This is a genomic window from Pseudonocardia benzenivorans CB1190 (genome assembly GCF_000196675.2).
GTDB classification, from domain to species: domain Bacteria; phylum Actinomycetota; class Actinomycetes; order Mycobacteriales; family Pseudonocardiaceae; genus Pseudonocardia; species Pseudonocardia benzenivorans.
The window spans coordinates 6071117-6180012 of the sequence record NC_015312.1 but is presented as its reverse complement, the minus strand read 5'-3'; the positions used below and the strand labels follow the sequence as shown (position 1 = coordinate 6180012).

Here is a 108896-nt window from a genome sequence, read left to right as displayed (position 1 = left end):
GCGTCGAGTGCTCCCGGCTGGCCGCCGAGTCGAAGGTGCTGGACCTGAACTCGCGGTACGCCTACCTGCTGTGGTGCCGCGACTTCGGCGCGACCTCGGTCGTCGCGCGGCTCGGCCACGAGGACAACCCGCCGATCGGGTTCGTCACCGGCTACCGCAGGCCGGACGCCCCCTCCACCCTCGTGGTCTGGCAGGTCGCCGTCGACGCCGAGGCGAGGGGCCTGGGCGTCGCAGGCCGCATGCTCGACGCCCTCGCCGAGCGGGTGCCCGACATCGACCACCTCGAGACCACCATCACGCCCGACAACGAGGCGTCCGAGCGGCTGTTCACGGCGTTCGCCGAGCGCCGGGGCGCGCCCGTCGCCAGGACCGAGCTGTTCTCCGCCGACCAGCTCGGCGCCGATCACGAGCCGGAGATCCTCCACCGGATCGGGCCGTTCGCGGCCTGAGCGCACCACCCGGGGCGGCCGCACACCGCCGCCCGGAACGGTACCCCATCCCCACGGCCGTTCCCCGACATCGCCCGACCGTGACTCCCCTCGGAGACGCGGCATCGTGATCGCGACGATCCCCATCGCGATCCCACCGCGACGGCACCGCAGCCGCGCGGCGTTTCCGATCCGACGGCAGAGATTCGACAGCAGATGACCACGACCGATCCGACGAAGACGACCGCCCTGACGACACCGACGACCGACGACCACGTGATCGACACGACCGTAGGGACTGCAATGCTCGAGACGCCCACCGCCGGAACCACTCGCCGCGCTCCCGGAGCCCGATCCGAGACCGTCTTCGGTGAGCTGGAGTCCGAGGTCCGCAGCTACTGCCGGAACTGGCCCGTCGTCTTCGACACCGCGCGCGGGAGCCGCCTCACCGACGTCGACGGCCGCTCCTACCTCGACTTCTTCGCGGGCGCCGGTGCCCTCAACTACGGGCACAACCCGCCCGCGCTGAAGAAACCGCTGATCGACTACCTGACGCGCGACGGCGTCACCCACGGCCTGGACATGTACACCACGGCCAAGGGCGAGTTCCTCGAGACGTTCCGCGACCTGGTGCTCGAACCGCGCAACCTCGACTACCGGATCCAGTTCCCGGGTCCGACCGGCGCCAACGCGGTCGAGTCGGCGCTCAAGCTGGCGCGCAAGGTCACCGGCCGGGAAGCGATGATCAACTTCACCAACGCCTTCCACGGGATGACGCTGGGCGCGCTCTCGGTGACCGGCAACTCCATGAAACGCGGCGGTGCGGGCGTGCCGCTGGTGCACGCGACGCCGATGCCGTTCGACAACTACTTCGACGGGACCGTCCCGGACTTCCTCTGGTTCGAGCGGCTGCTGCAGGACCAGGGCTCGTCGCTCAACGAGCCGGCGGGCGTGATCGTCGAGACCGTGCAGGGCGAGGGCGGGATCAACCCGGCCCGCATCGAGTGGCTGCAGGGCCTCGCCGAGTTGTGCAAGAAACACGGGATGCTGCTGATCGTCGACGACGTGCAGATGGGCGTCGGACGGACCGGCCCGTTCTTCTCCTTCGAGATCGCGGGGATCGAGCCCGACATCGTCACCGTCTCGAAGTCGATCTCCGGTTACGGGCTGCCGATGGCGCTCGTGCTGATCAAGCCGGAGATCGACCAGTGGAGCCCCGGCGAGCACAACGGCACGTTCCGCGGCCACAACCCCGCGTTCGTGACGGCCACCGCGGCGTTGCGCGAGTTCTGGTCCGACGACGCGCTGGAGCGCTCGACGCTGGCCAAGGGCGAGCACGTCGACGAGGCGTTCACCAGGATCGCCACCGACAACGCCGAGGCCGGCATCACCGTCAAGGGCCGTGGGCTGGCCCGCGGCCTGCAGTTCGAGCAGCCCGAGCAGGCGGCCAAGGTCTGTGCCGCGGCCTTCGAACGTGGTCTGCTGATGGAGACATCCGGCCCGCTCAGCGAGGTCATGAAGGTGCTGCCCCCGCTGACCGTCAGCGACGACGAGCTCGACGAGGGACTCACCGTCATCGCCGAGTCGGTCCGCACCGTGGTGAAGGGAGCCTGACCGTGATCGTCCGGACGCTGGATGAGATCACCGACACCGACCGCGACGTCAAGACGCCCAACTGGCGCAGCAAGCGCATCGTGCTGGCGGGCGACGGCGTCGGGTTCTCCGTCCACGAGACCGTGCTCGACGCGGGCACGATCAACGACTTCTGGTACGCCAACCACATCGAGGCCGTGTTCGTCACCGAGGGCGAGGGCGAGCTCTACGACAAGGACAACGACGTCACCTACCAGCTCGGACCGGGCTCGATCTACGTGCTCAGCGGCAACGAGCGTCACCAGCTGCGGCCGCGCACCGAGATGCGGACCGTCTGCGTGTTCAACCCGCCGGTCACCGGGCGGGAGGTGCACGACGAGAACGGCGTGTACCCGCTGATCAGGATCGAGCCCGACGAGACGGCCGCCGCCGCGCAGGCCGAGGTGCAGAAGACGAGAGTCGAGGAGGCGAGCTGAATGACTGCCGTCACCGGCAGTGACCGACGGACCGACGACCGCTACTACACCCGGATCGCGAGTACCCCCGCGCTGATCGAGCGCGCCGAGCCCACGGTGTGGGGCGGCCCCGAGGGCGGGATGTTCGGCGCTCAGGAGCTGGAGGCGCACGAGCGCGACGGGTTCGTCCAGGTGCCCCAGCTGCTCACGGCCGAGGAGGTCGCGGGTTACGCGGCCGAGCTCGACCGGCTGGCGACGGATCCGGCCGTGCGCGGGGACGAGCGCTGCATCGTCGAGAAGTCGTCGAACGAGGTGCGGTCGATCTTCGAGGTCCACCGCATCAGCGACGCGATCGCGCGGTTGGTCGCCGACGAGCGCGTGGCGGGCCGGGCCCGGCAGATCCTGGGCTCGGACGTCTACGTCCACCAGAGCCGGATCAACTACAAGCCCGGCTTCGGCGGCGGCGGCTTCTACTGGCACTCCGACTTCGAGACCTGGCACGCCGAGGACGGGATGCCGCTGCCGCGCGCGGTCAGCTGCTCGATCTCGCTCACGGAGAACTTCGCCTACAACGGCTGTCTCATGATCATGCCGGGGTCGCACCGGACGTTCGTGTCCTGCGTCGGCGAGACGCCGGAGGACCACTACCGGGCGTCGCTGAAGGAGCAGGAGATCGGCACCCCGGATCCGGACAGCCTCACCGCGCTGGCCGACCGGCACGGCATCGCGATGCTCACCGGCGCGGCCGGGTCGGCGACGTTCTTCGACTCGAACTGCATGCACGGCTCGTCGGACAACATCTCGCCGTACCCGCGGTCGAACATCTTCGTGGTGTTCAACAGCGTCGAGAACACCAGCGTCGAGCCGTTCTACGCACCGGCCCGCCGTCCGGACTTCATCGGGGCCCGGGACTTCACGCCGGTCCCGCGCTGACCCGGCCCGCCACCTCGCCGGTCCCGCCCTGCCCCGGGCGGGCCCGGCACGCCCCCTACACCGGATGTTCGGCGTCGACGGGGGTGACCATCGGCACGACCGGCGTGAGCTCCGGACGCTTGGGCAGGTAGCCGTCGCCGATCGCGATACCGCGCAGCCGCTTGCGGACGTAGGGCATGACGTGGTCGCGGAACCACACGAGATCCGACTGCTGGCGCGCCCGCCAGCGCGGCGCCTCGGCCGCAGGCCACGGCGTGCGCCAGTCGGCCGGCACCGGCTCGCCGAGGACCTCCAGCACGCGCAGCGCGACGCGCTCGTGGGCCTCGGGCGTCAGGTGCAGCCGGTCCAGGCTCCACGCCCGCGGGTCGGCCAGCACGTCCATGGCCCACAGGTCGACGACGCGGCAGCCGTGCCGTTCGGCGCTCGCCCGCATCAGCTCGTTGTAGCAGGCGACCCGGCCGCGCAGCCGGCGCAGCAGCAGGTGCATCTTGCGCAGGTCGAACCCCGTGAAGATCAGCACCTCGGCGCCGGTGGCCACCAGCCGGGCCAGTGCCGCGTCGAAGCGCGCGGCGAGGTCGTCGGTGTCGCAGTGGAAGCCGATGATGTCGTTGCCGCCCGCACAGAACGTGATCAGGTCGGGCCGCAGCCGTTCCGCCACCGGGATCTGGTCCTCGACGATCTGGTCGAGCAGCTTCCCGCGCACGGCAAGGTTCGCGTAGGAGAAGTCCGGACGGCCCGCGGCCAGGCGCTCGGCGACCCGGTCGGCCCAGCCTCGCGGCGAGCCGTCGTCCCACAGGTCGTCGAGACCTTCGGTGAAGCTGTCGCCGATGGCGACGAACGTGTTCCTGGCGCGCATGGCAACCCCCTCGATCAAAACTGCGCTGCGCCACCGTCCACGCCCGGGCGTCGTTCACCCGCGCGTCATCCCACGGTCGGGTGGTGCAAGCCTAAGGATCACCCGACGGCCCGGCTCACGCCAGAGGGGTGATGGGATCGCCGCAATAGGGCACCCTTACCTATGTGACCGCTCCTCGTACGCCCGTCGAGCCGACCCTGCGCGAGATCCTCGGTGGCCGGCACGGCGCCGTCGACGCGACGCTGCCCGCGGGCGCGTTCGTCGTCGGCTGGCTCGTCGCGCAGGCCCTGGGCAGCACGTCCGCCGTCGCCGTGGGTGGCGCGGCGGCGGTCGTCGTCGCCGGTGTCGTCGCCACCTACCGGCTGGCGCGCGGACACCGGCCCCGGTCGGTGCTGCTCGGGCTGCTGCCCGTCGCCGTCGCGGTGGCCGTGGCGGTCGCGACCGGACGGGCCGTCGACTTCTTCCTGGTCCAGATCGTGAGCAACGCCGGCAGCGCGCTGGCGTTCGCGGTCTCGATCGTGATCCGCTGGCCGCTGCTGGGGGTCGTCGTCGGACTCGTCCTCGGCCGGAAGACGCGCTGGCGCCGGGATCCGGACCTGCTGCGCGCCTACGGCCGGGCCAGCTGGGTGTGGGTGGGCCAGTACCTCGTGCGGCTCGTGGTGTTCCTGCCGCTGTACGCCGCGGACCAGGTCGTCGCGCTCGGGATCGCCCGCGTCGCGCTGACCTGGCCGCTGGTGGCGGCGTGCGTGGCGCTGTCGTGGGTCGTCGTGAAGCGGTCGTTGCCCGCCGATCATCCGGGGCTGTTGCACCCCGTCGCCCCGGGAACGCCGGTTCGCCCGAATGATCACGGAGAGTCGTGACGCGGACACCCGCGTGCGCAAGATCGGTTACGGCTCGGTATTCCGCGGCAGAGCCGGGCAGCGTAATCCCGTTCCCGCAGCTCGGAGCGCCGGATCCTTGCGGGGCCACACAAGATGACCTTGGTGGCGACGCGACGGCGACCGTGGGAGCGAACGGCGCAGCGGACGTGATCCGGATGGATCGCGTCTGGCCGAGTGAAACTAGGCGAACGGCGTGAAATCACGCAACGTGCGCAGGCGTGTCGCCGACGTAATCCCCATGGAACGTGTTAGTGAAGCCGATCTTCGATTCGTCCGCTTGCATTGCGACTACCTGCGGCGCACTGGCGCCCGCCCGGCAACGATCCGGCACCGCCGCGGATGCCTGATGAGGCTGATGACACACCTCGACGGCCCGCTGCTCGATGTAACACCCGACGCCCTCGACCGGTGGCAGTCCTCGCTCCGCGTCTCGATGAGCTCCATCGCGACGTACACCAACCACGTCGTGGCCTTCTATCGCTGGATGGTCGAGGCCGGGCATCTCGACATCGACCCCGCGAGTCGTCTACCCAGGCCGCGGATCGAGAGCCGCAGCGCGCGGCCGATCCCGCAGGCCGACCTCAAGCTCGCCCTGGAGTGCGCACCCGAGCCGATGTTCACGTGGCTCGTCCTGTCCGCCTACATGGGCCTGCGGGCGATGGAGGTCGCGCAGATCCGGAACGAGGACGTCGCCGACATCGACGGACGCCTGGTGCTCTCCGGGATCGGGAAGGGTGGCAAGGCCTACCGGCTGCCCGTACCGAAGGGTGTCGACCCGATCCTGCGCAAGCACCTCGGCGTCCGGAGCGGCCCGCTGTGGCGCACTGCGCGCGGCACGCCTATCAGGGCGGACTACCTGTCGCACCTCGTCGCGCAGTACTTCGAGTCGATCGGGATGACGTACACCCTGCACTGGTGCCGGCACTTCTTCGGCACGACCGCCTACCGGCAAACCCGGGACCTGCTCCTCACCCAGGAGCTGATGCGCCACTCCAGCCCCTCGTCGACGCGGCTCTACATTGCCTCGTCGACGGCGCAGCACGCAGCTGCGCTCGATCGGCTCTCGAGGAGTCTCGCGCCGAGAGGCCCACGCGGGCCAGGCGGCCCCGACGGTCTCGGGCAGGTGTCATGAGCGGGCTACTCGTCGGCCTCGGCTGCGTCGCGCATCGCGCGAAGGTTGGCACGCAGCTCGGCGCGGACGCGCTCGACGTCCCACCGCATGTGGCCGCCGACGGTTCGAAAGTCCGGCTCGATGAGCCCGTCCTTCGCCCACTGCTGGAGGCTGCGCATCGAGACGCCGAGCGCGCGGGCGGCTTCGCCGGTGGAGACGTAGGGCACGACGTCGCACGGTGGTGTGCGTCGTGCGCATTCCGGTGCGATTCTGCGCGTTTTTCCGCGATCTTCTGCACTCTGTTCGCGCCTGCGAACCGAGGCACGTAGGAGCAGGCGGGCCCGGCACGACGGTGCAACGCCGGCCGGGCCCTCGACCCCCCTGGGAGGGGCCGTGAGCAAACCGTACGACCAGCGCACAGCCGACTACGAAGTCCACCTGACGACCGGCGGGCTCACGCTCGCCGGGGCCGTCGCGCTCGCCGAGAACCTCGCGTGCGAGCACGGCGGCACGGCCGAGGTCTGGCGGCGGCGAGCAGCACGTTGGCGGGACCGCCGGCGTATCGAGACGTTCCGGGGTCCGTCGCGATGAGCTGCGCCAGTCGGGGGTGCCGCCGCCAGGTCGAGGTTGCCGTCGTCGGAGGGACCGTCGCGTTCCTGGTCTGCGGCCAATGTGCCGCGGGAGCGATGCGGCTCGGCGGCGTCAGGCTGGTCGTTCTGCATCGGCTGCCGCAGGCCTCGGCGCCGCGGCCGCGGGTCCTGGACGGGTGAGCCGCGGCCGCGGGGCGTAACGGATTGATCGCACGGAGCGACTGATCGTTCGTGCGTCGTGTCCTGCTCGTCCTCGTCGCCGCGCTGGCGCCGCTCGTGCTTGCCGGTTGCAGCAACACCCCTGCCGAGGACGCCTTCCTGGCGCAGGTGCAGCGTGACGGCAGCGAGATTGAGCTCAGCGACCCAGGCAAGCACCTCGAGCAGGGGCACGCCCTGTGTGATGGTGCGGCGAAGCTCAAGACCGCCGACCGAGACACGATCATGTATATGACAGCTCGGCAGATGGGCTGGCTCACCGACTACTACGCGGCAAAGGCGCACCTCTGCCCCGAGCTGTTCCCGTCGCAGTAGGAACACATACAGCGCCCCCGCCATCCCCTTGAGGAGGGATGGCGGGGGCGCTGGTGTTGGGGAGCGGACGAAGCGGGGTCAGACCCTGTTCGACGGCTGCGCGTAGCCGGCTGCGAACGTCGCGAGCGGCGGGATCGCGGTGATGAGCACGAACTGCAGCCACGGCGGGAGCCCACCGAGGATCGACGAGTCGGTCTGCAGAGCGTTGAGCAGGGACAGGGCGACGCCCGCGACGAGCGTCACGAGCGCGGACACGACGACCTTCACCTCGACGGTCTTGTCGACGGCGACCGTCGGCGCGAGCTCGTCGTCGGTCAGTGCGTGGTCGGGCATGGTTATTCCTTCCGGGACAGGCGGGCCTGGAGCTCGTCCGCGACGGCCGCGGCGAGAGCGGTGAGGTCGACCGGGGCCGCCGCGACTGGGACGGCGGCGCCAGGATCGGCGGGAGCGCGGCCGCTGGCGAGCGCGGCGACGGCGGCCTTGAGGGCGTCGAGCTCGCCCTGCAACGGGGCGATGTTCTGCCGGATGACGCGGTCCTGCTCGGCGCCCAGGACGGTGCGCGCCCACTCCTCTCGGCCGAGCCAGTTGTTGTAGATCATGTGGTCCCAGACGTGCTTGGCCACGAGCTCGGCGTCGGCGTCGGTGAGCGGCATGTCGTCCTCCAGGGGAGTTCGGTCGTAGGCGGGCAGGCCGTAGCCGACGACGGCCGACGTGGTTCTGCGCCGGCGCCACACGCCGCCGCCGTTGGACTGGTCGCCGGCCTGGCCGCTGGTGGTGTTGCCCTCGATCGTGGTGATGGAGCCGTCGGGGTTGACGGCCTCGACGATCCCCACGTGCTGGATGCGGGGGACGGAGTCGGGCCAGTCGTAGAAGACGAGGGCGCCCTTCACGGGGGTCCGGGAGGACTGCCGGCGGTCGACGAACCACTGGTAGAAGGTTGGCGTGTATGCGGTCTTCGGGATGAGCGCGGCGCCGCCGGGGACCTGGCTGAAACACCAGTACTGGAACATTGCGCACCACGCCGGCCCGTTGAGTCCGTAGAAGGCGCCGTAGGGCTGCTCGCCGCGGGCGTTCTCGACCGTGCCGATCTGGGATCGGGCGACGTCGAGGACCTGGTCAGCGGTCGGCATCTGGCCTCCAGTGCGGGTCCTGGGGCGGCTGCTGGAGCAGCTCGTCGTCGGGCCGGAGTCCGTTGTCGGTGCGCCGCGCGAGGTGGTCGTCGTGGGTCAGGTCTTCCGCGCCGGCGTTCTCGCCGGCCCACGACGGCCGCGGCTCGAGCACGGGTAGCTCCTCGGTTCGGGGCTCGCGGCCGTGGTTGGGGACGTCGTCGGCCAGGCGCTCGCCGCGGAGGCGGTCGTAGATCGGGAAGTCGGCGCCGGTCATGGCTTTGCTGAGGTCGGGTCGACGCAGGTGATCGCGCGGGCGTACGTGGTGCCGTCGACGCCCGTCGCTCCCTCGGTCTCGATCGGGGCGAAGCCCTCGGGGCAGGTTGGGCCGGGCGCGCCGGTCTGGCCGTCGTCGCCCTTCGGTCCGACCGGTAGTGGACCTGCGTCGAGGACGGAGCCGTCGTCGAGGGTGAGCCGCAGCCGGCCCCCGTCGGTCGAGGCGGCGGCGATTCCGCGTCCGGCCGGCCCGGTGATCAGTCCGAGGTCGCTGCGGGTGCCGTCGGAGAGCACAAGGATCAGCCGCCCGTTCTCGAGCAGTGTCGAGGCGATCGAGCGGCCGTCTGCGCCGACGACCTGGCCGACGTCGCGGCTGGTGCCGTCGTCGTAGGTGACGACGAGGTGCCCGTCGCGGATCGTGGTGCCGGTGATCCCGCGGCCGTCGCGGCCGTTCACGGGCTGGGCGGCGACCTGGGCGGCCTTCTCGCAGTCGGCGCCGGCCGCGGCTGCGGTGGCGGGCTGGTCGTCGCAGATGCGGGCGAGCGGGCGGGCGACGTCGACGGCGGTCGACTGGGCGCGCTGCTCAGCGGCGGACGAGGCCACGCTCGTCCAGGCGATCGAGCCGCCGAGCAGCGCCACTGCGATGATCAGCAACGCCCGCGAGTTCGCGGCCCGGTGGATCAGTCGAGCCGGTGCCGACCGGTGTCCTGCGCGGCCCGCCGCCGTTCCATCTCGTCGTCGAGCCGTTCCTGCAGCCGGTCGCAGCGGGTGCGTAGCGCCGCGATCTCCTCGTCTCGCTCGGCGATCTCCTCGTCGTGGATCCGGGCCTGCCGTTCCATCTCGATCCCATGCAGCTCGCTGGTCTGCACTTCCCTGCGGACGAGGAGCACGACCACGGCCAGGAGGAGGCCCGTCACGCCGAGCTGCGGGGCGGCCCCGACGATCGAGGTCAGCAGCCCGTCCAACGTCGCCTCCTGGTGTGGGCATCGCCGTGACCTCCTCGATCACCGTGCGCGTGGGGGTGGGCGTCACCGGCCGTCCTCCGGCGGGGTCGGGACGGCGGCCGTCGGTGCCGTGTAGGGGCGGTCCGGCCCGACGAGCGGTGAACCGTGGGCGACCGCGACGACGATGACGACGACCAGGACGAACAGCGCCCAGACGGCTCCGGTCGCGATGGCGCGGCCGGGGCTCACCGCTGGCCTGTCTCGATGAATCGGGCGATGAGGAGCGCGATCAGACCCGACAGGGCCAGCGCGGCGGCGCCGCAGAGGAGCCAGGCGCCGACGCTCATGCCTCGAGCGCTTCCGGGCGGCGCAGCTGGCCCTTGAACCGGCGAGGCCGGACCAGCCCGACGGGGGCTCCGCGACCGCGTAGCTTCGCGACCGCGTCGGCGTAGTCGTTGCCGGGGTCGTCGATCAGCAGCCAGACCTTCGGGCACCGCTGGCAACGCACGTGCGGCAGGGTGTCCGGGTCAGGGCCGGAGACGACGGAGGTGTGCCCGTCGGTGCTCTGGAACATCCGGTCGAAGACGAACATGTGGCCCTTGGCCTCGCAGTCGGCTTCGTAGACCGCCTGCCGCATCTCGTCGGTCACCTCGATCGCCACGGGCGCTCCTCTGTTCAGGTGTGGATCAGCCAGTTGATGGGAGTGCCGCCACTGGTGAGGCGGCCGCGGAAGTCCGGCAGCACGAAGGTCGTGGTGCCGTCGCCGGCCCCGAACAGCCCGGGACGGACGAGGTCGTTGTCTACGGCCCAGCGCCACAGCTCGGGGTGCATCGCCCGCAGCACGGCGCGGCCGTCGAGGACTTCCATTCCGGGCGCGCGGTGGCTCCGATTGGGCTCGATGGTGCCGGTCGGGGGGCCGTCGAGGACCCGCTCGCGCAGCGCCGCGAGCTGGCGTATCACGTCGCCGCGGCTCACGTGTAGATCAGCCAGTTGACAGCGAACGCCGACTGCCGCAGGTCGATCGGCGAGCCGGAGCCGACGGCGGTCTCGGCGACGATGTAGGGCTTGTTCTGGCCCTCGACGGATTCGCCGTGGTCGTGCGCGCCGAGGGACTGCACAGGGCCTGTCACGACGCCGTAGAACGACCCCTCGGGCACCAGCACGACGCCGCCGTTGCCGTGGCCGCCGTGGTTGGCGCTGCCGAAGATCGCGTGCGCGTGGCCGCTCGTCATGGTGACGCCGACGTTGTGCTTGTGCGACGGTAGATGAGCCGCGGACAGCGTCAGCGAGTCCGCGCCGGTGAGCTGCCCGACGGTCTCGCCCGAGGCCACGCCGCGCGCGATCTTCCCGGCGTAGTTCGGCAGCACGAACGTCGTCGAGCCGTCCCCGGTTCCGAACGGCTTGCCGCTGCCGACGAGGCTCTGGTCCTGCACCCACTGCCACAGCGCCGGGTAGTCCGCGCGGTTCACGGTCTGGCCGTTGAGCAGTAGCGTCCCGGGCTTCGCGGACGGTCGGAGGGTCTCCTCGATGTCACCGGTCGGGCGGAGCGCGAGTCGGGCGAGGATGGTCTGCTTGAAGTCCTCCAGGTCGGCCGCGTTCTTCTGTGCCATCGCGACGGCGTCCTCGAACGCGCGCCCGTCATCGCCCACAGGGCACCCCCATCACACGAACTCGAGAGACGCCGTCTCCTCGCCGGATTCGGCGACGTCGACCGTCCGCTTCCGGATTCGCCATGCGCCGGAGATGCCGAGGACGAAGTCGTCGAAGGCGACGGTGTCGCCGACGTCGTAGGCGCTGATGTCCGCGTCCGCGGTCACCCGGGTTCGGGGGCCGGGGGCGACGAGGGCGCCGGCCCGGGCGGCGAGCATGGCGTTGACGTGGCCGTCGAGCGTGCCCTGCTCGGAGATGTCTTGCCACGACGACATGACCCCGGCCGCCCCGTACGCGGCGGCGAGCTGCTGGTTGATGGCGATCGACCAGAGCGCGGTGTCGGCGCCGGCCGCGCTCGAGGTGCCGATCGCGACGCTGGCCAGGTCGCCTGGTGCAGCCGACATGGCGAGGCCTGGGTCGGCGATGTTGCGGCGGTCGAGGACGATCGCGTCGGAGCCCGTCGAGCGGTCGACGCCCTTCTGCGGGGTCCACAGCTCGAGGCGCCGCGTCGTCGGGTCGATCTCGGAGTCGAAGCCGCCCTCGACGGCGCCGAGCTCCTGCACGCGGCGGCTGACCTGGTGGCCCTCCATCGCGACGTACGTGCGGTCGCGCAGCACCCCGGATGGCGTGACCGCGGAGGTGTCGATGCCGAAGTGCCCGTGGCGGATCGTCGGGTGCTCCTGCCAGTGGTCGACGAGCGCCTTCGCGATGAAGTGCTGGTCGACCTGGGCGAACGGCATGTCGAAGGTCAGGAACATGTACTGGAGGTAGGCGTAGATGCCGAGCGCGTCGATCGCGACGTACTCGCCGCCGACCGGGCGCAGCGTCATGAACGGGCCCGCGAAGACGCGCCGGCCGTCGCGGTTGAGCCAGAACTCGGTCGCGAGCTCGTCGGGCTTGCGGAGTCGCTGCAGGACGGGCTCGGGCAGGCTGGAGATCGAACAGGTCGCTGAGAGCGTCTGGGCGGACGAGAGCGCCGAGGACCACGACAGCGTCCGGAGCGGGACACGCTCGACCTCCTCGAAGGTCGGCGGTCCGGCCGAGGCGGGGAGGCGGGCGACGCACACGAGCTCGTAGCGGGGGCCGGTGCGCTCGGTGAGGATCCCGCGCATGACCGTCGGGTCGATCGTGACGGTCAGCGCGGGGATGCCCCACGCCTCCGCCGACGGGATCCCGGACGGGAAGATCGTCACGCTGCCGACGAGGACCGTCGGGGCACCCCATGCCTCGGCCGACGGGATGCCGCCGGGCACGACGTGCAGCCGCAGCGTCGGCGTGCCCCAGGCCTCCGCGGAGGGGACGCCTGTGGCTGCTGCGCTGATCGGCCCGGGGACGACGATCGGAGCGCCCCATGCTTCCGCGGACGGGATCCCGCTCGGGTAGACGGCTACGGCGCCGGGCAGCAGCGCCGGAGCGCCCCAGGCCTCCGCAGACGGAATGCCCTCGGGCTTGATCAGCGGGAGCACGGTGGGAGTGCCCCAGGCCTCCGCGGACTCGACGCCGGCGGCGCCGACGCTCACGACGCCGGGAATGACGGCGGGGGAGCCCCAGGCCTCTGCCGACGGAATGCCCGTCGGCGCGACCGTGGGGCCGACGTTGACGGTCGGTGTGCCCCAGGCCTCCGCCGAACCGATGCCCGCCAGGGTGATCGTCTGCTGCAGCGCCGGCGTGCCCCACGCCTCGCTGGTCGGGATGCCGGAGGCCCCGACAGGCACCGCTCCCGGCGCGACCGTCGGTGTCCCGAAAGCCTCCGCGGAGGCGATCGAGGTCGTCGCGACGCTGGCCGCGCCGGGCGTGATCGTCGGGGTGCCCCACGCCTCCGCCGACGGGATCGACGACGGGTCGAGCTCCTGCGGCGGGGCGGCCGTCGACGGGATGACGACGGAGCATGCGATCCACGGCTTGCCCGGGGAGGACATCGTCGCGGTGCGGGTGCCGGTGGCCGGCGTGCCCGACAGCCCCAGGCTCGCGGCGAACGCGCTCGTGTACTGGAACGGCGGCGTGATCGTCCCGCGCCCGGTCATCCCGGACGGCGCGGTCCAGGTCCTCGCCCCTGTGTTGATCAGGCCGTAGAACCCGCAGAGGAGCAGCGGGTCGACACCCGTGTAGTTCGCACTCGGGATGGACGGTGCGACGACGCTGGTCGCCGCGGCGCCGTTGTTAAAGGCAGCGACGACGACCGCGGTGGGGTCGACGTCCTGGAGCGCGAAGAGGTGGACCGTGCCGGTGCTGTTGCCCGACGAGTCGGTGTAGGTGTAGCTGGCCGGCTCGGACGAGCCGGCCGTGCGCTGCCACACCTGGATGCGCCCGACGCCCGAGATGGTCGAGGCGTTGACCAGGGTGAAGAGGTTGGAGCCCCACGCCCCGGTCCCGGCGCCCTCGTCGCGGGTGCAGATCGCGACGAGCCGGTCCCCAGCGACGGTGCCGCTCGGCTTCGTGACGGTGACCGTGCCGGTGTCGTGGGACGCCGTCGATACCGAGCGGACGGAGGGCGGCACGGGTCACCGCCTTCCGCGCGCTCGCAGTGACACAGCGTTCCCGCTGGTCAGAGCTTGAAGATCTTGTTGGCGCCGTTGTCGAACACGACGGCGATGTCGCCGGTGTTCGGGAGTACGGGCAGGCCGGTCGCGGTGTCGATCAGCCCGATGAGGGGGCTCGTCGCGGCGGACCCGGTGTCCTTGTAGAGGACGATGTACTCGGACTGGTCGCCGCTCGCGCCGGCGAACGTCGGGTCCGCGGCGTCGGCGACGCCGTCCGTTGTGGTCTTGCTCGTCAGTGCCGCGGTGGTTGCGACTCGGCCGCCCGTCGGGATGTCGGAGAGGAACTCGTGGGTCGTGAGGCTGACCGTGTAGTCGGCGGCGTCGACGAGGACGGCCTTGATCGTGTCGGTGTTCCACGAGATCTCGCCGCGCAGGAACTTCTCGCGGCCCTTGTTGTAGAGCGCGTTGGCCATGGTCACTCGCCCCCAGCGGTGTCGGCGGCCCAGTCGTGGCCCTCGGTCGGCAGGTCGGAGGTGTCGCGCTCGCGCGGCTCGTAGGCGCCCTGGATGCCGAGCGCGCGGTGGCCGGCCTCCCGACGTGCCTCGCGCTCCGCCAGGGCCGTCTCCGGGTCCGTGGGCCCGTGCCCGGGCCCGTCGTGGCGGCGGCGGAAGCTGGCGATCTGCGGGACCACCGCGGAGACGGGGTCGAGCTGGCGGTGGGCGAGTCCGCACAGGCACCAGAGCTCGACGCGGACGAACGGGTCGCCGTCCTCGACGGTGTGGATCTCCGGGTCGTACAGCGGTGGGGAGGTATCGCTCAAGGCAGGGCCTTCCTCTCGGCGGGTGGGTGGATCAGCCGGACCAGGTGTCGCGGTACTCGAGGGCGACGAGGACGTCGGCGCCTTCGGGGGTCGTGCGGCACCAGACGGCGTTGACGCCGTTGGGCGCGTAGGGGTCCGGGGCGATCGAGAGCGGCTCGCGCGGCGGGACCCAGGCGCCGTACTTCGGCTGCTCGTCGAGAGACACGACGTTGCCGCTGGACTGCGTGACGTACGCGAGCATGTCGCCGGTGAGCTGACTGCCTGGCGGGATGACCGTCGCGACCTCGAACGCCGATCCGGACGAGGGGTTGACGACCTGGACGCGCGTGACCGGGACGACGTCGTTGTTGGTGATCCGGATCAGCGGCCATGCGGGCGCGTTGCCGATGTTGGGCACAGAGGCGACGTCGACGACGGTCTGCCCGGCCGGGGTGACCGGCACCGGTATCGAACGCTCGCGGGCGCTGTAAATGCGGGGGTCGGCCGCGCGCAGCGCCGCGGTAAGGTCGCGGCGCAGCAGCTGCTCGGCGGTGATGTCGTTGCCGACCTTGATGGGCCGGCAGCGCAGGATCCGCAGGGGCATCCCGGGCAACCGGAACAGCAGATCCCAGTCCTCGGTCTTCTGGGGTCTGAGCGCGCGGAGGAGCTGCTGGGTGACGTCCTCGAGCGCGGCGTGGTCGACGTCGTCGAAGTTCATCTCGATGACGACCTGCCGAGGCGACTGGAGGTCGATCCCACGAGAGGAGCCGTCTCCTCGCGACAGGTCTCCGTCGGAGACCCGCATCTCCCAGCCGCTGAGGCCCTCGACCCGGTTGACGCGGACGTCGGCTCCCTCGCCGATCGTGAAGCCGTCCCAGCCGCCGAGGCGGAGCTGGAGCTCGAAGGGCCCCATGCGGCCGGTGCCGCCGGTCGCGGCGAACACGTCGGGCTGGCCGGTCGAGACGAGCGGACCGAAGACGGTCAGGTCGCCGCTGCCGCCGGATGTCGTCAGGACCGGCGCCTGGTCGACCGACGTCATGCGCGCGGGGCCGATCGTGCCGCCCTTGAACGTCAGGACCGCGGCGATCCAGTCGCGCTTCGTGGGCAGCTGCGCGCCGATCGACCAGGACCCGACCTGGTTGGTGACCTGGGCGTGGACGGTCAGGCGGCAGCGCTTGTAGTCGTCCTCGGAGGACCGGTCCGGGGTGACGGTGTCCGAGAGTCGGACGAGGCCACCCGTGAATCCCGACTGGCCCGAGGAGTAGCGGTTGGCGACGATGCCGAGGACGAACTCGTCGGCCTGGCTGGTGTTGCCGGTCGAGCCGGATCGCGGGGTGGAGGAGCCTGCCTTGTAGTCGTCGTTGTCGCCGCCGACGGCGACCTTGTCCAGCACCGCGGACTGGGCGAGGCCGGTGAGCTCGAGGACCTGGACCTGGAAGGCGCGCCCGGTCAGCGTCGAGACGCTGACCTGGGACATGGCGGGGGCGTTCGCCTGGTACCAGACGACCACCGCCAGCTCGTCCTCGACTCGATCGACGGCCGAGGAGAACCCGGACGCGTTGAGGACCATCGGCCACGGGAGCCAGCCGTCGCGGGTCCCGGCAGCTATGACGACGACGGTGTTGCCGGGCTGGGTGGGCGCGTCGAGGACGACCTTGACCGTGCCGCTCTGCCCGGTGGCGACGGCGTTGCCGGCGCGCTGGCGGACGTCGGGCACGGGTCAGCTCCCGCCGAACGGCAGCTCGAGGGCGTTGATGTCGAACTCGACCGGCGTGTTGCCGGACTTCGGCGAGATCGGCTGGTTGAGCGGGTTAGTGATACGCGGCAGGCCGCCGGTGAGCGCGAGGAAGAGGCCCCACTCGACCAGCAGTCCCCAGGAGCCGGTCGGGTTCGCGAAGGTGAACTTCGCGCCGTTGCGCTTGAGGACACGGTTGGCGATCAGCACGGCCGCGGGCCAGTTCGTCGTGTTGTTCGAGATCGCCACGCGGCCGTAGTTCACTCCGGAGCCGGGCTCGGTGAAGCCCGAGCCGTCTGCGTTCGAGACGGTGAGCGACATGCCGAGATACCAGGTCGCAGGCGTGCCGGACCCGAGGCGGGTATCGGCCTGCGCCATGAGCTCGGCGTGCTTGTACCCCAACGGGACCTCCAGGACAGAGCAGGAACGGGGAGCGGTACCGGCTGGTCAGCCGCGAGAGGAGAACCGGGCGGCGAGCTCGATCGCTCGGGCGTTTTCGGCCGGGTCTCGGGAGTCACCGAGGTGAATCGCCGGCCGGGCCGACCGGACGGCCTCGACCAGCTCGCGGACGTCGGCGCGCGTGATGCCGGCCGACGCAAGGGCGCGGAGCTCGGCCCGCAGGGATCCGATGGCGCCGGCGAGGGCAGTGGCGCTGTTGCCGCCGAGCGGGCCGACGACGGACCCGATCGCGCTCGGGACCGCCGCGGCGAGCTCGTCGCGTGTGACCCCGGCGCGGCCGGCGAAGCGCATCGAGCCGCCGATGAACGATCGCGGCCCCATGCGCCCGATCGAGCCGTCCATCAGCGCCGCGATGTTGCCGACGATCGCCGGCTTGCGGCCGCTGGAGGCCTCCGCGTTGGCCGCGAGGATGCGCCGGGCGCCGAGCATCCTGACCAGCTCGGGTACCAGGACGGCTTCACCGGCCGACAGGATCGCCGGGATCGTGTCCCGCCCGGGCGCGTAGCCCGGCAGCACATAGCCGCGGGACGCGCGGAGCGGCTTGACCACGCCGCCGCCGGCGTAGCCCATGACGCCGCCGCCTGCCGGGGTGGCGCCCTGCCCGGTCGCCATCCGAGTGACGACGTTGATGACGGCCGGGATGCTGCTGATGCTCGAGCGGATGATCGCGGCGGTGGCCGTTGCGCCGGCGTCGCGGGCCTTGATCTGGATCGTGCCGACCGAGCCGTCGGCGAACTTGACGGTGGCGGTGACTTCGCCGTTGGCGGGGACGTTGTTGCCGTCGAAGGTGATCGTGCCGGTCGAGCCGTCGGCGAACTTGACCGTCTGCTCGATCTTGCCGTTGGCGAGAGACGGGTCGCCGTCGAACTTCACCGTGCCGGTCGAGGTGTCCGCGCGACCGATCAGCGCGGTGAGGACCTGGTCCGCGGGTACCGACTGGCCGTTGATCGTCACGGTGCCGGAGCCGCTGTTGACGGCGGCGAGGTAGGCCGTGAGGACGTCCTGGGCGGGCACGGACTGCCCGTTGATCGTGACGGTGCCGGTAGCGGTGCCGAGAGCCGTCAGGACCTGCTGGAGGGCCGTGTAGACCGGAACCGTCTGGCCGTCGATCGACACCGAGCCCTTGCCCGCCTGGATGGCCGCGAGGACGCCGGTGAGGGCCTGTTCGGCCGGGACCGAGTTGCCGTTGATGACGACGGTCTTGTCGTGCATGTTGTCGAGCAGCTGCTGGGTCGTGATGATCTTGCCGGTCTCCGGGTCGACCGCGATCTTCACGGTGCGGCCGTCGGGCAGCGTGAGCAGCTGCGTGGCGAACCCGGACGCCTCGGCGCCGGCCGAAAGCGCGGCGAGCTGCGCGTCGGAGAGCTTCCCGATGTATCCGAGCAGCGCGGTGCGCGCGGGCCCCTCCGCGTTCGCGGCGAGCTGGAGCAGCGTTGCCCCGTAGGCGTTGGTGCCCTGGGCGGCAGCGTCGCTCGCGCCGGCCGCATTCGCCCGTGCCTCCGCGTCGCGCTGTGCGGCCTGTGCGGCCTGGTCGGCGCTGGCGACGAAGTCCCGGTTGGCCTGTGCGGCTTCGGCCGACCCTGCCCCGTGCTGTCGTGCGGCCTCGTTGGCCGCCTTCTCAGCGTCGGCCGCCTTCTGGATCGCCGCCTCGAGGTCGAGCATCGCCGAGAGGCTCGACTGCGCGCTGGCGACGAGCTCCTGCTGCCGCTGAGCGAGGGACTTCGTGGAGTCGGCCGCCGCCTTGGTGGCGGCGTCGAGTCGGCCCTGCGCCGCGGCCAGTTCGGCCGCGGCCGCCGTCGCCTTCGGGGTCCCGGCGCCGTACTGGACGACGGCGTCGTTGAGCTTGTTCTGGGCGATCGCGACGTCGGCCTGCAGCTTCTGCATGGGGGACAAGGCGGCGTACTGCTCGTTGTAGGCGTCGCCGACCTTGCGGACGGCCTGCTCCTCCTTGAAGGCCGCCCACTCGGCGTCGGACATCAGGCCGGGCTTGGTCGTCAGCCAGTCCTCGGTCGACGCGCGCTCTTCCTGGACCGCCTGCGCCATGGACTTCGACCCGGCGATGACGGCCTGGGCCAGCTGGTCGGTCTTCCCGGCGTTGGCGTCGATCAGCGCACCGAGGGCGACGACCGCTACCCCGATCACCGGAAGGGCCCGGCCGAAGGCGGTCACGGCGGTCGTCACGCGTCCTGCGGCGGCCGCGCTCGCGCCCATGGAGGTCGCCAAGGCACCCAGCCGGGTCCCGAGCGTGGCCATGGCCGCTGCGGCCGGGCCGAGCGCCTTGAAGGCCACCACGGCGGCGAGGATCGCCGGTGCGAGGGGGCCGAGCCCGTCGGTGACGGCGCCGACGACCGAGATCAGCGGCTGCAGCCCTGCCCCGGCGATCTGGGCCGCGGAGGCCAGGTTGGAAAGGGCTCCGCCGGCCAGCGAGCCGACCCGCTCGATCAGCGGGGCGATGCGGTCGGCCAGTGAGGAGATCGCCTCACCGGCGGCCTGCAGCCCACCGGTCTCGGAGAAGGCCTTGAGCGCGGCCGCGGCGGAGGTGCCGAGCGTCCCGAGCCCGGGCAGCAGCGCATCGATCGCGGCGCGGGCCTCGGTGAAGAACGCGATGAGGGTCGACTGGCCCTCGGTCGAGCGAAAGAACGCGGCGACCTTCTCGGTGACCCGGTCGAGGGTCGAGAGGAAGTCCGATCCGCTGGCCTTGGCGGCGGTGAAGATGGACCCGAGGACCGAGCCGACGTTGCCCGCGATGGAGCCGAGCTGCTTGAGGGTGTCGACGCCGCCTTGGATCCAGCCCTTGAGTTCGCCCGACTGGCGGGCTTGCGCGATGAACTCGCGGAAGCGGCCGGTCGCGCTGGTCAGCCCGCCCGAGAGCTGGGGCAGCATGGTCGTGCCGACGACGCCGATGTCGGTCAGCGCCGCGGCCATGTTCACGGCGGCGGGGCGGGCCTCGACGAGGGACTGCTTGGTGCTCTTGAAGATCGAATCGACGTCGGCGACGGTCGAGGGCAGCTTGGCGAACGACAGGACTTCCTTGCCGACGGCGTTCAGCTCCGTCGCGACCCCACCCATGCCGCTCTTCAGGAGCGGCATGTAGGTCTGCCCGAGGGACTTGACCTCGGCACCCCACCCGGCGAACAGCTTCTGCTGGACGTCGAGGCGCACGCCGTCGAAGGCGGTCTTGATGTCGCGCACCGAGGTCGCGAACTCGCGCCCGGCGGGGGCCATGTCCTTCAGGGCCGCCGCGAACGTCGCGGGGTCGTCGAGGGCGGAGAAGGCCTCGTCCATCCCGATGAGGCCGGCCTTGACGGTCGCGACGGTGGCGCCGAGGGCGGCGAGGCCACCGACAGCCAACGGAGCCAGCCCGACGAGTTGGGCCAGCGACCCCACCAGGGTGGCGACGGCCGGCACCGCGGTCCCGAGCCCGGCCGCAGCGACGCCACCGGCGGCGCCGATGGCGATGAGGCCCTTGGTGATCCCTGCGATGCGGTCGGCGAGCGTCTTGTCGACGTCGACCTTGACGTTCGCGGTGTACTGCTTGCCCGCGATCCGGGACAGCATCAGCTCGAGCTCGACGATGCGCGCCTTGGCCTGCGCCGTCTCGGCCTCGACCTCCGGCGAGACGTCCATCGTCCCGAGCTCGACGAGGCGGGCCCGCAGCAGCGCGAGCTCCTCCATCGCGCGGCGGGTGTCGGCGGTGATCGAGAGCTTCCCGCCCGCGAGGGTGTTGAGCTCGGTCTGAACCCGGGCCAGCTGGCCGAGCAGCCCGCCGGTGTCGAGGTCGACGCGTGCGGTGGCAGACAGGCCCCGCAGGCGCGCAGCGAGGGCGGTGACCTGGGCCATAGCCGCCGCGATGTCCGCGGTGACCTGGATGTTGGGGCGCGTGCGGCCGAGCTCGATGGCCGCGGCCTTGAGCTCGCCGAGCCGGGTGAGGGCTTTCCCGTCGTCGTCGACGCGGACCTCGAGGCGGATCGGCGAGAGCTGCCGCAGCGTCATGATCTTCGTCGTCAGGCGGTTCGCGGCCTGCTCGCCGGTCGAGTCGATCCGCAGGCGGACGTCGACGTCGCGGATTGTCTTGAGCCGGTCTCGGATCGTCGTGACCTGCTGCTTGGTGTCGCCGGCGTCGAGGCGGATCTTGATCGTGCGGTTGTCGAGCTTCCGCATCTCGACGACGAGCCCGGTGACCTCGCGGCGAGCCTCCGCGGCGCCGTCAACGTCGACTCGGGCGCGCACGTTCCGCAGGGCGTCGAGGCGGCCCTTGAGCTGCGTGATCTTGGTGGTGGCCGCGGTGATGTTGAGGTCGGCCTTGGGCTCGACCTTGGTGCGGTCGAGCGCGTCGAGACGCTTCTTGAGCGTCTCCGCGGCCGCGGCGTCGGCGAGGAAGGTCCGCTCCGCATCGCTGCGCGCGGAGATGTCGAACGTCATCGAAGCCACGGGTGCGCTCCCTCGCGGAGTCGTGCCGAGGGAGATCGGGCGGGCCCAGGCCTCGACAACCGAGGCCCGCCCTACCCCCGGTGATCAGCCGGGGGTGCCTACGAGGTGGTGCGTGAGGGTCAGACCGCGGCCGAGGCCTCTGGGCCCTCCGAAACCTCCGCGGCCTCGTCGACCGCGCGCGGCTCTGCGTCGTCGGTATCGGCCTTGTCGGTGTCCTTGGCGGCTACCTCCGCCGCGCGCGCCTGAAGGACCGACGTCGTCGTGTCGAGAATGTCGCCGAGCTCGAACCGCTCGTCGTCGATGGCGATCGCTTCGTCGAGCGGGAGCCCGGCGCGCCGGCGGGCGATGGCCAGCGCGGCGACCCACGCGTCGGGATCCATCTCCTCGCGCGCGGTATCGGCAGCCGTCGGCGTGAGGCCTGCGGTGATCCTCTTCTGCAGCCGGGCCTCGGACGCGGTGATGCGGTAGTCGTCGAACTCCCAGGTGCGGTCGCCGTACGGGATCTGCCACTTCATGCTGTTCAGCCCTCGATTCGTCGTGCTGTCTTGGCCATGCCGCGCTCGACGCCGGCCTCGAACTTCGGACGGCCGCCGCGGATGGTCACGAAGAACCACGGACGGCCGATCTGGGTGCGCCACTTGCGGTCACGGCGACCGCGGACGGGGTGTCGCCACCGAGGGGCGGTCTCGGTGTCGGTGAGTTGTGCGAGGCGGTGGCCGCGCTCGATCCCGACCTTGTTGCCGTCGACGGCGAAGCGGACGCCGTTGCTGAGGTCGTGGATCTCCGTCGCGCGCGCGAGCCCGGCCCTGAGGCCGCGGCTCTCGCCTCCGCCGCCCGCGGCAGGCTCGGCGTCGGGGAACGACGCGCCGAGGACGGCCGCCTGGACCGCGCGACGGACAGGCTTGGCGGCCGCCCGGAGCTCGGCGTTCACGTCCCGCTGGAGGCCTCCGTCTGCGGCCTCTCGGAGCCTTCCGGCCAGGCGACCGAGCTCAGCTTGGCCTGTGACCCGGTAACGCACTCTGTGCTCCGTCCTACGGCCGGAACGGCCGCTGCACCCTCAGCACGGCGCGGGAGCCGCGCGGCTTCTCGCCCTTCTCGATCTCGGCCCGCAGTCGCTCATCGCGTCGTTCGAGAGCGGCGCAGCCCGGGCACGACCGCACGGTCGCGACATAGGCCGCGGGGTGGCCGCCGGCCTTCGGGTCCCACTCCTCGAGACGGGTTCCGCAGGTGCAGGTCTCGGCCTGCTGACGGGCCCAGAGGATCGCCGCGTCGCGTGACCACTTGTCCCAGGACAGGAACTCGGTCCACGGGATGCCGCGGGGGCCGCAGTAAGCCATCTCCTCGGCGAACTGCGGGCCCCCGATCAGCCTTTTCCCACGACGACGAGGGGGCTCCTGTCGTTGAGGGCGTAGGCCGTGTTGTAGAGCCGGATGAACTCGCCTGGTGCGAGGTTTCGGCTGGCCGACAGGTCGGCCCAGTCCTGTGCGGTAAGTGGCTCTTCACCGTCGGGCGTCAGTACGCAGCGCTCGAGCAGCGCGGGGCGGAAGGTCGTCGGGTTGTACGTCTCGCCCTTCTCCGCCTGTTCCTCGGTCGGCGGGTGCTCGCCGAGGAGCTTCTCCCACTCGTCGGGCGGGATCGCCCGTAGCTCGAAGACCTCGTCTGGTCCGCCTCCCGGGTCTGGGAGGCGGACCGACTCGGTCGGGAGCTGCCGGGCCCGGAGGCGTTCCCGGCGGCCCACGTCAGGGAGTCGCCGCGGCCGGGATGGTGACGCTCTCGTTCGGCTCGGCCGTGATGCTCATGGCCACCTTGTAGGCGGTCGCGGCCTCGGTCGAGAACACGGGCGTCAGCGACTTCACCCGGATCGGCCAGACGGACATCTTCTTCGTCGGGACGTCGCCGACCGGCATCCGCAGGATGAATCCGGCGGTGTCGCGCGGCAGGATCGAGCTGACGTCGTCGTTGCCGCGGTCCGCGTAGAGCGTGAGGCTCGACTCGGCGGCGGACATCATCCCGGGGATCTCGCCCTTGAACCGCTTGAGGCCCTTGAGCTCGATGCCGTCCGACGTGATCTCGAAGCCCTCCCACTCGATGACCTCGGTCGACAGGTCGACGCCGTCGTCGATCTCGGTGCGGGTGGGGATGAGGGTGCCGGCGGCGATGGTCGGCACGTAGACGTAGGTGAGACCGTCGAGGGCGGAGTACTTCTCCCCGACGTTGATCGGCTCAGCGGTCATGACTCAGCCCTCCTTGTCCGTCGCGGGGGCCGTGGCCGGCGCGTCGACGACCCGCTCCCACTTGCGCTTGTCGACCCAGTACGTGACTGCGTCCGGGTGCACGGTCTGGGTGCTCTCGCCCTTCTTGAGCACGACCCAGCCGTCCGGCGGCGGTGTCGCCGGCTCGATGTTCTTGATGCGTGACGCCACTGCGGGCTCCTCCTGGACATGCGGACAAGCCCCGCAGCCGGGCGGCCGGGGGCGAACTTCGGTTGGGCCCTACCGCCGCAGGCGGAGGGCGTTGATGCGCACCGGGAACTCGACGACGGCCTTGGCGGCCTGGCCGTCGGTGCGCCACGAGAACGACGACCCAGCGATCCGCGCCGACTGCACGACGGCAGGGATGCCGAGGCCGCGGTTGGCGGGATCCTCGAGCGCCGCACGGACGACGTCGACGAGGTCGTAGGCCTTCGTCATCCAGCCGAGCTTGTCGTTCTCGTCGCCCGACCAGGCGAGCGCGATGCACGCGATGTCGAAGGCGTGCACGTCGTAGCCGAGCGTCTTGCGGATGTCCCGGTCGTCGATCGGGCCGGCGTCGACCGCGGAGAGGCCGACGCCGATCGCGCGGCGTTCGGAGAACTTCCCGGGGTTGCCGAGGTCGACGCGGATCCTGTCGTCCTCGGTCTGGGCCTCCGTCGCCGCGGCCCGGACGATCGTGTGCAGCGCACCGATCGCCACAGGCACAGGCTGAGCGCTCACCAGCCTCGCCTCCGGTCGGCCGGGTCCGGCCAGCACGATGGAGGCGGGAACGCGCCCTGGGGTGCCGCGCCGGACCCGCTCGGCTCGGCGGCGGCCTGGCCGAGCAGGTCGGTCAACTTCGACCGGATCGACGCCGTCCCCGCGGGGCCGTTGTCGTCCTCCCAGGGCTGGGCCGTGTAGCCGTTGCGGTCGGTCACGGACGTCCGCTGCGTGTCCCAGTACACGCGGAGGACCGTCTTGACGGCCAACCGCTGAAGCGGCGTCACCTCGGCCGCGTAGGCCAGACCGGCGCCTGGGATCTGATCGAGCCCCAGGTGCTTGTCGACCCGCGCGACTGCGGCCTCGATGAACTCGGTGAGCTCGTCGTCGTTGACGGTCGACTCGAGGTCCTCGTTGAGGTACGCCTTCGCGGCCTCGAGCGACAGGACCTCGGTGGCGTACACAGCCTCGCCCTACGCCTCGACGGGGAAGCGCTCCGCGAGCTGGTCGCGGTTGAGCTCGGCCGCCTCGTCCGGGTCCATCCCGAGCTCGACTGCGTAGGCGACCCACGCTGCCTTGCTCGCGCTGTTGGCTGGCCGCTTGGGAGCATCGTCGGCGGGCGGGGTGGGGACGTCGACCGCGGCGATGAGTCCGAGCCCGGCGAGACGCTCGAGCTCCGGCTCCGGGTAGCCGTCCGGCACCTGGGAGCCGGAGTAGTAGTAGTGCAGCTTCCCGTCGCTGGACTTGATGACCGCGAGCGGACCGACGACCTCGTAGACCTCGCTCATCAGGAGGTCACCCCCGTGATGACGTAGCCGGCGTTTGGCTCGAGCACGACGGGCACGGTGACCCGGCGGGCGCGGAGCTTGTAGCCGTCGTTGTCCTCGTCGCGGATCGACTTCGTCTCGATGCCCGCGACGCTGCCCGCGTAGCCGGGTCCGCCGAGCTGCTCGTCGGCCATGCCGCCGAGCTGGGTCGAGTCGACGAGCAGAGCTGCGTTCGCGACCGGAGTGCTCGGCGTCGCGAGCCAGCGCATCCCTTCGATGACCGGGAACTGGCCGGTGAAGACGGGTGCGCTGCGGTCCTCACGAGGCAGGTAGCCGGCGTCGGCGAAGGTCGCCATGGCGTAGGTCCAGGCGGTGGTCGACACGACGACGGTGTCGGGCTCGAAGCCTTCGTTGAGGTCGATGACCGCCGCCTTCGCCTTCGCGACGTCGAGGAAGATCTGCTTGGCCGTCGCGCTCGACCAGACGGCCGCGGCAGCGGCGGTCTGGGTGACGGCCGAGACGATCGCGGCGATGGAGATGCCGTCGACCTGCTTGACCATCTGGTTGACCAGCTTGAGGAACGCGCGGTCGACGGGGTTGCGCTTGAGTCGCTTGATCGACTCGTCGGTGACCGGGACGTCCTGGCCCCACTTCTGGACTTCGGCGATCTGCGTCGGACCGATGCCGAGTCCGGCCATCGGGTAGTTCATGCCCGGCCGGATGGCCTCGGGCGTGCGGTCGGTGTAGAGCGACTCGCCCTGCTCGTACTGGATCGCGCCGCCCTCGGCGGTGAACCGGCCGGTGAGCAGCGCGTCGGCGATGAACCGCTGCTCGGCGATCGTGCGCAGCCGGCGCTCGATGAGTGTCGGCTCCTTGAGCAGTCGGTGAATGCTGGTGACGTCGCCGGAGACGGTCGGAGCCGCCGGCGGGTAGGTGTAGGGCATCGGGTCCTCCGGTCAGCGGGCCATCTTGACGCGGCACTTCTGGCCGGTCGTGGACTGGGCGGTCAGCGCGATACCGACGACCCGGGCGTAGTTGGTCTCCGACGCGATCGGCGTGACGCGCCCGTTTGCGGCGGAGATCAGGACGTCGCCGGCGACGACGGCCGCGGCGACCGCGAGCTCCTGCACACCGCCGGAGGTGATGCCGACCTTGCCGCCGCTCGGGGCGTCGGTCGTTGCGACGCCGAGCCAGTCCTCGACGGCCGCGGCGGTCTTCTGGACGGTGTTGGCCGCGGAGACGTAGCAGAGCTCGCCGGCGTTGATCGCCGCGCCGGCGGTCATGGTGATGTCGTCGCCGGGCTTGAAGATCGGGATGTAGTCAGCCATGGCTCAGGCCTCCGGTCCGAAGACGGTTGCGTACAGGGAGTCGGCGTCGGAGTCGGACGGGCCGACGCCCGAGTGCCCGATCTCGTTGTCGACGGGGATGAGTCCCTTCTCGAGGCCGGCGAGCGTCTCGGCCGCGCCCGCATCGGCGGCCAGGGCGGAGAGCCAGTGCTCGCGGCGGGCCGGGGCGATGCGGCCGTCGCGGATGGCGGCCTCGACGAGCGCGACACGGGCGTCGCGCTCCTGCTGACTGCGGGCCTCGTCGCCGCGCCGGGCCGCGGCCCGGAGCTCGGCGAGCGTCGCGGCTTCGATCGTGACGACACCCTCGGGCAGGGTCGTGCTGGGCTCGGCGCGCTCGTCGAGCGCCTCCTCGAAGGCGGCCGTGATGGTCGCCTCGTCGGCGTCCGCGGCGAGCCCGAGCCGCTGACGCATGGTGGTGAGCTGCTCGTCGCTGAAAGCCACGTCGCCGCCCCTCTCCTCATGGTTGGTGCGGTTCCCGGCGGCGGACGCCGCGGGGGTCTGTCGGCCCGGCATGGCGGGCGCCGGGGCGTGCTCGCGGCCTGCGTAGGTGAAGGCCGTGAGGTCGAAGCGGGACTGGTCGCGCAGGGAGTCCCACATGTCCCACCAACTGCTCGACGACGCGCCTGGGGTGATCTGCTCGCCCTCGGCGGTGCCGGTCTCGTCCGCGGTGGCGACGCGGTCGGCGAGTCCGGCCGCGACCGCCTCCTCGGGCGTGTACCAGGTCTCGGCCTGCATCACGGCCCGCCATTCGGCGACCGTCCCTCCGGCGCGTGCGGCGTAGGTGCCCGCGAGGCTGTCGCTCGTCGCGTTGAGGCGGCGCAGGAAGGCCTCGATCTCGGCGGCGTTGCCCCAGGTGTAGCCGGACGCGTCGTGCACCATCATCTGGCTGCCGATGCCCATCACGACCTCGTCGCCGGCCATGGCGATCACCGAGGCGGCGGAGGCGGCCATGCCGTCGACGCGGACCACCACGCGGGCGCGGTGCGCCCGGAGGACGTTGGCGATCGCGACGCCCTCGAAGGCATCGCCGCCGGGGGAGTTGAGGTGCAGGACGATCTGGTCGACGTCGAGGGTCGCGACGTCGCGGACGAAGTCGTCTGCGGTCATGCCCCACCAGCCGCCGATGGTGTCGAAGACGTAGACGTCGGCGGTGGAGGCGGGCTCGGCGGGGGCGGTCTCGTCTTCGGTCTGCTCGTCGGCCGGGGCGGTCGCGAGGGCTACTACCGGGCCGACTCGGTACCAGGCGGGCGGCCGGTCGCCGGCCCTCGGGGCGGGGCGGGATGTCACTGGTCCTCCGTAGGGGCCGGGTCGGCGGGGGCGGCGCCGGATCGCGGGGGCAGGCCGTAGACCTGCCGCAGGTGCTGCTCGAGCTCCGGGTCGGCCGATACCGCGCCTGCGTCGATGAGGAGCTTCATCGCCTGCGCGGTGATGGCGTGCTGGCTCCCGATCTCGTCGAACACGACGCGCGGCACGGCCTCGTCCGGGCCGTAGTTCAGGTCGACGAGGTCTTCGACGATGTGCTGGTTGGCGACGTCGGCGATGTTCTCCGCGAGTGTCTGCAGGCTGAGGGTGAAGAACTCGCCGAGGGTGGTACCGAGTGCCCAGCTGCCGGTCTGGGTGCCGAGGTTGAGGAAGTGGGCGAGCGCGGTCCGGGCGATCTGCTCGTCGTGGTAGCGGATCGGCTTGTCCGCGTCGGGGAGGCTGCCCTCGACGCCGCGGAGGGTGAGCTTGGCGCCGTGGGGGACCGCGGCGCCGGCTGCCTCGCCGGATCGCCACTCCTGGGCGAGCTTGCGGCCGCGCGCGAGGTCCGTCTCGTCCTCGGCCGCCTCGTATAGGGGCACCCCCATGCCGTTGCGCTCGACGGTCTGGGCCTGGACGCGCAGGAGCCGGTCCTTGAGCAGCCAGTTCTTGTAGGCCGCGCGCAGGATCGAGTTGCCGTACCAGTTCCCGCCCTCCTGCTCGAACACGTAGCCGACCAGGCGCGACACCGGGATGGGGCGCTGCTGGCGGGCGGTGATCGTCGCGGGGTACTGCTCGATGCTGATGAGCCCGCCGTCCGCGGCGACGTTGATCGCGGAGATCGACCGCGGCATCCGGGGGGCGAGCTTGCGGAGTCGGGCACGGCCGGACTCGTCGAGTCGGTAGACCTGCTCGAAGAACATGTGCCCGAACGGAAGCGACAGCAGCGCGAGCTCGAGGTGCTGCCGCCACGAGAAGCGGTCCCGGGACCGGCCGGGAGCGGCCGCGGGCTGCCCGACGACCGGAAGGCGGAGGTCCTCGGCGACGAGCGCGACGACCTCGGGGCGGGCGTCGCCGGGCTCGATGCGCCACGCAGTGCGCCGCACGGGCAGCGTGACCGCTCGGAGGATGCTCTTGACCTGGGTGTCCTGGCGGCGCATCTGGTCGTAGACGCGGATGGACTTCGGCCACTGGAGCTCCGGGGTGGTCTCCTCGGCCGCCGCGGTCCACCAGTTGCTCGCCTCGGTGGCGTAGCCGATCTCGCTTGTCGGGGCAGCGGACAGGGGCGTGGCCACCATGGCGGTCACCTCCTCGGGGTCAGAAGCCGATCTGCATCAGGTCGCCGGTCAGCCCGGCGCTGGCGGTGGTCGCGCGCACGGTCTGGGGGGCCGGCGGGGGTGCGGAGTTGTGCTTGGCGGAGCTCCAGGCGGCGAGGGTCGCCGCCTCGAGCGGCCCGTTGTCACCGACCCCGCGTCGGACCCAGGTCCAGCCATCCCCGATCTCGCGCTTCTGCGCGGCCGCGACGGCCGCGATGAGCCCAGGCTCGTCGTAGTGGCGCAGGGTGGGGTTGTCGCCGGCGACCGCGCCGTAGAACCACGCGGCGGCCTGGCCGACGTCGTCGGCGGTCGGGTAGTCGAGCTTCACGCCGGCGTCCTCGAGGTCGGGGATGAGGGCCTTCGCGGGGCCCTTCCGGTCCAGGAGCGCGCTGCGCAGCTTGTGGCGCTTGAGTAGCTCCTTGACGCGGTCGGGAACCCACGCGGTTCCGGCGCGGTGTTCGCGCAGCTGGACGAGCGTCTCGTGGCCGCGAGGGCCGGCGAGGGCGATGGAGACGACCTCGGCGTTGGGGTGAGAGGCAGCGATCGCCAACCGGACTCGACCCGTGGGCCGGTCGTAGTCGTCGAGCTCACCGCGGGCCCGCCAGGCGGCCTCGGTGATGACCTTCCAGGCGCTGCCCGCGCCGGTGGGCTTCGGCCAGCAGCCGTAGACCTCGCGCGCGTAGCCGGCGTCGGTCATCGCGTCGCGCATGTTCTGGATCGTCTCGGCGGTCACGCGGCCGCGGCCGAGGGCTGGGTTGCAGGTGGCGGCGATCTTGAGGTCGTCGAGGAACGCGGTGCGCTCCGCGTCGGTCATGGCCAGGACCTCGTCGAGGGACTCCTCGCGGCCCCAGTCTCGCCAGCCGAGCTTGGTGCCCTTGCGTTGCTCCGCGCGGTCGCGCAGCCGGTACAAGGCCTCGCTCTGGTCGCCCTTGAGTGGCGGGCTCGAGGCGTAGGCGGTCTGGGCGTTCGGGCGCGCCATCTGCGTTGGTGCGAGCGCGTCCTGCTGGTCGGCGGTGAAGTCGTAGGCCTCGTCGACGACGAGGAAGTCGGCGTCGAAGCCTCGCCCCGAGTCCTTCGACCGGGCGACCATCTTGAGCTCTTGGCCGTTGTCGACCCGCTCGAAGCCTTCCTTGCCGTTCGACGCGTTGATCCGGACCAGGACGCCGCCGCCGAGGTCGACGAGGTTGTCGTTGACGCGTTCCCCGAGCTTCCACAGCATCGCCCGGAAGTCGCGCCATGCCCGCATTGAGGTCTTGACCTCTTGCGCGGTCCACAAGATCGGCGTCTCACCGAGCATGAGGAGGCCGGCCAGGGCGCGGACCAGGAACATCGCGGTCTTGCCGTTGCGACGCGAGCAGATCTCGCCGTACTCGTAGCAGGCCCACTTGCCGTCGTCCCGGATCGACATGAGCATGTCGAGTCCGTCGCGCTGCCAGGGTTCGAGGACGATCCCTGCGCGTTCACCGAGCTCGGCGGCGAGCGGGCCGAGGGTGTCGACCGCGACCGGCCTCAGCTCAACGCGCGGCCGCTCGACGCCGAGCAGCGGCAAGGCTGGCGAGCTCACCCAGACCGCCACCCTTCTCCTCCGAGGCCGGCTTGCCCGAGCCCTTGGCGGCCCCTGCGGCCCGGAGCTCGGCCGCGACGCCGCGCATGGCGGTGGTCTGCTGCCGGAGCTCGGCGAGCAGGCCGTCGACGACCACGACGACCTCGCCGCCCTCGTCGACGTCGAAGCGCAGCCACGTCCGCTTGTCGTCGAGCGCGCCGTGCAGCCGGTCGAGCCGGTCGGCCATGCGGCAGGCCTCCTCGAGGAGGACCCGGTGCAGCGGTGAGAGGCCCGCGCCTCGATCCATCGCCTCCCACAGCTCGCGCCCGCGGTCCCCGGACAGCTCGATCTCCGCTGCCGGGCGGGGCGTGGAGCCGATCGCCTCAGTGACGGCGAGTTGCTCGAGCTGCTCGCAGCGGCGCTCGGGATCACACAGCGTGTGGATGCCCTTGCGGTGGAGGCGGTAGCGCTTCTGGCGCTCGGCGGCAGTCGCCATCGCGTCCTCACCTCCCGCGGGGTTGAGCTGCCCGCGGGCCCGGAAAGTTCGTCAAAAACTTCGGCTCGATTTGGAAAAGTGCAGGTCAGGAGCAACTTTCTGACGGTGTGACGTCACGTCGCGTTACGCGTAACGCTCCATCACATCCGGCCCGGGGAGAGATTCGGCCGCGACGTCGGGGTCACCGGGCCTCGGGCCCAGATTTTCTGACCACGCCGCGCGGCGCACGCTCGCTCGGATGGCCAGCGCGACCGCCGGTGCCTCCCACCACACCGCCGCGCTCAGCGATGTCGTTCATGATCGAGTCGTGATGCGGTATCGGGACGGAGGGGACGGGCACCCGGCACCCCACCTACCCCCAGGGGGTGGGCACCCCTCACCACTCGGGCAGCCTGCGCGGCACGGGAACCGCGTCCGGCAGCGGACGACGACGAGCACGGAGCCGGTTGCCCAGCCGTGCGCCGCGACTGGTGTTGCACGAGCCATGGACCAGGCGATCAGCATCCGAGTCTGCGTTGAGTGCGCGCGGGTCGGAGTGGTCGGCGTGCAGGTCCTGGCTCCGGTACATCGGCAGGCCACACAGGGCGCACGGGTTGCCGTCGACGTGGGCGGCGAGCAGCCGCCTGCGGTTGCGCCGGTGCCTGGCGCCGTAGCCGGCCTGGGTCGTGGTGCCTCGGCCACGGCGTGGCATCACCCAGCCTCACGGATCAGGAGATCGTCGATGCGGTACTTCGGCCCACCCGATCCGCTCGTGTTCGTGGTGAAGGTCCACCCGACGGTCGCGGCGCCGGCCGGGGCGGTCACGCTGGTCGCTGCCTTGGTCCAGGTCGTGGCCCTGACTATGGGCACCGTGTCGGTCCGCAGCAGGGTCGTCGAGGCGTCGTACCACTGGATGTTCCAGTTGACGGTCGGCATGACCCCGCCCGCCTCGAGGTACCAGAGCTCGAGCTCGTAGCCCTGCCCTCCGGCCACGCCCCCGATGTAGGGGTAGTTGTCGAGCTGGACACCGGTGAACTGGCCGTCGAGCTCGACCAGCAGCGACGCGGTGCCCGAGTGCGCAGCGCTGGTGTCCTGGCTGAGCGTGGTTCCGAACCACGGCTGGTGGTTGTCCAGGCCTGCCTCGAACGTCGCGTGGTGGATCACGGTGCCGGGCGGCGGGCCGGTCTCGGCTTCCCACACGAGGCTGGCCCCGAGGTACGCGCGCAGGGCCGGGACGGTGCCGGCGTAGACCGCGGCAGCGTCGGCGAGGTTGGGCATCAGGCGGTGACGATGTAGAGCGTGTCGGGGTCTGGGGTGAGGCCGTCGTACTCGGCCTGCGTCAGCACGATGATCGTCATGCCGTTGCTGCCATGGGCGCCGTCCGCGCCCGGTGCGCCGTCTGCCCCGGGCGGGCCGGGCGGCAGCGCCCCTGCGTCGACGGTCGACGAGTCGGTCAGGGTGACGATGAGGTGGTTGGAGCCGTCGATTGCGAGGCTCTCGACGCCCCGGCCGTCGGCTCCGTCCGTGCCGTCAGTTCCGTCGCTGCCGGGCGAGCCGGGCGAGCCGGGCGAGCCGGGGGCGCCCGCGGGGCCTCGGACGTAGCCGGCGTCGACGGTGCTGGAGTCGGTCAGCGTGAGGACGAGGTGGTAGTCGCCGTTGACGGTCGCTCCGGCTACGCCTCGGCCGGGAGCGCCGTCCTCGCCCGGCGCGCCGTCGGCACCGTCCTGGCCGTCCGCGCCGGGCGGGCCCGGAATGGCACCCGGTGAGGGCACGACCTGGGCGGTCCCGTCGGTGAAGGTGATCCGAAGGCCGCCATCACCGTCGGGAGCGATCGACTCGATACCGCGGCCAGAGACGAGCTGGGCGACGCCGGGCGAGGCGTCGGGCGCAGGGACGACGTCGGCGAGCTCGATGACCCGCTCGCCGTCGAGGTCGTCGTCCGGGTCCTCAAGGACTGGGGTGTTCACCGGGACGACGAGGTTGTACCGGCGGCCGGTGCCGGGCTCGGCCACCCGGTAGGTGAACCCGACGGGGTTGATGTCCGGGTCGTCCGTCGCGGGCAGCTGCAGGGCGAAGCGTCCGTCGGTCTCGTCGGGTGTCGCGGTGAACGTGCCGGTCGCGATGATCTGCCGCGTCGCCGCGTCGACGAGAACCTTCGCGGACGGGGTGAACTGCACCGGCTTGGTGAGGCCGTACTTCGCGGCGCCGGCCGCGGCCTTGACCTGGTCGATCATGCGGCCGCGGACCCAGACGAGCGTGTGGTTCGCGATGGGGCTGCTCATCGCTCACCCCCCGGCACGACGAGAGCCCGGCCGCTGGTGGGCGGGCCGGGCTCTGGAGATACCTGTGCTGGCGCGGAAGCTACCACAGTGGATCAGGGGCGTGGGCGAAGACGTTCGCCCGCGGGCGTGGCGTCACGCCTCGGTGTCGCCCGTGCTGGTCGGGAAGCCTGGCGGCGGCGGGCCGAAGCTGGGATCGGCGCACCGCTCGCCGAGGTCGGGGCGGAACACCTCGCGCCCGCACGCCCAGCAGTGCTTCGTCCGGTGGCCACCGCAGCGGCACGGGTGCCAGCCGTGCGTGCTGCTGCTTCGGGCGCCGCACGGGCACGGTTCCCGTCGCCAGGCCGCGTCCGCCTCGACGTCGGCGGCGATGGCGGCGAGCTCGTCAGGCGTGAGATGGGTGCGGCGGTAGGGGGTCACTCGTCGATGCTCGACCCGCTGCCATGCTAGAACAAGTGTTCGAATAGAGCGTCACCATGCCGGAGCTGTTGGAGACACCGTGACCGACCAATCCGCCACCGTCCGCGAACGCGCCGTCAGCGCTGTGGCATCCCAGACGAACGCCTCGCCAGCTACGTCGAGCGTGGGCTGCTGCTGGTCGACGGCGAGGCCGTCACCGATCTCGACGCACCGGCCGAGCCGGGTAGCCGGATCGTCATCGCCGGGAGCTGACGGGCTAGCGCTCCTGCGGGCAAGACTCCCAGGTGATTCCGAGGTCGTCGTCGCGATGGATCGTGTGGCCGGACGGCGCCGCGTAGTGGGCCGCCGGATCGGTCGACGAGTAGCTGCCGCGCCGGCCGCACGTCGGGCAGGGCTCACCTTGGGTCGACTTCCGCGGCACCTCCCACGTCGGCTCGCGCTCCTCGCTCACTGTGGCCTCCACTCGTCGCGGTAGCCAGGCCGGTCCGCGTATGGCAACGCCAGGAGCCGCACCGTGTCGCACCATCCCTCAGCGGCCGTCATACCGTCCCAGTCGGCGCACGTGATGCAACCGAAGTCTTGTTGAGGCTGCCGCTTGCGCACATCCCGCGAAGGGGCGGTGGCGTCCTGATGCTCGTGCAGGGCGATGATGCGGCGCTTGGCCTCAACCTCGGCGAGTCCTCGCTTCGCGCGAGCCAGTACCCCACGTGGCGCGCCCACGATCTCGATCACGAGGCCGTCCGCTCCGTAGAGGCTGACGAAGCGATCAATCGCCTCACGGTCGTCGCGCTCGTCTTCGTCCAGACGTGCGGACAACCACTCGACCAGCGACGGCTCGCTCACGGTGCCCATAGTCCTCTCTGTCGGGCTAGACCACCTAGCCGGGGCTAGACCATGGCCTAGACCTGCACATGTACTCTGACCTGGCCTTTAGGGGCTAGACCTGGTGATCGCTACTCGGCGGATCCGAGCCATCTGGCCGCTCTGCGACCCAGGCGCCACCAGGACCCGCGGCCGCCGCAGACGAGGCAGCGGCGGAACGTCTTGCCGCTCGAGGAGCGGTGCTTGCCGGAGCCGTGGCAGCACCAGCATGCGGCGTAGGGGAACCACCAGCAGGCCAGGGCGTAGGCGGCGACGACGAACGCGGCGCCGGCCACCGGGTGCACCCAGAACCACAGCGCCGCGCCGCCGATCAGGACGAGCCAGGTCACCCAGCCGATCCCAGCTCACGTCGGGCGAGGGCCTCGCGGACCCAGTCGAGGCGGTAGCCGTTGCGGTTCACGCCGTCGATCGAGAGCTGCTTGGGGCCGAAGCCGTGGGGCTTGAGCGCGGCGGCGAGCTGCCGCTCGGTCCATCCGCCGTAGAGCTGGGGGCGGAGCTCGGCGAGCCGCTCGAGGAGGTCGGCGGTGTGGAGGACCTCGATCGTCGCGAACACGGTGCGGACGTCGGTGAGGACGTCGACGACGTGGCCGTGGTCGACGACCTCGCCGGCGGCCTGGCCGGTGAGGAGGCCGGCTGTCTCGCGGGCGCGGTAGGCGCGGGCGACGACGGCGTCGGCGGCCGCGGCGTCGAGGTAGTAGGTGCGGCCGACGACGGGGGCGTCGGTGGCGCCGACGAGGTAGCCGATGCCGCGGTCGGAGCGGGTGAACGTGGTGGCGCGGATGCCGTTCTTGTAGCTCGAGGTGCCGAGGACCATGTCGTTCTCGACCTGGCCCATGACGCGCAGGCAGAACCGGGTCCCGACGTTCGCGGACACGCCGGTCGGGAGGCTGTCCTTGTCGGGGCGCTGGGTGGCGAGGATGAGGATCACGCCGAGCGCGCGGCCGCGCTTGATGATCGCGGTCGCGAGCTCGCCGGCTTCCTTGCCGTACTCGGGGTGGGAGAACAGCTCCTGGGCCTCGTCGACGGTGAAGACGATGGGGTGCAGGCCGAGGCCTCGACGGTTCGCGAGGTCGCGGGTGACCTTGCTGTCGGGGACGAGGTCGCGGGAGCGCTGGCGGAGGGTCTTGAGCCGGTCGGCGCGGCGGGCGACCTCGGCGAGCAGCCAGCGCAGTCCGTCGAGGCAGGCGCCGATGGTCTCGTCGTCGACGCCGGAGCCGTAGGCATGGGCGATGCGCTGCAGGGACTCGAGGTCGCCGGAGCCCTTGAGCTCCCAGATGTGCATCTCGACGGTCGGGTCGAGGGCGCAGCCGAGGAGCACGCAGCGCAGCGCGGCGGTCTTCCCGGCGCCCGGGAGCGAGCCGATGAGCATGTTGGACTCGATGAGCGGGAGGCCGACGGGGCGGCCGCGCTGGTCGGTGAGGAACGGCAGCGTGCCGAAGATGTCCGCGGTCCCGGTCTTGCGCAGCGGCCACGGCGCGGGGCGGGCCTTGGCCATGTCCTGCATGCCGACCCAGAGGACGAGGCGGCCGGCGTGGGTGTCGGGGTCGGGTTCGGGCCACACACAGCCGATGGGCCGGCGCAGGCCGGAGGCGAGCGCGGAGCGGCGTTCCATGACGTCGAGGGCGGTGACGCCGAGCGGGAGGTCGACGTCTGCGCGCCAGCCGGGGCCGTCGACGCGGATCGGGTGGGGGAAGTCGACGGTCGCGCCCCTGGCGTTGAGCGCGGCAATGCCGAGGGAGCGGAGGGCGGCGGTGACGGAGTCGCTGGTCAGCTTCGGGGCCTGCCCGGTGGTCACGGTTGCTCCTTGGACGATGGGCCGGTCGGCGGGCGCGCCGACGTGGCCGCAGGCCAGGACGGCCGCGGCGATGACGAGGACGGTGAGCCACACCGGGCCGAGGGCGGCAAGGGTGGCGATCGCGGTGAGGCCGAGCGCGACGAGCACGACGACCGGGACGCGGCCGCGGATGTGCTTGCGGCGCAGCGCGGCGAGCTTGAGGTAGGTGTCGGCGTCGTTGCGTGCGACGGCGTGCTGCCGCAGTGGGCGGCCCTCGGCGTCGAACACGGCGCCGTGCGCGCGGGCCGCGATCCGGACCGCCCCGCGGGGGCTGTGCACGGTGTAGCGGAGCGCGTAGAGCGGGGCGCGGGTCGCGTGGTAGCCAGCGGCCCGGGCGACGCGGTTGGCCGCGAGGCGGGCGACCTGGCGGCGCTCGTCGCGGTTGCGCATCCACGCGGGGACGATCGGGCGCTGCTCGGCGACGGCCCAGCCGGTGACGGTGCCGTAGACGGTGCGGGGCTGGTCGGGTGGGTCTACCGGCTCCCGCGGATCACCCTGCCCAACAGCCACAGCACCAGCAACACCAGCATCGCGATCGGCCACCAGTTCGTCGGGCCGGCCGCCCCCGGGGTGCTCTCCAGCCACAGCACGAACAGGCCCACCGGGGCCGAGCCGGCCGCGGTCAGCGGGAACGCCGTCTCCATCCAGTCGCTCGAGCTCTGTGTCGGGCGCTGGGCGGCGGCCGTCGCCCTCAGCTCGGCCAGCGTCCGGGCCGTCGTCGGTGTCGTTGGGGTCGTCCGGGCGGGACTTGACGAGGACGGATCGAGGGTCATCCGAGGGCACCGGCCGTCTCCAGGTTCGGGGTGATGGGCGGGTCAGGCTGTCGGTCGGGCGAGGTGTCCGCGGCGCGGCGGAGACGGGCGGCGCGGGTGGCGCCGACGCCGTAGCGGTCGCGGACCTCGTCCTGGGTGAGCGGGCGGCCGCGGGCGGCGTTGACCGCCCGCAGGTCAGCGGCCAGGACGTCGTCGTCCTCGTCGCGGGTGGGGATCGGGCGGCCGTCGTCGTCGACCCGGGCCGCCCACGCGCGGATCGGGGTGTCCCATGCCTCGGCGAGGACGGCGTCCAGCCACGCCTCCAGCGGCGCGACGGCCGGCTGCTGGTCCGGCTCGGGGTCGGGTCCGCGCCCGACGAGGTGGGCGAGGTGGACCATGCCGCCCAGCGCGACGGCGGGCACCGCGGACACGACGACGGCGGCAGGCCATGGGTGGTCGGCCGTGGCGGTGAGGGCACCGTGGGCGCCGTTGCCGACGATCGTCGCGCCGATCGCGGCCCACGCCGCCCGTCGGGCGTAGGCGAGGGCCTCTGCGTTCGTGCGCCGGCGCAGCCACACCCGGGTCGCGACGGCAGCGAAGACATCGATCGTGAGCGGGAGCAGCCACGCGACCTTGAGGCTCGCACCCCATGCGGGATCCCACGGGGCGTGCAGGGTGGCGCGGACGCCGAGGAGCTCAGCCAGGTCCGCGAGCGCGGTGAAGCTCATGATCGCCGCGGCGGCACCGACGACGGCGAGGCCTGCCCAGGTGACCCAGTCCCGGGCGTCGCGCTGGCCGCTCACCGGGAACCGTCCGGCGGTGGGGGCGCGTCGTCGAGCAGGAGCTGCTCGATCTCCCAGTCGAGGTCGAGCTCCTCCCACCAGGTCAGAGTCAGGTTCGGCACGCGCACCGCCTCAGACGGGCACGGTCACAGCCGGGGCAGGTGGGCGCCGAGGACCATGCGCCGCACCGGCCGCACTTGCCCTCCCGCTGGCGGCGCTCCTCGAGGGTCTCGCCGCCGCGGATCACACCGCCACCTCGAGGTCAGCGACGTCGTCGCGGATCGACTCGACGGCCGCGGTGATGCGCTCGAGCTCGCCGTAGCTGTCGGTCGCGACGTCGGCCAGCTTGTCGAGGCGCTCGTCAAGGGTCTCGAGGAGCGCGCAGTGCTCGCAATGCTCGACCGGGGGCCGGGCGCCGCGTAGCGCGTAGTAGACCGCGCCGATCGCGCGGACGAGGCCGTAGCCGACGGCGATGACGACGAGGGCCTGGGCGAAGGTCAGACCGAACCACAGGTCAGGCATGGCGTCTCCTCGGTGACTTGCAGTTCTGCAAGTTCGGGACTTAGTCTGCCCCCGTCACTTGCACTTCTGCAAGTCGCGCGGTGCCCTACGATCCGCTCGTGGCGGACCTGACCCCCGAGGTGATCAACGCGATGGTCCGACTCACCAGCAATCCCGACCAGCTCGACCAGCTCGACGCCGATCAGTTGTTCGCCGTCCTTGCGATCGCGAAGAGCGGACGCGAGACGCTGCACGAGGTGACCGTCCGGCTCAACGCACGCGGGTTCACGTTCGCCCAGATCGGCGAGCGCGTCGGCGCGCACGAATCGACCGTCTCTCGCTGGGCGAAGCCTCGCGTGGCCAACGCTGTCGAGGACGCCGAAGAGGCGTAGTCGGCTCCTGCGCGCTGCCCGCTGCAGGTCCGCTCCCAGGCACAGACTCGAAGTGAGCCACACCGCACGCGACCGTGGGGCACACGTCGACGAGATTGTTCGTGCCGGTACGGTCCGCAGCGAGGTATCGAACGGGTGAACAGGAAGCGACCAGATGCCCAGCTACGGCTACATGATCTCGCAAGTGTGCGCTCGGAAGCACGCCGTGAAGGAGCCGCTGCGGCTGGGGACGCTGCGGCCGGCAGATGATCCGTCCGAGAGCGGCGGGGCCGATGCGCTCGAGCTGCTCTACGGGATCATGCACGGGTTGGTCGACCACCGGCTGACGACGGGGTCGGACAAGACGCGCCACCTCACGATCAAGTCAGTGACGGGGATCGGCCGGTGTGTGAAGTTCACATACGAGATCGGCCGAAGTGGGCAAGCCTCAACGATCACCGATCCTGACGACGACTCGGGTTCAGCTCCGTTCAACCGCTCGCCACGCCACATCGAGACTCAGCATCACCCCCGCCGCGGCCTCCTCGTACTCCCTGACCGCTCGACTGCAGGCATGCTCGTGGTCGAAGCTCACGGTCGCAGCACACGCCGCGACGTCCTCAGGGACGAGCTCAAGCGGTCGTTTCGTCGCGTGACGGATGGTCTCATCCTCGACGTCGACCCTGTCGCCGACGCCGCCGCCCTCGCTCGGTACCTCGAGGAGGCCAACATCAACGCGATCAACCTTCGGCGCTACTCGATTCCGCATGACCTGGCCGAGAACATGGGGCAGGCCGAGGAGGCCGGGTCCTTCAGCATGAAGACGCAGATCACCGGGCCATTCAAGCGCGTCTTCCTGAAGCGGCTCCAGAACGAGAGTGACGTGCGGCGCCGGCTGCTGGTGATGAACGATCTTGACTACAACGAGCTCAACGTCGAGACCCAGTCCGGTGATCGGACCCTGACGATGTCGGTAATCGGTGACCAAGCCCCCCGCTTCATCAACGTGATCGGCAGCAGCCGCCCCTCCGACCAGGACTTCTACGCCTCCGTCAACGGCTCAGTGAGCGAGGTAGCCAGCGGCCTCGGCGTCAGTCTGCCCAGCAACTGGGCGACGGAGGGCTGGTCGCCGGAGGGCGCTGCGTACAGAATTGAGCCGGTCACGAGCTCCGAGGAGGACGCTGATGGCTCCGGGGGGAACGAGTAGCAGGTTCTCGGTGGTCGACCTCGTGGTCGATCACTACGCCACGATGCGGAACCACGACACCAAGCGGTTCGGCATGGACCTGGCTGTCTTCTTGCTGGTCCCCGCTGTCGTTGGTGGCTTCACCTTCGTCGTAGGCGCCCAGGTTCGGCACCTCCCGGAAGTCCTTGCAGCGACGGCGATCTTCACTGGGCTGATCTTCGGCGTGTTCGTCTTGATGTTCGACATGACGATGCGGGCGACAGACAAGTCCGACCCGGCCCGGGGGGCAATGGTCATCCGCCTTGCCGCCGAGCTGCGGGCCAACATCAGCTACGCGGTCCTGTTGGGGATCCTCTTGAGCGGCGTCCTGGGTGGATTCGTCATGTTCACAGACGGGGACCGGGTGCCCCCCTCGATCTCCGCTCTGATCGTGTTCGGAAGTCTGCAGCTCCTGCTGACGATCTTCATGGTGCTCAAGCGTGTCCGGGCGCTGTATCTTGCCTACCCGGCAGCTCAACGGGACCGCATCCCCTAACGGCTACTGATCGACACGTCGGCGACGGCGCGCCGCCTGCCAGGCGACGAGGTCTCCGAAGCGGATGCGGATGCCGTCCGCGGTGCGCTTGCCCGGGAGCGGGGGGGTGCGCTCGAGCCGCCACGTCGTGACGGTGCGGACGGCGACCTGGCAGAACTCGGCGACCTCCTCGACCGTGAGTAGATCGTCGGGGTCGTGTGCTACTGGGCGAGCCGCGATCCAGCCCTGGCCTCGTCGGGCGGTGATGTCGTCGAGCCGCGCAGCGAGCGTCGGCGCGACCTGGGCGAGGGCCTCGCGGTAGTCGCGGGCGACGCGGCGGGCGCGGTCGAGCTGGGTGTCGGCGGGCCACGGCCAGGGATCGGTACGGGTCACCGCGCGGCGGGCTCCGGCTCGACAACGTCCTCGACGAGCTGCTCGCCCTCGGCGGCCGTGGCGAGCGGTGCGTGCTCGCAGAGCGGGCCCTCGAGGTCGTCGAGGCGGCGGCCGAGGTCGTCACACAGCGGGCACTGCGCTGCCCACTCGAGGTCCTCGACGAGCATGCGGGTGAAGAACTTGTAGCGGTCCTCGGGCCAGGCGGCGTAGCACGTGACGCACTGGACCTCGTCGTCTCCGTCTTCCCGCTGCAGCGTGGGGGAGTCGCAGCGTGGGCACGGTGTCGGGAGGAAGTGCACGAGGCGCCGGCGCCCGGCGGCGGTGGTCGCGCGCTGGTGGAGGTTCAGCAGCGCGACGGCCCCGTCGACGCCGTCCTGCCGCTCGGTGAGCAGCACGGAGCCGGTCGGGTCCCAGCGCTGCAGGTCCCGGGCCGGGAGGCCGAGCAGGACGTCGACGGCGCGGGAGAGCAGGGACGCAGCAGCGCCGACGGCGGCCGCGGTCGCGTACATCGCGCGGTCCGCGGCGGGCACGTCGACGGGGACGGTCGTGCGGGGCTGGGCGCGCATGTTGGTTGCGGCCCGGACGAGCGTGGCCCACAGGACGAGCTCGTCGTGGATCGCCTCGGCAGCGACGAGCGGCTCGGCGCGCAGCGGCATCGGCGGTGTGCGGGTCCCGGACGGGCCGCCGGAGGTGGCGGCCATCGATGGCTGGATCATCGCGCGCAGCTGCAGCCACAGCTCCGGGAGCTCGTCGAGGGCCTTGCCGAGGAGCTTCTCGTCGCGGTGGCAGATGCCGGGCTCGGCGACCAGGGCGCCGAGGACCTCGCCGGTGGTGGTGTCGGTCCCGCGGTCGGGGCAGTGGTGCCCGCGGCGGCAGCGGTGCTGGTCAGGCATCGGCAGGTTCTCTCCCAACTCCGGGGCAGGTGGTCTCGAACGGGCAGCGCGCCCCGGGGAGGTGGCGGCGCTGGCACGGGCACCGCGTCGGGTGCGGAGGGATCGGTGCCGCCGCGAACTCGCGGCGGCACCAGCGGCACACGACCGGCGCCGGCGCGGCGGCCGCGGGCACGTCGAACAGGGTCACGGGCGCTCGCCCGCCGGCGTGGGCTGCCGCCCGGCGATCGCGTCGTCGAGCAGCTCGAGCACGAGACGCCACGCCCGCAGGCGGGCGGGCCACTGGTCGTCGACGTGGTCGCGGCAGAAGTAGCTGGGGTGCCAGCCGGCCGGGTCCGGGCCGAGCTCATGAGGCCGCGAGAGCCACTGCCAGCGGGGCATCGGGAGGCTCTCGACCCAGGCGGCCACCTCGGCCCGGCGCGGGTCGTCCCCGACGAGGCGGCTGAGATCGTCCCACGTGAGCAGGTGCCGCGGGGCGCGGTCCCACGCTCCCCAGCCCCACCACTCGGTGGCCCGCTGGTAGCGGAGACCGGCGTTTGAGACGCAGAACGCCCAGTCGCCGGCCGCGCGCGGGGACCGGCTGTCCGTCGGTCTCGGGTTCCGCAGCTCGACGATGACCTCGAGCGCGTCGGACATCGCGTCCCGCAGGCACACGAGGGCGTCGACGTGCGCGGCGGCGGGCTGGGTGCCGAACAGCTCGAGCTGGGCGGTCACACCGACCTCAGCCCGAGCCGGTCGGTGTGCACGGGGTAGAGCCGCCGTATCGACTCCTGGGCCCGGGCGGTGACGTCGATGTGGGCGTGGGACACGGTCCGGCGCACCGAGTCCTCCAGCGTGGAGTCGACGGCGTACGGGTCGGGGTCCGTGCCGTGGTAGCGCGGCCCCATCGCCTTGCCGTGGGCCTCGAACGTCATGCGGTGGCCGTCGACCTCGACGGTCAGCGTCACGGTCACTGGCAGGTGCTCATTCATCGGCACGTCAGGCCTCCTCGGTGTCGTTGCGGCCGTTCGGTTCGGCGGGGGCGTGGCGGGAGCTCCGGTCGGTCACCAGCGGCGGCGCGCCCGGGTCGTTGGCAGAGGCGGGCGGCGCGAGCGGCTGGTTGGCCCACGCGCCGGGCAGGTGGTAGCCGGGCGGGACACCGCCCAGGGTGCGTCGGGCGCGTTCCCGGGCGAGCTCGGCCCGCAGAGTCCGCACTTCCCGGGCGAGGAGTCGGGCGCACTCGTTCGGATCCGGGATCGCGACCCAGGACTCAGCCGCCGCGAGGGCCTCGTCGACGGTCACGTCGGTACGGCCGGGGGCTGCGGCGCACCAGCACCGAGCGCGGCGGACAGGGCGTCACGCAGCTGTCGGGCTCGGTCGGTGGTGACGTAGTCGTCGCCGATCCGGATCGTTGCTGCGCCGCTTCCCGTGGCGTCCCGCTCGACGTCGTGGCCCTTGCCGACGAGCCAGCCGACTCGACCGTCGTCTTCCCAGTCCGGCTCTGGCGCGGGTTCGGGGGCGCCCGCCATGGCTGCGAGTTCCACGACGGAGCCGTCGGACATCGTGACGTCCTCAACCTTCCGGGCGCGGTACAACCCCGGCATGGTTGACCGGACCTCCCCGTCGTCGTCGGGGGCGACGAGTAGCGGGCCGGGGACGAGCGTCAGGAAGTCGTGCCCGTCCCACCAGATGCGTGGGTGAGGCGGCAGGGCGGCGGCGGGTTCGGCGGCCGGGCCTGCAAGGCTCGCGGAGCCTCTGACCTGGGACGTAACGAACTCGGCGGCCGGGCCGCACGCCTCGGCGGAACCCAGCGCCGCGCGGTAGGCGTCGACCGCGCGCACCAGCTCGTTGTGCGACCACTTCCCGCCGATATCGACGTACTCCTCGGCGGCGTCGAGTACGGGGCGGGTGGCCTCCCGCTCGGCCAGCACGGCGGTGACGGCCTGCTCGAACCGGCGGTCGGACACGCGGATGCCGTGCTCGGCCATCGCCTGCAGCAGCGCGGCGGCCTCGTCCGGGGTAGAGGCAGTCATGCGGTGTGGCCGTTCGCGCGGCGGCGGGCCGTGCATGGCGGGCATGCGCACGGCTCGCCCTGGGCGACGGTGGCGGGCGTGGGCCGTGCGGGCCCGGGCGGCGTCGGTGGGGCCGGCTGCGGCGGCCGGGCGGGAAGGCCGGCCATGAGCATCGGGACGTAGATGCCGAGCTGGGCCAGCGCGCCTGCGGACGCCTGCATGACGGCGCTGGCGATCATCTCGGCACGGAGCCCCTCGCCGTCGAGCGTGATCATGGAGCGGTAGCTCGAGCCGTGCCCCGGCGGCACGAGGGACACGTAGACCTCGAAGCAGCCGTTGTTGTTGTCGTCGTCGTCGCCGCCGCCGCCTTCGCCGTCGTCGTCCGGGGTGATCGGTGTCGGCGGGACGGGCGGGGTCGGGTGGCTCGCGGGAGGTGTCTGGCCGCCGAGGCTGAGGCCCTCGGCGAGCTGCCTCGAGAACTTGAGGGCGTCGGCCTCGGTGAAGGGGCTGAAGGTCATCGGGTCTCTCCTGCGGGGACAGTGGTCGCGAGCTCGTGGAGCAGGCGGACGGTCGTGGCCGGCTCGGGCTGGCGGGTGTGGGCGATGACGAGGAGGCGCAGGCCGGGGGTCTCGGCGGCGTGGTCGCCGATCCGGGGGGCGAGCTTCGTCATCCAGTGCGCGTCGTCGTCGGGGACGAGGTCGAGGCCGATCGCGCCGCGGGCGCGGCGGGCGGGTCCGCGGGCGAGTGCGTCGGCGCAGACCTTGAGCAGCGGCCACAGGTTGTCGGAGTCGCGGTTGCGGTTGCGGCGGTCGGGGACCCAGACGAGCTCGACGGTGAGGTGCTCGGACTGCGGGATGGCGGCCGCGCGGGCGAGGTTCGCGACCGTGGTGAGGACGAAGTTGACCGACCGCTGGCGGATCGCGTTGTGGACGCGGGGGTTCGAGTGGAACGTCGAGCGCTGGTTGGCGTGGAGGACGTCCCAGATCTGGCGGCGGCCGCGCCAGTCGGGTTGGTCCCAGCGTGGGAGCTCGAGGCGGTGGGCGGTGGCGGTCACGCGGGGGACGCCGCTCTGTCGGCGCCGTCGGCCGTGTGGTGGCCGCCGTGCCCGAGGGCGAGCGTGCAGCGCACACCGGAGATGCCGATCAGCGCGCGGCACTTGGCCGGCGGGCCCGGGTTGAATCGGCATGACGAGTGGGGCTTTGCCTGTGCGGCCAGCATCCGCAGCACGCCGGCCGCGTACGCGAGCGCGGCGTCGGCCTCGGCCCGGGTCGCGTCGTCACCTCCGGCGCGCTCGCAGCGGTCGGCTGCTGCGAGAGCGACCTCCACTGGCGTCTGTGGAACCGGGGTCACCGGAGCTTCACCCCGAGCTGGTCCTCGTAGAGCCGCTGTTCCTTCTCCATCTCGTCGGCGAGTGCCGCGGTGTACTCCTCAATCGTGAAGATGCCCTTGGCGATCAGGAGCGATGCGATCGCCGCCTGCCCGACGAGGGCGCTGTTGACGCCGACGCGAAGGTGCTTGCGGCCCGTTGAGGTGCGGTCGTCGAGGTGCTCGGCGGGGACGCCCTCGCGATGCATCTCGGCGAGGACGCCGGTCTGCATGGCGTGCGCGGCTGCCTCGTAGCGGTCGGTGTCGTTCGTGCTCATCGTGTGGCCTTCCGGGTCTTGCGGGCCCAGCGCTCGGGGTGGGTGCAGGTGAGCCGGTGGTGGGTGCGGAGCTCCTGCCCGCGGTCGCGGGCGCCGGCGGCGGCCTGGGCGCCGAGGACGCCGGCGGCGGGGCGGCCGCGGTGGTCGGGGTGCCGGGCGTCGAGCAGGACGTTGCCGTTGTCGCTGGGCTTCGCGTCGACCGGCATCGGGTTGCCGTTGGCGGTGTAGGCCCAGATGATCGGCTGTCCGCACTCGTCGCACGGGCCGCTCTGCAGCGGTCGGTGGCGCTCGTTCGCGCTGGTCATGAGCGTGACCGCCGGGCCTCGGCCTTGGTGTAGAGGTGCAGCGGCAGGTTCGCGAACTCGTAGACACGGATGACGCCCGGCGTGGCGTGGAGGTCGAGCCGGACATCGCGGGCGGGCAGGGCCTCACGGACTCGCGCGGTGATGTCCTCGTCCGGCGTCACGATGACGCCGACCGTCTTGCTCAGGGCATCGAGCTGTGCCGTCCACTTCCCGACCTGACGTGGCTGCGTTGTCTCGATCATCAGGCGGTCTCCTCCGTGTCGGACTCGGTGTCCACAGGTTCGCCGCGGAGCTCGGCGACCAGGGCGTGGAGCTGGCCGACGGCGGTGCGGTGCTGGTGGATGTCGTTCTGAACGGTCGTGCGGCCGTCTGGGCCGCTGGTGACCCAGCCGAGGGTGAGGCGCTCGGTGCTGTCCTGGATGCGGCGGGCGACGTCGTCGAGGTCGGTCCGCGCGAGAAGGGTGAGGGGGCCGCGGTCGACGACGAGGTGGCGCCAGTGCTTGCCGCCGAACAGGTTGCCGCCGACGCCGGCCCAGGTCGCGCCGACGCGCTGCCAGGCGTGGCCGTCCTTGTCGAGGACGACGGCGCGGTCGGCGGGTTCGACGGGGACCTCGGCGATGATCTGGTAGCTCACGAGGTCTCCTCTGCGGCGGGGTCCTGGCGGTCCTGGTCGAAGATCGAGGGGTCGCGGTAGCCGGCGGGGTCGAGGTCGGGCCGGTTGAGCGGGTAGGCGATCTCGCGGCGGATGTGGTCGGCGAGGTGGCGGGCGCCGTTGGTGGCCAGCCGGCGGCGGGCGTCGGCGTGCTCGGCGATCTGGTCGGCCCAGACGGCCCAGCGGCGGAGGGTGTCGGTGCTGACGGGCTGCTCGCCGGGGACGTCGGGGTCGGGCTCCGGGGCGAGCTCGGGGGTGAGCGCGTCGAGGATGCGGCCGGCCATCGCGCGGCGGGACTCGAGGAGGGGCTCGACGACGCTGGGCTTGCCGGTGTGCTCGGCGCTGTCGGCGATGGTTCGGAGGTGGACGTGCGGGAGCTCGTGCCAGGGGCGGGTGGCGGAGTCGTCGCTGGCCGGGTAGGCAGCGTCGAGCAGGAGGTCGATGAGCCGAGCGCGCTCGGCTGCGGCCATCGCTGCGTCGACGGCGGCCTGGGTCTCGTCGAGCGCGCCGAGGATGCCGTTGATGAGCAACGAGTGCTGCTCGCTGTCGTCGGTCTGGTCGTTGAGCTGCTCGGGTCCGGCGGTCGAGGTGGTCACTGGGTGCCTCCCTGCCCTGACGTCGAGGCGCAGTTGTCGTAGGCCCAGCCCCGGTTCCTGGGGTGGGCCGCGGTGGGTCGGGTGTCGGTGGCGACTGCCGCGGTGAGTGCCATGGCGGCGAGTGCGGCGATGGGCAGGCCGACGAGGGCGAACGCGGCGAAGGCCGCGCCGCCGGCGACGAGGGCGACGTCGCGGGCGCTCAGCGTGCGCCGACGGCGCGCCGTGCGGTTCGACGTGCCCGGGCCCGGATGCGGGCGAGGTGCGCGGTCTGCCGGACCAGCGGGCGCCCGGTGCGGGGGTCGCGGCAGGTCACCGAGGGCGAGGCCTGGCAGTACTCGCAGGTCTCCTGCTCGGCCTCGGTGCGCTCGCACAGCCAGTCGAGGCGGGCTCGGTCGGCGAGTTCGGCGCGGGTCGGTCGGCGACGGCGGGGCATGGTCGTCACCTCCTGGGCGACGAGAACTGTGAACGGCGTACACAGTTTCGCACGTGGTCATCGGTGAGCGCCCTGCCTTTCGGTGGTGTTCGTGCTGGTGGGGGATGTGGACGGGGTCGAGACGGTCGGGTGGGTGCACCGGATCGCCGGGTCGGAGAGGGCGTGGCCGTCGGGGCCGAGGACCCAGCCGAGGTCGTCGCAGCCGCGGCAGCGGCGGCGTCGGCGGGCTTCGCCGCGGATGACCTCGGAGCGGCGGGCCTTGTGCTCGCGGCGGAGGCTGGCGCACTCGGGACACGACGGCGGGCGCTCGGAGGGAGCGAGGTCGGCGTGATCGAGGCAGCGAGGCGGGACGGTGCCGATCCGCTCAAGCTCGGCGGCGATGCCGGGCGCGGCGGAGTTGTCCACAGCGGCGGCCTGGTCGGCCTCGCGTACGCGCGCGCCCGCACGTACGGGCACTCCGGTACGGAAGGGGGAGGCATCTCGTACCCCCCTCTGGGAGGCATCTCGTACCCCCCTAGCCGGGTACGTCGTACCCCCCTTGTGGATGGCAGGGGGGCAGCTCGTACCCCCCTTGTCGTCGCTGGTGAGCGAGTTGTCCACAGGCTCGGCAGCGGCGTCGACCGCGGCGCTGGCGCCCTCGGCGTCGACGACGTCGTGCTGCGGGCTGTGCGCGTCGCTGAGCGTCTCGTCGGCCGTCCCCGTGCAGTCGGAGGCTCCGGGCGCCTGGGGCGTCAGGAGGGCCGTCAGGCCGCTCTCGAACGTCGGGAGGATGTAGGTGGTGCGGACGCCGGGGACGGCGAACATCGGGCGTCCGTCGCTGGAGGTGCGGCCCGGGAGCGGGACGCGGACCTCGAGGCCGCGGTCGCGGAGTCGGCGGATCGCCGAGCGCAGGCCGTGGATGGATAGGCCGGCTCGCTCGGCGAGCTCGTCGCGGCCGAGCGGGGGAGTGCGTCGGGTCTCGACGCGGGCCTGCTCGGCGATGGCGAGGAGCACTGCGCGCTCGCCGAGGCTCATGCGGGGCGCGTGGGCGTGGATCTCTGCCGTCAGCTGCCAGGCCATGGGCGGGGGGTCTCCTCTCTGGTCTCGTAGGGGAGCGCTCAGGAGGCGCTGTGTTCGGGCAGGCGGCGGCCCTGGCGGACGTGCAGGGGCAGCGCCCGCCAGGCCAGCAGCAGGGACGGAGGAGCGCCGCCGGGCAGCATCCCGGCGGCGACGGTGGCCAGGGCCCAGCCGGCGTCGGCGGGGTCGAGGTTGTGGACGAGCAGGATGTCCTCGGCCTCGGCTCGGATCAGCGCGCAGGACTCCTGGTCCTCGAGGTACACGGCGGCGGCCAGCTCGGTCGCGAGCGGGACGAGGGCGTCGGTGACGGGGTCGCCGGTCAGCGAGACGCCGCACTCGTCGACGGCCGTCACTCCGGGCCGTCCTCGAGCTCGTCGGCGCTGTCGTCGGCGCTGTCGTCGTCTCCCTCGACGCCGAGGTCGAGCTGCTGCCAGTCCTCGGTCTCTGTCGTTGCGTCGCCCTTCGGCGCCCAGCGTGGGTCGTCGAGGTCGGGCGGGTAGAGGTCGGACGTCGGGCGCTCCTGGTGCTCGACCGGGTCGTCGGTCCGGACCGTCATCAGGACGCCGCGGTAGGCCTCCCCCATCTGCACGAGGATCGGCACCCACTGGTGGGTGCGGTAGAGCCGGACCGGCTCGCCCCGGCGGTTCGCGACCGCGAGGAACGGTGCCAGCACCGACGGGCTGATGTCCGTGGCGGGAGTCGCGTCGACGAAGCGGCTGACGCCGGCGTCGACCTCGAGCTTCGTCGTGGGCTGCTCGATGTCGAGGTGCCGGTAGACGCCCCGCGCGGGGAAGTCGCCGGCGTCGCGCTCACCGAAGGCCAGAGACACGCCCTCGTCGATGAGGTTCGGATCCTCCCGGATGACGATCTCTCCGGCCGAGCGGACGATCTCGACGGCGTGGACGTCGTGCTTGTCCTTGCCCCGGGCGGCCTTGAACACGCTGACGACGTTCTTCGCGTCCCGGACCGACCACAGCGAGGGGCCGCTGAGCTGGCCCGAACACCAGGTGTAGGTGTGCCCGACGCAGTAGCGGTTCGTCGAGACGCCGGCGAAGAGCTCGACCTGGCCAGGCTCCGCGCCGTGGTGGCCGCGGGTCGTGTGCAGCAAGATCGCATTCAGCGTCGGCAGCTCGGGATCGTTGCCCGCGGTCCGGATGAGGTCCTGCAGCACCGCGATCAGCTGACTCGTCTTGATCCTCACCGGGCCTCCCGCTGCCACGCGCGAGCGGTGTCGAGGTCGATGCCGAGCTCCGCGGCGACGTGGTGCGCGCTGACGCCGGCGGCGAAGAGCTCGTCGGCGTCAGCGCGAGTCGGGTCGTCGAGCGCGAGCTGGCCCGACTCGAACTGCACGGCGAGCGGCGCGGGCGCCGGAGCGGCCGCGGAGGCCGCGGCCCCGAGCTCCAGGTCGGAGAGCTCGGGGCCGCGGTCGTCGGCGGGCGCGGTGGGGCTCGCTTCCGCCGACAGTGCCCGGTCGTCGACGTGGTCCACGGCGGTGGGAAGCCCCGCGGAGTCGGCGGCCGGACCGACGGGCCCGGAGGGGACGGGCCCGTCGTTGCTCACGAGCTGCGTGGCGCGCGCCTCGAGGGCTGCGCCGAGCTGTCGGACGAGTTCGTCGACGGCGGCCGCGGTGGCGGTGCTGACGACGGTGACGCTGAGGTGCCGGGGGCGGCAGCTGATCTGGACCTCGGAGCCGTCGTCGGCGACGACGCTCTCGACCTTCATCGGCCCGACGCGCGGTCGAACCGCCACGGGTCACCGGCCGACGTCGGGCGGGCCACCCCGCGGCTGAGAACACGCTCGAGCTGCTCGGCGTCGAGCCCGGTGTCACCGGCCGGGCGGGTCCGGGGCCGGTACGCGGGCATCGCGTGCGTGCGCTCCACCGGGGACTCGGGCGGCCCGGCGGCCCGGCGGGCCTCGGTGGTCGGGGCCTTCGTCTCCCCGGAGCTGTGCTGCCCGTCCTCGCTGCTGCGCGGGGCGCGGGGCCGGCGGGCGGGCGGCTCGTCGCGCTGGGCGCGGTCCACGCGGTGGAACGTGCGGACCTCGAGCGGAGACGGGTCGGCCGTGAACGGGGCCGCGGTGAGCGGCTCCTCGCCCGGGAGGGGCCGCGGGTCGGCGAGGAGCCGCATGATGTCCCCGGCGCGGCGGAGCGAGATCGAGACGCCGACGACGGTGAACAGCGCGGCGGCGACGAGGAAGCCGACGATCAGGCCGGCGACGAACGGGGCCATCAGGGTCTCCCGAGGGTGAGGGCCTCGCACACCGCGCCGATCGCGTGGTCGTGGAGGGCGTGAGCGGTGGGGCGGCGCGCGGACAGCCAGATCCGGCCGTCGAGCGGGCCGCCGATGACGCGGGTCTGGAAGATCAGCGGGGGCCGGTCCGGATCGGGTGTGGGGCGCAGGTCCTCACCGGCCCACTCGGTGCGCACCGTGATGCGGGCACCGCCGGTGTAGGCGCCGAAGAGGTGGGTCGCGACGATGACGCGGTAGTCGGCGTCCGCGACGAGCTCGAACCACTGCTCGCGGGTGAGCGGGCGGCCGTCGATGTCCCAGCGCTCGCCGGACCGGCGGCTGAACATGGCGCCTGCGGGGGTGTCGGGGACGACGACCGGGAGGCCGTGGGCCGGGGTCAGGATCGTCACCGGCCTGCCCCGATCACGATGAGCGCCATGCCGATCAAGCACAGCGCGGGCATCACGAGCGCCGTGGTGAGGCTCGCGGTGTCGACGAGCGCGGACAGCGCGCGAACGGCCAGGCTGCGGCGGACACGGCGGCGGAGCTGGATCGACTGCCGCGGTGCCCGCCGGTCGAGGCGGTGCTTGGGTGCCGGGGGCGCGAACACGGCGGTCATCGCGCGGTGTCCATGTCCGGAACGAAGCGGCTCGGGCGCTCGGCCCCACGCGGCCGGGTCGTGGCGAGGGTCGCAGGGGACTCGGTACCGATCAGCAGACCGATGTCGCGGCGACGGCCGAACCGCACCGTCCAGCCCTCGAGGTCGGCGCCGAGGTCGCCGCTGTGGCGGCGGGTGGTCTCGGCGCCGAGGGTGTGGGCCATCGCCAGGACCTGCCCGCGGGAGACGACGTCGTGCACACCGCCGGGCAGCTGCTGGAGGGAGTAGACCAGCGAGCGCGCGATCCGCGGGTACGCGCGGACAAGCACCGCGAGCTGGCTGAGCCCGTCCGCGAGGTCGTCGGCCAGGTCCTGCGCGGGGTCCTTGGCCGTCTCGGTCTTGGGCTGCGCGGTGTCGGGGGTGGGCAGTACCATCCGGGTGCATCCTTTCGACGGGATCTCCGGGGCCGCGCTACGCCAAGCGCGGCCCCGCTTCGTTTGCGGGGAGCGGACTTCAGCGGGCGCCGCGTATCTCCTCGCGAGGCTGATCTGCGGCGTCGACCGGCTCGATGAGCCGGGAGAGCGGGACCTGTAGGTGTGTCGCGACGCGGGCGAGCTCGTCGATCTCGAACGGCTTCGGGTCGCGCAACGAGAGGCGCCGGTGCGCCCAGCCCCGGTTCTCGCCGAGGGCCTCGGCCAGCTGTCGTGCGCTGAGCCCCGCCCTGGCGAGCTCGGCACGCACGTTCGCTGCGACCGAAGCGGCAGTGACGGTCTCATGCATTGGCGGAGAGTGTCACTCTCAGCCAAGCAGCGTCAACTCTATGTCCGGTGTGTCGCGCGTGTCGGCGTGTTGCCCGAGAGAACTGTTGTCACGCTCAGTGTGGCAACGTACGCTCTGTCTATGACCCAGGCCGTTGCCCAGACCGCCAGCACGGTGTCGTTTACTGACCTCGTTGCCGAGGAGCTCCGCGCACAGTTGGGCCGCAAGCGAGTCTCGGGACGCGAACTCGCTCGGCGCCTGAACGTCTCCAATCAGTGGACGTCGCAGCGCACGCGGGGTGTGGTCGCGCTCAACACGGCCGAGATGGAGGCGATCGCCAGCTGCCTCGGGATCACCGTCGGTGAGCTACTCGCCGGCGCGATCGCGCGCGCATCGGGGCCCTCTGATGGATCTTCGATTACGGCTCGATAACATCTGCGGCTCGATGCACCACGAAGGAGAGTGAAGGCACTCACTGTCGGTGATCAACGGGCGAGTTTTCGGTCGTCGTCGGCGTTGAGACGGGTGAGCGCACCGAACCGACGTGATCGCGAACAGGAGCCATGCGGTACCAGCAGTCCCCCTCCCCGAACCCCGATCCCGATCGGCAGCCCGCTCCCCGGTCTCGCCGACACCCCGACTCCCCGGCCCCGCCGCCCGCGCCCCCGCCCGTGACACCGTCCGGCGGGGCCCCGGTGACGCCGTACCCCGGGGGTGCGGCCGCGCCGGGTGGCGCGCACGCCGCGCGCCGCGGCCGGGTCGGTGTCCACACCCCGCCCGGCGGTCAGCCGCCCGCAGCCGACCACGCCGTGCCGCCGCAGGTGCGTCGCCACGTGGGTGGGCCCGTGGCGCCGTCGGGAGCCCCCGCAGGTCCATACGCTGGGGGAGCGACCCCGCTGCCGGGGATGCCGGCTCCGGGGCCGGGGGCGCCGTCGCAGTGGGGAGGAGTCCCGACCTCGCGTCCGGGGGTGCCGACCCCGACGCCGGGGGTGCCGACGCAGCAGGGTCCGCCGCCCGGGGGAGCGACGCAGTTCGCGCCCGGGCACGCGGGGCCGGGCGCCGTCCCGCCGCAGGCGGCGACGGCCCGGCACACCGCCGAGAGCGAGACCACCTCGACCGAGACGACCACGAAGACCGAGACCACCACGAAGACCGAGGGCTCGTCGGGCCTGCTCGCGGAGTACAACATCCCCAAGGTGGTCGCGGGTGGTGCCGCCGCGGCCACGACGGCCGTCGTGGGCTCCTACTTCGGTGTCGCGGGGACCGTCACCGGAGCGGCGCTCGCCGCCGTCGTCACCTCCGTCGCGACGACGACGTTCCAGCGCGGCCTCGACAGGACGACCCGCACCGTGCGCTCCCGCGTGGTCAAGCTCCGCCACGCCGACCCGGCCACCGCGGCGACGGCGGTCATGCCGGCCGTCGCGGCCGCTCGTGACGGTGCCACCGTCGCCGCTCCGGCCGGCTCCGACGAGCGGGCGACGGTGCTCGCCCCGCCCGTCGTGCCGCAGCGGCAGTCGCGGTTCACTCCCAAGCGGATCGCGATCACGACGGGCGTCGCCGTCCTCGCCTTTGTCATCGGGCTGTTCGTGGTGACGGGCATCGAGTGGATCAAGGGATCGCCGATCTCCGGCGGCGAGTCCGGCACGTCGGTCGGGCGGGTCCTGCACTCCGCCCCCACGACCGGGCCCACCGCCCCCGCGAGCGACGAGGACCCCACCGACGAGCGCTCGACGGCCACGACGCCGACCGAGTCGCCGACACCGTCGTCGCAGGCCCGGCAGCCGGGCGGCGCCGCCGACCGCACCAGCGCCCCGCCGACGACGTCCGGCTCGGCGCCGGCGACGCCCCGCGGCGGCCTGCTGCCGGGGCTCAGCGGCGCCGACCCCGACGCGGGGACCGGCGGCTCGGGATCGGGCTCGGGCACCGGGAACTGACGTGAGCGGGCCGGGCCGTGCGGACGGCCCGGCTCAGCCGCGGAGCCGGGACGAGAGCGACTGCGCGGCGGCGCGGGGGTCCTCCGCCTCCGTCAGCACCCGCACCACGACGATGCGCTCGGCGCCGGCCGCGAGCACCTCGTCGAGACGGTCGTGGTCGATGCCGCCGATGGCGAACCAGGGCCGCTCGGGCTTGCGGTCGGCGACGGTACGGACGAGCCCCAGCCCCGGCGCGGGACGGCCGGGCTTGGTGGGCGTGGGCCAGCAGGGACCGGCGCAGAAGTAGTCGACACCCGGCTCGGCGGCGGCCGTGGCGGTCTCGTCCGCGCTGTGGGCCGACCGGCCGACCACGACGTCGTCGCCGACGACGCGCCGCGCCCACTCGACGGGGAGGTCGTCCTGGCCGAGGTGCAGGACGTCGGCACCCGCGGCGAGGGCGACGTCGGCCCGGTCGTTGACGGCGAGCAGGGCGCCGTGGCGGGCGCACGCGTCGGCCAGGATCTCCAGCGCCGCGAGCTCCTCACGGGCCTCCAGCGGACCGTCGGAACCCTTGTCGCGCAGCTGGATCACGTCGACCCCGCCGGACAGCACCGCGTCGGCGAACTCGGCGAGGTCACCCCGCTCCCGGCGGGCGTCGGTGCAGAGGTAGAGGCGGGCGTCGGCGAGCCGCGCGCGCCGGGAGTCACCATCGGAGGACACGTCCGCGACCCTACGGCGTAAGGTTGGACGAAGGTGACGCACGGGAGCCCGGCACAGCGGGCTGAGAGGGGACGCGAACCGTCCCGACCGTCGAACCTGATCCGGGTCATGCCGGCGCAGGGAGCGGGGAGATGAGCACGAAGCACACACGACTGGTCGTCGTCGGTGGCGGCGTCATCGGTCTGAGCTGCGCCTGGCGCGCGGCGGCCGACGGGTTCGCGGTCACGCTGGTGGACGCGGCACCGGCCTCGGGTGCGTCCTGGGTCGCGGGCGGGATGCTCGCGCCGGTCACCGAGGCCTGGCCCGGCGAGGAGGCGCTGCTCGAGCTGGGCGTCGCGTCGGTGGCCCTGTGGCCGGAGTACGCGGCCCGGCTCGGCGAGGCGGCCGGACAGCCCGCGGGACTGCGGACCGAGGGCACGGTCGTCGCCGCGACCGGCAGCGGCGACCGCGCCGAGCTCGACGCGCTGGCCGCGCACCTGGGTCGGATCGGCCGTCCGGTCGAGCGGCTCGGCGGCCGTGAGCTGCGCCGGCTCGAACCCGCGATCGGCCCGGAGGTCCGCGGCGGTCTGTCGGTGCCCGACGACCTGGCCGTCGACAACCGGATGCTGCTGGCCGCGCTGCGAGCGGCGGCCGAGAAGGCGGGGGTGACGTTCGTCGCGCGCAACGCCGTCGCCGTGACCGGGACGACCGTGACGTGCGACGACGGCGAGGAGATCGCGGCCGACGCCGTGCTCGTCGCCGCGGGTGCGCGCTCGGCCGCGCTGCACCCCGCGCTCGACGGGCTCGTCCGCCCGGTCAAGGGCGAGATCCTGCGGCTCGCGCACCGACCCGGCGCGTTCCCGGCGCCCGTCCGGACGGTCCGTGCGCTCGTCGACGGCCGGCCGGTCTACGCCGTCCCGCGCGACGGTGGCGGGCTCGTCGTCGGCGCGACGCAGGCCGACGTCGGGTTCGACACCGAGCCCACCGTCGGCGGCGTGCGCGACCTGCTGCGCGACGTCGAACGGGTGCTCCCCGGCGTCGCCGAGTTCGCGCTGCTCGAGGTGGCGGCCGGGTTGCGTCCGGGAAGCCCGGACAACCTGCCGCTGATCGGCGGGCTCGGGCCGGACGGGCCGCTCGTCGCCACGGGCCACCACCGCAACGGCATCCTGCTCGCCCCGGTCACGGTCGAGGCGGTCCTCGCGCTGCTGCGCGGGGCACAGGTGCCCCCGGTGGCGCGGGTGGCCGACCCCGCCCGGCCGACGGCGCGCTCGACAGGACGGAGGGAGACCGCCCGATGAAGGTCTGGATCAACGGCGACGCCCACGAGCTCGCCGACGGCGCGGGCGTCGTCGCGGCGCTCGACGCCATCGGCGCGCCCCGCCAGGGGGTGGCCGTCGCCGTCGACGCCGAGGTGGTGCCGCGCGCGGAGTGGGACGCGACGGCGCTGACCGACGGCGCGCGTGTCGAGGTGCTCACGGCGGTGCAGGGAGGATGACGGGTGTGACCGAGGACCAGCTCGTGGTCGCGGGCCGCAAGATCGGCTCGCGACTGATCATGGGCACCGGTGGTGCCGGCAACCTGGAGATCCTGGAGCGCGCGCTCGTGGCGTCCGGCACGGCGCTGACGACGGTCGCCATGCGCCGCATCGACGCCACCACCGGCACCGGGGTGCTGGACCTGTTGCGCCACCTGGGGATCGAGGTCCTGCCCAACACCGCGGGCTGCCGGAGCGCCGCCGAGGCCGTCCTCACCGCGCGGCTGGCCCGCGAGGCGCTGGAGACCGACCTCGTGAAGCTGGAGGTCGTCGCCGACGAGCGGACATTGCTGCCCGACCCGATCGAGCTGCTCGACGCCGCCGAGCAGCTCGTCGACGACGGGTTCACCGTCCTGCCCTACACCAACGACGACCCGGTGCTGGCCCGGCGGCTCGAGTCCGTCGGCTGCGCGGCCGTCATGCCGCTGGGCTCCCCGATCGGCACCGGTCTGGGCATCCGCAACCCGCACAACATCGCGATGATCGTCGAGCAGGCCGGGGTGCCCGTCGTGCTCGACGCGGGCATCGGCACGGCGTCGGAGGCCGCGCAGGCGATGGAGCTGGGATGCGACGCCGTCCTGCTCGCCACGGCGGTGACCCGCGCGGGCGACCCGGAACGGATGGCGCACGCGATGCGGCTGGCAGTCGAGGCCGGGCGGGCTGCGCACGGCGCCGGGCGGATCCCGCGGCGCTACTGGGCGCAGGCATCGTCGCCGGATCTCGATCCGTCGAGCTGAGCCGCCCGCCCTGCGCTACCGGGCGGGTTCGACGCTCGCGCGGTGCCGGCGGGCCAGGATCCGGTAGGTCTCGGGGTTGGTGCGGACCCACCACGCGGCCGAGCCGGTCAGCGGTCCGCGCGGGGTCGCCGTGACGTCGCCGAGCACGAGCGTGCCGTCCTCGACGATCTTGTTCGGCGGGACGGTCGCGCCCGCGCCGACGAGGCAGCGGGCGCCGATGCGGGCGCCGTCCTGGATGGTCGCACCGTTGCCGACGACGGACTCCGGCCCGATGACGCAGCCGTGCACGACGCACAGGTGTCCGATGGTCGCGCCGGCGCCGACCTCGGTCGCGGGGTCGTCGCCGCCGTGCAGGACGGAGCCGTCCTGCACGTTCGCGCCCGCGCGGACGATGATCGGCCCGAGGTCGGCGCGGAGCACGGCGTTGTACCAGATCGACGCGTCGGCCTCGACGCGCACGTCGCCGACGAGGGTGGCGGTCGGAGCGATCCAGGCGTCGGGGTGCACGGTGGGCGAGACGCCCTCGAACGCGAACAGCGGCATGTCCCGAGCCTGCCCGATCACCGCGGGTGGTCCTCCGGTGGGACCGCCACCCGGTCGACGACGACCCCCGCCTCCTCGAGCGCGGCGACCTCGGCGGCGGGCGCGTCCTGCCGCCACCCGCAGGGGTGTTCGTCCCCGATGTCCGGCGTGCCGCGCTCCGGGGGACACGCCCGATCGGCCACCCTGGACGGGTGCGTCGCCTACCCGTCCGTCCTCTTCTGACCGTCCTGCTCGCGGCGGTCGTCGCCGGCACCGTCGCCGGCTGCACGGCCGACGGCAACGCCGACGACCGCGGCATCGCGACGGCCAGGCCCGCGCCACCGGCGGCGCCCGACCACTCGCAGCCGCTCCCCGCGACGCGCGCGGTGCCGGTCTACTACGCGGCCGACACCCCGTCCGGGCCCCGCCTGCAGCGTGAGTTCCACGCCCTCGCGACGATCGACGTCGGCTCGGCGGCGGTCCGGGAGATGCTCGGTGCCCGGCCGCTCGACGAGGACTACCGCACGCTCTGGCCCGGCACCGCGGCGCTGCGCTCGTCGGTGACGCGCGAGGGCGGGGCAATCGTCGTCGACCTCACCGGCGTGGGCCGCGACGCACCGGACCGGGCGACCGCGGCCCTGGCGCTGCAGCAGCTCGTCCTCACCGTCCAGGGCGCGCTGCAGTCGACCGACCCGGTGCGGGTCCTCGTCGACGGGCAGCGCACCGACCGGCTGTGGGGGCTCGTCGACGTCGGGACGCCCGTCGCGCGGGCGGACCAGACCGCCGTGCGCTCGCTCGTGCAGATCGACTCGCCCGCCGACGGGGCGACCGTCGGTCGCGACGTCGTCGTGACGGGCGAGGCAGCGGTGTTCGAGGCGACGCTGCCGTGGGAGGTCCGGCAGGGCGACCGCGTGGTGGCGTCGGGGGTCGCGACGACCGCGGAGGGGCAGCGGTTCAGCCCCTACCGCTTCACCGTCCGGCTCGAACCCGGGCAGTACGTGCTCGTGGTGACCGAGGACGACCCGTCGGGTGGTGCGGGCCGGCCGCCGTTCACCGACACCAAACGGATCACCGTCCGCTGAGCGGACGGTGATCCGGCGGCGCTCAGGCGCTGGCCACGGCCAGGTGGATCGGACCCTCGCGCTCGGCGAGACGGACGCCGCCGCCACCCCAGCGCTGGGCGATCATCTCCGCGGCGATCGAGACGGCCGTCTCCTCGGGGGTGCGCGCCCCGAGGTCGAGCCCGATAGGGCTCGACATCCGGGAGAGCTCCTCCTCGTTCAGGCCCGCCTCGCGGAGCCGCTCGAGCCGGTCGTCGTGGGTGCGCCGCGAGCCCATCGCGCCGATGTAGCCGACCTTGGGCAGCCGCAGCGCGACCTCGAGGACGGGCACGTCGAACTTGGGGTCGTGGGTGAGCACCGTGATGACTGTGCGCTCGTCGATCCGGCCCGCCTTCGCCTCGGCGGCCAGGTACCGGTGCGGCCACTCGACGACGACCTCGTTGGCACCCGGGAACCGGCTCGCGGTGGCGAACACCGGGCGGGCGTCGCACACCGTCACGCGGTAGCCGAGGAAGTTGCCCATCTTGGCGACGGCCGCCGCGAAGTCGATGGCGCCGAACACGATCATCCGCGGCGGCGGCGCGAACGACTCGACGAAGACGTCGAGACCCTCGCCGCGGCGCTGCCCGTCGACCCCGTAGTGCAGGGTGGCGTTGCGGCCCGCGGCGAGCAGGCCCCGCACGTCGTCGCGCACGGCCTCGTCGAGCCGCGTCGACCCGGTGGTGCCGTCGACCGAGTCGGGCCAGACGATCAGCCTGCGCCCCAACCGCTCCTCCGGTCCGGCGACGACGGTGGCCACGGCGACCGGCGACTCCTCCCGGATCGCGTCGGCGACCTTGCCGAGCTGCTCGTAGGTCTCGGGCGAGACCTTCTCGACGTAGATGTCGAGGATGCCGCCGCACGTCAGGCCCACGGAGAAGGCGTCGTCGTCGGAGACGCCGTAGCGCTGCAGCCGCGGCCGCCCGTCGGCGAGCACCTCGCCACCCAGCTCGTAGACCGCGCCCTCGACGCAGCCGCCCGAGACACTTCCGACGGCCTCGCCGGCAGGTCCCACCAGCATCGACGCGCCGGGTTGCCGCGGCGCGGACCGGAAGGTGCCGACGACCGTCGCCAGTGCGGCCTCCTGGCCGTTCTTCCACCAGCCCTCGAGCTGGTCGATCACGTCACGCATGCTTCACCACCTCGAGAAGACGCTCCAGCGTGCCCAGGCTGTGCCCGGCCAACAACTCGTCCAAGTACGGCAGAGCCGCGACTATTCCACCCTGGACCGGGGCGTAGCCGTCCTTGCCGGCGTGCGGGTTGACCCACACGACCTTGTGCGCGAGCCGGCTCAGCCGCTGCATCTGCTCGGCGAGGAGCGCGGTGTCGCCGCGCTCCCAGCCGTCGGAGAACACGACGACGACCGCGCGCCGCGCCGCCCCGCGCTGCCCCCAGCGGTCGACGAACGCCCGCAGCACCTCACCCAGCCGGGTCCCGCCCGACCAGTCAGGGATGGCCTTCCCCGCGGCGTGCAGCGCGTGCTCGGGATCGCGCATCCGCAGCTCGCGCGTGACCCGGGTGAGCCGGGTCCCCAGCGTGAACGCCTCGACCGAGCCGGGGGAGCGGCGGACGACGACGTGCGCGAACCGCAGCAGCGAGTCGGCGTAGGGCTCCATCGAGCCCGACACGTCGATGAGCATGACGACCTTGCGCGGCCGTTTGGACGCCGAGCGCAGGTACAGCTCGCGCAGCTCGCCGTGGTTGCGCAGGGCCGCGCGCAACGTGCGGCCGGGGTCGGGCACGCCATGGCGGCCCGGCCGCAGCCTGCGTGACGACCGGGTCGGGGGGTCGGGGCGCAGCGTCGCCAGCAGGGACCGCAGGTGCTGACGCTCCGCGGGGGTCATGTCACCGAGGTCGCGGTGGCGCAGCACCTCGGTGCCGCTCGCGGCGGCCTTGATCTGCGGACCGTCGTCGCCGGCCTCGTCGGTGCCCGGGTCCTGCGACGTCGACAGCGACGCCAGCTTCGGCGGGGGCGGGGGCCGCTCGTCGACGATCCGGGTGCGCCCGCCGCGCGGCGGGTCGAACCAGGCGTCGAACGCCATGTCGTAGCGCGGCAGGTCGTCCGGGTCGGAGCACAGCGTCAGCCGGCCCGCCCAGTACGTCTGCATCCGGCTGGTGACGTCGAGCTCGTCGACCGCGGAGAGGAAGGCCGCCACCCGGTCGGTCGTGATCGGCAGGCCGGCGTTGCGGAGCACGGCGGTGAAGCCGACCAGGCCCGGGATCGGGTCGGCGTCGGCTTCCTCGTCGGCGAGGGCCGGGGCACCGGGGTACATGGCGTTCGTGACCGCCCTCAGGACGCCAGCAGGGCGTCGAGGCGGTCCCGTACCCGGTCGGCGTCCTCGCGGTACTTCAGCACCGCGCCCAGCGTCGCCGCCGCGCTGTCGACGTCGAGGGTCGTCGCGCCGACGAGCTGCAGCGCCTGCGCCCAGTCGATCGACTCCGCGACGCCCGGCGGCTTGAGCAGCTCGGCATTGCGCAGCTTGGCGACGGTCGTCGCGACCTGGGTGGCGAGCCGCTCGGGCACCTCCGGCAGCCGGCTGCGCAGGATGGCGATCTCGCGCTGCACGTTCGGGTGGTCGAGCCACAGGTAGAGGCACCGGCGCTTGAGCGCGTCGTGCACCTCGCGGGTGCGGTTGGAGGTGAGGACGACCAGCGGCGGGGTCGCGGCGCGGATCTCGCCCAGCTCGGGGATGGTGACGGCGTGCTCGGTGAGCACCTCGAGCAGGAAGGCCTCGAACTCGTCGTCGGCGCGGTCGACCTCGTCGACGAGCAGCACGCTCGGCGTCGTGGTCAGGGCCCGCAGGATGGGGCGGGCCAGGAGGAAGCGCCGGTCGTAGAGGGAGGCCTCGACCTCGTCGGCGTCGAGGGTCGACCCGTCGACACCCGCGGCCGCCTCCAGCGCGCGCAGGTGCAGCAGCTGGCGGGGGAAGTCCCAGTCGTAGAGGGCCTGGCTCGCGTCGATGCCGTCGTGGCACTGCAGCCGGATCAGCTCGGCGCCGAGCACCTGGGCCATCGCCTGGGCCAGCGCCGTCTTCCCGGTCCCTGGTTCGCCCTCGCAGAACAGGGGCCGTCCCATGCGCATCGCGAGGAACGCGGCGGTCGCGAGGCCGTCGTCGGGCAGGTACCCCGTGGCTCGGAGTGCCTCGGTCAGTTCCGCGGGCGAGGCGGGCACCGGGGGGAGCGTGGCCGTCACGACCGGGCCCCCGGCGTCGGCGGCCCGGAGTGGGCGGTACGTCGGTTCACCCTTCCAGCATGGCCCACGCGCAGGCCCGGGGCCAGGTGTGACGGTCGCCGCTGCACAGCACAGCGTGGTCGTCCCGTCACGGATCGTCGAGCAGGACGATGTGATCGGATCGACAACATTTCCGATTCGGTTCTAATGTTTCGAGCGTGATCGTTTCGTGATACGACCCCCCTGACCTGCCGTTACTCGACCGTCGGCAAGTATTCATCAGACGTTACCGTGACGATGGTCACTCAGGTTCGATTTGGCCAGATCCGGAACCGGAAACGTAGCGTTCTCGCTCGGTCGTTCCGGAAGGCGCGGCCGAATACATCCGGAACCGCCGCTCCCGGCTCCCTGTCCCGCGGTTTCCGGTCCGTCGAGTGGAAAAGACGGGGCAGGGCGAGGAAGCAATTTCCGGAACGCAAGCAATTGTGTTCCGGGGCACGGACGGCACCCCCACCGTCCACGGGCACCCCCTGCCCGGCCCCGCGGAATTCCTCGGGAAGCGGTAGGAGAGCAACGACATGACGCTCGTCTCCAAACGGAGCCTCGCGCGCCTGCTGGTCGCCGGCGTGATCGCCGTCGGTGCGCCGGTTGCGGTCGCCGGGACGGCCAACGCCGCCCCCGCCGACGCATGGGACCGCCTGGCGCAGTGCGAGAGCGGCGGCAACTGGGCCATCAACACCGGCAACGGTTTCTACGGTGGCCTGCAGTTCACCCTGAGCACCTGGAAGGCCTACGGCGGCACCGGTTCGCCGCAGAACGCCTCCCGCGCCCAGCAGATCGCGGTCGCCGAGCGCGTCCTGGCCGGTCAGGGCTGGGGTGCGTGGCCCGCGTGCTCGCGCAAGCTCGGCCTGTCCGGCAGCGTGCCGAAGCAGGCGCCGGTCGTGACCGAGCGCGCCTCGGCGCCGACGAAGCCCGCCGCCCCCGCCAAGCCGGCCGCTCCCGCGAAGCCCGCCGCGCCGGTCGCCCCGGCCGCCCCGGGCACGACCTACACGGTCGTCGCGGGCGACACCCTGTCGAAGATCGCGCAGGCCCACGGCACGAACTGGCAGGCGCTGTTCGACAAGAACCGCGCTGTGGTCAGCGACCCCAACCTGATCCACATCGGTCAGGTCCTGGCCGTCGCCTGAGCACGCGGGCCGTCGCGCCCGCGCCCGCGGCACCGCCCCCGAGGCGGCCGCGGGCGCGGCGTGACGGCCCGACGCTCGTTGCGCCGCAACCGGTGCAGCCGATGGATCAGGTCGAGTTGACCCACTCGTCGGAGCCGTCGGTGAACACCTGGTGCTTCCACACCGGGAGCAGGCGCTTGACCTCCTCGACCAGCTCCGCGCAGGTCGTGAAGGCCTCCCGGCGGTGATCGGCGGCGACGGCGCAGGCAAGCGCCACGTCGCCGATCCCCAGTGTCCCGACGCGGTGGCTCACCGCGATCGCCCGGACGCCCGTCGCGCGGCCCGCGACGTCGGCAGCCACCTCGGCGACGACCCGCGCCGCCGTCGGGTGGGCGCTGTACTCCAGGCCCCGCACCGAACGGCCGCCGTCGTGGTCGCGCACCACGCCCGCGAAGGTGACCACCGCGCCCGCCTCGGCCCTGTCGACCAGCCGGGCGTGCTCCTCCACGTCGAGCGGCTCCTCGCCGACGGTGGCGCGCAAGACTTCCGCGGTCATCAGTGATCGCCTCCCCTGAGCTGGTCGACAGCGTGGTCGAGCACCGCGTCGAGGACCGAGAGCCCGTCGCGCACACCGCCCGTCGAGCCCGGCAGGTTGACCACCAACGTGCGCTCGACGACGCCTGCGAGCCCCCGCGACAGCACCGCCGTGGGCACCTTCGGGGCGCCCGCTGCGCGGATCGCGTCGGCGAGGCCCGGAATTTCGTAGTCCAGCAACGCCCGGGTCACCTCCGGCGTCGCGTCCGTGGGGGAGATGCCGGTGCCCCCGGTGGTGACGACGACGTCGACGCCCGTCGCCACCGCGGCGCGCAGCGCGTCGGCCACCGGCTCGCCGTCGGGTGCGACCGTCGGCTCGGGGCACTCATACCCCTTGCTGCGCAACCATTCCACGATGATCGGCCCGCCCCGGTCGGCGTAGACGCCCGCCGCGGCGCGGTTCGACGCGGTGACGACATGGGCGCGGCGCGGCCGGTCGGTGCCGGTCACGCGCGCTCCTCGGGCCGGGTCCAGCTGCCCGTCTTCCCGCCGTCCTTGCGCTCGACGCGCACGGCGTCGAGCACCGCGGCGGGATCGACGGCCTTGACCATGTCGTGCAACGCGAGCCCGGCGACGGCAACGGCCGTGAGGGCCTCCATCTCGACGCCGGTGCGGTCGGTGGTGCGCACGGTCGCCCGGATGCCCACGCGGTCACCGTCGGGCTCCAGGTCGACGACGACGCCGCTCAGCGCGATCGGGTGGCACAGCGGGACGAGGTCGGGGGTGCGCTTGGCGCCCATGATCCCGGCGATGCGCGCCGTCGCGAGGGCATCGCCCTTGGGCAGCCCGTCGCGGCGCAGCAGGTCGACGACCTCGGCCGTCGTGCGCAGAACGCCCGTGGCGACGGCGGTGCGGGCCGTCGGCTCCTTGCCGGTGACGTCGACCATCCGCGCGGCGCCGGCACTGTCGATGTGGGTGAACTCCACTCGTCGACCCTACGACGTGGACGTGAGCTGCGTCGCGCCCGCCCACCGGTCCGCGGTGAGGTGTCGAACTGTGAGCTGTCTCACGTTCACGCAACCTGCAAATTGGGATTCGCCGAGTTACCGCTTCGTGATACAGGTGGCGTCACCTGCGGAAACACATCAATGTGACGACGACCGGCCGCGGCCGTGTGTGACGCTCGGCCCACGCCGATTCACTCGATCGAGTTTGCGATCCGGCGCGGCCGTCGTAGCGTCGCCGTCGGCCCGTTCCGAACTCCCCATTGCGGCCGGGCCTCGGTGATGCAGCGCCCGCCCTGTCCGGTGTCACCGATCCCCCGACAGTCTCCGCCGGACAGGGCGGTTTCCCGGGCCTCCGAGCCCGACTGCCCGTCTCCCCAACGTGGCAGGGAATCCGAGATGCGCGGCGACGGAGAATTGTCATGGCCCGCTACCGCGGTCAGCACCGCAAGACGTCCAGCACCGCCCGCACCCTCGCCCGTACCGCCGTCGCAGGCGTCGTCGTCGGTACCCCGCTCCTGGCCCTCGCCCCCGCCGCCACCGCGGCGACCGACGCTACCTGGGACCGCGTCGCCCAGTGCGAGAGCGGCGGAAACTGGGCCATCAACACCGGCAACGGCTTCTACGGCGGTCTGCAGTTCACCGCCTCGACCTGGAAGGCCTACGGCGGGACCGCGTACGCGCCGCAGGCGAACCAGGCCACCCGGGCGGAGCAGATCGCCGTCGCGGAGAAGGTGCTCGCCGGACAGGGCTGGGGCGCCTGGCCCGTCTGCTCGAAGAAGGCCGGTGCCAGCGGCGGTTCGACCCCGCGCGAGGTTCCCGCCCAGGCCAGCGCCCCCAAGGCGCCGAAGAGCACGCCTGCAAAGCCGGTCAAGCCCGTCAAGCCCGTGGAGTCGACGGCCGGCAAGCCTGCCGACCCGCCTCCCGCCGCCCGCGAGTCGATCCGTGCCGACAAGCCCGCCGAGGCCGCCACGGGCGACTACACCGTCGTCGCGGGCGACACGCTCAGCGGGATCGCCCAGACGCACGGCGTCGCGGGCGGCTGGAAGGCGCTCGTCGCCAAGAACCAGGTGTTCGCCGCCAACCCGAACCTGATCCACCCCGGCGACAAGGTCGCCCTCTGACGCGCCTCCAGGCGTCGGCGACGGCCACCGCGGATCCACTCCCGCGGTGGCCGTTTCGCGTGCCGGAGCGGCTACGTCGCGTCCGGGAGCGGTGACGAGGTCCGGCGGGCGAGCTGCTCGGGGGTGTCGACGTCGTCGGGCTCGGCGACGTCGCCGCACTCGACCAGCGTCAACGCCGGGTTGCCGGCCAGGTAGCCGCGCGCGCCGGCGTCGCCCGTCGCGGACAGCGCCACCGGGGCCCAATGAGACCTGCCCAGTAGGACGGGATGACCGGCCCTGCCGCCGTAGGACGCGCGCGCGAGCACGTCGGGCCCCGCGAGCGCGGACAGCCGCCCGATCGCGGCGGCGGTGACACCGGGCAGGTCGACGAGGTGGACGACGGCGGCGTCGACGTCCGGTTCCTCCCGCAGCGTCGCGAGACCGGCGCGCAGGGACGCGCCCATGCCCTCGGCCCAGTCGACGGCCTCGACGGCCGTCACGTCCGCGGGCAGCAGCAGGCGGACCTCGTCGGCCGCGGCGCCCACGACGACGACGAGCGGCGCGCAGCCGGCGGCACGCAGTACCTCGACCGCCCGCAGGACGAGCGGCTCGCCGTCGAGCCGGACGAGTGCCTTGGGCCCGCCCATCCGGCGGCCGGCGCCGGCCGCGAGCAGCAGGCCCGCCGGCACGCTACTTGTTGATCTCGGTGACGGGGTGCGTGTAGGGCACCGAGTCGAGCGGGAACTCGATGTCGCCGAAGGGGGACAGAGAGCCCTGGACGTCGCCGAGGAGCTCGGTGACGGGGTGCTCCCCGTCGGCGAGCTGCGGCCAGTTCGGGTCGATGCGCGCCGGGCGGCTCGGGTTCGCCACGGTGTCCTCCTCGTGTGGGGCCCGGGCCGTCCGGGCCGCCGTCTACCCGGATTATCACCCATCGCCGCCGCGTGCCCGTCGCCCCCGGCCAAGTACCGTGGACGGGATGCCCACACCCCTGGTCGACCGGCTGCGCGCCGAGAGCGACGAGTTCCTCGTCGCTCTCCTGCGGCTGCGCCCCGACCTGGCCGTTCCCGCTCCCGCCGACCTCACGGTGCTGGCGACGCGAGCGGGCATCCGGGCGTCGGTCCACCGGGCGTGTGACGATCTCGACACCCTCGTCCTGGCCGTGCTGGAGGCGCTCGTCGTCATCGGGGCCCACAGCGAGCCCGCCGAACAGGCCGAGCTCACCCGGCTGCTCGGCCCGGACGTGCCCGTCGCGGAGATCGACCGGGCGATCGGTGAGCTGCGGGCCAGGGCACTCGTCTGGGAGTCCGGCGACGGCTGGGCGCTCGTCCCCGCGGCCCGCGAGGTCGTCTCCCGCTTCCCCGGCGGGCTCGGCCGCCCGGCGCAGGGGCTCGCGGGCTCCAGCGACCTGCCGCGGCTGCTCGCCGAGGTCACCGAGGAGGAGCGGCGCGTGCTCGACGCGCTCGCTGCCGGTCCACCCATCGGGCGCAGCCGTGCGGGCGCCGACCCCGACAGCCCCGTCGGCCGGCTGCTCGCCCGCGGGCTGCTGGTGCGCCTCGACCCGGAGACCGTCGAGCTCCCGCGCCAGGTCGGGCTCGCGCTGCGTGGAGAGCGGCCGCTCGGGCAGGTCGCTGTCCGCCCGCCGATGCCCCGCACCGTCGACCGCGGCGCCGACACCGTCGACGCCACCGCCGCCGGCGCCGCCCTGGAGCTGCTGCGCCGTGTCGAGGCCCTGCTGGCGCTCTGGGGCGATGCGCCGCCGCCGACCCTGCGGGCCGGTGGGCTCGGGGTGCGCGACCTGCGCCGGGCCGCCAAGGAGATGGAGCTCGACGAGTCCGCCGCCGCGCTCGTCGTCGAGGTGCTGGCCGCGGCGGACCTCGTCGCCGTCTCCGAGGGGATGCCGCCGGAGTACGTGCCGACGACCGCGTCGGACATCTGGGCCGCAGGCGGGCCCGAGCAGCGTTGGGCCCAGCTGGCCCAGGCGTGGCTGGAACTGCCGCGGCTGCCCGGGCTGGCCGGCACCCGCGACGAGGCGGGCAAGGCTCTTCCCGCGCTCGGGGAGGCGCTGCGCCGCCCGCTCGCCGTGCGCGACCGGCGACGCGTGCTCGAGGGCCTCGCCGAGCTGCCACCCGGCACCGCCGTGCGTAGCCCCGGCGAGCTCGTGAGCCTGCTCGCGTGGCGGGCACCCCGGCGCGGCGGCCGGCTGCGCGACGAGACCGTCACCTGGACCCTCGCCGAGGCGACCACGCTGGGCGTCGTCGCGCTCGACGCCCTCTCCGGCCAGGGCCGCGTCCTGCTCACCGACCCGGGCAAGGCCGCGGCCGCGCTGCGTGACGCCCTGCCCGAGCCGATCGACCACGTGCTGCTGCAGGCCGACCTCACCGCGATCGCGCCCGGTCGGCTGCAGCCCGACCTCGCGGCCGAGCTCGCACTCGTCGCCGACATCGAGTCCGCGGGCGGCGCCACCGTCTACCGGTTCACCGAAGCGAGCATCCGGCGCGCGCTCGACGCGGGCCGCACCGCCGACGACGTCCGCGCCCTGCTCACCGCGCGGTCCGCGACCCCGGTCCCGCAGGCACTCGGCTATCTCGTCGACGACGTCGCACGCCGGCACGGGCGGCTGCGCGGCGGGGTCGCCTCGGCGTTCCTGCGCAGCGACGACGAGACCCTCCTCTCCGAGGTGCTCGCCCACCCCGAGACCGGGCTGCTCGAGCTGCGCCGGCTCGCGCCGACCGTCGCCGTCAGCCCTCTGCCGCTCGCCGAGGTGCTCGACGGGCTGCGCGCCGCCGGATTCAGCCCGGCGGCCGAGGACGCCACCGGAGGCGTGCTGGATCTCGGCGAACGGGGTCGGCGCGTCGAGGCGCGCGGCCGGGCCGCCCGGACACCGTCGGGACCCGCCACCCCCGACGAGCAGCGGCTCGTCGCCGTCGTGTCGAAGATGCGGGCGGGCGACGCGCTCAGCGGGGTCCGCAGCAGCACCCGGACGGCCGCGAGGGTCCCGGGCGGAACCAGCGGCACCCTCGCCCAGCTGCAGCACGCCGCCGCCGTCCGCAGGCCGGTGTGGATCGGCTTCGTCGACGGCCACGGCGTCGCGGGCGAGCGGGTCGTGGTGCCCACGTCGGCAGGCGGCGGGGTCGTCGAGGGCCGGGACGTCGTCGACGGCGCGGTCCGCCGGATCCCGTTGCACCGCATCACGTCCATCGCGCTCGTCGAGCCGGGGGAGGACGGCTGAGCGCCGACGTCTGGGTCGTCGCGGGTGCGCCGGGGGCGGGCAAGACGACCGTCGCGGACCTCCTGCTCGCCCGCCTCGACCCGACCCCGGCACTGCTCGACAAGGACACGCTCTACGGCCCGTTCGTCGCCGCGACGCTGGCCGCCGGCGCGCGGCCGCTGGGTGAGCGTGAGGGCGACTGGTACGACGCGCACGTCAAGATCCACGAGTACGCCGGGCTCACCGCGACCGCCCGCGAGATCCGGTCACACGGCTGCCCGGTGCTGCTGTCGGGACCGTTCACCGGCCAGATCCGCGACCGTGCCCGCTGGGACGCGTGGGTCCGCGACCTCGGCGGACCCACGGTGCGGCTGGTGTGGGTGCGCTCCGACGCGACCACCCTGCGGCAGCGTCTCGAGGCGCGCGGCTCGGCGCGCGACACCGGCAAGCTCGCGGCGTTCGACGCGTTCGTGGCGCGGATGCGACCCGACGATCCGCCGCCCGTGCCGCACGCCGAGGTCGACAACCGGCGGGGTGCGGCACCCTTGCCCGCGCAGGTCGACGCGCTGCTCCGCGGTGGATGTCGACCGTCCCCGCCGCCGCGCTGACCGGGCGCGGCGGCGGGGACGACGTCAGGGCCTCAGCGGGCGGCCGACATCCGCTGCGTCATCGCGTGCTCGACCAGCGAGATCAGCGTCTGCTTCGTCGACTCGCGGTTGCGGGCGTCGCAGGTGAGGATCGGGACGCTCGGGTCGATCGCCATCGCCTCGCGGACGTCCTCGATGCGGTGCTGCAGCATCCCGTCGAACGCGTTGAGGCCCACGACGTAGGGCAGCCCGCGGTCCTCGAAGAAGTCGATCGCACCGAAGGAGTCGGCGAGCCGGCGGGTGTCGACCAGGACGACCGCGCCGATCGCGCCCCGGACCAGGTCGTCCCACATGAACCAGAACCGGTGCTGCCCGGGCGTGCCGAACAGGTACAGGATCAGGTCGGAGTCGAGGGACACGCGACCGAAGTCCATGGCGACCGTGGTGGTCGACTTGTTCGGGGTCGCGGAGAGGTCGTCGTGGCCCGCGCTCGCCTCGGTCATGACGGCCTCGGTCGTCAGCGGGACGATCTCGGAGACCGAGCCGACGAAGGTCGTCTTGCCCACGCCGAACCCACCGGCGACGACGATCTTGGCCGAGATCGTCGCCGTCGTCGCGACTGTCTGTGGCCTAGAGCCGACGGAGTCCACTCAACACCCTTTCCATCAGCGCGAGATCCGGCGACGCGCCGGCACTGCTCGCGGTCTGGTGCACCGTGACGACGCCGAGTCCCGCCATGTCGCCCAGCAGCACCCGCGCCACACCCAGGGGGAGCGACATGAGCGCGGCCACCTCGGCGACCGATCGGGCCTCTTCGCACAGCTCGGCGATGGCTCGGTGCTCGACCTGCAGCAGGCCGAGCTGACTGCGACCCTGCTGACTGGTCGACACCAGGGCCTCGATGGCGAGGTCCAGGCCCGACCGCGTCCGGCCGCGGGTCCAGGCGTAGGGCCGCACGAAGGAGGCCCCGGACGAGACCTCCTCGGAGTCGCCGACCCCGCGGATGTCGATCGGCGCGGTGGGCGCCGAGTCGGGCTGGTGCCCGTTGCCGCCGGTGGCGGGCTCCGGGACCGACGGGCGGGGGCCCGCCGGCTGGAACGACGACAGCCGCGGCAGTTCCGGCTGCGATTCCTGCTGCGCCGCCTGCGGGTTCTCCGTGTAGTGCCGGAGGACCTCGGCCACGTTGCGGGGCGCGCGCAGCGGCCGGTGCCGGGGCACGTCGATGGTCGGCGAACCCGACAGGAACGTGCTGTCGCCGTCGTCGTTGTGCTGCGGCCGCTGCACGGTGCCGCCTGCCGGCGCGTGGCCGGTGAGCCAGTCGGTCTCGTGGAACTGGACCGCGCTGTTCTCGTCCCAGGTGGGGCCGGCCTCGGCGTGCGCCGGGTACGGCGACGGCGGGCGTGGGCCGGAGCGCTTTCGCGTCCAGAACCGGCGTTCGGGCGCCTCGTAGTCCGGGTACTGCCCCGGACCCTCGTCGAGCGTGTACCCGTTGACGTCGGCAAAGGTCGGCTCGTCGGACTGCCGGCGTTCGTCGTCGGGACCGATGGTCATCGCGTTTCACCTACCTCTGCTGTCGACGTCGGACGGGTGGGCCATGGTCGTCTCGCTCCTGCCTGGTGCGGTCGGGTCAGGGCCCGAACGAGCCCTGCAGCTCGGCGCGCAGCTCCGGGGTGAGCAGCTGGCCGACGCGGTCGACGAGCAGCGTCATCTCGTAGCCGATGAGCCCGATGTCGCAGGTCGGCGACGCGAGCACCGACAGGCACGAGCCGTCGCTGATCGACATGAGCAGCACGATCCCGCGGTCCATCTCCACGACGGTCTGCACCACGCCACCGGCGTCGAAGCAGCGCGCCGCGCCCTGCGTGAGGCTCACGAGCCCCGACGACACGGCGGCGAGCTGGTCGGCCCGGTCGCGCGGCAGCCGGTCCGACGACGTCAGCAACAGCCCGTCGGCAGACACGACGATCGCGTGCGCGACGCCGGGCACGCGCTCGGCGAAGTTCGTCACCAGCCATCCGAATCGGCTCGGCTGCGTCTGTGGTGCGGTCACCTGGTCTCCTCGTCCTGTGTGCCCGCCCCCGCGGGCCGCGGCTCGGGGCTCCTCGCCATCCTGCCTTCGGCGAGTTCACGCTCCCGGCGGAGCCGGTTCTCCCGGCCCTGCCGAATACCTCTCTGATAGCTCGCCAGCCGGCCGCGAACCGCCTCTGCCGTCCGGCTCCCGCCGTCTCCGGCAGGCTCCGACGTCGACGACGCAAGCACGGCGGATCCTGCTGCACTGCCCGGTACGAGCCGCGCCCGGGGTCGCCGCTTGGGCAGACCCGCGGCCGTGAACTCCCCGGCGGAGGTCTCGGCGTTGCGTTCCGCGGCCTGCCAGCCGGCGTCGGCGGTGCTGGCGAACTCGTCCTGGGCGCCGGTGCCCGCGGGCGCGCCCTCCGGGGTGCGCTGTGGCAGCCCACCCGGGCCCTGCGCGGTGCCCGCGGACCCGTTCGGGCCGGCGGGCGTGTCCCCCGCCGGGGCGAAGACGTCGCCGAACCCGTTGCCGCCGTTGGGGCTCGTCCCGGTGCCGGGCCGACCGTTCGGCGGCCGGGCGGGGGTGACGGGCGGCGGCCCGGACTGCAGCGGGTCCGCGTCGAACGGGAGGCCCGTCGGTGCGGCGGCGCCGTCCTGCGGGGCCTCGTCGGCCCAGGTGATCGGGACCGGCCGGTTCGAGCGGAACCATGCCGACGCGATCTCGGCGAAGATCGGCGTCGAGAACCCGTCGTCGGCCTGCTCGGCCGCCGCGGGTGCCGGGGGTACCGGACGGGGCGACGGTCGGCCGTAGGGCGGCGGGACGGGCCGCGCCGGGCGTGGTGCACCCGCGACGCCGCCGGGCTGTCCGGGGCCGCCGGGCTGTCCGGTGCCGCCGGGGGCCGGCGGGGTGGCCGGGGTCCGCTGCTGACCGGTGCCGGACTGCTCCCCGGTGCCGGTCTGCTGCGGGCCGGTCTGCTGCGGGCCGGTCTGCTGCGGGCCGGTCTGCTGCGGGCCGCGGTGCGTGACGACTGGCTGCTGCTGGCCGCCGCCCGGCTGCTGCTGGCCGGCACCGGGTCCGGTCGGGGCGTGCGCGGCGGCGGGCGCCGGGGACCCCGGGCGGTCGGCCGCGGCTGGGCCGGTGGCCGGTGCCTGTCCTGCCGGTGCCTCGTCCCCGGGGCTCCGGGCCGGCGGTGTCTGGGCTGTCGGTGTCTGGGCCGCGGGCTGGGCACCGGCCGGTCGGGTGCCGGAGGGCCGGTCGGCGGACCGGTCGTCGGGCGAGACCGCCGCGTCGCTGCGGGTGGCCGCCGCGGCAGCGGCAGCAGCGCCGGCGACGGCAGCGGCGGTACCCACGTTCGGCGTGCCGGTCGTGCCGCCCGATGCGGGACCACCCGCGGCCGGGTCACCGGAGGTCGGGTCATCCGCCTGGCTACCGGTGGCGGCCGCCGGGCGAGGCGTCTCGCGCGGCTGGTCGCTCGCCGCCCCACCCGTGGTCCGGGCGTCCGCGGGCGCCCCGGGAGCCTGACGCGCGGCGGGTTCCGCCGGCTGGTGCGGCGCGGGCGGCAACGCGGACGGCGGGCGGGCCACCGACGGCTGAGCAGTGGGCTGGGACGCCGCAGGGCGCGACGGCGAGGGGCGCTCCTGCCCGGCGCCGGCCGGCGCCGACGTGCCCTGCTCGACCGGCGTCTCCGCGATCGGCTGCCGGGTGCCGGACTCCCGGGACCCGGGCTGCTCGGCGGGGCGGGCGAAGTTCCCGGCGCCGGGGATCCGCCTCGGGAGCAGCGAGGGGCCCGGTCCGTCGACCGACGATCCCGGACGCGCGGCCTCGGGAGCGGGTCGTGGGCGCACCGGAAGGGCCGGGCTCGCGTCGGAGGCGGGCCGGGGTGCACCGGCGTCGCGCGCGGCCGCGGTCGTCGCGCCCTGAGCCGTGGCACCAGGAGGCGTGGCCTGCTCCTCGGTCGCGTTCTCCTCGGCAGCGTTCTCCGCGGGGGCCTTCTCCGTGGCGTCCGTCGCGTCCTGGGCGCCGGTCGCGCCGACACGAGGCTCGCCGGTGCTCGTCTCGTCGGCGTGCGCCCGGTCGGTCTCCGGCTCACCGGGGGCCGCCGCGGTCCGGGCGGCCGCGGACTCCGCCGGGGTGGCCGTGCGCTCGTCGGACGTACGGGTCCCGGAGGCGGAGCCCTCGCCCGTCTCCTCGGCGCGGTCGGCGGGACGACCCGGCTCGGCGGCGCCGGCGAGGCCGGCGGCGAGCGCCTCCCCGATCCCCGGCCGGCGACGCGGCAGGGCTCCGCCGGGCGTGGCCTCGGTGGGTCGGTCCGCGCCCTCGGTGGAGGTGGCCGGACGGCTGCTGTCCGTGTCCGCCCGGGCCTCGGCCTGCTCCGCGGTGTCGGCGGCGACCGTCGCGGCGGCGTCGGACGTCGTGGCCGCCGCTTCCGTCGCACCGGTCGTCGGCGTGCCCTGCCCCTCGCGGGACGCGTCGGAGGCATCGCCCGAGTCGGGGGCGCCGGGGGCCTCGGCGGCGTCGGGGGCGTCGTTCATGTCGGTCGGCACGACCGGCACGACCTCGGAGGCCACCGGCCCGATCGGACGGCGGACCCGGCGCGGGAGCGGCGGCGCATCGGAGCGCTGACCGACGATCCGGATCTCGGGCGCCTCGGTGCTCTGCGGGGCGGGCGAGGGTTCCGGCAGCCGCGGCCGCAGGGGCAGTGCCTGCGTCGAGGCGGCGGCCGCGCGGGCAGCGGTGGTCTCGTCGTCGGCGTGAGCGGACTCGTCGGCCCCGGCACCGGGCGCCTCGAGCGGCTCACCCGAGCGGGCACGACGCCGGGCCGCCATGGCGGCGGCGGCACCGCCGAGGGCGGCGGCGGCCGCACCGCGGGTCCGCGACCCACGACCCGAGGGGCGCGCGTCGGCTGCCGACTCGCGTACGTCGGGCGCCGTGTCGGGTGCGGTCGCGTAGCCGTGTGCGGCCCGCAGCTCCTCCTCGGGCACGACCGGGCCCGCCAGCGCCCAGCCGGTCGCCGGGTCGGGACCGGAGGACGGCTCGGGCGCGGGCTCGGGCACGACGCTCGGGGCGCCGGGCGCCGGTCCGGCGAGCGCCCAGCCCTCGGGCCCGGACTCCTCGTCGTCGTCCGCGGGCTCGCTCGGCACGAACATCTCGCCGGGCGAGCGGCCGTTGGTGCGCGACCCGGTCAGCAGGTTCGCGCCCGGCCGCCGCGACGGGAGCGCGGAGGAGCCGTTGGTGCGATGCGCCGGGCCGGCGCCGTTGGCCGCGCCGTCGACGGTCTCCAGCGGCGGGATCGTCGTCCCGTCGGTGCCGACGACCAGGTCGGCGAGCGAACCGGTGGGCACGACGTGCCCGTTGGGGGTGAGCTGCTGGGGCAGGACGGGGAGCGGCGCGCCGTTGCCGCCCTGCTGCGACGGGACGGGCGGGAGGGCGCCGACGCCGCTCTGCGTCGAGCCGGCGCCACCGGCACCGGGGATCAGGTAGGCGGGCACCGCGACCGACGCCGTCAGGCCGCCGGCGCCGGACCCGCCGAGTCGCACGCCGATCCCGTGCCGCGCCGCCAGCCGGCCGACCACGAACAGGCCCATGCGCCGCGACGCCGAGACGTCGACCTGCGCGGGACCGCTGAGGCGCTCGTTGGCGTCGGTGAGCTCGTGCTCGGCCATGCCGACACCGCGGTCGGCGATCTCGACGAGGATCGAGCCGTCGGCCGTGCGCGTGCTGCTCAGCACCACCTGTGAGTCGGGCGGGGAGAAGTTCGTCGCGTTGTCGAGCAGCTCGGCCAGCAGGTGGACGAGGTCGTTCGCGGCGCGGCCGACGACCGTGGCCGTCGGCGGCGACTGCACGACGATCCGCTGGTACTGCTCGACCTCCGAGACCGCCGCCCGCAGGACGTCGACCACCGGGACGGGCGCGATGTTGCGCTTGCTCAGCTCGGTACCCGCCAGGACCAGCAGGTTCTCGCTGTTGCGCCGCATACGGGTCGCGAGGTGGTCGAGCTGGAAGAGGTTGGACAGCTGGTCGGGGTCCTGCTCGTTGTTCTCCAGCTGCTCGATGAGCTGCAGCTGCCGTTCGACGAGGGCCTGGCTGCGCCGGGAGAGGTTGACGAACATGCTGTTGACGTTGGCCTGCAGCGCCGCCTGGTCGGCGGCGAGGCGGACGGCCTGGCCGTGCACGGCGTCGAACGCGCGGGCCACCTGGCCGACCTCGTCGCGGCTGTCGATCGGGACCGGCTCGACGTTGGCGTTGGGCGACTCGCCGGTGCGCAGGCTCTCGACGGCCTCCGGCAGCTGCCGCTCCGCGACGTCGAGCGCGCTGGAGCGCAGCAGCCGCAGCGACTTCAGCAGCGACCGCGCCAGCAGGACGATGATCGCGATGCCGAGCAGCAGGCCGAGCATCAGGATGACGGAGTTGATGCCCGCCTGGTTGCTGGCCGCCTCCTGGGCCGCCGTGGTGTCCTGCTTGAGCTGCGTGCCGACGGCCTGCGTCGACTTCTGCAGCACGTCGTCGACCGAGGTGTAGGCGGCGTCCCACGCGGCGGGATCGGTCGGCAGCGCCCTGCCCGGGGCCGTCTGCAGGATCCCGGCCTGGAGCTGGTTGCGGGCCGTGTTCGCGGGGTCGGTGCCGAACGTCCCGAACTGCTGCAGCTGCTCGGGGGTGAGCGCCAGCCGGTAGGAGTTGTACGCCGAGTTGTAGGCGCTCTCGGTGGCGTTGACCGTCGTCAGGTCGGACTCGGTGACCTTGCCGGCGGCGATCGCCGCGGCGACGACGGTGTGCTGCACCGCGAGCTGCTCGGCGGCGGTGTTGGTCGCGGTCAGCGCGTCGGTGAGGCCGGCGACGTCGGGCGTCGCGACCTGGCGCAGGATCGTCCGGTCGACGACGTCGACCTGCTGGATGACGTCGCCGTAGCGGTTGAGGACACCCTCGGTCGGCAGTGCCGTGCCCGTGGTGTCGCGCCGCAGGTCCTGCAGGGCCCCCTCGGTGCCGTCGAGCGACTGGGGGCTGACGCCGGTGTCGTCGTCGGCCGTGCTGCGCAGGGCCTGGACGGCCTTGGCCAGCTGGGCGTCGGTGGTCGCGGCCGCGGCGTCGACCGCGGCCCTGTCGCCGGTGCGGTTCGCAGCCACGAAGCGGACGGTGACGTCGCGCTCGGCGCGCATGGCGGTGGCCGCCGCGTCGACCTGGTCGCGGACCGCCAGCAGCTCGTTGCTCCGGCCGAGGCCGGCGGCCACGTCGGCCTGGTCGGAGATGCGCAGCGCGCCGAGACCGAGCGCCAGCAGGGTGGGCACCAGACCGACGATCAGGAGCTTGATCGACAGGCTCCAGTTGCGTGGGTTCAACCGTTCGGACCGCGATGGGCCACGCTCGGTGGTGGTCACGTCGAGAACTCCCTGCTGCCGGTCTGCGTCGAGACGTGGTTCGAGCCGTCCGAGGGTGACACGGACCCCCGACAGAGGTTGCGTGGTCGACGGAGGACAGAGCCGAGCTGTGCGTCCGCCGCGGTGGGTGGACGGCGCATGCCGGAACCGGGACGTCGTGCGACTACGGGGAGCATCGTGTCGATCCGTCGAGCCTTCTCTGGTGGGTCATCCGGACGGGGGAGACCGTCTGGACCACGTGACCTGCGCGACCCCGACACGCGGGTGTCGGGGGACGCCCGCTGTGGCGCCGAATAGGTACGATCGCGTCGGCTTACGTCTGCTCTTTCGGAGCCAGCGGAGTATATCGCGAGGTCGGTGCCCGCTTTCCCCGTCCGCCGCTCGATCGACGCCGGTCACATGGAGTGACCGATTGTCGCCGTTCGTCGACGTCGCAGGCCCGCCCGGCTCATCTTGTGCGTGCGAAAGGACTCTCGGTGCCCGACGGCCCACTCATCGTCCAGTCCGACAAGACCCTCCTGCTGGAGGTCGACCACCCGGCGGCGGGCGACGCCCGATCGGCGATCGCGCCCTTCGCCGAGCTGGAGCGCGCGCCCGAGCACGTGCACACCTACCGGGTGACCCCGTTGGCGTTGTGGAACGCCCGGGCCGCGGGGCACGACGCGGAGCAGGTCGTCGACGCCCTCGTCCGCTACTCGCGTTACGCGGTGCCTCAGCCCCTGCTGGTCGACGTCGTCGACACGATGGGCCGCTACGGACGGCTGCAGCTGTCGCAGTCGCCGGTCCACGGCCTGGTCATGACGGCGCTGGACCGCGCGGTGCTGGAGGAGGTCCTCCGGCAGAAGAAGATCGCGCCGATGCTCGGCGCGCGCATCGACGACGACACGGTCGTCGTGCACCCGTCCGAGCGCGGGCCCCTCAAGCAGGCCCTGCTCAAGATCGGGTGGCCCGCCGAGGACCTCGCCGGCTACGTCGACGGCGAGGCCCACGAGATCGCGCTGGCGCAGGACGGCTGGCATCTGCGCTCCTACCAGCAGGAGGCCGTCGACGGCTTCTGGCAGGGCGGGTCGGGTGTCGTCGTGCTGCCGTGCGGCGCGGGCAAGACGCTGGTCGGTGCGGCGGCGATGGCCCAGGCGAAGGCCACGACGCTGATCCTCGTCACCAACACCGTCTCCGGCCGGCAGTGGAAGCGTGAGCTCATCGCGCGGACGAGCCTGACCGAGGACGAGATCGGGGAGTACTCCGGCGAGCGCAAGGAGATCCGGCCGGTCACGATCGCGACCTACCAGGTCATCACCCGCCGGACGAAGGGCGAGTACCGCCACCTCGAGCTGTTCGACTCGCGCGACTGGGGACTGGTCATCTACGACGAGGTGCACCTGCTGCCCGCCCCCGTCTTCCGGATGACGGCCGACCTGCAGTCGCGTCGTCGCCTCGGCCTCACCGCCACGCTCGTGCGCGAGGACGGGCGCGAGGGCGACGTCTTCTCCCTCATCGGCCCCAAGCGCTACGACGCCCCCTGGCGCGACATCGAGGCCCAGGGCTGGATCGCGCCCGCCGAGTGCATCGAGGTTCGGGTGACGCTGACCGACGCCGAGCGCCTCGGCTACGCCACCGCGGACGCGGAGGAGCGCTACCGGATGGCCTCGACGGCGCGGACGAAGCTGCCCGTCGTCAAGGCGATCCTCGACCGGCACCCCGACGAGCCGACGCTGGTGATCGGTGCCTACCTCGACCAGCTCGACGATCTCGGCGGGGCCCTGAACTGCCCTGTCATCCAGGGGTCGACGAAGAACAAGGAGCGCGAGGCGCTGTTCGACGCGTTCCGCGCGGGGGAGGTCAAGCGGCTCGTCGTCAGCAAGGTGGCGAACTTCTCGATCGACCTGCCGGAGGCGACCGTCGCGATCCAGGTGTCGGGGACGTTCGGCTCGCGCCAGGAGGAGGCGCAGCGGCTCGGGCGGCTGCTGCGGCCCAAGGGCGACGGCCGGCAGGCGCACTTCTACTCGGTGGTCTCGCGCGACACCCTCGACACCGACTACGCCGCCCACAGGCAGCGGTTCCTCGCCGAGCAGGGCTACGCCTACCGGATCGTCGACGCCGACGACCTGCTCGGCCCGGCGTTGCCCGAGGTCGACTGACCGGCTCGGTTCCTCCCCCCGATCGAGGCATGGCCGGGGTCGTCGCGTCGACCGCGGGTCCGAATGCGGGCACACTCGACCGCGACGACAGGCGGAGGTGGGTCCGGTTCCCGTGTTCGGGTGGGTGCTGATCGGGATGGCGGCGTGGGTCGCCGTCTCGGTCGTCGTCGCGGTCGTCGTGGGGCGGATGGTCCGGGCCCGCGACGCCCAGGTGCCGCGCGACGCACCCCGGCCCGCTCGGGCCTCGGGCAGCCTGCTCGGCGACCCGGCCGACGACGAGCCCGTCGGGGACGCCCCGGCCGACGCCCAGGGCGGTGAGGCGCACCGGTCCGACAGAGGGTGACGCTGTGGTGACGCTCCGTCGGTGACCTGCGGAGATGTCCCTCGCTCAGGGGTCCCCCATCGGCTCACGGTGTGGGGTAAGTCGGGCACAGCCGGTATATCGTCATTCCGGGCAGGTGATGGCGATCTCTACTCTGGCGTGGGTACTCGTGGGCATTGGCGGGTGGCTGGTCGCGGGGCTGGTCATCGCGTTCGGCTTCGCGCGCTTCCTGCGGCTGCGCGAGGAGCGGATCGGGCAGGACCGCCCGCCGGTGCCGAAGCGGCCGGCTGCCGCGGACCCGGCTCCCGCCGCCCCCACGCCCAGGGATGCGATGCCCGCGGATGACCCGACGCCCGGGGATCAGGTGCCGCCCGCCGGTACCGAGCGGCCGGCGCCGCACCTTCCCCAGCAGCGCCGCCCGGTGCGCGGACGCAGGCCGCGGATCGGGCCGTCGTCACGGCGGGGGTGACCCCGGCCAGGTCCGGGACGTCGTCGGGGTCCGAATCCGGGTCGTCCCGGAGGTTCCGGGCCGCCGGACGGACGACTCTCGTGGCATGGACACCGACACCAACGCCTCCAGCGCCACGAACGCCGCCGACTTCTCGGCGACGACCATCGTCACCGATCCCGTCGACCCGGCCGGCGGCGCCGAGACCCCACCCCGGCCCGGGTTCCGCCTCGTCCGCAGCCGTAGTGACCGGATGCTCGGCGGCGTCTGCGGCGGCGTGGCCGCCCAGCTCGGCATCGACCCCGCGCTGCTGCGGATCGGCCTCGTCGCGCTGACGATCCTCGGCGCGGGCGCCGGCGCGGTGCTCTACGTCGCGGCCTGGGTCCTCGCGCCAGAGGAGGACTGACCCGGGCCGCCGCCCGCCCGGCCGCCTCAGGTGGCCGGGTGGCCGTCGTGCCCGGCGGGCGGGTGGCCGCCGTCGCCGCGGGAACCGGACGGGTGGTCGCCGTGCCGCACGTGATGGCGCAGCTCGGCGTAGCGGTGGGTCTCCCAGCCCACCATCGCGACGAGCACGACGGCGAGCACGGCCAACGTCGCGAGGGCGGGGATCGAGGCCACCAACGGCGTCACCGCGAGCAGGACGACGGCGACGGCGATGCGCGCCCTGCTCAGCTCGTGCATGGCGTACCACTTGAACCACACGTGGGCGAGCAGGTAGAGGGCGGTCCCGCCGTAGAGCGCGGCGAGCGGCACCCCGTAGATGGGGTCGGACAGCGAGTGCTCCTCGCCGCCGCCGACGTAGAGCAGCACCTTCTTGAGCCCGAGCGACAGCATGATGATGCCGATGACCATCGGCAGGTGCAGGAACGAGTAGCACCCGCGGGCCAGCCGGATCTGGCGCTCGCCCACGGCGCTCGCCAGCTCGTGTTCGGCGAGCAGCGAGGTCACGTCGAAGTAGGCCCACCACAGTGCGGCGACGACCGTCAGGCCCAGTGCCGACGCGATGATGATCGGCCAGCTGATCGGCAGTGCAGCCACGCCGATGCCGATCGACACGACCGACTCGCCGAGCGCGACGATGATGATCAGCCCGTGCCGCTCGGCGAAGTGGCTCGCCGACGCGAGCCGCCAGTCGGTACCGGACAGCACGGTGCCGAGGTAGTCGCCCAGCAGCGCCGCGACCCACAGCAGGGTCTGCACCCAACCCTCGGTCTCGGACGCGACGAGCAGCAGGATCGTGCCCGCGAGCATCGACGGCAGGAACCGCGCGACCTGTCTGCGCAGCATCGGGTCCTCGCGCGCGACGACCCAGAACAGGGCGATGTGCACCGCCCGGACGACGAAGTAGCAGACCGCGAACACGACGGGCCCGTACAGGCCGCCGGGCAGGTCGTCGAACGCCTCGGGGATCGTGATCGCGCCGACGAAGACGCCCGCCGTCGCCACGAACATGCCGACGCGGAGGATGCCCTCGTCGGCCTTCGCCACGTTGCCGAGCCATGCGTAGCCCACCCACGTCCACCACAGGACGGTGAGGATCAGTGCGCCGCGCACCAGCGACTCGACGGACGGGTCGTCGGCCATCCAGTCGGTGACCCGGGTGAGGGCGAAGACGAAGACCAGGTCGAAGAACAGCTCGAGCGGCGTGACGGAGGCCTTCTCGCCCATCGCCTCGACGCGCGTCCGTCGCGGTGTCACCACGGCCCGGATCGTGCCAGCGCCCACCGTCCGATGTCGACGCGGCACCACGCGACGGCCCGAGTTGCGGTGAAGATGTCGAATGTCCGGTAGGCGGCTCGTCGTCATCGCCCGGAGATGTCCGGACGAGACGGTCGAGGTGCGCGCCGAGGTCGGCTGAGCGGCGGGTGGCTACCGGCGCCTGCCCGCCCAGTTCGCGAGCCGCTCGGTGGGACCTGCGTCGGCAGCCGGCTCCACGACCTGCCCGAACGGCACGGGTCCGCCGCGCGGCTGCGCCGGCAGGAACCTGACGATCACCGCGAACGTGGCCTCGGCGAGCGCCGGGTCGGCCTCCGCGTCCTGGCCGGTGGCAACGGCGAGGTCCCAGCCGTGGACCAGCGCCTCGTTGAGGTAGCCCCACACCGCCCCGCGGCCGGGAACCTCGCCCCACGGCACCGTGACCGTCGAGTCGAGCAGCTCGTCGTTGTCCCACAGCGGGTCGAGGTCGTCGACGGCGCGCCCGAACGTCGCGGCGAGGTCCTCGTCCGGGATGCCTTCGATGAGCGCGGGCCGCGACAGCGCGGACTCGCCGATCGAGACGGCGTACACCCGGCCGACCGTCGCGGCCAGGTGTGCGACCAGGGTCCGGACGTCGAAGTCGGTGCACGGGGTGGGGTCGCCGTAGCGGTCGGCGGGCACCGCGTCGACGAGGCCGCGGACCCAGCCGAGGGCGTCGCGGTAGAGGGGGCGCGGATCGGTCTGTTGCGGGGTGGAGGTCGTCATGGGCGGTACTATCGTCGGCAAACATGACATCCTGTGTCGTGATTTCGTGACAGAGTTCCCGGGTGCGTGCGGACCGGTTGCTCTCGCTCGTCCTGCTGCTGCGCCACCGCGGCCGGATGACGGCGTCGGCGCTGGCCAGGGAGCTGGAGGTGTCGACGCGCACCGTCCTGCGCGACGTCGAGGCGCTGTCCGCGGCGGGCGTCCCCGTCTACGCCGAGCGCGGCCGCGACGGGGGGTTCGCCCTGCTGCCGGGCTTCACCACCGATCTGACGGGCCTGACCCACGACGAGGCCGTCGCCTTGCTGACGTCACGCTCCCGCGTCACGTCGGAGGCGCTCGGGATGGGCCCGGCGTTCACCTCGGCCATGGCCAAGCTGGTCGCCGCGATGCCGGACGGGGCGCGTTCCCGGGCGACCGACGCGGCCGACCGGGTCCTCGTCCGCCGCGGCGGGCTGATCGGCGAGCCCGAACCCGACCGGCATCCCGAGGCCGTCCAGCGCGCGGTGCTCTCCGGGCACCGGTTGCGGATCCGCTACCCGAGCCGTGGCCGGCCGCCGACCTGGCGGACCGTCGACCCGCTCGGGCTGGTCAGCGCCGCGGGCCGCTGGTACCTGCTCGCCCTGCACGACGGCGCCGACCGCACCTACCGCCTCTCCCGGATCACCGAGGCCGAGGAGCTGGCCGAGCCCGCCGCCCGCCCGGCAGGTGTCGACCTCGAGGCGCTGTTGCAGCGCCGGCGCGCCGAGTTCCTGGCCTCGCACACCGGGATGCGGGCGCGGCTACGGATCCGTTCGTCGCGACGCGCGGAGGTCGTGCGCGTCGCGACGGCCGGGGTCACCGACGTGGAGCAGCAGGGGGAGTGGCTCGTCGTCGACGTGGGCTTCGGCGACCTGACGCACGCCGCACGCGTCGTCTGGTCGCTGGCCGTCGACGCCGAGGCGCTCGGCCCGCCCGAGCTGCGGGAGGCGATCCGCGCCCGGGCACAGCGCCTGGTGGACACGCACTCGTGAGCGGCGGAGCCGCGGCGAGGCGCGACGAGGGCCCCGGGAACGCCGCAGGGGCGGCACCCGGGAAGGGTGCCGCCCCTGACAGGACGTGCTGTGGTGCTGTGGAGCAGGACCCGGAGCTGGTGTTTCGCTCCGCGAGCGTCGCTCAGAAGTCCATGCCCCCCATGCCACCGGTCGGGTCGGCCGCCGGGGCCGCGTTCTTCTCCGGCTTGTCGGCGATGACGGCCTCGGTGGTGAGGAACAGCGCCGCGATCGACGCGGCGTTCTGCAGCGCCGAGCGGGTGACCTTGGCCGGGTCGATGATGCCGGCCTTGACCAGGTCCTTGTACTCGCCGGTGGCCGCGTCGAGGCCCTCGCCGGCCGGAAGCCCGCGCACCTTCTCCGCGACGACGCCACCCTCGAGGCCGGCGTTGACGGCGATCTGCTTGAGCGGAGCCTCCAGCGCGACCTTGACGATGTTCGCGCCGGTGGCCTCGTCACCGTCGAGACCGAGGCCCTCGAACAGGCCGGCACCGGCCTGGATCAGGGCGACGCCGCCGCCGGCGACGATGCCCTCCTCGACGGCCGCCTTCGCGTTGCGGACGGCGTCCTCGATGCGGTGCTTGCGCTCCTTGAGCTCGACCTCGGTGGCCGCGCCCGCCTTGATGACCGCGACACCGCCGGCCAGCTTCGCGAGGCGCTCCTGGAGCTTCTCGCGGTCGTAGTCGGAGTCGGTGCGCTCGATCTCGGAGCGGATCTGGTTGACCCGGCCCGCGATCTGGTCGGCGTCGCCCGAACCGTCGACGATGGTGGTCTCGTCCTTGGTGACGACGACCTTGCGCGCCGAGCCCAGCAGCGACAGGTCGGCGTTCTCCAGCTTGAGGCCGACCTTCTCCGAGATGACCTCGCCACCGGTAAGGATGGCCATGTCGGTCAGCATCGCCTCGCGGCGGTCGCCGAAGCCCGGGGCCTTGACAGCGACCGACTTGAAGGTGCCGCGGATCTTGTTGACGACCAGGGTGGCCAGGGCCTCACCCTCGACGTCCTCGGCGATGATCGCGAGCGGCTTGCCCGACTGCATGACCTTCTCCAGCAGCGGGAGCAGGTCCTTGACCGTCGAGATCTTGGACGAGACGAGGAGGATGTACGGGTCCTCGAGCTCGGCCTCCATGCGCTCGGCGTCGGTCACGAAGTAGGGCGAGATGTAGCCCTTGTCGAAGCGCATGCCCTCGGTGAGCTCGAGCTCGAGCCCGAAGGTCTGCGACTCCTCGACGGTGATGACGCCTTCCTTGCCGACCTTGTCCATCGCCTCGGCGATGAGCTCGCCGATCGAGGCGTCGGCGGCCGAGATCGACGCGGTGGCGGCGATCTGGTCCTTGGTCTCGACCTCCTTGGCAGCCTTCAGCAGCTGCTGGGAGACGGCCTCGACGGCCTTCTCGATGCCACGCTTGAGCGCCATCGGGTTCGCACCAGCGGCGACGTTGCGCAGACCCTCGCGGACCAGCGCCTGCGCCAGCACGGTGGCGGTGGTGGTGCCGTCACCCGCGATGTCGTCGGTCTTCTTCGCAACTTCCTTGACGAGCTCGGCCCCGATCTTCTCCCACGGGTCCTCGAGCTCGATCTCCTTGGCGATCGACACACCATCGTTGGTGATGGTGGGCGCGCCCCACTTCTTCTCCAGGACGACGTTGCGGCCACGCGGGCCGAGCGTCACCTTGACGGCGTCGGCGAGGGTGTTCATGCCGCGCTCGAGCCCGCGGCGCGCCTCCTCGTCGAACGCGATCTGCTTCGCCATGGGGGTGTTGCCCTCCGATTGGGATGACCTCGTGTCGGGGCGGTGCCCGCGACGGACGACCGGCAACCCTGCGCCGGTCTCACCGACCTGACTGGCACTCGGCGTGCCGGAGTGCCAAGGCCGTTTTTAGCACTCGGCCATTGCGAGTGCAACCGAGGCCCGGGCGCGTGGCGGTGCGCCCCCTCGGAGCGTGTGCGGGGCCGGGCGACCGCGACCGGCGGAGCCCGGCCCCGTGGTGAACGACGTCGCGACGGGCGTCGGGACCCGAGCCCGGACGCCCCTCACCCGGCTCAGATGCGGCGGACCGCCTCGGCCTGGCTGCGGCCGTCGCGGCCTGCCGTCGTCTCGAACTCCACCCGGTCACCCTCGTCGAGCGTGCGGAACCCGTCCGCCTGGATCGCCGAGTAGTGGACGAAGACGTCCGGCCCGCCGTCGGTGGCGATGAAGCCGTAGCCCTTCTCCGAGTTGAACCACTTGACCGTGCCCTGAGCCACGGCACCTCCTGTTGTTGCGTACGAACGGGTTCGACGCTACCCCAGGAACCGCCGGGTGGAAGCGTCCTTTCGCGGCTCCGCGCGCGGGTCGGGCAGGATGTGTGGGCGTGACCCCTCCCGAGCACGCTCCCGCGCCCGGCGGCCCGCGCACCGTCGACGAGCACCGCGCCGTCGTGGCGTCGTTGGTGCCCCCCGCCCCCGTGGTGGAGGTGCCGCTGTCGCAGGCGCTGGGCCGGGTGCTGGCCACCGACGTGGTCGCGACGGTGGCGCTGCCCCCCTTCGACAACTCCGCGATGGACGGCTACGCGGTCCGCGCGGCCGAGGTCGCCGCGGCGTCCGAGGACGCGCCGGTGGCGCTGCCGGTGGCCGAGGACATCCCCGCCGGCCGCACCGACGTCCCGACGCTGCAGCCCGGTACCGCCCACCGGATCATGACCGGCGCGCCCATGCCCGCGGGCGCCGACGCCGTCGTCCAGGTGGAGCTGACCGACGGCGGCGTCGAGCAGGTGGCCGTCCGCAGGGGGCCGGCCGCCGGCACGCACGTGCGGCGCGCGGGCGAGGACGTACGGCCGGGGACGACCGTGCTCACCGCCGGGACCGTGCTCGGCCCGCCACAGGTGGGGCTGCTGGCCGCGATCGGCCTGCCGACCGTCGCCGTCCGCAGGCCGCCGCGGGTGCTGGTGCTCTCGACCGGGTCGGAGCTCGTCGAGCCGGGGGCCCCGCTCGCACCGGGCCAGATCTACGAGTCGAACGGGCCGATGCTGGCCGCGGCCGTCCGGGAGGCGGGCGGCGAGGCCGAGCTGTTGCGCTTCGTTCCCGACGACGTCGAGGTGTTCGCCTCGCTCCTCGCGGAGAAGGCGGGCGACGTCGACCTGATCCTGACCTCGGGCGGGGTGAGCGCGGGCGCGTACGAGGTCGTCAAGGACGCGCTGCGCGACCGCGGCGTCGAGTTCGTCCGGGTCGCGATGCAGCCGGGCGGTCCGCAGGGCGCGGGCCGGCTCGACGGTGACGGGCCCGCCGTCGTCACGCTGCCGGGCAACCCGGTGAGTTCGCTGGTGTCGTTCGAGGTGTTCGTGCGGCCCGCGCTGCGGGCCGCGATGGGGCACCCGCACCCGCTGCGTCCGGTGGTCTCGGCCGCGCTGGCCGAGGCGCTGGTGTCGCCGCCGGACAAGCGGCAGTTCCGGCGCGGCGTGCTCGACGCGTCCGACGGCACGGTCGCCGAGGTCGGCGCCCCGGCCTCGCACCTGCTGGCCTCGCTCGCGCTGGCCGACTGCCTGATCGTCGTCCCGGAGGGCGTCTCGGCGGTCGACAAGGGCGTGGCGGTCGAGGTCTGGCTGCTCGAGGCCTGACGGCCCGCTCGCCCGGCCCGCTCATCCGGCCCGCTCACCCGTCCGGCGAAGGGTCGACGGTCGGCTCCGCACGGTCTGCGCGTGAAATGTGACCTACATCACAGGGGGAGAGTGCAACAAGCGGGCGCCCAGGAGCGTCTTAACAGGTGAGCGTTCGGCCGATCGGTGCACTTCGCAGGGTTCTGGACCTGCTGATCTGGACGATGGGCCGATTGCTCTGGATACTTTCGGTACGGGGCGGGTAACCGCCTTTCAACGCAACGGACCTACCGCCCGTCGCTGGGGAGCGGACGAGCGGTTCCACGGCCGGGGTCGTCGTCTCGGGGGATGACGGCCCCGGCCCTTTGCGGTCATCGCCCTGGACTACCGTGGCGGCCATCGAGCGGCAGGCCGCCCGGCCGGGCCGCGGTTGCCGCCTCAGGAGCCGACCACCCCATGTCCGCCCAGTCCGCCGGGCCCCAGTCCGGAACCTCGATCGGGCACGTCGCGGAGCTGGTCCGCGCCGCAGTGCCGCCCATGCACCCGGGGGGCCGGCCGATCGTCGCCGGTGTCGCCGCCGGGGCCGCGCTGGTCAGGCTGCTCACCGGGCGCGGCACCGTCGTCGGCCTCGCCGCCACCGCCGCCACCGCCGCGTTCTTCCGCGAGCCCCGCCGCGTCCGGCCCGCCCGCACGGGCGTCGTCGTCGCGCCGGCCGACGGCACGGTCGCGACCGTCGCGGAGGTCGAGCCGCCCGCCGAGCTGGGGCTGCCCGCCGGGCCCGTGCCGCGGGTGAGCGTCTTCCTCTCCGTGCTCGACGTGCACGTCCAGCGCGTGCCCGTCGACGGCCGGGTCGTCGCCGTCGAGTACCGGCCCGGCGTGTTCCTGTCCGCAGACCTCGACAAGGCGAGCGAGGACAACGAGCGCAACGCCGTCCTGTTCGAGGCCACGGACGGGCACCGGGTCGGCGTGCTGCAGATCGCGGGCCTGCTCGCCCGTCGCATCGTCTGCGAGGTGGCGCAGGGCGACGAGGTGGCCGCGGGCGAGACGTTCGGCCTCATCCGCTTCGGCTCGCGCGTCGACACGTACCTGCCCGCCGGCTCGCGCGTCCTCGTCGAGCCCGGCCAGCGCACGATCGGGGGCGAGACGGTACTGGCCGAGCTGCCGGCCGCGGACCGATGAGAACGGTCCCCGGCTACAGCGCCGGCATCCGGCTGCTGCCCAACGCCGTCACCGTCCTGGCGTTGTGCGCGGGTCTCTCGGGTGTGCAGTTCGCGCTGATCGGCCGCTTCGAGCTGTGCGTCGCGGCCGTCGGTGCCGCCGCGCTGTGCGACGCACTCGACGGCGGCCTGGCCCGCCTGCTCGACGCGAGCAGCAAGATCGGCGCGGAGCTGGACTCGCTGTCGGACCTCGTGTCCTTCGGCGTGGCGCCCGCCCTGGTCATCTACATCTGGGGGCTGCAGGGCAACCGGTTCGGCTGGATCGTCGCGCTGGTCTTCGCCGTCTGCATGGCGCTGCGGCTGGCCCGGTTCAACACGTTGCTCGACGACGAGGACCAGCCGCCGTACGCCAAGGAGTTCTTCGTCGGCGTTCCCGCGCCCGCGGCCGCGCTCGTCGCGGGCATCCCGCTCTACCTGTGGCTGCACTTCGGTGACGGCTGGTGGTCCTCGCACCTGACGGTCGCGCTGTGGGCGCTGGTCGCCGCGGGGCTGATGGTGAGCAGGCTGCCCACGTTGTCGCTCAAGACCGTCCGGGTCCCGCCGCGGCTGATCGCGCCGCTGCTGGTCCTCGTCGGCCTCGCGGCGGCCGTGCTGCTCACCGCGCCCTTCCTCGGTCTCGCCGTCGTCGCGATCGGGTACCTGCTGCTCCTGCCGTACACGATCCACCGGCACCGCTGGCTGGCGCGGCATCCCGAGGCCTGGAACGTGCCGGTCCGGCAGCGCCGCGCCGTCGCCCGCGCGGCGCGCTCGGCCCGCCGGCTCGGGCTGCGCCCGCCGTTGCGCCGCCGGGTCGCCGGCGGTGCGTCGGCCGTCGCGCGCCGGGTCCGGCTGATCGGGTCCGAGGACGGCGGCGCCACCGGCAACGGCAGGCCGCACCCGCTGCCCCCGCCCGGGCCGCAGTACCCGAAGGGCAGCAGGCGCCGGCTCGGCCTGCGCCGGCGCTGACCCGTCCTGCCGCGGTCGGCCGTCGCGGCCGGGCGGCCCCCGCGGCGGGCACCAGATAGCGTGCGGGGGTGCCCGCCGAGATCACGCTCGTCGCCCGGCTCGCTCCCTACGGGACGTACTCCCGGCGCGGGGTCGTCCGCCTCCACCCCGAGGTCCTGCACGCGCTCGACATCGGCACCTGGCAGGCCGTCGCGATCACCGGGCGGGGCCGCACCACCACCGCGCTGGTCACCGCCGCGGACACCGACGGCCCGCACGGCGAGATCACGGTCGACGACGTGACCCTGTCCAACTGCGCCGGTCTCGACGGCGGATCCGTCGTCGTCCGGCCGGCGCAGGTCGTCCCGGCGCGGCGCGTCGTCCTGCACTCCGCCGATCCGCTCGTGCGCACGGCCCCGCCCGCCGCGGTCCGGCTCGCCCTCACCGGCAAGATCGTCAGCCCTGCCGACGCCGTGTCCCTGCAGCCCCAGGACCTGCAGCCGGCCCCGGGCGCCGACCTCACCCACGCGCGCCGCACCCTGGCCAACATCATCGGCCCGGGTCTGACGTCGGCGCTGCTCACCGTCGTGCGCACCGAGCCGGCGGGCGCGGTCGTGGTGCAGCCGTCGACCGTCGTCGGCTGGCGCGACGGCGCGACCACCGGCGAGCCCGGCCCGTCGCCGGTGGTCGACCCGCCGACGGTCACCCGCCCGACCGTGCTGACCGCCGTGCCGGCGCCCGCCGGAGCGGTGCCCGCCGGACCGGGCGCGGCGCCCGCCCCGCCGGCCGCCGCCACGCCCGCGCTGGGGATCGACGAGCTCGTCGGCAACGTCGACGCCGCGCGCCGGCTCGTCGAATGGCTCGAGCTGACGTTCCGCCGTCCGGAGCTGCTCGCCCGCCTGGGCGGCGCCGCGCACCTGGGGGTGCTCGTCGTCGGGCCGGAGGGGGTCGGGAAGGCGACCCTCGTGCGCAGTGCGGCGGCGGCCGTCGAGGCGGGGTTCGTCGCGCTCGACGCGCCGTCGGCGGCCGCGCTGGAGGCGGGTGCCGCGTCGCAGCGGGTGCACGACGCGGTCGGTGCCGCGGTCGCCGCGGCCCGGTCCGGGACGCCGACCGTCCTGCTGGTCAGCGAGGTGCACGCCCTGCTCCCGGCCGCCGACCCGCCGCCGCTCGCGACGCTGACGCTCGACGCGCTGCGCGGAGCCGTGGCCACTCCCGGCGTCGCGCTGGTGGCGACGACGGCCGCGCCCGAGGGGGTGGACCCCCGGCTGCGGGCCCCGGACCTCGTCGACCGGGAGCTGAGCCTCGCGCTGCCCGACGCCCGGGTCCGCACCGACCTGCTGCGGCGGCTGTTCGCGGGCGTGCCGACGGCCGCCGGCATCGACCTGGCCGCCGTCGCGGAGCGGGCGCCGGGATTCGTCGTCGCCGACCTGCTCGCGGTCCGCCGAGAGGCCGCGATCCAGGCGGCGCTGCGGGCCACCGCCCCCGCGGACCCCGCCGGCGCCGTCGGGGAGCCGGAGCCGGCGTCGGCCCCGACCGCGGCCGCCGACCCCGACGCGCCCACGACGGGCACCGCCGACCCGGCGACCGCCGGCGAGGACCCCGAACCGCAGATCACCCAGCAGGACCTCCTCGACGCGGTGGCGTCGGTGCGGCCGGTGTCGATGTCGTCGTCGGAGACCCTGCACACCGGCGGCATCGGGCTCGACGACGTCGGCGACATGACCGAGGTCAAGCAGGCACTCACCGAGGCGGTGCTGTGGCCGCTGCAGTACCCCGACTCGTTCGCCCGGCTGGGCGTCGACGCCCCCCGCGGCGTCCTGCTCTACGGCCCGCCCGGCTGCGGCAAGACGTTCCTGCTGCGCGCGCTGGCCGGGACCGGACAGCTCAACGTCCTGTCGGTCAAGGGCGCCGAGCTGTTGGACAAGTACGTCGGCGAGTCGGAGCGCGCGGTGCGCGAGCTGTTCCGCAAGGCGTCCGACGCCGCACCCGCGCTGGTGTTCCTCGACGAGGTCGACGCGCTGGCCCCGCGCCGCGGCGGATCGACCGACTCGGGCGTCGCCGACCGGGTCGTCGCCGCCCTGCTCACCGAGCTCGACGGGGCCCAGCCGCTGCGTGAGGTGGTCGTCGTCGGCGCCACGAACCGGCCGGAGCTGATCGACCCCGCGCTGCTGCGGCCCGGGCGCCTCGAACGGCTCGTCTACGTGCCCCCGCCGGACGCGGAGGCCAGGGCCGCGATCCTGCGCGCCGCGGGTCGCAACACCCCGCTGGCCGACGACGTCGACCTCGACGAGCTGGGCGCCGAGCTCGACGGATACTCCGCGGCCGACTGTGCCGCGGTGCTGCGGGAGGCCGCACTGACCGCGATGCGGGAGTCGCTGGAGGCCACGCACGTCACCGCGGCGCACGTCGCGGCGGCCCGCAAGGTGGTACCCCCGTCGCTCGACCCGTCGTTGCTGGCCGAGCTCGAGGCCTATGCGGCGCGCCGGGTCGGCACCTGAGCCGGGAGGCCCGCACACACCACGACGGCCGGCGGGAGGCCGGCCGTCGTGGCTGAAGTCCGGGGAGCGGACGTCGGGTGGTGCCTCAGCGGCGCTGGTAGTCGTTGGTGACGATGACGATCAGCCCGGGCGAGGCCTCGTCGAGGCCCTGGAACCGCTGCTCGACCCGCAGCCCGAACTGCTTGCCGAGCGTCTCGGCCGCCTGCTGCTCGCTGGTGCCGGGCCGGTAGTAGACCGTGCTGGTCGGGATGACGCCCTGCGGGTAGTTGGCGACGGAGTCGACCTCCCAACCCGAGTTGCGGAAGTCGTCGGCCGCGCGGGAGGCGAGCCCGGTGATCGTGCTGTTGTTGTAGACGCGGACCGGGGCCTTCAGGCTGTCCGGGCTGATGCCGCCCTCGGCGAGCCCGCCGCCGACACCACCCGCGCCGCCCGCCCCGCCTGCTCCGGCCGCACCACCCGCGCCTGCCGCGCCGCCCGCCGAGCCGTCACCGGGGGTGCCCGGGGCGCCCGGGGCGCCGGGAGCCCCGATGTTGTTGGTGCCGGTGGCGCCGAACGAGGGCACCGGGACCGATCCGTCGGTCGGCGTCGCGCCCGCGCCGGGCGACCCCGGGACGGCGGACGCGGAGACCGAGGTCGGTGCCGCGGCGTTGTCACCGGAGCCGTTCCCGCCGCTGAGCGCCGTCGTCGCCAGACCGATCACGCCGGCGACGATGCCGACGCCGATCAGCGCGAAGCCGCCGATCCGCAACGGCGATCCACCGGACGATCCTGGTGTGGTCACGACAACCTCCGAGTCCGCAGGAGCCGGTCGGTGACCGGACGCGTGATCACAATGGCGTCACCAGGGCTCGATTCCCAGCCGACGCGCCGCACGGGTGCGCTGCCGGCTGGCGCGGAGCCGACGGAGCCGCCGGACGAGCAGCGGGTCGGCCGCCAACGCCTCGGGCTTGTCGATCAGCGCGTTGAGCACCTGGTAGTAGCGGGTGGCCGACATGTCGAACAGCTCGCGGATGGCCTGTTCCTTGGCACCGGCGTACTTCCACCACTGCCCTTCGAAGGCGAGGATCTCGCGCTCCCGGCGGTCGAGCTCGTCGGCCGGGCCGGCTGCGGGGTCCGGGACCCCGTGTTCCGTGGCGGACTCCATCACGCTCCTCGGGCGTCACAGCACATCGATGCTTCGGCGAGCCGTGCTTCGGCGAGCACTGCGTCGGCGAGCACTGCGCTGGGTGGCAGAACGAGGAATGACACGCGTGTCATTCCGAGGAGGATTCAACCACGCGGGTCCGACACGAACCGGGCAGGGACGCGCCACACCGAGGCATGAATCGTGCATCAGCCGACCGGGGGGACGAGCCGCCCGGACCCGTCCCCCACGCGTCGCGACACTAGTCTTCAGGCGTGACAGTTCGCCCCATCCGCATCATCGGCGACCCGGTGCTGCACGCCCCGACCCGCCCGGTCGTGGAGTTCGACGATGCGCTGCGTGAGCTCGTCGACGACATGTTCGAGACGATGGCCGCCGCCCACGGCGTGGGGCTCGCGGCGAACCAGATCGGCGTCGACCTCCGGGTGTTCGTCTACGACTGCCCCGACGAGGTGACGAAGACGATGGCCCGCGGCGTCGTCGTCAACCCGGTGCTGGAGACCTCGGAGATCCCGGAGACGATGCCCGACCCCGAGGAGGACGAGGAGGGCTGCCTGTCCGTCCCGGGCGAGCAGTTCCCGACCGGCCGGGCGGACTGGGCGCGGGTGACGGGCGTCGACGTCGACGGGCAGCCGGTCGAGGCCGAGGGTCGCGGCTTCCTCGCCAGGTGCTTCCAGCACGAGGTCGACCACCTCGACGGGCACCTCTACGTCGAGCGGCTCACCGGCCGCCACCTGCGGGCGTCGAAGAAGATGCTGAAGGCCGCGGGCTGGGGCGTGCCCGGCCTGTCCTGGGATCCGGCGACGCAGCAGGCCGAGGAGGTCTGACGGAACACCTCGCCCGACTACGACGTTCGTAGGTTGCAACGTTGTAAGCACAGGGGGGTGGTCCGATGGACGCCTACTCCGAGACGGTCAGCGCCGTCGCCGCCGAGCTCACCGGCCGGGTCGCGGCCGTGCGTGTGGGACGGGGCTCCGGCTCGGCCGTCGTCGTCGCGCCGGGCGAGCTGCTCACCAACGCCCACGTCGTCGGGACCTCCGGGCGCGGGCGGGCCGACTTCGCCGACGGCAGCCAGGTCGAGTTCGACGTCGCGGGCGCCGATCCGCTCTCCGACCTCGCGCTGCTGCGGGCCCGCGCCGGCGACCTCCCCGATCCCGCGACCCTCGGCGACGCCGACGGCCTCGTCGTCGGGCAGCTCGTCGTCGCCGTCGGGAACCCGCTGGGGCTGGCCGGGTCCGTCACCGCCGGCGTCGTCAGCGCACTGGGCCGGTCGCTGCCGACGCGCAGCGGGGCGGCGGGCCGGGTCGTCGAGGACGTCATCCAGACCGACGCGGCGCTCAACCCCGGCAACTCCGGCGGCGCGCTCGCCGACCACCGGGCGCGGGTCGTCGGCATCAACACCGCCGTGGCCGGGGTGGGCCTGGGGCTCGCCGTCCCGGTGAACGCGACGACGTTGCGGATCGTCGACGCGCTGCGTGCCGACGGCCGGGTCCGCCGTGCCTACCTCGGGGTCGTCGGCACCCCGGCACCGGTGCCGGCGGCCGTCGCCGACCGCTACGGGCGCCGCAACGGACTGCGCCTCGTCGAGGTCGTCGACGGCAGCCCGGCCGCGGCCGCGGGCCTGCGCCGCGGCGACCTGGTGCTCGACGTCGGGCGCCGCGCCGTCGAGGACGCGCAGGGGATCCAGCGGCAGCTCTTCGGCGAGGCCGTCGGCGTCCCGCTCCCGGTGACGGTGCTGCGCAACGGCGCGATGGTCGACGTCGTCGCGGTGCCGACGGAGCTGCGTCCCTGACCCTGCGAGGGCTCCGGCGAGCCACTCACGAGGGACCGTCACGACACGAGGCCGTGCTCCCACGCCCACGCCGCGACCTCGACCCGGTTGCGCGCACCGAGCTTCGCCTGGACGTTCGTCAGGTGGGTCTTGACCGTCGAGAGCGACACGAACAGGTCGGCGGCGATCTCGGCGTTGGTGCGACCGCGCGCGACGGCCCGCACGACGTCGATCTCCCTGGGGGACAACGGCTCCGGCAGCGTGGGCCGCGGCGCGGGCGTGGTCAGGTGCCGCAGCAGCCGGACCGTCACCGACGGTGAGACCAGCGCGTCACCCGCCGCGGCCGCCCGCACCGCCTCGACGAGCAGCCGCGGGCCCGCGTCCTTGAGCAGGAAGCCGCAGGCCCCGGCCCGCAGCGCGCCGTAGACGTACTCGTCGAGGTCGAACGTCGTGACGACGACGATCCGTGGCGGATCGGGGTCGGCGGTGAGCGCGCGGGTGGCCTCCAGGCCGTCGAGCTCGGGCATCCGGATGTCCATCAGCACGACGTCGGGCCGCAGCCGCCGCGCCCGTTCGACCGCCTCGGCGCCGGTCCCCGCCTCGCCCACGACCTCGATGCCCGGCTCGGCGCCGAGGATCAGCCGGAAGCCGGTCCGGACCATCTCCTGGTCGTCGGCCACGAGCACGCTCGTCATCGGGCCACCGATCCGGCCGGGCTCATCGCGCACGCACCGGCAGCCGCGCCGTCACCGACCACACGCCCGCCCCGCACGGGCCCGCGTGCAGCGTGCCGTCGAGCGCGCCGACGCGCTCGGCCATGCCCGCCAGCCCGAACCCGCCGGTCGCGCCGCGGGCGGGGGACCCGGCCCCGGCCCCGTCGTTGCGCACGCCGACGACGAGCTCCTCGGCCCGCAGCCGGACCTCCACCTCGACCGACGTCGCGGCGGGCGCGTGCCGTCGGACGTTGGTCAGCGCCTCCTGCACGACGCGGTAGCCGGTCGCGGCGACACCCGCCGGCAGCACCGCGTGCTCGAACCCCGGATCGGCGAGCAGCCGGACGCGGGTGCCGTCGGGATCGAAGCGGCGCACCATCTCCGGGATGCCGCCGAGCTCGGCGCCCGGCGCGCGGGTCGCGTCGCCGCCGCGCAGCACGCCGACCATGGCGCGCATCGCGGCGAGCGCGTCGGCCCCCGCGGACTCGATCGCGGCCAACGACCGCGCGACGTCCGGGTCCGCCGGGACGACCACGCGAGCCGCCTGCGCGGCGACGACGATCCCCGTCACCTGGTGGGCGACGACATCGTGCAGCTCGCGGGCCAGCACGAGGCGTTCGTCGGCCCGCGCGCGCTCCAGTAGCGACGCCCGGCGCGATCCCGCCTCGCGCAGCACCAGGCCGATCGCGACCGTGCCGCCCCAGCCGAGTGCCGACAGGATCGTGTAGCCGGTGCGCGTCAGCCCGATGTCGGCGCGCAGGTACGGCGACGCGACGATGACGACGCCCGCCGCGAGCACCAGGAGCACGGCGGTGCGGTCGTCGGCGTGCCGCAGCGCCGCGATCGTCACGACGGCCAGCGCGAGTTGCTCGGCGAACGACATCGACGGCACGTGCACGAGCCAGCCTGCCAGCGTCGCGATCGCGGACACCGCGAACGCGATGGTCGCGACGTGTCGGACGTCGACGCCCGGACGCCTGCGCAGCAGGACGACCACCGCGACGCACGCGCCCGTGAGCGGCGTCGCGAGGCCGCGGGGGACGCCGATCCCGACCAGCGCGAGGCAGTCGACGGCGAGCCAGACCAGGTAGCCCGCGATCTCGACGGCCAGGCCGGCCCAGCGCAACGCGCGCAGCCGCCCGGCGCCTGCGGTCCCCGCGATCACGCCGATCAGCCTAGGCGGGACCGCCGAGCAGGTGCCCTCGGCCGAAAGTACGAGCCGCCCCGCCCGAGATCGGTCCCGCGGCCGAGGCGGGGCCGGGTCCGTCGGGGAGATCGTCGCGGCATGACGCCTTCGATCTGGCTGGAGACGGCCGCCTGGGCCCTGGGGCTCGCGGTGATCGTCCTGATGGCCGCGCTGCCCCTGCTGGAGACGCTCGCGGGCGGGCCGCGGTGACCGCACCGTCCTGCGCCGAGACCGTCGACCTCGTCAAGGTGCACGGCCGCGGGGGGTCGGCCGTGCGCGCGCTCGACGGGGTGTCGCTGCGGATTCCGGAAGGGATGTTCACCGCGGTCATGGGACCGTCGGGGTCCGGCAAGTCGACACTGCTGCACTGCCTCGCCGGGCTGGACACCGCGTCGTCGGGGCGCGTCCTGCTGGGCGCGACCGACCTCGGCAGCCTCTCCGACGCACAGCTCACCGCGGTGCGTCGCGACCGGCTCGGGTTCGTGTTCCAGTCGTTCAACCTGCTGCCGCAGCTCACCGCCGCGCAGAACATCGACCTGCCCGCGCGGCTGGCCGGCCGCCGGCCCGACCCGATGTGGCGGGCGGGCCTGATCGACCTGCTCGGTCTCGGCGACCGGCTCGACCATCGCCCGTCGGAGCTCTCGGGCGGCCAGCAGCAGCGCGTCGCCGTCGCGCGGGCGCTGCTCGGCAGGCCCGAGATCGTCTTCGCCGACGAGCCGACCGGCAACCTCGACACCGCCGCCGGCCACGAGCTGCTCGATCTGCTGCGGACGTCGGTGCGCGAGCTCGGGCGCTCGGTCGTGATGGTCACCCACGACCCGGTCGCGGCGTCGTTCGCCGACGGCGTCGTGCTGCTGCGCGACGGCCGGGTGGCGGGCTCGCTGCCCGATCCCCGCCCGGAGACGGTGCTCGCCGCGCTGTCGTCGCTGTCGGGGGCGGCGGCGTGAGCGGTCCGGGGGGAGGCGCGCCGATTCCGCACGAACGGCCCTTTCGCGCAACCCGGTTGCGGGAAAGGGCCGTTCGTGCAGTCGGGCACCGGCCCGGCGGCGGGCGTGGGGGAGGCCGAGCGGCTGCGGGGGCGCTGCTGGCCGACGCCCGCCGCCATCCGGGCCGGGTTGTCCTCACCGGGCTCGCGGTCCTCGTCGCGACGTTCTTCGCGGCCGGGACGCTGCTGCTCGGCGGCACGCTGTCGACGACACTGCAGGCCCGGTCGGTGGTGACGCCCGCGGCGGCGGCCGCGGTCGTGCGCGGCGGCGACCTCGACGCGGCCGTGGTCGACCGGGTCGCGCGGACGCCGGGCGTGACCGCCGCCGTCGGTGTCTGGACCGGCACGGCGCCCGTCGGCGGCGCGGCGGGCGTGGGGTCGTGGACCGTGACGTCGGACCCGATGACGGGGCCGCTGACCCGGCTGGCCGCGCCACCCGTCGCCGGCCGGCTGCCCACCGCGGACGACGAGGCACTCGTCCCGGCCGCCACCGCAGCGCGCGCCGACGTCCACCCGGGCTCGGTGCTGACCGTCGGAGGTGCCGGCGACGCGACCCGCACGCTGACGGTGACCGGCGTCGTCGACCTGCCCGTCGTCGGCACCGACACGATCGTCACCACGCCCGCGACGGTCGCGGCACTGGGCGGGACGCTGCGCCAGATCGACGTCGCGGGCGGGGCGCCCGCCGCCGTGGCGTCCGCGGTCCGTGCGCGGTTGCCGGGCGACGTGGTGGTGCGCACCGGCGACGAGCAACGCGCAGCCGAGCGCCGTGACGGCTCGGCGACCGCGACGGCCGTCGTCACGGGGGTGTCGGTGTTCACCGGGCTCGCGCTGGTCGCGGCCGTCGTCGTGGTGGCGTCGACGTTCCGCATCCTGCTGACCCAGCGCCGCACCCAACTCGCGCTGCTGCGCTGCGTGGGGGCTCGCAGCGGCGACCTCGTGCGCGCGGTGCTCGCCGAGGCCGCCGTGTCGGGGCTGGTCGCGGGGGTGCTCGGCGCGGGGCTCGCGATCGGCGCGGGCGAGATCGTCGTCGCCGTGGTCGGCGGCGGCCCGCTGGTCGTGTCGTGGGGCGGGACCGCGGGCTGCGTGCTGCTCGCGGTCGTGGCGACGGTCGTCGCCGCGGTCGGACCGGCGCTCGCCGCGGGCCGGACGTCGCCCGTGGCGGCGCTGGGGGAGGCCGCGACGAGTGAGGCCGGCACGTCGCGGCGCGGGCGCCGGGCCGTCCTCGCGACGGTCCTGCTGGTGGTCGCGCTGGCGCTGGCGGCACCCCCGCTGGCCGGCGTGGCCGACGGCGCGGTCGGGCTGGTCGCCGCCGCCGCGTCGGGCCTGGTGACGTTCGCGGCCCTCGTCGCGCTGGGCCCGGTGATGATGAGCGGGCTCGCGGCGACCGTGGGCCGGCTCGTCACGGCCGTCGGGCGGGCGCCGGGCCGGATGGCCGTCGCCAACGCCGCGCAGGTCCCGCGCCGCACGGCGGCGACGGTCACCGTGCTGACCCTGGGCGTCGGCCTGACCTCGGCGCTGCTCGTCGGGGTCGCGAGCGCCGACTCCAGCGCGCAGCGGTCGATCTCGCAGCGGCTGCCGAGCGCGGTGCAGGTCAGTGCCCCCGACCCGGACGCGACGCTGGCGAGGCTGGCCGCCGAGCCGTCGCTGCGGGTGCGGCAGGACGGCGACGCGGTCCTCGTCGACCCGGCCCCGGGTGTCGACGACGCGGCCCTGCGCGCCGCGGTCGGGGACGCGCTGGGCCCGCGATCCGCGGCGGTCGTCGTCTACACCGCCGACGTGCGGGCCGACGCGACGGCGGAGCTGGGGGTGCTCCGCGGGGTCGGGCTGGGCCTGGTCGGGATGACGGTCGTCGTCGCGATCGTCGGCGTCGCGGTGACGCTGACGTTGTCGGTCACCGAGCGGACCCGGGAGACGGGCCTGCTGCGCGCCGTCGGGCTGACCCGCGGCGGGGTGCGGGCGATGGTCGCGTGGGAGGCCGCGTGCAGCGCGCTCGCGGCGGCGGTGCTGGGCGCCGGGCTCGGGGTGCTCTACGGCGTCCTCGGCATCCGGGCGCTGGGGCTGGCGGCGGGTGGGGTCTCGGTGCCGGTCGGGCAGCTCGTCGGGCTGGCCGTCGGGGTGGTCGCGATCGCGGTGCTCGCGGCGCTCGGCCCGGCCGTGCGTGCCGGGCGCGTCCCGCCGATCCGGGCACTGGCCGCGTAGGGGACGGCGGCTCGTGAGTGGCGATGGTCGCCCTGGCGACCATCGCCACTCACGGCGCCGGCCACACGGTCAGGCCGGGTCGAGGACGAAGACGGGGATCTGCCGGTCGGTCTTCGTCTGGTACTCGGCGTAGGGCGGGAAGGCGGCGACGGAGCGCTCCCACCACTGCTCCCGCTCGGGGCCGTCGACCTCGCGCACGGTGTACTCACCGGACTCGGTGCCGTCCTGCAGCGTCACCGTCGGGTTGGCCCGCAGGTTGTAGTACCAGACGGGGTGCTGGGGGGCGCCGCCCTTCGAGGCGACCAGCGCGTAGTGACCCTCGTGCTCGACACGCATCAGCGGGACGTAGCGCAGCTTGCCGGTCTTCGCGCCCTTCATCGTCACGAGGACGACCTTCATCCCGTTGATCCCGACGCTGTCGGTCGTCCCGGTCTCGAGGATCTTCTCGGTCTGGTCGCGGACCCAGCCCTCGGGGCTCAGCTCGACGTCAGTGTTGGCGGTCATGTCCGGCACAACCCCGGTCCCGCGCCGGATCTATTCCCGATTCCGCGGTCCCGGAGTGTGACGTCGGTGGGCGGGCCGCCGGGGCCGGGCGGCGGCCTGGTGCGGCGTCGCCGGGCCGTACTACCGTCGGCCGGACACCGACGCGGGAGCTCGCAGGGGCTGAGAGGGCGGCCGACGCCGCCGACCGCTGAACCAGCCGGGTAATGCCGGCGAGGGAGGACAGCACATGGCCCAGCGACGTCCGGCCCAGCCAGGTCCGGCCCAGCCAGGTCCGGCCCAGCCAGGTCCGGCACAGCCAGGTCCGGCACAGCCAGGTCCGCAGCCGACCGTGGGTGTCACCCCGCCGCGGGTCATGACGATCGCGGGCACCGACTCCGGGGGCGGCGCCGGCATCGCCGCCGACCTGCGCACGTTCGCCGCCTGCGGCGTCCACGGCTGCCTCGCCGTGTGCGCGGTGACGGTGCAGAACTCAGTCGGTGTGACGGCTGTGCACCCGATCCCGCCCGAGACGGTCGCCGCGCAGATCACCGCCGTCGCCTCGGACATCGGGCTCGACGCCGCGAAGACCGGCATGCTGGCGGGCGCCGAGATCATCGAGGCCGTCGCGCACGCCTGCGACGCCAACGGCATCGGCGCGGTGCACCCCACGCCACTGGTCGTCGACCCGGTCGCGGCGTCGATGCACGGCGACCCGCTGCTGGCCGACTCCGCGCTCGACGCCTTCCGCTCGCTGCTGTTCCCGCGGGCCACGGTCATCACCCCCAACCTCGACGAGGTGCGGCTGCTCGTCGGCGTCGACGTGCACGACCGCGCCGGCCAGTACGAGGCGGCCAAGGTGCTGCACGGCCTCGGTCCGCGGTACGTGCTGGTCAAGGGCGGGCACCTCGCCGAGGACGTGGACGGCTGCGTCGACCTGCTCTTCGACGGGGACACCTTCGTCGAGCTGCCCGGGCCGCGGTTCGACACGGGCAACACCCACGGCGGCGGCGACTCGATGGCGGCGGCCGTCGCGTCCGGGCTCGCGCGCGGGATGGCGATCGGCGAGGCGGTGGCCTTCGCCAAGCGCTACATCGTCGAGGCCGTCCGCAACTCCTACCCGCTCGGCGCCGGGCACGGGCCCGTCTCGCCCTTGTGGACGGTCCGCGACTGGTGGGGTACCTGACGGAAACGCTGGTGACGTGAGTTACGAGCGCGGCCGGAATATCGGTCGCGATGCCGCATCTGCGGACCGTCACGGCCATTGAGTCAGCTCATGCGGGACCGCCTGGGCGTGAGGCCAGGTTAGCCTCTATCACTGCTGGTCGGGGCGGATCGTCGGTCGATTCGTGGTGCGCGGGGCCACCGGTGACGGGGCTAGTCTCGCCCCCGATGAGCATCTAGTCTCGCCCCCGATGAGCATCATGGGGACGCGCGTCGTCCGCGTGGAGGATCCGGTGTTCCTCACGCGAGGCGCGACATACACCGACGACCTGACCGATGAGCGGCTCACGGGTGCGCTGCACCTCACGCTGGTCCGCTCCCCGATCGCGCACGCGACGATCACCTCGATCGACGTGTCCGCAGCCCGCGAGGCGCCCGGCGTCGTCGCGGTCCTGACCGGCGAGGACATCGATCTCCCGGCACCACTGCTGTTCCCGGGCGCCAACAAGGCGATGGTCCGGCCCTGGCTCGCCACCGAGCGCGTGCGCTTCGTCGGCGAGCCCGTCGCGGCGGTCCTCACCGAGGGTCGCTACCAGGGGCCCGATGCGGCCGAGCTCGTCGAGGTCGACTACGAGCCGCTGCCGGCCGTCGTGGACGTCCACGCCTCGGCGACCGACGAGGTCCTGCTGTTCCCGGACGCCGGCACGAACACCGCCGCCGTCTACAACAAGGAGGACCCCGACCCGGACTTCTTCGCCGACTGCGAGGTCGTCGTCACCCGCGACATCGTCAACCAGCGGGTCGCCGCCGCGTCGCTGGAGACGCGGGCCGCCTCCGCCGTCTGGGGTGACGACGGCCGGTGCACCCTGTTCTGCTCCAACCAGAACGCCCAGGGTGCGCGCGACGAGGTGGCCGGCTGGCTCGGCGTCGACGCGTCCCAGATCCACGTCGTCCTGCCCGACGTCGGTGGCGGCTTCGGCGCCAAGATCGGTGCCGACCCCGAGTTCGGGCTCGTCGCCTGGCTCGCACGGCACACCGGCCGGCCGGTCCGCTGGAGCGAGAGTCGCTCGGAGAACATGACCGGGATGGTGCAGGGCCGCGACCAGCGCCAGACCATCACGATCGGCGGCAGCCGCGACGGCCGGGTCAAGGCCTACCGGCTCGACGTCGTCGCCGACGCCGGCGCCTACCCGCGCCTCGGCGTCTTCCTCCCGGTGTTCACGCGCATGATGGCGCCGGGCACCTACGACATCGAGAAGGTCGACTCGCGGGCCCGCGTCGTCGTCACCAACACGACGTCGACCGCCGCCTACCGCGGCGCCGGCCGGCCCGAGGCCACCGCGGCGATCGAGCGGGCCATGGACCTGTTCGCCGCCGAGATCGGGATGGACCCGGCGGAGGTCCGCAAGATCAACGTCGTGCCGCCGGAGAAGTTCCCGTTCACGACCAAGGGCGGCGCGGAGTACGACTCCGGCGAGTACGCCAAGGCCATCGACCTCGCGCTCGAGGCCAGCGACTACGCCGGGCTGCGCGCCGAGCAGAAGGCCCGCCGCGAGCGCGGCGACGCCAAGCTGCTGGGCATCGGCGTCTCCTCGTACGTCGAGATCACCGGCGGCGGCGCGTTCGCCGAGAACGCGTCGATCGAGGTGCACCCCGACGGATCGGCCCTGATCTGGACGGGCACCTCGCCGCACGGCCAGGGCCACGCGACGGCGTGGGCGATGCTCGCGAGCGACCAGCTGGGCATCCCCGTCGAGAAGATCACCGTCCGCCACGGCGACACCGACCAGGTGCCCGAGGGCGGCGGGACGATGGGCTCGCGCAGCCTGCAGACCGGCGGTGTCGCGGTCCACAAGGCCTCGCTCGAGCTGATCGACCTCGCCAAGCAGCGCGCGGCCGACATCCTCGAGGCCTCGGTCGAGGACCTCGAGGTCGACACGGCCAATGCCGCCATCGTGGTGCGCGGCGCCCCCGGGTCGCCGACCGTCACCTTCGCGCAGCTCGCCGAGCGCGAGGAGCTCAAGGTCAAGACGGTGTGGGACGGCAAGAAGCCGACGTTCCCGTTCGGGTCGCACGTCGCCGTCGTCGAGGTCGACACCGAGACGGGCAAGGTCACCGTCGAGCGCATCTGGGCGGTCGACGACGCCGGCCCCGTGCTCAATCCGCTGCTCTGCGAGGGCCAGCGGCACGGCGGCATCGCCCAGGGCATCGCCCAGGCGTTGCTGGAGGAGGTCGTCTACGACCCCGACGGCCAGCCGCTCACCGCGACCTTCGCCGACTACGGGTTCCCGTCGGCGGCCGAGCTGCCGAGCTTCGACCTCGTTCCGATGGAGACGCCCACCCCGATCAACCCGTTGGGCTTCAAGGGGATCGGCGAGGCCGGGACCATCGGCTCCACCCCGGCCGTGCAGAGCGCCGTGATCGACGCGCTCGCGCACCTCGGGATCCGCCACATCGACATGCCGACCACCCCGCTGCGGGTCTGGGAGGCCATCCAGAACGCCGTGAAGGAGGACGGATGACGGGCGTGAAGGTCGAGATCACCGTCAACGGCCGCAGCACCACCGACGAGGTCGAGCCCCGGCTGCTGCTCGCGCACTACCTGCGGGAGAACGTCGGGCTGAAGGCCACCAACATCGGGTGCGACACCACGTCGTGCGGGGCGTGCACCGTGCTGCTCGACGGCGAGTCCGTCAAGTCCTGCACCGTGCTCGCGGTCCAGGCCGACCAGCTGGCCGTCACGACGATGGAGGGCCTCGCCGGGGAGAGCGGCGACTCCCTGGACCACCCCGTCACCGCCGCGTTCCGCCAGGAGCACGGCCTGCAGTGCGGGTTCTGCACGCCGGGCATGGTGATGGCCGTCGCCGGCCTGATCGCCGAGAACCCGGACCTGGACGAGCGGGCCGTGCGCGAGGGGCTGGAGGGCAACCTCTGCCGCTGCACCGGCTACCACAACATCGTCCGCGCCGCGCTCGTCGCCGCGGGCAAGGACCCCGACGCCGCCCAGGCCGCCGAGGCCGAGAGCGACGCCGCCCGCACCGCCCCCGGCTTCTCCGCCGGATCGTCGGAAGGGGCGGGCGCGTGATCCCCGTCGGATTCGACTACGCGCGGCCCGACTCGCTCGACGCCGCGGTCGCGCTGCTCGCCGAGCGGGGCGACGAGGCCACGATCATGGCAGGCGGGCACTCGTTGCTGCCGGTCATGAAGCTGCGGCTGGCCGCGCCGGAGCTGATCGTCGACATCGGACGGCTCCGCGAGCTCAACTACGTCAAGGTCGACGGCGACGAGGTCGCCATCGGCGCGGGGACGCGGCACCACGACCTCGAGGTGTCCGACGTGCTCGCCGCCGAGGTGCCACTGCTGCCGGCCGTCGCGCGGACCGTCGGCGACCCGCAGGTCCGCCACCGCGGCACGATCGGCGGCTCGCTCGCCCACGGCGACCCGGCCTCCGACCTGCCTGCCGCGGTCCTCGCGCTCGACGGCACGATCGTGCTGCGCTCGCCGCGCGGGCAGCGTTCGGTGCCGGCCACCGAGTTCTGGACCGGCGTCTTCACCACGGCCAAGGAGCCCGACGAGCTGATCGTCGAGATCCGGGTGCCGCGCACCGGCTCCGCGGGCTGGGCCTACGAGAAGTTCACCCGCCGTGCCAACGACTGGGCGATCGTCGCGGTCGCCGTCGTCGACGGGCGCGTCGGGCTGGTCAACATGGGCTCGACGCCGTTGCGCGCCAGTGCAACCGAGGCGGCGCTGGCCGAGGGGAAGTCGATCGCCGAGGCCGCGGCGCTGGCGGCCGAGGGCACCGAGCCCCCGACCGACACCGCCGGCACGCCGGAGTACCGCAAGAACCTCGCGCGGGTCCTGACCCGCCGGGCGCTGGAGACGGCGGCCGGTCGGTAGGTACTGCCCTCGGACGGCCCCCTGCCGGGTTCGGCAGGGGGCCGTTGTGCGTCCTGCGCGTCCGCGCGACGCCCTGCCGCGCAGAACTCGCGCGCAACCTCAGCGTCGTGATCGCCGCGGACGGGAGCGCTGGGGTTGCGCTCGGTGGGGTCGGGTCCCTCCCCGGGAGGGGCTGTCGGTCGATCGGGGGACAGGAGGGTCGTCCTCCACACCGGACGGTCGGTCGACGGTGCGGGAGGCCCGCCGGGACGAACCTTGGTGCATCGGGGAAACACCCCGGGACATCACGAAGGAGCACCGGCCATGAACACCGTTCAGGTCCCCACCGTCACCACCACCGACGAGCGTCCCACCGCGGTCCTTCCCGCGGCCGGTGCCCGCCACGCCGCTCCGACCGGCCGCCGCTCGAAGGGCGTCGTGATCGCGGCCTGCACCGCCGTCGGCCTCGTCGCCGCCGGGGCCGTCACGACCCTGGTCATGACGTTCAGCGGGAGCGGCGCCACGCCCGCCCCCGCGCCCGCCCCGGTCCCGTCGGTCTCGCACTCCACCGGCTACGTCCCCGCCGGCCACAAGGTCACCCCGGTCAAGCCCGTCACCCCGGTCGCGCCGTCGGCCGCGATCGAGACCCTGCAGAAGGAGCTCGGCCAGCTCAACTACTACGAGGGCCCGGTCACCGGTGTCATGAACGCCCAGACCACGCAGGCGATCACCTACCTGCAGCGCGACGCGCACCTGCCGCAGACCGGCACGATGAACGCCGCCACCCAGGCCGCGCTCGCGAACTTCCTCGCCAACGGCAACAACCAGATGGCCGGCTGATCCCGGCACCCGGACGGCCCGCGCCCGCACAGGGCGCGGGCTCCGTGTCGTCCGCCCCACGCCCTCACGGGGCCGATCGGGGGACACCGTCGTCGTCCCCCGCACCCGCCGGCCGGTCGACGGTGCCGGGGCCGCGGCCGGGCGAACCTGGGGACAGCGGGGAGACACCCCGCACCTCGAGAAGGAGCACCGGCCATGAGCACGCAGACCCTGTCCCGTCCGGCGGGCCGGCCCGAGGCCGAACGGGCCACGACGATCACCGCCCTGACTGCCGTCGGCCTCGCGGCCGCGGGCGCGATCACCGGGCTCGTCATCGCCCTGACGCACGACACCTCGCCGGCCGAGCCCCTGCCGATGGCGACGGTCGTCGCCGCCGGGCACCAGAACCCGGGCCGGCCGGCGGCACACCCGGGCCGGGCCCCGCAGTCGTCGCACCGGACCGACCAGGGCCACGACGACGCGGTGCGCCCGATGACCACCCTCCAGCTGCCCCACCCCGCGATCTGAGCCACGGCGCCGGTCGTCCGGAGTTGTGATCCGGGTCGTACCGGCGTCCGGCGTTGCGCGCGGCGTGTCGACGTGGGCGCCGACCGCGCGGGCGCACCTGATCCGCCGAACGGTCGCACTGTCCGATGTCGAACGGATCATCGGTTCTCCGGCATGGCACATCCGCGCCCGACCTGCACGTAACACGGCGACGCGTCTGTCCGATGTGTTCTTCGCACCTCCGCGGTCGCTCCCCCGTCTCGTCGCGTGAGGTGATCGGGCGTGGTCGTCGTCGGTCGAGTCGGGTGGGCCCCGCGCGGGGCAGCGGAAAGGTGGGGTCCTCAGTGGATGGTGCGGCCGGCGCATCCGACGTCGCCGCGGACCAGGCGGCGGTCGAGGCGACGCTGCGGATCCCCGTACAGGTCCCGGCGCCCGCAGCGGAGGCCGACGGCGGCCGGCACCGGGTGCCCGCCGCCGCTCACTCCGCACCGGTGGCACTGACCGGGCACCACGACGGTCGTCGTCGCCCGCGGCACGCGCGGCACCACCCGGCCGGGCAGCACGAGGCGCCGTCGCGTGGCCTACCCTCACCGCGCCCGCCGGGCCCGCCGGAGCACCGGCGCCCGGGTCCGGCGCCGACGTCCTTGCTCGCGTCGCCGACGATGCCGCTACGCCCCGCGCCGCCGCGGCGGCCCGCGCGGGAGCTGGTCGATCCCGCCGGCCCCGGCGGCACGCCGTCGCCGCGGCACCCCGGGACCGACCGCCGGACGCTGCGTGACGCGCTCGAGTCCCTCACCCGGCCGATCGCCGTCGTCCGGGCCCGCCGGCCGCAGCCACAGCTCGTCGCGCTGCTCCCGGCGCACAACGAGCAGGAGTCGCTCCCCGCGGCGATCGCGGGCCTGCGCGGCCAGACCAGCCCGCCGGACCGGATCGTCGTGGTGTCGGACAACAGCACCGACGCGACGGCGTCCGTAGGGCGGGACCTCGGGGTCGAGGTGGTCGAGACCGTCGGCAACACCGACAAGAAGGCCGGGGCGCTCAACCAGGTCCTCGGCCGGCTGCTCCCCACGCTCTCCGACGACGACGTGGTCCTCGTGCAGGATGCCGACAGCCTGCTCGACCCGCACTTCCTCGAGGCCGCGCTGTTCTACCTGCGGCGGGGGTACGGCGGCGTCGGCGGCGTGTTCCGCGGCGGCGAGGGCGGCGGGTTCGTCGGCCATCTGCAGCGCAACGAGTACGCCCGCTACGCCCGCGATGTCAACCGGCTCAACGGGAAGTGCCTGGTGATCACCGGGACCGCGGCGCTGTTCCGGGTGCGGGTGCTGCGGCAGGTCGTCGAGGCGCGGCTGTCCGGGCGGCTGCCGGCCGGCGACGGCCGCGGCGGGGTCTACGACACGACGGTGCTCACCGAGGACAACGAGCTGACCTTCGCCCTGCTGCACCTCGGGCACCGGATCATCTCGCCGGTGCAGTGCACGCTCGTCACCGAGGTGATGCAGACCTGGGGCGACCTGTGGCGGCAGCGGCTGCGCTGGAAGCGCGGGGCCGTCGAGAACTGCATCCAGTACGGCCTGACGAGGGTGACCTGGCGCTACTGGGGACGCCAGCTGTTCACGATGCTCGGCTGCCTCGTGTCGATCGTGTACCTCGGGACGGTCGCCTGGTCGCTGGCGGGCGGTGGGCTGCGCGTGCACCCGTTCTGGCTCGCGGTCAGCATCGTGTTCGTCGTCGAGCGCGTCGTGACGGTGCGCTACCGCGGCTGGAGGCAGATGCTCCTCGCCGCGACGATGTACGAGCTGCTCCTCGACTACTTCCTGCAGGCCTGCCACGTCAAGGCGTACTGGGACTCGCTGACCCGCAAGACCAAGAGCTGGAACTGATCGAAGGGCCGACATGTACAACACGGGTGCACTGACTCCGGCGGCGATGGGGGTCGGCGCCGGGGCCTCGCTGCCGTTCCTCGACAGATGTCGCCGCTGTGGTGGGTGCTGGCGGCGTTCGCGCTGATCGCCTGCGGGAGCGCGGTCCTGCGGGTGCTGCCGCGGATGGTCGTCGAGGGCCAGGACTGGCCCGGGTCGCGGTCGGCCGAAGCTGCCCGGCAGGCTCCCGACCACCGCTGATGCACCCTGCGCGGGTCTGGCAGGTGCTGCTGGGCGTCATGCTGGCCGTGTCGCCGGTCGTCGCGGCGGACTCGGTCGGCGCGGTGGGCGGGGTCGCCGCCATCGGTCCGGTGGCGGAGCAGCCCGCACGGGCCTGCCCGAACGGCTACGTCGCGCTGACGTTCGACGACGGACCCGACGCGGTGACGACGCCGGCCCTCGTCGACGAGCTGCGCCGGCACGGCAGCCGCGCGACGTTCTTCGCGATCGGGGCCAAGGCCGCCGCGGCGCCCGAGGTCGTCGTCCTCGTGCGGTCGGAGGGCATGGCCGTCGGCAACCACACCTACGACCACCCGTTCCTCGACGAGCTGAGCGAGCAGGCCGTCACCGACGAGCTGACCCGGACCAGCGCGATCCTCGACGGGATTGGCGGCCCGGCGCCCACGCTGTTCCGGCCGCCCTACGGCAGGAGAAACGCAGTCGTCGAGCGGGTGGTGCGCAGGCTCGGCCTGACCGAGGTCCTGTGGTCGTACGACTCCGACGACTACGAGGAGGCGAGCGTCGAGCAGATGGTCAGGCAGGCCGAGAAGGCCACCGACGGGGAGGTCCTGCTCTTCCACGACGGGTACCGCAGCACGGTCGACGCCGTCCCGCAGATCCTCGACGTGTTCGACCGACGGGGCCTCTGCGCGGGCCAGGTGCTCCCCTCGGCGACGCC

General features: G+C 73.4%; 133 protein-coding genes and 1 riboswitch (2 of these 134 running past the window's edge). Of the genes, 43 read left to right on the top strand and 90 right to left on the bottom strand.

The window, feature by feature from the left end; genetic code table 11:
• From ectA to thpD, 4 genes are all read left to right on the top strand, one after another.
• Window positions 1-449: the 3' portion of a diaminobutyrate acetyltransferase gene (gene ectA / locus PSED_RS29265; protein ID WP_013677850.1), read on the top strand. The gene continues 82 nt to the left of window position 1, outside the view; only the last 449 of its 531 coding nucleotides appear in the window; its start codon lies beyond the left edge, outside the window; it ends in the stop codon at window positions 447-449.
• A 282-nt stretch (window positions 450-731) separates the two neighbouring features.
• On the top strand, window positions 732-2042 hold the full coding sequence (gene ectB / locus PSED_RS29260; protein ID WP_143771077.1) for a diaminobutyrate--2-oxoglutarate transaminase: 1311 nt from the start codon (window positions 732-734) through the stop codon (window positions 2040-2042).
• Window positions 2043-2044: 2 nt separating this feature from the next.
• The gene (locus tag PSED_RS29255; RefSeq protein WP_013677848.1) at window positions 2045-2497 is read left to right on the top strand and encodes an ectoine synthase; all 453 of its coding nucleotides are present in this window, start codon (window positions 2045-2047) and stop codon (window positions 2495-2497) included.
• Window positions 2498-3409, top strand: a complete 912-nt coding sequence (gene thpD / locus PSED_RS29250) for an ectoine hydroxylase (RefSeq protein WP_013677847.1) — start codon at window positions 2498-2500, stop codon at window positions 3407-3409. It begins immediately after the preceding gene.
• A 55-nt stretch (window positions 3410-3464) separates the two neighbouring features.
• On the opposite strand, the gene PSED_RS29245 is transcribed toward thpD, so the two are convergent.
• Window positions 3465-4265, bottom strand: coding sequence for an SGNH/GDSL hydrolase family protein (locus tag PSED_RS29245; RefSeq protein WP_013677846.1), 801 nt, complete (start codon window positions 4263-4265; stop codon window positions 3465-3467).
• Window positions 4266-4429: 164 nt separating this feature from the next.
• On the opposite strand from PSED_RS29245, the gene PSED_RS29240 reads away from it, so the two are divergent.
• Together PSED_RS29240 and PSED_RS29235 are read left to right on the top strand one after the other, a co-directional pair.
• On the top strand, window positions 4430-5125 hold the full coding sequence (locus PSED_RS29240) for a DUF3159 domain-containing protein (RefSeq protein ID WP_013677845.1): 696 nt from the start codon (window positions 4430-4432) through the stop codon (window positions 5123-5125).
• 367 nt (window positions 5126-5492) lie between these two features.
• Window positions 5493-6278, top strand: a complete 786-nt coding sequence (locus PSED_RS29235; protein ID WP_013677844.1) for a tyrosine-type recombinase/integrase — start codon at window positions 5493-5495, stop codon at window positions 6276-6278.
• A 5-nt stretch (window positions 6279-6283) separates the two neighbouring features.
• On the opposite strand, the gene PSED_RS29230 is transcribed toward PSED_RS29235, so the two are convergent.
• Window positions 6284-6484: a MerR family DNA-binding transcriptional regulator gene (locus tag PSED_RS29230; RefSeq protein WP_013677843.1), complete on the bottom strand. Its 201-nt coding sequence runs from the start codon at window positions 6482-6484 to the stop codon at window positions 6284-6286.
• 166 nt (window positions 6485-6650) lie between these two features.
• Here PSED_RS29230 and PSED_RS29225 point away from each other — a divergent pair, with 166 nt between their 5' ends.
• Window positions 6651-6848: a hypothetical protein gene (locus PSED_RS29225; protein ID WP_013677842.1), complete on the top strand. Its 198-nt coding sequence runs from the start codon at window positions 6651-6653 to the stop codon at window positions 6846-6848.
• 230 nt (window positions 6849-7078) lie between these two features.
• Window positions 7079-7378, top strand: a complete 300-nt coding sequence (locus tag PSED_RS29220; RefSeq protein WP_013677840.1) for a DUF732 domain-containing protein — start codon at window positions 7079-7081, stop codon at window positions 7376-7378.
• A 78-nt stretch (window positions 7379-7456) separates the two neighbouring features.
• Here the strand turns inward: PSED_RS29220 and PSED_RS29215 are convergent, their stop codons facing one another.
• The 40 genes from PSED_RS29215 to PSED_RS29020 all read right to left on the bottom strand — a co-directional run bounded on the left by PSED_RS29215 (window position 7457) and on the right by PSED_RS29020 (window position 38366).
• Entirely contained in the window at window positions 7457-7711 is a 255-nt protein-coding gene (locus PSED_RS29215; protein WP_013677839.1) for a hypothetical protein, read from the bottom strand.
• A 2-nt stretch (window positions 7712-7713) separates the two neighbouring features.
• Window positions 7714-8508: a CHAP domain-containing protein gene (locus tag PSED_RS35875; RefSeq protein ID WP_013677838.1), complete on the bottom strand. Its 795-nt coding sequence runs from the start codon at window positions 8506-8508 to the stop codon at window positions 7714-7716.
• The gene (locus tag PSED_RS29205) at window positions 8495-8761 is read right to left on the bottom strand and encodes a hypothetical protein (protein WP_013677837.1); all 267 of its coding nucleotides are present in this window, start codon (window positions 8759-8761) and stop codon (window positions 8495-8497) included. Before PSED_RS29205 ends, PSED_RS35875 begins: the two co-directional genes overlap by 14 nt.
• A complete protein-coding gene (locus tag PSED_RS29200; protein WP_041760133.1) occupies window positions 8758-9414 on the bottom strand; it encodes a hypothetical protein in 657 nt (218 codons plus the stop codon). Before PSED_RS29200 ends, PSED_RS29205 begins: the two co-directional genes overlap by 4 nt.
• A gap of 26 nt (window positions 9415-9440) precedes the next feature.
• Window positions 9441-9725: a hypothetical protein gene (locus PSED_RS29195; protein ID WP_013677835.1), complete on the bottom strand. Its 285-nt coding sequence runs from the start codon at window positions 9723-9725 to the stop codon at window positions 9441-9443.
• 63 nt (window positions 9726-9788) lie between these two features.
• The gene (locus PSED_RS29190) at window positions 9789-9953 is read right to left on the bottom strand and encodes a hypothetical protein (RefSeq protein WP_013677834.1); all 165 of its coding nucleotides are present in this window, start codon (window positions 9951-9953) and stop codon (window positions 9789-9791) included.
• Window positions 9954-10047: 94 nt separating this feature from the next.
• On the bottom strand, window positions 10048-10365 hold the full coding sequence (locus PSED_RS29185) for a hypothetical protein (RefSeq protein WP_013677832.1): 318 nt from the start codon (window positions 10363-10365) through the stop codon (window positions 10048-10050).
• A gap of 14 nt (window positions 10366-10379) precedes the next feature.
• Window positions 10380-10679 (bottom strand): tail fiber protein, encoded by a 300-nt coding sequence (locus tag PSED_RS29180; RefSeq protein WP_041760132.1) that lies wholly within the window; start codon window positions 10677-10679, stop codon window positions 10380-10382.
• Window positions 10676-11314 carry a tail fiber protein gene (locus PSED_RS29175; RefSeq protein WP_143770665.1) on the bottom strand — a complete coding sequence of 213 codons (639 nt, stop codon included), beginning with the start codon at window positions 11312-11314 and terminating at the stop codon, window positions 10676-10678. The genes PSED_RS29180 and PSED_RS29175 overlap by 4 nt, the downstream gene beginning before the upstream one ends.
• Window positions 11315-11365: 51 nt before the next feature.
• Window positions 11366-13852 (bottom strand): hypothetical protein, encoded by a 2487-nt coding sequence (locus PSED_RS29170; protein WP_013677831.1) that lies wholly within the window; start codon window positions 13850-13852, stop codon window positions 11366-11368.
• A 47-nt stretch (window positions 13853-13899) separates the two neighbouring features.
• Window positions 13900-14307, bottom strand: a complete 408-nt coding sequence (locus PSED_RS29165; RefSeq protein ID WP_013677830.1) for a hypothetical protein — start codon at window positions 14305-14307, stop codon at window positions 13900-13902.
• A 2-nt stretch (window positions 14308-14309) separates the two neighbouring features.
• Window positions 14310-14654, bottom strand: coding sequence for a hypothetical protein (locus tag PSED_RS29160; RefSeq protein WP_013677829.1), 345 nt, complete (start codon window positions 14652-14654; stop codon window positions 14310-14312).
• Between the two features lie 31 nt (window positions 14655-14685).
• Window positions 14686-16350 carry a hypothetical protein gene (locus tag PSED_RS29155; RefSeq protein WP_013677828.1) on the bottom strand — a complete coding sequence of 555 codons (1665 nt, stop codon included), beginning with the start codon at window positions 16348-16350 and terminating at the stop codon, window positions 14686-14688.
• Window positions 16351-16353: 3 nt separating this feature from the next.
• Window positions 16354-16770, bottom strand: coding sequence for a phage tail fiber protein (locus tag PSED_RS29150; protein ID WP_013677827.1), 417 nt, complete (start codon window positions 16768-16770; stop codon window positions 16354-16356).
• Window positions 16771-16815: 45 nt separating this feature from the next.
• The gene (locus PSED_RS29145) at window positions 16816-21258 is read right to left on the bottom strand and encodes a hypothetical protein (RefSeq protein WP_013677826.1); all 4443 of its coding nucleotides are present in this window, start codon (window positions 21256-21258) and stop codon (window positions 16816-16818) included.
• Between the two features lie 119 nt (window positions 21259-21377).
• Window positions 21378-21773 carry a hypothetical protein gene (locus PSED_RS29140; RefSeq protein ID WP_013677825.1) on the bottom strand — a complete coding sequence of 132 codons (396 nt, stop codon included), beginning with the start codon at window positions 21771-21773 and terminating at the stop codon, window positions 21378-21380.
• A gap of 5 nt (window positions 21774-21778) precedes the next feature.
• Window positions 21779-22189: a hypothetical protein gene (locus PSED_RS29135; RefSeq protein WP_041760129.1), complete on the bottom strand. Its 411-nt coding sequence runs from the start codon at window positions 22187-22189 to the stop codon at window positions 21779-21781.
• A 100-nt stretch (window positions 22190-22289) separates the two neighbouring features.
• Window positions 22290-22595 carry a hypothetical protein gene (locus tag PSED_RS29130; RefSeq protein WP_013677823.1) on the bottom strand — a complete coding sequence of 102 codons (306 nt, stop codon included), beginning with the start codon at window positions 22593-22595 and terminating at the stop codon, window positions 22290-22292.
• Between the two features lie 26 nt (window positions 22596-22621).
• Window positions 22622-22996 (bottom strand): hypothetical protein, encoded by a 375-nt coding sequence (locus PSED_RS29125; RefSeq protein WP_013677822.1) that lies wholly within the window; start codon window positions 22994-22996, stop codon window positions 22622-22624.
• A gap of 1 nt (window position 22997) precedes the next feature.
• The gene (locus PSED_RS29120; RefSeq protein ID WP_013677821.1) at window positions 22998-23492 is read right to left on the bottom strand and encodes a phage tail tube protein; all 495 of its coding nucleotides are present in this window, start codon (window positions 23490-23492) and stop codon (window positions 22998-23000) included.
• A 3-nt stretch (window positions 23493-23495) separates the two neighbouring features.
• Window positions 23496-23681 carry a hypothetical protein gene (locus tag PSED_RS29115; protein ID WP_013677820.1) on the bottom strand — a complete coding sequence of 62 codons (186 nt, stop codon included), beginning with the start codon at window positions 23679-23681 and terminating at the stop codon, window positions 23496-23498.
• Window positions 23682-23750: 69 nt separating this feature from the next.
• Window positions 23751-24209 carry a hypothetical protein gene (locus PSED_RS29110; RefSeq protein ID WP_041760128.1) on the bottom strand — a complete coding sequence of 153 codons (459 nt, stop codon included), beginning with the start codon at window positions 24207-24209 and terminating at the stop codon, window positions 23751-23753.
• A 17-nt stretch (window positions 24210-24226) separates the two neighbouring features.
• Window positions 24227-24673, bottom strand: coding sequence for a head-tail connector protein (locus PSED_RS29105; protein WP_013677818.1), 447 nt, complete (start codon window positions 24671-24673; stop codon window positions 24227-24229).
• A 9-nt stretch (window positions 24674-24682) separates the two neighbouring features.
• Window positions 24683-24997 carry a hypothetical protein gene (locus PSED_RS29100; RefSeq protein ID WP_013677817.1) on the bottom strand — a complete coding sequence of 105 codons (315 nt, stop codon included), beginning with the start codon at window positions 24995-24997 and terminating at the stop codon, window positions 24683-24685.
• Window positions 24997-25920, bottom strand: a complete 924-nt coding sequence (locus tag PSED_RS29095) for a phage major capsid protein (protein WP_013677816.1) — start codon at window positions 25918-25920, stop codon at window positions 24997-24999. Before PSED_RS29095 ends, PSED_RS29100 begins: the two co-directional genes overlap by 1 nt.
• Before the next feature lie 12 nt (window positions 25921-25932).
• Entirely contained in the window at window positions 25933-26304 is a 372-nt protein-coding gene (locus tag PSED_RS29090; protein ID WP_013677815.1) for a DUF2190 family protein, read from the bottom strand.
• 3 nt (window positions 26305-26307) lie between these two features.
• Window positions 26308-27609 (bottom strand): head maturation protease, ClpP-related, encoded by a 1302-nt coding sequence (locus tag PSED_RS29085; RefSeq protein ID WP_013677814.1) that lies wholly within the window; start codon window positions 27607-27609, stop codon window positions 26308-26310.
• On the bottom strand, window positions 27606-28859 hold the full coding sequence (locus PSED_RS29080; protein ID WP_013677813.1) for a phage portal protein family protein: 1254 nt from the start codon (window positions 28857-28859) through the stop codon (window positions 27606-27608). Before PSED_RS29080 ends, PSED_RS29085 begins: the two co-directional genes overlap by 4 nt.
• A 19-nt stretch (window positions 28860-28878) precedes the next feature.
• The gene (locus PSED_RS29075) at window positions 28879-30441 is read right to left on the bottom strand and encodes a hypothetical protein (RefSeq protein WP_143770662.1); all 1563 of its coding nucleotides are present in this window, start codon (window positions 30439-30441) and stop codon (window positions 28879-28881) included.
• A complete protein-coding gene (locus PSED_RS29070) occupies window positions 30392-30916 on the bottom strand; it encodes a hypothetical protein (RefSeq protein WP_013677811.1) in 525 nt (174 codons plus the stop codon). Before PSED_RS29070 ends, PSED_RS29075 begins: the two co-directional genes overlap by 50 nt.
• 376 nt (window positions 30917-31292) lie before the next feature.
• Entirely contained in the window at window positions 31293-31607 is a 315-nt protein-coding gene (locus tag PSED_RS29065; RefSeq protein ID WP_013677810.1) for a hypothetical protein, read from the bottom strand.
• Window positions 31607-32173, bottom strand: coding sequence for a hypothetical protein (locus PSED_RS29060; RefSeq protein WP_013677809.1), 567 nt, complete (start codon window positions 32171-32173; stop codon window positions 31607-31609). Before PSED_RS29060 ends, PSED_RS29065 begins: the two co-directional genes overlap by 1 nt.
• Entirely contained in the window at window positions 32173-33177 is a 1005-nt protein-coding gene (locus PSED_RS29055) for a phage upper tail fiber protein (protein ID WP_013677808.1), read from the bottom strand. The genes PSED_RS29060 and PSED_RS29055 overlap by 1 nt, the downstream gene beginning before the upstream one ends.
• 132 nt (window positions 33178-33309) lie before the next feature.
• Window positions 33310-33594: a hypothetical protein gene (locus PSED_RS29050; RefSeq protein ID WP_041760124.1), complete on the bottom strand. Its 285-nt coding sequence runs from the start codon at window positions 33592-33594 to the stop codon at window positions 33310-33312.
• 447 nt (window positions 33595-34041) lie between these two features.
• The gene (locus tag PSED_RS29045; RefSeq protein ID WP_202946318.1) at window positions 34042-34437 is read right to left on the bottom strand and encodes a DUF6221 family protein; all 396 of its coding nucleotides are present in this window, start codon (window positions 34435-34437) and stop codon (window positions 34042-34044) included.
• Between the two features lie 110 nt (window positions 34438-34547).
• Entirely contained in the window at window positions 34548-34805 is a 258-nt protein-coding gene (locus PSED_RS29040; protein ID WP_013677805.1) for a hypothetical protein, read from the bottom strand.
• A complete protein-coding gene (locus PSED_RS29035) occupies window positions 34802-36820 on the bottom strand; it encodes an FtsK/SpoIIIE domain-containing protein (RefSeq protein WP_013677804.1) in 2019 nt (672 codons plus the stop codon). The genes PSED_RS29040 and PSED_RS29035 overlap by 4 nt, the downstream gene beginning before the upstream one ends.
• Complete coding sequence (locus PSED_RS29030) at window positions 36784-36954, bottom strand: hypothetical protein (protein ID WP_158511345.1); 171 nt, start codon at window positions 36952-36954, stop codon at window positions 36784-36786. The genes PSED_RS29035 and PSED_RS29030 overlap by 37 nt, the downstream gene beginning before the upstream one ends.
• Before the next feature lie 125 nt (window positions 36955-37079).
• Window positions 37080-37865: a DUF2637 domain-containing protein gene (locus PSED_RS29025; RefSeq protein WP_013677802.1), complete on the bottom strand. Its 786-nt coding sequence runs from the start codon at window positions 37863-37865 to the stop codon at window positions 37080-37082.
• A gap of 222 nt (window positions 37866-38087) precedes the next feature.
• Window positions 38088-38366 (bottom strand): hypothetical protein, encoded by a 279-nt coding sequence (locus tag PSED_RS29020; RefSeq protein WP_013677800.1) that lies wholly within the window; start codon window positions 38364-38366, stop codon window positions 38088-38090.
• A gap of 98 nt (window positions 38367-38464) precedes the next feature.
• On the opposite strand from PSED_RS29020, the gene PSED_RS29015 reads away from it, so the two are divergent.
• The 3 genes from PSED_RS29015 to PSED_RS29005 all read left to right on the top strand — a co-directional run bounded on the left by PSED_RS29015 (window position 38465) and on the right by PSED_RS29005 (window position 40437).
• The gene (locus PSED_RS29015) at window positions 38465-38737 is read left to right on the top strand and encodes a helix-turn-helix domain-containing protein (RefSeq protein ID WP_143770660.1); all 273 of its coding nucleotides are present in this window, start codon (window positions 38465-38467) and stop codon (window positions 38735-38737) included.
• Between the two features lie 154 nt (window positions 38738-38891).
• Complete coding sequence (locus PSED_RS29010) at window positions 38892-39923, top strand: hypothetical protein (protein WP_013677798.1); 1032 nt, start codon at window positions 38892-38894, stop codon at window positions 39921-39923.
• Between the two features lie 10 nt (window positions 39924-39933).
• A complete protein-coding gene (locus tag PSED_RS29005; RefSeq protein ID WP_041760122.1) occupies window positions 39934-40437 on the top strand; it encodes a hypothetical protein in 504 nt (167 codons plus the stop codon).
• Between the two features lie 3 nt (window positions 40438-40440).
• On the opposite strand, the gene PSED_RS29000 is transcribed toward PSED_RS29005, so the two are convergent.
• From PSED_RS29000 to PSED_RS28885, 24 genes are all read right to left on the bottom strand, one after another.
• Window positions 40441-40809: a helix-turn-helix domain-containing protein gene (locus tag PSED_RS29000; RefSeq protein ID WP_013677796.1), complete on the bottom strand. Its 369-nt coding sequence runs from the start codon at window positions 40807-40809 to the stop codon at window positions 40441-40443.
• A complete protein-coding gene (locus PSED_RS28995; RefSeq protein ID WP_013677795.1) occupies window positions 40806-41702 on the bottom strand; it encodes a hypothetical protein in 897 nt (298 codons plus the stop codon). The genes PSED_RS29000 and PSED_RS28995 overlap by 4 nt, the downstream gene beginning before the upstream one ends.
• 183 nt (window positions 41703-41885) lie before the next feature.
• On the bottom strand, window positions 41886-42413 hold the full coding sequence (locus tag PSED_RS28990) for a hypothetical protein (RefSeq protein ID WP_013677794.1): 528 nt from the start codon (window positions 42411-42413) through the stop codon (window positions 41886-41888).
• Window positions 42410-42652 (bottom strand): hypothetical protein, encoded by a 243-nt coding sequence (locus PSED_RS28985; RefSeq protein ID WP_041760120.1) that lies wholly within the window; start codon window positions 42650-42652, stop codon window positions 42410-42412. Before PSED_RS28985 ends, PSED_RS28990 begins: the two co-directional genes overlap by 4 nt.
• Before the next feature lie 25 nt (window positions 42653-42677).
• Window positions 42678-42980, bottom strand: coding sequence for a hypothetical protein (locus PSED_RS28980; RefSeq protein WP_013677792.1), 303 nt, complete (start codon window positions 42978-42980; stop codon window positions 42678-42680).
• The gene (locus tag PSED_RS28975) at window positions 42977-43711 is read right to left on the bottom strand and encodes a hypothetical protein (RefSeq protein WP_013677791.1); all 735 of its coding nucleotides are present in this window, start codon (window positions 43709-43711) and stop codon (window positions 42977-42979) included. Before PSED_RS28975 ends, PSED_RS28980 begins: the two co-directional genes overlap by 4 nt.
• Window positions 43708-44208 carry a hypothetical protein gene (locus tag PSED_RS28970; RefSeq protein ID WP_013677790.1) on the bottom strand — a complete coding sequence of 167 codons (501 nt, stop codon included), beginning with the start codon at window positions 44206-44208 and terminating at the stop codon, window positions 43708-43710. Before PSED_RS28970 ends, PSED_RS28975 begins: the two co-directional genes overlap by 4 nt.
• Window positions 44205-44744 carry a hypothetical protein gene (locus PSED_RS28965; protein WP_013677789.1) on the bottom strand — a complete coding sequence of 180 codons (540 nt, stop codon included), beginning with the start codon at window positions 44742-44744 and terminating at the stop codon, window positions 44205-44207. The genes PSED_RS28970 and PSED_RS28965 overlap by 4 nt, the downstream gene beginning before the upstream one ends.
• Window positions 44741-45016: a hypothetical protein gene (locus tag PSED_RS28960; protein WP_041760116.1), complete on the bottom strand. Its 276-nt coding sequence runs from the start codon at window positions 45014-45016 to the stop codon at window positions 44741-44743. The genes PSED_RS28965 and PSED_RS28960 overlap by 4 nt, the downstream gene beginning before the upstream one ends.
• Window positions 45017-45036: 20 nt before the next feature.
• Window positions 45037-45333 (bottom strand): hypothetical protein, encoded by a 297-nt coding sequence (locus PSED_RS28955; protein ID WP_013677787.1) that lies wholly within the window; start codon window positions 45331-45333, stop codon window positions 45037-45039.
• Window positions 45330-45638 carry a hypothetical protein gene (locus PSED_RS35415; protein WP_013677786.1) on the bottom strand — a complete coding sequence of 103 codons (309 nt, stop codon included), beginning with the start codon at window positions 45636-45638 and terminating at the stop codon, window positions 45330-45332. The genes PSED_RS28955 and PSED_RS35415 overlap by 4 nt, the downstream gene beginning before the upstream one ends.
• Window positions 45635-45880 (bottom strand): hypothetical protein, encoded by a 246-nt coding sequence (locus tag PSED_RS28945; RefSeq protein ID WP_013677785.1) that lies wholly within the window; start codon window positions 45878-45880, stop codon window positions 45635-45637. The genes PSED_RS35415 and PSED_RS28945 overlap by 4 nt, the downstream gene beginning before the upstream one ends.
• The gene (locus tag PSED_RS28940) at window positions 45880-46272 is read right to left on the bottom strand and encodes a hypothetical protein (RefSeq protein ID WP_013677784.1); all 393 of its coding nucleotides are present in this window, start codon (window positions 46270-46272) and stop codon (window positions 45880-45882) included. Before PSED_RS28940 ends, PSED_RS28945 begins: the two co-directional genes overlap by 1 nt.
• Window positions 46269-46886, bottom strand: coding sequence for a hypothetical protein (locus tag PSED_RS28935; protein ID WP_013677783.1), 618 nt, complete (start codon window positions 46884-46886; stop codon window positions 46269-46271). Before PSED_RS28935 ends, PSED_RS28940 begins: the two co-directional genes overlap by 4 nt.
• A 199-nt stretch (window positions 46887-47085) precedes the next feature.
• Complete coding sequence (locus tag PSED_RS28930) at window positions 47086-47319, bottom strand: hypothetical protein (protein ID WP_013677782.1); 234 nt, start codon at window positions 47317-47319, stop codon at window positions 47086-47088.
• Window positions 47320-47376: 57 nt separating this feature from the next.
• Window positions 47377-48378 (bottom strand): helix-turn-helix domain-containing protein, encoded by a 1002-nt coding sequence (locus tag PSED_RS28925; protein WP_013677781.1) that lies wholly within the window; start codon window positions 48376-48378, stop codon window positions 47377-47379.
• A 38-nt stretch (window positions 48379-48416) separates the two neighbouring features.
• Complete coding sequence (locus PSED_RS28920; RefSeq protein ID WP_013677780.1) at window positions 48417-48728, bottom strand: hypothetical protein; 312 nt, start codon at window positions 48726-48728, stop codon at window positions 48417-48419.
• On the bottom strand, window positions 48725-49576 hold the full coding sequence (locus PSED_RS28915) for a hypothetical protein (RefSeq protein ID WP_013677779.1): 852 nt from the start codon (window positions 49574-49576) through the stop codon (window positions 48725-48727). The genes PSED_RS28920 and PSED_RS28915 overlap by 4 nt, the downstream gene beginning before the upstream one ends.
• Window positions 49573-50097, bottom strand: coding sequence for a hypothetical protein (locus PSED_RS28910; RefSeq protein ID WP_013677778.1), 525 nt, complete (start codon window positions 50095-50097; stop codon window positions 49573-49575). Before PSED_RS28910 ends, PSED_RS28915 begins: the two co-directional genes overlap by 4 nt.
• Window positions 50094-50603: a hypothetical protein gene (locus PSED_RS28905; protein WP_013677777.1), complete on the bottom strand. Its 510-nt coding sequence runs from the start codon at window positions 50601-50603 to the stop codon at window positions 50094-50096. The genes PSED_RS28910 and PSED_RS28905 overlap by 4 nt, the downstream gene beginning before the upstream one ends.
• Window positions 50603-51013, bottom strand: a complete 411-nt coding sequence (locus PSED_RS28900) for a hypothetical protein (protein WP_013677776.1) — start codon at window positions 51011-51013, stop codon at window positions 50603-50605. Before PSED_RS28900 ends, PSED_RS28905 begins: the two co-directional genes overlap by 1 nt.
• Window positions 51010-51222 (bottom strand): hypothetical protein, encoded by a 213-nt coding sequence (locus tag PSED_RS28895; protein WP_013677775.1) that lies wholly within the window; start codon window positions 51220-51222, stop codon window positions 51010-51012. The genes PSED_RS28900 and PSED_RS28895 overlap by 4 nt, the downstream gene beginning before the upstream one ends.
• Window positions 51219-51635, bottom strand: coding sequence for a hypothetical protein (locus PSED_RS28890; protein ID WP_013677774.1), 417 nt, complete (start codon window positions 51633-51635; stop codon window positions 51219-51221). Before PSED_RS28890 ends, PSED_RS28895 begins: the two co-directional genes overlap by 4 nt.
• A gap of 79 nt (window positions 51636-51714) precedes the next feature.
• Complete coding sequence (locus PSED_RS28885; protein ID WP_013677773.1) at window positions 51715-51981, bottom strand: hypothetical protein; 267 nt, start codon at window positions 51979-51981, stop codon at window positions 51715-51717.
• Window positions 51982-52101: 120 nt separating this feature from the next.
• On the opposite strand from PSED_RS28885, the gene PSED_RS28880 reads away from it, so the two are divergent.
• The gene (locus PSED_RS28880) at window positions 52102-52392 is read left to right on the top strand and encodes a helix-turn-helix domain-containing protein (RefSeq protein WP_041760106.1); all 291 of its coding nucleotides are present in this window, start codon (window positions 52102-52104) and stop codon (window positions 52390-52392) included.
• Window positions 52393-52928: 536 nt separating this feature from the next.
• Window positions 52929-53894 (top strand): GumC domain-containing protein, encoded by a 966-nt coding sequence (locus tag PSED_RS28875; protein WP_041760103.1) that lies wholly within the window; start codon window positions 52929-52931, stop codon window positions 53892-53894.
• Between the two features lie 33 nt (window positions 53895-53927).
• Here PSED_RS28875 and thiE read toward each other — a convergent pair whose 3' ends face one another.
• Window positions 53928-54593, bottom strand: coding sequence for a thiamine phosphate synthase (gene thiE / locus PSED_RS28870; RefSeq protein WP_013677771.1), 666 nt, complete (start codon window positions 54591-54593; stop codon window positions 53928-53930).
• A gap of 30 nt (window positions 54594-54623) precedes the next feature.
• Window positions 54624-54733, top strand: a riboswitch (TPP riboswitch).
• Between thiE and thiO the strand changes: the two genes are divergently transcribed.
• The 3 genes from thiO (at window position 54725) to thiG (ending at window position 56843) form a co-directional block, all read left to right on the top strand.
• A complete protein-coding gene (gene thiO, locus PSED_RS28865; RefSeq protein WP_013677770.1) occupies window positions 54725-55870 on the top strand; it encodes a glycine oxidase ThiO in 1146 nt (381 codons plus the stop codon). It overlaps the preceding riboswitch by 9 nt.
• Window positions 55867-56067, top strand: coding sequence for a sulfur carrier protein ThiS (gene thiS, locus PSED_RS28860; RefSeq protein WP_013677769.1), 201 nt, complete (start codon window positions 55867-55869; stop codon window positions 56065-56067). Before thiO ends, thiS begins: the two co-directional genes overlap by 4 nt.
• Entirely contained in the window at window positions 56064-56843 is a 780-nt protein-coding gene (gene thiG / locus PSED_RS28855) for a thiazole synthase (RefSeq protein WP_041760101.1), read from the top strand. Before thiS ends, thiG begins: the two co-directional genes overlap by 4 nt.
• A 15-nt stretch (window positions 56844-56858) precedes the next feature.
• On the opposite strand, the gene PSED_RS28850 is transcribed toward thiG, so the two are convergent.
• Both PSED_RS28850 and PSED_RS28845 read right to left on the bottom strand, forming a co-directional pair.
• A complete protein-coding gene (locus tag PSED_RS28850; RefSeq protein ID WP_041762712.1) occupies window positions 56859-57386 on the bottom strand; it encodes a gamma carbonic anhydrase family protein in 528 nt (175 codons plus the stop codon).
• Window positions 57387-57403: 17 nt separating this feature from the next.
• Window positions 57404-57568, bottom strand: coding sequence for a hypothetical protein (locus PSED_RS28845; protein ID WP_158511344.1), 165 nt, complete (start codon window positions 57566-57568; stop codon window positions 57404-57406).
• Between the two features lie 9 nt (window positions 57569-57577).
• Between PSED_RS28845 and PSED_RS28840 the strand changes: the two genes are divergently transcribed.
• Window positions 57578-58447, top strand: coding sequence for a Gmad2 immunoglobulin-like domain-containing protein (locus PSED_RS28840; protein ID WP_041760099.1), 870 nt, complete (start codon window positions 57578-57580; stop codon window positions 58445-58447).
• Window positions 58448-58469: 22 nt separating this feature from the next.
• Here the strand turns inward: PSED_RS28840 and PSED_RS28835 are convergent, their stop codons facing one another.
• The 3 genes from PSED_RS28835 to PSED_RS28825 are packed head-to-tail and all read right to left on the bottom strand — an operon-like array spanning window position 58470 to window position 61658.
• Entirely contained in the window at window positions 58470-59597 is a 1128-nt protein-coding gene (locus tag PSED_RS28835; RefSeq protein WP_013677765.1) for an XdhC family protein, read from the bottom strand.
• Window positions 59590-60738 carry a vWA domain-containing protein gene (locus tag PSED_RS28830; protein WP_013677764.1) on the bottom strand — a complete coding sequence of 383 codons (1149 nt, stop codon included), beginning with the start codon at window positions 60736-60738 and terminating at the stop codon, window positions 59590-59592. Before PSED_RS28830 ends, PSED_RS28835 begins: the two co-directional genes overlap by 8 nt.
• A 17-nt stretch (window positions 60739-60755) precedes the next feature.
• Window positions 60756-61658, bottom strand: coding sequence for an AAA family ATPase (locus PSED_RS28825; RefSeq protein WP_013677763.1), 903 nt, complete (start codon window positions 61656-61658; stop codon window positions 60756-60758).
• 557 nt (window positions 61659-62215) lie between these two features.
• Here PSED_RS28825 and PSED_RS28820 point away from each other — a divergent pair.
• Window positions 62216-62824, top strand: a complete 609-nt coding sequence (locus PSED_RS28820) for a LysM peptidoglycan-binding domain-containing protein (protein ID WP_013677762.1) — start codon at window positions 62216-62218, stop codon at window positions 62822-62824.
• A 106-nt stretch (window positions 62825-62930) separates the two neighbouring features.
• Here the strand turns inward: PSED_RS28820 and PSED_RS28815 are convergent, their stop codons facing one another.
• From PSED_RS28815 to moaC, 3 genes are read right to left on the bottom strand one after another with little or no spacing between them, the layout of a single operon-like run.
• A complete protein-coding gene (locus PSED_RS28815) occupies window positions 62931-63359 on the bottom strand; it encodes a molybdenum cofactor biosynthesis protein MoaE (RefSeq protein ID WP_013677761.1) in 429 nt (142 codons plus the stop codon).
• On the bottom strand, window positions 63359-63847 hold the full coding sequence (locus PSED_RS28810; protein WP_013677760.1) for a MogA/MoaB family molybdenum cofactor biosynthesis protein: 489 nt from the start codon (window positions 63845-63847) through the stop codon (window positions 63359-63361). The genes PSED_RS28815 and PSED_RS28810 overlap by 1 nt, the downstream gene beginning before the upstream one ends.
• Window positions 63844-64323, bottom strand: coding sequence for a cyclic pyranopterin monophosphate synthase MoaC (gene moaC / locus PSED_RS28805; RefSeq protein WP_013677759.1), 480 nt, complete (start codon window positions 64321-64323; stop codon window positions 63844-63846). Before moaC ends, PSED_RS28810 begins: the two co-directional genes overlap by 4 nt.
• Window positions 64324-64763: 440 nt before the next feature.
• Here moaC and PSED_RS28800 point away from each other — a divergent pair, with 440 nt between their 5' ends.
• On the top strand, window positions 64764-65465 hold the full coding sequence (locus PSED_RS28800) for a LysM peptidoglycan-binding domain-containing protein (protein WP_013677758.1): 702 nt from the start codon (window positions 64764-64766) through the stop codon (window positions 65463-65465).
• A 71-nt stretch (window positions 65466-65536) separates the two neighbouring features.
• On the opposite strand, the gene PSED_RS28795 is transcribed toward PSED_RS28800, so the two are convergent.
• Together PSED_RS28795 and PSED_RS28790 are read right to left on the bottom strand one after the other, a co-directional pair.
• Window positions 65537-66133, bottom strand: a complete 597-nt coding sequence (locus tag PSED_RS28795; protein WP_013677757.1) for a nucleotidyltransferase family protein — start codon at window positions 66131-66133, stop codon at window positions 65537-65539.
• 1 nt (window position 66134) lies between these two features.
• Complete coding sequence (locus PSED_RS28790) at window positions 66135-66314, bottom strand: hypothetical protein (RefSeq protein ID WP_013677756.1); 180 nt, start codon at window positions 66312-66314, stop codon at window positions 66135-66137.
• A 106-nt stretch (window positions 66315-66420) separates the two neighbouring features.
• On the opposite strand from PSED_RS28790, the gene PSED_RS28785 reads away from it, so the two are divergent.
• Together PSED_RS28785 and PSED_RS35870 are read left to right on the top strand one after the other, a co-directional pair.
• Window positions 66421-68673, top strand: a complete 2253-nt coding sequence (locus tag PSED_RS28785) for a helicase-associated domain-containing protein (protein ID WP_013677755.1) — start codon at window positions 66421-66423, stop codon at window positions 68671-68673.
• Window positions 68670-69260 carry a P-loop nucleotide/nucleoside kinase family protein gene (locus PSED_RS35870; protein WP_013677754.1) on the top strand — a complete coding sequence of 197 codons (591 nt, stop codon included), beginning with the start codon at window positions 68670-68672 and terminating at the stop codon, window positions 69258-69260. Before PSED_RS28785 ends, PSED_RS35870 begins: the two co-directional genes overlap by 4 nt.
• Window positions 69261-69292: 32 nt before the next feature.
• Here PSED_RS35870 and PSED_RS28775 read toward each other — a convergent pair whose 3' ends face one another.
• From PSED_RS28775 to PSED_RS28760, 4 genes are all read right to left on the bottom strand, one after another.
• Window positions 69293-69889 (bottom strand): GTP-binding protein, encoded by a 597-nt coding sequence (locus PSED_RS28775; protein ID WP_013677753.1) that lies wholly within the window; start codon window positions 69887-69889, stop codon window positions 69293-69295.
• Window positions 69870-70790, bottom strand: coding sequence for a DUF742 domain-containing protein (locus PSED_RS28770; protein WP_013677752.1), 921 nt, complete (start codon window positions 70788-70790; stop codon window positions 69870-69872). The genes PSED_RS28775 and PSED_RS28770 overlap by 20 nt, the downstream gene beginning before the upstream one ends.
• Before the next feature lie 76 nt (window positions 70791-70866).
• On the bottom strand, window positions 70867-71289 hold the full coding sequence (locus PSED_RS28765) for a roadblock/LC7 domain-containing protein (RefSeq protein ID WP_013677751.1): 423 nt from the start codon (window positions 71287-71289) through the stop codon (window positions 70867-70869).
• Complete coding sequence (locus PSED_RS28760; RefSeq protein WP_013677750.1) at window positions 71286-76622, bottom strand: nitrate- and nitrite sensing domain-containing protein; 5337 nt, start codon at window positions 76620-76622, stop codon at window positions 71286-71288. The genes PSED_RS28765 and PSED_RS28760 overlap by 4 nt, the downstream gene beginning before the upstream one ends.
• 476 nt (window positions 76623-77098) lie before the next feature.
• Between PSED_RS28760 and PSED_RS28755 the strand changes: the two genes are divergently transcribed.
• The 4 genes from PSED_RS28755 (at window position 77099) to PSED_RS35410 (ending at window position 79936) form a co-directional block, all read left to right on the top strand.
• Window positions 77099-78760, top strand: coding sequence for a DNA repair helicase XPB (locus PSED_RS28755; protein ID WP_013677749.1), 1662 nt, complete (start codon window positions 77099-77101; stop codon window positions 78758-78760).
• 97 nt (window positions 78761-78857) lie between these two features.
• Window positions 78858-79103: a hypothetical protein gene (locus tag PSED_RS28750; protein WP_013677748.1), complete on the top strand. Its 246-nt coding sequence runs from the start codon at window positions 78858-78860 to the stop codon at window positions 79101-79103.
• A gap of 118 nt (window positions 79104-79221) precedes the next feature.
• Complete coding sequence (locus PSED_RS28745; protein ID WP_013677747.1) at window positions 79222-79551, top strand: hypothetical protein; 330 nt, start codon at window positions 79222-79224, stop codon at window positions 79549-79551.
• 85 nt (window positions 79552-79636) lie between these two features.
• The gene (locus PSED_RS35410) at window positions 79637-79936 is read left to right on the top strand and encodes a PspC domain-containing protein (protein WP_013677746.1); all 300 of its coding nucleotides are present in this window, start codon (window positions 79637-79639) and stop codon (window positions 79934-79936) included.
• Between the two features lie 26 nt (window positions 79937-79962).
• Here the strand turns inward: PSED_RS35410 and PSED_RS28735 are convergent, their stop codons facing one another.
• Together PSED_RS28735 and PSED_RS28730 are read right to left on the bottom strand one after the other, a co-directional pair.
• Window positions 79963-81231 carry a low temperature requirement protein A gene (locus PSED_RS28735; protein WP_199796779.1) on the bottom strand — a complete coding sequence of 423 codons (1269 nt, stop codon included), beginning with the start codon at window positions 81229-81231 and terminating at the stop codon, window positions 79963-79965.
• A 168-nt stretch (window positions 81232-81399) separates the two neighbouring features.
• Window positions 81400-81990: a TIGR03086 family metal-binding protein gene (locus PSED_RS28730; RefSeq protein WP_013677744.1), complete on the bottom strand. Its 591-nt coding sequence runs from the start codon at window positions 81988-81990 to the stop codon at window positions 81400-81402.
• Between the two features lie 62 nt (window positions 81991-82052).
• Between PSED_RS28730 and PSED_RS28725 the strand changes: the two genes are divergently transcribed.
• Window positions 82053-83000 carry a helix-turn-helix transcriptional regulator gene (locus tag PSED_RS28725; protein ID WP_013677743.1) on the top strand — a complete coding sequence of 316 codons (948 nt, stop codon included), beginning with the start codon at window positions 82053-82055 and terminating at the stop codon, window positions 82998-83000.
• Window positions 83001-83142: 142 nt separating this feature from the next.
• On the opposite strand, the gene groL is transcribed toward PSED_RS28725, so the two are convergent.
• Window positions 83143-84771 (bottom strand): chaperonin GroEL, encoded by a 1629-nt coding sequence (groL, locus tag PSED_RS28720; RefSeq protein WP_013677742.1) that lies wholly within the window; start codon window positions 84769-84771, stop codon window positions 83143-83145.
• Window positions 84772-85061: 290 nt separating this feature from the next.
• The gene (locus tag PSED_RS28715; protein ID WP_013677741.1) at window positions 85062-85265 is read right to left on the bottom strand and encodes a cold-shock protein; all 204 of its coding nucleotides are present in this window, start codon (window positions 85263-85265) and stop codon (window positions 85062-85064) included.
• A gap of 107 nt (window positions 85266-85372) precedes the next feature.
• On the opposite strand from PSED_RS28715, the gene moeA reads away from it, so the two are divergent.
• The 4 genes from moeA to PSED_RS28695 all read left to right on the top strand — a co-directional run bounded on the left by moeA (window position 85373) and on the right by PSED_RS28695 (window position 91232).
• Window positions 85373-86614, top strand: a complete 1242-nt coding sequence (moeA, locus tag PSED_RS28710; RefSeq protein WP_013677740.1) for a molybdopterin molybdotransferase MoeA — start codon at window positions 85373-85375, stop codon at window positions 86612-86614.
• A gap of 435 nt (window positions 86615-87049) precedes the next feature.
• Window positions 87050-87772, top strand: a complete 723-nt coding sequence (locus PSED_RS28705; protein ID WP_013677739.1) for a phosphatidylserine decarboxylase — start codon at window positions 87050-87052, stop codon at window positions 87770-87772.
• Window positions 87769-88755 carry a CDP-alcohol phosphatidyltransferase family protein gene (locus PSED_RS28700; protein ID WP_013677738.1) on the top strand — a complete coding sequence of 329 codons (987 nt, stop codon included), beginning with the start codon at window positions 87769-87771 and terminating at the stop codon, window positions 88753-88755. Before PSED_RS28705 ends, PSED_RS28700 begins: the two co-directional genes overlap by 4 nt.
• Before the next feature lie 68 nt (window positions 88756-88823).
• Window positions 88824-91232: an AAA family ATPase gene (locus tag PSED_RS28695; protein ID WP_013677737.1), complete on the top strand. Its 2409-nt coding sequence runs from the start codon at window positions 88824-88826 to the stop codon at window positions 91230-91232.
• Between the two features lie 85 nt (window positions 91233-91317).
• On the opposite strand, the gene PSED_RS35405 is transcribed toward PSED_RS28695, so the two are convergent.
• Together PSED_RS35405 and napA are read right to left on the bottom strand one after the other, a co-directional pair.
• On the bottom strand, window positions 91318-92013 hold the full coding sequence (locus PSED_RS35405; protein ID WP_013677736.1) for a LytR C-terminal domain-containing protein: 696 nt from the start codon (window positions 92011-92013) through the stop codon (window positions 91318-91320).
• A gap of 57 nt (window positions 92014-92070) precedes the next feature.
• On the bottom strand, window positions 92071-92376 hold the full coding sequence (napA, locus tag PSED_RS28685; protein WP_013677735.1) for a nucleoid-associated protein NapA: 306 nt from the start codon (window positions 92374-92376) through the stop codon (window positions 92071-92073).
• Window positions 92377-92630: 254 nt separating this feature from the next.
• On the opposite strand from napA, the gene PSED_RS28680 reads away from it, so the two are divergent.
• Together PSED_RS28680 and PSED_RS28675 are read left to right on the top strand one after the other, a co-directional pair.
• A complete protein-coding gene (locus PSED_RS28680; protein ID WP_013677734.1) occupies window positions 92631-93203 on the top strand; it encodes a peptide deformylase in 573 nt (190 codons plus the stop codon).
• A 65-nt stretch (window positions 93204-93268) separates the two neighbouring features.
• Window positions 93269-94168: a S1C family serine protease gene (locus PSED_RS28675; RefSeq protein WP_013677733.1), complete on the top strand. Its 900-nt coding sequence runs from the start codon at window positions 93269-93271 to the stop codon at window positions 94166-94168.
• Between the two features lie 38 nt (window positions 94169-94206).
• On the opposite strand, the gene PSED_RS28670 is transcribed toward PSED_RS28675, so the two are convergent.
• Together PSED_RS28670 and PSED_RS28665 are read right to left on the bottom strand one after the other, a co-directional pair.
• Entirely contained in the window at window positions 94207-94842 is a 636-nt protein-coding gene (locus PSED_RS28670) for a response regulator (RefSeq protein WP_013677732.1), read from the bottom strand.
• Between the two features lie 22 nt (window positions 94843-94864).
• Window positions 94865-96025 (bottom strand): sensor histidine kinase, encoded by a 1161-nt coding sequence (locus tag PSED_RS28665; protein ID WP_013677731.1) that lies wholly within the window; start codon window positions 96023-96025, stop codon window positions 94865-94867.
• A 227-nt stretch (window positions 96026-96252) separates the two neighbouring features.
• On the opposite strand from PSED_RS28665, the gene PSED_RS28660 reads away from it, so the two are divergent.
• Both PSED_RS28660 and PSED_RS28655 read left to right on the top strand, forming a co-directional pair.
• On the top strand, window positions 96253-96993 hold the full coding sequence (locus PSED_RS28660; RefSeq protein WP_013677729.1) for an ABC transporter ATP-binding protein: 741 nt from the start codon (window positions 96253-96255) through the stop codon (window positions 96991-96993).
• Between the two features lie 56 nt (window positions 96994-97049).
• Window positions 97050-99233: an FtsX-like permease family protein gene (locus PSED_RS28655; protein ID WP_041760089.1), complete on the top strand. Its 2184-nt coding sequence runs from the start codon at window positions 97050-97052 to the stop codon at window positions 99231-99233.
• Between the two features lie 69 nt (window positions 99234-99302).
• Here PSED_RS28655 and PSED_RS28650 read toward each other — a convergent pair whose 3' ends face one another.
• Entirely contained in the window at window positions 99303-99737 is a 435-nt protein-coding gene (locus PSED_RS28650) for a nitroreductase family deazaflavin-dependent oxidoreductase (RefSeq protein ID WP_013677727.1), read from the bottom strand.
• A gap of 328 nt (window positions 99738-100065) precedes the next feature.
• On the opposite strand from PSED_RS28650, the gene thiD reads away from it, so the two are divergent.
• The 9 genes from thiD to PSED_RS28605 form a co-directional block, all read left to right on the top strand.
• Window positions 100066-100899, top strand: coding sequence for a bifunctional hydroxymethylpyrimidine kinase/phosphomethylpyrimidine kinase (gene thiD / locus PSED_RS28645; RefSeq protein ID WP_013677726.1), 834 nt, complete (start codon window positions 100066-100068; stop codon window positions 100897-100899).
• A 229-nt stretch (window positions 100900-101128) separates the two neighbouring features.
• Window positions 101129-103399: a xanthine dehydrogenase family protein molybdopterin-binding subunit gene (locus PSED_RS28640; RefSeq protein ID WP_013677725.1), complete on the top strand. Its 2271-nt coding sequence runs from the start codon at window positions 101129-101131 to the stop codon at window positions 103397-103399.
• A gap of 5 nt (window positions 103400-103404) precedes the next feature.
• Window positions 103405-103962 (top strand): (2Fe-2S)-binding protein, encoded by a 558-nt coding sequence (locus tag PSED_RS28635; RefSeq protein WP_041762700.1) that lies wholly within the window; start codon window positions 103405-103407, stop codon window positions 103960-103962.
• Window positions 103959-104774, top strand: a complete 816-nt coding sequence (locus PSED_RS28630) for an FAD binding domain-containing protein (protein WP_013677723.1) — start codon at window positions 103959-103961, stop codon at window positions 104772-104774. Before PSED_RS28635 ends, PSED_RS28630 begins: the two co-directional genes overlap by 4 nt.
• A 303-nt stretch (window positions 104775-105077) precedes the next feature.
• Window positions 105078-105593: a peptidoglycan-binding domain-containing protein gene (locus tag PSED_RS28625; RefSeq protein ID WP_013677722.1), complete on the top strand. Its 516-nt coding sequence runs from the start codon at window positions 105078-105080 to the stop codon at window positions 105591-105593.
• A gap of 195 nt (window positions 105594-105788) precedes the next feature.
• A complete protein-coding gene (locus PSED_RS28620; RefSeq protein WP_013677721.1) occupies window positions 105789-106100 on the top strand; it encodes a hypothetical protein in 312 nt (103 codons plus the stop codon).
• Between the two features lie 641 nt (window positions 106101-106741).
• The gene (locus tag PSED_RS28615; protein ID WP_083845499.1) at window positions 106742-107959 is read left to right on the top strand and encodes a glycosyltransferase family 2 protein; all 1218 of its coding nucleotides are present in this window, start codon (window positions 106742-106744) and stop codon (window positions 107957-107959) included.
• Between the two features lie 87 nt (window positions 107960-108046).
• The gene (locus tag PSED_RS28610; RefSeq protein ID WP_013677719.1) at window positions 108047-108199 is read left to right on the top strand and encodes a hypothetical protein; all 153 of its coding nucleotides are present in this window, start codon (window positions 108047-108049) and stop codon (window positions 108197-108199) included.
• On the top strand, window positions 108199-108896 hold the 5' portion of the coding sequence (locus tag PSED_RS28605; RefSeq protein WP_013677718.1) for a polysaccharide deacetylase family protein. Its footprint extends 70 nt past the window's final position; 698 of the gene's 768 nt are visible here — the first part of the coding sequence; it begins with the start codon at window positions 108199-108201; its stop codon lies off the right edge, out of view. Before PSED_RS28610 ends, PSED_RS28605 begins: the two co-directional genes overlap by 1 nt.

Excerpts from the sequence above, each read along its gene's own strand:
- ectB (WP_143771077.1), top strand. The coding sequence starts at position 732 with ATGCTCGAGACGCCCACCGCCGGAACCACTCGCCGCGCTCCCGGAGCC.
- thpD (WP_013677847.1), top strand. The coding sequence starts at position 2,498 with ATGACTGCCGTCACCGGCAGTGACCGACGGACCGACGACCGCTACTAC.
- PSED_RS29245 (WP_013677846.1), bottom strand. The coding sequence starts at position 4,265 with ATGCGCGCCAGGAACACGTTCGTCGCCATCGGCGACAGCTTCACCGAA.
- PSED_RS29235 (WP_013677844.1), top strand. The coding sequence starts at position 5,493 with ATGAGGCTGATGACACACCTCGACGGCCCGCTGCTCGATGTAACACCC.
- PSED_RS29215 (WP_013677839.1), bottom strand. The coding sequence starts at position 7,711 with ATGCCCGACCACGCACTGACCGACGACGAGCTCGCGCCGACGGTCGCC.
- PSED_RS35875 (WP_013677838.1), bottom strand. The coding sequence starts at position 8,508 with ATGCCGACCGCTGACCAGGTCCTCGACGTCGCCCGATCCCAGATCGGC.
- PSED_RS29205 (WP_013677837.1), bottom strand. The coding sequence starts at position 8,761 with ATGACCGGCGCCGACTTCCCGATCTACGACCGCCTCCGCGGCGAGCGC.
- PSED_RS29175 (WP_143770665.1), bottom strand. The coding sequence starts at position 11,314 with ATGGCACAGAAGAACGCGGCCGACCTGGAGGACTTCAAGCAGACCATC.
- PSED_RS29165 (WP_013677830.1), bottom strand. The coding sequence starts at position 14,307 with ATGGCCAACGCGCTCTACAACAAGGGCCGCGAGAAGTTCCTGCGCGGC.
- PSED_RS29140 (WP_013677825.1), bottom strand. The coding sequence starts at position 21,773 with ATGAAGTGGCAGATCCCGTACGGCGACCGCACCTGGGAGTTCGACGAC.
- PSED_RS29130 (WP_013677823.1), bottom strand. The coding sequence starts at position 22,595 with ATGGCTTACTGCGGCCCCCGCGGCATCCCGTGGACCGAGTTCCTGTCC.
- PSED_RS29120 (WP_013677821.1), bottom strand. The coding sequence starts at position 23,492 with ATGACCGCTGAGCCGATCAACGTCGGGGAGAAGTACTCCGCCCTCGAC.
- PSED_RS29100 (WP_013677817.1), bottom strand. The coding sequence starts at position 24,997 with ATGAGCGAGGTCTACGAGGTCGTCGGTCCGCTCGCGGTCATCAAGTCC.
- PSED_RS29095 (WP_013677816.1), bottom strand. The coding sequence starts at position 25,920 with ATGCCCTACACCTACCCGCCGGCGGCTCCGACCGTCTCCGGCGACGTC.
- PSED_RS29090 (WP_013677815.1), bottom strand. The coding sequence starts at position 26,304 with ATGGCTGACTACATCCCGATCTTCAAGCCCGGCGACGACATCACCATG.
- PSED_RS29080 (WP_013677813.1), bottom strand. The coding sequence starts at position 28,859 with ATGGTGGCCACGCCCCTGTCCGCTGCCCCGACAAGCGAGATCGGCTAC.
- PSED_RS29070 (WP_013677811.1), bottom strand. The coding sequence starts at position 30,916 with ATGGCGACTGCCGCCGAGCGCCAGAAGCGCTACCGCCTCCACCGCAAG.
- PSED_RS29065 (WP_013677810.1), bottom strand. The coding sequence starts at position 31,607 with ATGCCACGCCGTGGCCGAGGCACCACGACCCAGGCCGGCTACGGCGCC.
- PSED_RS29060 (WP_013677809.1), bottom strand. The coding sequence starts at position 32,173 with ATGCCCAACCTCGCCGACGCTGCCGCGGTCTACGCCGGCACCGTCCCG.
- PSED_RS29055 (WP_013677808.1), bottom strand. The coding sequence starts at position 33,177 with ATGAGCAGCCCCATCGCGAACCACACGCTCGTCTGGGTCCGCGGCCGC.
- PSED_RS29030 (WP_158511345.1), bottom strand. The coding sequence starts at position 36,954 with ATGGAGACGGCGTTCCCGCTGACCGCGGCCGGCTCGGCCCCGGTGGGC.
- PSED_RS29020 (WP_013677800.1), bottom strand. The coding sequence starts at position 38,366 with ATGCCTGACCTGTGGTTCGGTCTGACCTTCGCCCAGGCCCTCGTCGTC.
- PSED_RS29010 (WP_013677798.1), top strand. The coding sequence starts at position 38,892 with ATGCCCAGCTACGGCTACATGATCTCGCAAGTGTGCGCTCGGAAGCAC.
- PSED_RS28995 (WP_013677795.1), bottom strand. The coding sequence starts at position 41,702 with ATGCCTGACCAGCACCGCTGCCGCCGCGGGCACCACTGCCCCGACCGC.
- PSED_RS28975 (WP_013677791.1), bottom strand. The coding sequence starts at position 43,711 with ATGACTGCCTCTACCCCGGACGAGGCCGCCGCGCTGCTGCAGGCGATG.
- PSED_RS28970 (WP_013677790.1), bottom strand. The coding sequence starts at position 44,208 with ATGACCTTCAGCCCCTTCACCGAGGCCGACGCCCTCAAGTTCTCGAGG.
- PSED_RS28955 (WP_013677787.1), bottom strand. The coding sequence starts at position 45,333 with ATGAGCACGAACGACACCGACCGCTACGAGGCAGCCGCGCACGCCATG.
- PSED_RS35415 (WP_013677786.1), bottom strand. The coding sequence starts at position 45,638 with ATGACCAGCGCGAACGAGCGCCACCGACCGCTGCAGAGCGGCCCGTGC.
- PSED_RS28945 (WP_013677785.1), bottom strand. The coding sequence starts at position 45,880 with ATGATCGAGACAACGCAGCCACGTCAGGTCGGGAAGTGGACGGCACAG.
- PSED_RS28930 (WP_013677782.1), bottom strand. The coding sequence starts at position 47,319 with ATGCCCCGCCGTCGCCGACCGACCCGCGCCGAACTCGCCGACCGAGCC.
- PSED_RS28925 (WP_013677781.1), bottom strand. The coding sequence starts at position 48,378 with ATGGCCTGGCAGCTGACGGCAGAGATCCACGCCCACGCGCCCCGCATG.
- PSED_RS28910 (WP_013677778.1), bottom strand. The coding sequence starts at position 50,097 with ATGAAGGTCGAGAGCGTCGTCGCCGACGACGGCTCCGAGGTCCAGATC.
- PSED_RS28905 (WP_013677777.1), bottom strand. The coding sequence starts at position 50,603 with ATGGCCCCGTTCGTCGCCGGCCTGATCGTCGGCTTCCTCGTCGCCGCC.
- PSED_RS28895 (WP_013677775.1), bottom strand. The coding sequence starts at position 51,222 with ATGACCGCCGTGTTCGCGCCCCCGGCACCCAAGCACCGCCTCGACCGG.
- PSED_RS28890 (WP_013677774.1), bottom strand. The coding sequence starts at position 51,635 with ATGGTACTGCCCACCCCCGACACCGCGCAGCCCAAGACCGAGACGGCC.
- PSED_RS28885 (WP_013677773.1), bottom strand. The coding sequence starts at position 51,981 with ATGCATGAGACCGTCACTGCCGCTTCGGTCGCAGCGAACGTGCGTGCC.
- PSED_RS28880 (WP_041760106.1), top strand. The coding sequence starts at position 52,102 with ATGACCCAGGCCGTTGCCCAGACCGCCAGCACGGTGTCGTTTACTGAC.
- thiO (WP_013677770.1), top strand. The coding sequence starts at position 54,725 with ATGAGCACGAAGCACACACGACTGGTCGTCGTCGGTGGCGGCGTCATC.
- thiS (WP_013677769.1), top strand. The coding sequence starts at position 55,867 with ATGAAGGTCTGGATCAACGGCGACGCCCACGAGCTCGCCGACGGCGCG.
- thiG (WP_041760101.1), top strand. The coding sequence starts at position 56,064 with ATGACGGGTGTGACCGAGGACCAGCTCGTGGTCGCGGGCCGCAAGATC.
- PSED_RS28850 (WP_041762712.1), bottom strand. The coding sequence starts at position 57,386 with ATGCCGCTGTTCGCGTTCGAGGGCGTCTCGCCCACCGTGCACCCCGAC.
- PSED_RS28835 (WP_013677765.1), bottom strand. The coding sequence starts at position 59,597 with ATGCGTGACGTGATCGACCAGCTCGAGGGCTGGTGGAAGAACGGCCAG.
- PSED_RS28830 (WP_013677764.1), bottom strand. The coding sequence starts at position 60,738 with ATGTACCCCGGTGCCCCGGCCCTCGCCGACGAGGAAGCCGACGCCGAC.
- PSED_RS28820 (WP_013677762.1), top strand. The coding sequence starts at position 62,216 with ATGACGCTCGTCTCCAAACGGAGCCTCGCGCGCCTGCTGGTCGCCGGC.
- PSED_RS28815 (WP_013677761.1), bottom strand. The coding sequence starts at position 63,359 with ATGACCGCGGAAGTCTTGCGCGCCACCGTCGGCGAGGAGCCGCTCGAC.
- PSED_RS28800 (WP_013677758.1), top strand. The coding sequence starts at position 64,764 with ATGGCCCGCTACCGCGGTCAGCACCGCAAGACGTCCAGCACCGCCCGC.
- PSED_RS28785 (WP_013677755.1), top strand. The coding sequence starts at position 66,421 with ATGCCCACACCCCTGGTCGACCGGCTGCGCGCCGAGAGCGACGAGTTC.
- PSED_RS28770 (WP_013677752.1), bottom strand. The coding sequence starts at position 70,790 with ATGACCATCGGTCCCGACGACGAACGCCGGCAGTCCGACGAGCCGACC.
- PSED_RS28745 (WP_013677747.1), top strand. The coding sequence starts at position 79,222 with ATGGCGATCTCTACTCTGGCGTGGGTACTCGTGGGCATTGGCGGGTGG.
- PSED_RS35410 (WP_013677746.1), top strand. The coding sequence starts at position 79,637 with ATGGACACCGACACCAACGCCTCCAGCGCCACGAACGCCGCCGACTTC.
- PSED_RS28730 (WP_013677744.1), bottom strand. The coding sequence starts at position 81,990 with ATGACGACCTCCACCCCGCAACAGACCGATCCGCGCCCCCTCTACCGC.
- groL (WP_013677742.1), bottom strand. The coding sequence starts at position 84,771 with ATGGCGAAGCAGATCGCGTTCGACGAGGAGGCGCGCCGCGGGCTCGAG.
- PSED_RS28705 (WP_013677739.1), top strand. The coding sequence starts at position 87,050 with ATGTCCGCCCAGTCCGCCGGGCCCCAGTCCGGAACCTCGATCGGGCAC.
- PSED_RS28700 (WP_013677738.1), top strand. The coding sequence starts at position 87,769 with ATGAGAACGGTCCCCGGCTACAGCGCCGGCATCCGGCTGCTGCCCAAC.
- napA (WP_013677735.1), bottom strand. The coding sequence starts at position 92,376 with ATGGAGTCCGCCACGGAACACGGGGTCCCGGACCCCGCAGCCGGCCCG.
- PSED_RS28675 (WP_013677733.1), top strand. The coding sequence starts at position 93,269 with ATGGACGCCTACTCCGAGACGGTCAGCGCCGTCGCCGCCGAGCTCACC.
- PSED_RS28670 (WP_013677732.1), bottom strand. The coding sequence starts at position 94,842 with ATGACGAGCGTGCTCGTGGCCGACGACCAGGAGATGGTCCGGACCGGC.
- PSED_RS28650 (WP_013677727.1), bottom strand. The coding sequence starts at position 99,737 with ATGACCGCCAACACTGACGTCGAGCTGAGCCCCGAGGGCTGGGTCCGC.
- PSED_RS28640 (WP_013677725.1), top strand. The coding sequence starts at position 101,129 with ATGAGCATCATGGGGACGCGCGTCGTCCGCGTGGAGGATCCGGTGTTC.
- PSED_RS28625 (WP_013677722.1), top strand. The coding sequence starts at position 105,078 with ATGAACACCGTTCAGGTCCCCACCGTCACCACCACCGACGAGCGTCCC.
- PSED_RS28620 (WP_013677721.1), top strand. The coding sequence starts at position 105,789 with ATGAGCACGCAGACCCTGTCCCGTCCGGCGGGCCGGCCCGAGGCCGAA.
- PSED_RS28615 (WP_083845499.1), top strand. The coding sequence starts at position 106,742 with ATGCCGCTACGCCCCGCGCCGCCGCGGCGGCCCGCGCGGGAGCTGGTC.
- PSED_RS28610 (WP_013677719.1), top strand. The coding sequence starts at position 108,047 with ATGTCGCCGCTGTGGTGGGTGCTGGCGGCGTTCGCGCTGATCGCCTGC.